The 113,751-nt window shown below is 70.0% G+C and carries 117 protein-coding genes and 4 tRNA genes (2 of these 121 only partly in view); 101 read left to right on the top strand and 20 right to left on the bottom strand.

Going from position 1 to position 113,751, the window contains the following annotated elements; genetic code table 11:
* From CLV40_RS06340 to CLV40_RS06350, 3 genes are all read left to right on the top strand, one after another.
* Positions 1-305, top strand: partial view of a glycosyltransferase family 4 protein gene (locus CLV40_RS06340; protein ID WP_181043352.1) — the 3' end only. It extends 811 nt beyond the left edge of the window; the window shows 305 of its 1,116 coding nt (coding positions 812-1,116); the start codon falls outside the window, past its left edge; the stop codon is at positions 303-305.
* A gap of 3 nt (positions 306-308) precedes the next feature.
* Positions 309-1,418, top strand: a complete 1,110-nt coding sequence (locus CLV40_RS06345) for a glycosyltransferase (protein ID WP_104477910.1) — start codon at positions 309-311, stop codon at positions 1,416-1,418.
* Between the two features lie 515 nt (positions 1,419-1,933).
* The gene (locus CLV40_RS06350) at positions 1,934-2,626 is read left to right on the top strand and encodes a demethylmenaquinone methyltransferase (protein WP_104478293.1); all 693 of its coding nucleotides are present in this window, start codon (positions 1,934-1,936) and stop codon (positions 2,624-2,626) included.
* Here CLV40_RS06350 and CLV40_RS06355 read toward each other — a convergent pair.
* Positions 2,623-3,489, bottom strand: a complete 867-nt coding sequence (locus CLV40_RS06355) for a DUF4328 domain-containing protein (protein WP_104477911.1) — start codon at positions 3,487-3,489, stop codon at positions 2,623-2,625. The two genes, CLV40_RS06350 and CLV40_RS06355, sit on opposite strands and share 4 nt — an antisense overlap.
* Before the next feature lie 106 nt (positions 3,490-3,595).
* Here CLV40_RS06355 and CLV40_RS06360 point away from each other — a divergent pair, with 106 nt between their 5' ends.
* The 19 genes from CLV40_RS06360 (at position 3,596) to CLV40_RS06450 (ending at position 26,560) form a co-directional block, all read left to right on the top strand.
* Positions 3,596-4,888 (top strand): geranylgeranyl reductase family protein, encoded by a 1,293-nt coding sequence (locus CLV40_RS06360; protein WP_104477912.1) that lies wholly within the window; start codon positions 3,596-3,598, stop codon positions 4,886-4,888.
* Positions 4,889-5,007: 119 nt separating this feature from the next.
* On the top strand, positions 5,008-5,529 hold the full coding sequence (locus CLV40_RS06365) for a hypothetical protein (RefSeq protein WP_146107949.1): 522 nt from the start codon (positions 5,008-5,010) through the stop codon (positions 5,527-5,529).
* A gap of 891 nt (positions 5,530-6,420) precedes the next feature.
* Positions 6,421-6,855: an NADH-quinone oxidoreductase subunit A gene (locus tag CLV40_RS06370; protein ID WP_245931140.1), complete on the top strand. Its 435-nt coding sequence runs from the start codon at positions 6,421-6,423 to the stop codon at positions 6,853-6,855.
* Between the two features lie 13 nt (positions 6,856-6,868).
* Positions 6,869-7,420 carry a NuoB/complex I 20 kDa subunit family protein gene (locus CLV40_RS06375; RefSeq protein ID WP_104477915.1) on the top strand — a complete coding sequence of 184 codons (552 nt, stop codon included), beginning with the start codon at positions 6,869-6,871 and terminating at the stop codon, positions 7,418-7,420.
* Positions 7,421-7,424: 4 nt separating this feature from the next.
* Complete coding sequence (locus CLV40_RS06380) at positions 7,425-8,225, top strand: NADH-quinone oxidoreductase subunit C (RefSeq protein ID WP_104477916.1); 801 nt, start codon at positions 7,425-7,427, stop codon at positions 8,223-8,225.
* The gene (locus CLV40_RS06385; protein ID WP_104477917.1) at positions 8,222-9,571 is read left to right on the top strand and encodes an NADH-quinone oxidoreductase subunit D; all 1,350 of its coding nucleotides are present in this window, start codon (positions 8,222-8,224) and stop codon (positions 9,569-9,571) included. The genes CLV40_RS06380 and CLV40_RS06385 overlap by 4 nt, the downstream gene beginning before the upstream one ends.
* A gap of 134 nt (positions 9,572-9,705) precedes the next feature.
* Positions 9,706-10,428 (top strand): NADH-quinone oxidoreductase subunit NuoE, encoded by a 723-nt coding sequence (nuoE, locus tag CLV40_RS06390; RefSeq protein ID WP_374066607.1) that lies wholly within the window; start codon positions 9,706-9,708, stop codon positions 10,426-10,428.
* Positions 10,425-11,726, top strand: a complete 1,302-nt coding sequence (gene nuoF, locus CLV40_RS06395; protein ID WP_104477918.1) for an NADH-quinone oxidoreductase subunit NuoF — start codon at positions 10,425-10,427, stop codon at positions 11,724-11,726. Before nuoE ends, nuoF begins: the two co-directional genes overlap by 4 nt.
* Complete coding sequence (locus CLV40_RS06400) at positions 11,723-14,161, top strand: NADH-quinone oxidoreductase subunit G (protein WP_104477919.1); 2,439 nt, start codon at positions 11,723-11,725, stop codon at positions 14,159-14,161. Before nuoF ends, CLV40_RS06400 begins: the two co-directional genes overlap by 4 nt.
* Positions 14,158-15,450, top strand: coding sequence for an NADH-quinone oxidoreductase subunit NuoH (gene nuoH / locus CLV40_RS06405; RefSeq protein WP_104477920.1), 1,293 nt, complete (start codon positions 14,158-14,160; stop codon positions 15,448-15,450). The genes CLV40_RS06400 and nuoH overlap by 4 nt, the downstream gene beginning before the upstream one ends.
* Entirely contained in the window at positions 15,447-15,974 is a 528-nt protein-coding gene (gene nuoI, locus CLV40_RS06410) for an NADH-quinone oxidoreductase subunit NuoI (protein ID WP_104477921.1), read from the top strand. The genes nuoH and nuoI overlap by 4 nt, the downstream gene beginning before the upstream one ends.
* Before the next feature lie 5 nt (positions 15,975-15,979).
* Positions 15,980-16,813, top strand: a complete 834-nt coding sequence (locus tag CLV40_RS06415) for an NADH-quinone oxidoreductase subunit J (protein ID WP_104478295.1) — start codon at positions 15,980-15,982, stop codon at positions 16,811-16,813.
* Positions 16,810-17,109: an NADH-quinone oxidoreductase subunit NuoK gene (gene nuoK, locus CLV40_RS06420; protein ID WP_104477922.1), complete on the top strand. Its 300-nt coding sequence runs from the start codon at positions 16,810-16,812 to the stop codon at positions 17,107-17,109. Before CLV40_RS06415 ends, nuoK begins: the two co-directional genes overlap by 4 nt.
* 24 nt (positions 17,110-17,133) lie before the next feature.
* Positions 17,134-19,077: an NADH-quinone oxidoreductase subunit L gene (nuoL, locus tag CLV40_RS06425; protein ID WP_104477923.1), complete on the top strand. Its 1,944-nt coding sequence runs from the start codon at positions 17,134-17,136 to the stop codon at positions 19,075-19,077.
* Positions 19,074-20,675 (top strand): NADH-quinone oxidoreductase subunit M, encoded by a 1,602-nt coding sequence (locus CLV40_RS06430; RefSeq protein ID WP_104477924.1) that lies wholly within the window; start codon positions 19,074-19,076, stop codon positions 20,673-20,675. Before nuoL ends, CLV40_RS06430 begins: the two co-directional genes overlap by 4 nt.
* A 44-nt stretch (positions 20,676-20,719) precedes the next feature.
* Complete coding sequence (gene nuoN, locus CLV40_RS06435) at positions 20,720-22,267, top strand: NADH-quinone oxidoreductase subunit NuoN (RefSeq protein WP_245931170.1); 1,548 nt, start codon at positions 20,720-20,722, stop codon at positions 22,265-22,267.
* 170 nt (positions 22,268-22,437) lie between these two features.
* A complete protein-coding gene (locus CLV40_RS06440; protein WP_245931141.1) occupies positions 22,438-23,445 on the top strand; it encodes a polyprenyl synthetase family protein in 1,008 nt (335 codons plus the stop codon).
* Positions 23,446-23,590: 145 nt separating this feature from the next.
* Positions 23,591-25,747 carry a sunset domain-containing protein gene (locus tag CLV40_RS37800; RefSeq protein ID WP_181043353.1) on the top strand — a complete coding sequence of 719 codons (2,157 nt, stop codon included), beginning with the start codon at positions 23,591-23,593 and terminating at the stop codon, positions 25,745-25,747.
* Between the two features lie 342 nt (positions 25,748-26,089).
* Positions 26,090-26,560 (top strand): sunset domain-containing protein, encoded by a 471-nt coding sequence (locus CLV40_RS06450; RefSeq protein WP_146107950.1) that lies wholly within the window; start codon positions 26,090-26,092, stop codon positions 26,558-26,560.
* A gap of 59 nt (positions 26,561-26,619) precedes the next feature.
* Here the strand turns inward: CLV40_RS06450 and CLV40_RS06455 are convergent, their stop codons facing one another.
* The 4 genes from CLV40_RS06455 to CLV40_RS06470 all read right to left on the bottom strand — a co-directional run bounded on the left by CLV40_RS06455 (position 26,620) and on the right by CLV40_RS06470 (position 31,065).
* A complete protein-coding gene (locus CLV40_RS06455) occupies positions 26,620-27,678 on the bottom strand; it encodes a 2-oxoacid:ferredoxin oxidoreductase subunit beta (protein ID WP_104477926.1) in 1,059 nt (352 codons plus the stop codon).
* A complete protein-coding gene (locus CLV40_RS06460) occupies positions 27,675-29,552 on the bottom strand; it encodes a 2-oxoacid:acceptor oxidoreductase subunit alpha (protein WP_104477927.1) in 1,878 nt (625 codons plus the stop codon). Before CLV40_RS06460 ends, CLV40_RS06455 begins: the two co-directional genes overlap by 4 nt.
* Before the next feature lie 273 nt (positions 29,553-29,825).
* Entirely contained in the window at positions 29,826-30,593 is a 768-nt protein-coding gene (locus CLV40_RS06465; RefSeq protein WP_104477928.1) for an enoyl-CoA hydratase, read from the bottom strand.
* Positions 30,594-30,612: 19 nt separating this feature from the next.
* On the bottom strand, positions 30,613-31,065 hold the full coding sequence (locus tag CLV40_RS06470; RefSeq protein ID WP_104478298.1) for an Lrp/AsnC family transcriptional regulator: 453 nt from the start codon (positions 31,063-31,065) through the stop codon (positions 30,613-30,615).
* 74 nt (positions 31,066-31,139) lie between these two features.
* On the opposite strand from CLV40_RS06470, the gene ddaH reads away from it, so the two are divergent.
* The 4 genes from ddaH (at position 31,140) to htpX (ending at position 34,672) form a co-directional block, all read left to right on the top strand.
* Complete coding sequence (gene ddaH / locus CLV40_RS06475) at positions 31,140-31,997, top strand: dimethylargininase (protein WP_245931142.1); 858 nt, start codon at positions 31,140-31,142, stop codon at positions 31,995-31,997.
* A 739-nt stretch (positions 31,998-32,736) separates the two neighbouring features.
* A complete protein-coding gene (locus tag CLV40_RS37805) occupies positions 32,737-32,886 on the top strand; it encodes a hypothetical protein (protein ID WP_181043354.1) in 150 nt (49 codons plus the stop codon).
* 52 nt (positions 32,887-32,938) lie between these two features.
* The gene (locus tag CLV40_RS06480; protein ID WP_181043355.1) at positions 32,939-33,721 is read left to right on the top strand and encodes a siderophore-interacting protein; all 783 of its coding nucleotides are present in this window, start codon (positions 32,939-32,941) and stop codon (positions 33,719-33,721) included.
* A gap of 90 nt (positions 33,722-33,811) precedes the next feature.
* Positions 33,812-34,672, top strand: coding sequence for a zinc metalloprotease HtpX (gene htpX / locus CLV40_RS06485; RefSeq protein WP_104477930.1), 861 nt, complete (start codon positions 33,812-33,814; stop codon positions 34,670-34,672).
* Positions 34,673-35,408: 736 nt separating this feature from the next.
* Here the strand turns inward: htpX and CLV40_RS06490 are convergent.
* Positions 35,409-35,489, bottom strand: a tRNA-Tyr gene (locus tag CLV40_RS06490).
* A gap of 163 nt (positions 35,490-35,652) precedes the next feature.
* Here CLV40_RS06490 and CLV40_RS06495 point away from each other — a divergent pair.
* Both CLV40_RS06495 and rfbA read left to right on the top strand, forming a co-directional pair.
* Positions 35,653-36,144, top strand: a complete 492-nt coding sequence (locus CLV40_RS06495; protein WP_181043356.1) for a YajQ family cyclic di-GMP-binding protein — start codon at positions 35,653-35,655, stop codon at positions 36,142-36,144.
* A 184-nt stretch (positions 36,145-36,328) separates the two neighbouring features.
* The gene (rfbA, locus tag CLV40_RS06500) at positions 36,329-37,213 is read left to right on the top strand and encodes a glucose-1-phosphate thymidylyltransferase RfbA (RefSeq protein WP_104477932.1); all 885 of its coding nucleotides are present in this window, start codon (positions 36,329-36,331) and stop codon (positions 37,211-37,213) included.
* A 303-nt stretch (positions 37,214-37,516) separates the two neighbouring features.
* Here the strand turns inward: rfbA and CLV40_RS06505 are convergent, their stop codons facing one another.
* Both CLV40_RS06505 and CLV40_RS06510 read right to left on the bottom strand, forming a co-directional pair.
* Positions 37,517-38,551 (bottom strand): hypothetical protein, encoded by a 1,035-nt coding sequence (locus tag CLV40_RS06505; protein ID WP_104477933.1) that lies wholly within the window; start codon positions 38,549-38,551, stop codon positions 37,517-37,519.
* Between the two features lie 45 nt (positions 38,552-38,596).
* Positions 38,597-39,037 (bottom strand): HIT family protein, encoded by a 441-nt coding sequence (locus CLV40_RS06510; RefSeq protein ID WP_245931143.1) that lies wholly within the window; start codon positions 39,035-39,037, stop codon positions 38,597-38,599.
* A gap of 601 nt (positions 39,038-39,638) precedes the next feature.
* On the opposite strand from CLV40_RS06510, the gene CLV40_RS06515 reads away from it, so the two are divergent.
* Positions 39,639-40,205, top strand: a complete 567-nt coding sequence (locus CLV40_RS06515; protein WP_146107951.1) for a hypothetical protein — start codon at positions 39,639-39,641, stop codon at positions 40,203-40,205.
* 65 nt (positions 40,206-40,270) lie between these two features.
* Here CLV40_RS06515 and CLV40_RS06520 read toward each other — a convergent pair whose 3' ends face one another.
* Positions 40,271-41,515 carry a hypothetical protein gene (locus CLV40_RS06520; RefSeq protein WP_146107952.1) on the bottom strand — a complete coding sequence of 415 codons (1,245 nt, stop codon included), beginning with the start codon at positions 41,513-41,515 and terminating at the stop codon, positions 40,271-40,273.
* Positions 41,512-42,021: a sigma-70 family RNA polymerase sigma factor gene (locus CLV40_RS06525; RefSeq protein WP_181043357.1), complete on the bottom strand. Its 510-nt coding sequence runs from the start codon at positions 42,019-42,021 to the stop codon at positions 41,512-41,514. The genes CLV40_RS06520 and CLV40_RS06525 overlap by 4 nt, the downstream gene beginning before the upstream one ends.
* Positions 42,022-42,136: 115 nt before the next feature.
* Here CLV40_RS06525 and CLV40_RS06530 point away from each other — a divergent pair, with 115 nt between their 5' ends.
* Together CLV40_RS06530 and CLV40_RS06535 are read left to right on the top strand one after the other, a co-directional pair.
* Positions 42,137-42,556: a VOC family protein gene (locus CLV40_RS06530; protein ID WP_104478301.1), complete on the top strand. Its 420-nt coding sequence runs from the start codon at positions 42,137-42,139 to the stop codon at positions 42,554-42,556.
* Positions 42,553-43,518 (top strand): winged helix DNA-binding domain-containing protein, encoded by a 966-nt coding sequence (locus tag CLV40_RS06535; protein WP_104477937.1) that lies wholly within the window; start codon positions 42,553-42,555, stop codon positions 43,516-43,518. The genes CLV40_RS06530 and CLV40_RS06535 overlap by 4 nt, the downstream gene beginning before the upstream one ends.
* 4 nt (positions 43,519-43,522) lie before the next feature.
* Here CLV40_RS06535 and CLV40_RS06540 read toward each other — a convergent pair whose 3' ends face one another.
* Positions 43,523-44,023: a GNAT family N-acetyltransferase gene (locus tag CLV40_RS06540; protein ID WP_104477938.1), complete on the bottom strand. Its 501-nt coding sequence runs from the start codon at positions 44,021-44,023 to the stop codon at positions 43,523-43,525.
* 458 nt (positions 44,024-44,481) lie between these two features.
* On the opposite strand from CLV40_RS06540, the gene CLV40_RS06545 reads away from it, so the two are divergent.
* The 12 genes from CLV40_RS06545 (at position 44,482) to rplA (ending at position 52,920) form a co-directional block, all read left to right on the top strand.
* On the top strand, positions 44,482-47,169 hold the full coding sequence (locus tag CLV40_RS06545; protein WP_104477939.1) for a putative bifunctional diguanylate cyclase/phosphodiesterase: 2,688 nt from the start codon (positions 44,482-44,484) through the stop codon (positions 47,167-47,169).
* A gap of 65 nt (positions 47,170-47,234) precedes the next feature.
* A tRNA-Thr gene (locus CLV40_RS06550) sits at positions 47,235-47,307 on the top strand.
* Positions 47,308-47,369: 62 nt separating this feature from the next.
* Positions 47,370-47,443 (top strand) — tRNA-Met (locus tag CLV40_RS06555).
* 181 nt (positions 47,444-47,624) lie between these two features.
* Positions 47,625-47,789, top strand: coding sequence for a 50S ribosomal protein L33 (gene rpmG, locus CLV40_RS06560; RefSeq protein ID WP_104477940.1), 165 nt, complete (start codon positions 47,625-47,627; stop codon positions 47,787-47,789).
* Positions 47,790-47,888: 99 nt separating this feature from the next.
* Positions 47,889-48,356, top strand: a complete 468-nt coding sequence (locus CLV40_RS06565; RefSeq protein ID WP_104477941.1) for a MaoC family dehydratase N-terminal domain-containing protein — start codon at positions 47,889-47,891, stop codon at positions 48,354-48,356.
* Positions 48,353-48,754, top strand: a complete 402-nt coding sequence (locus tag CLV40_RS06570) for a MaoC/PaaZ C-terminal domain-containing protein (RefSeq protein ID WP_104477942.1) — start codon at positions 48,353-48,355, stop codon at positions 48,752-48,754. The genes CLV40_RS06565 and CLV40_RS06570 overlap by 4 nt, the downstream gene beginning before the upstream one ends.
* Before the next feature lie 50 nt (positions 48,755-48,804).
* On the top strand, positions 48,805-49,902 hold the full coding sequence (locus tag CLV40_RS06575) for an aminotransferase-like domain-containing protein (RefSeq protein ID WP_104477943.1): 1,098 nt from the start codon (positions 48,805-48,807) through the stop codon (positions 49,900-49,902).
* A 234-nt stretch (positions 49,903-50,136) separates the two neighbouring features.
* Positions 50,137-50,209 (top strand) — tRNA-Trp (locus CLV40_RS06580).
* Positions 50,210-50,272: 63 nt separating this feature from the next.
* Positions 50,273-50,686: a preprotein translocase subunit SecE gene (gene secE, locus CLV40_RS06585; protein ID WP_104477944.1), complete on the top strand. Its 414-nt coding sequence runs from the start codon at positions 50,273-50,275 to the stop codon at positions 50,684-50,686.
* Positions 50,687-50,733: 47 nt separating this feature from the next.
* Entirely contained in the window at positions 50,734-51,543 is an 810-nt protein-coding gene (nusG, locus tag CLV40_RS06590; protein WP_104477945.1) for a transcription termination/antitermination protein NusG, read from the top strand.
* Between the two features lie 112 nt (positions 51,544-51,655).
* Positions 51,656-52,087, top strand: coding sequence for a 50S ribosomal protein L11 (gene rplK, locus CLV40_RS06595; RefSeq protein WP_104477946.1), 432 nt, complete (start codon positions 51,656-51,658; stop codon positions 52,085-52,087).
* Positions 52,088-52,197: 110 nt separating this feature from the next.
* Positions 52,198-52,920 (top strand): 50S ribosomal protein L1, encoded by a 723-nt coding sequence (rplA, locus tag CLV40_RS06600; RefSeq protein WP_104477947.1) that lies wholly within the window; start codon positions 52,198-52,200, stop codon positions 52,918-52,920.
* Positions 52,921-52,970: 50 nt separating this feature from the next.
* On the opposite strand, the gene CLV40_RS06605 is transcribed toward rplA, so the two are convergent.
* Positions 52,971-53,201: a hypothetical protein gene (locus CLV40_RS06605; RefSeq protein WP_104477948.1), complete on the bottom strand. Its 231-nt coding sequence runs from the start codon at positions 53,199-53,201 to the stop codon at positions 52,971-52,973.
* Positions 53,202-53,309: 108 nt separating this feature from the next.
* On the bottom strand, positions 53,310-54,056 hold the full coding sequence (locus tag CLV40_RS06610; protein ID WP_104477949.1) for a hypothetical protein: 747 nt from the start codon (positions 54,054-54,056) through the stop codon (positions 53,310-53,312).
* A 388-nt stretch (positions 54,057-54,444) separates the two neighbouring features.
* Here CLV40_RS06610 and rplJ point away from each other — a divergent pair, with 388 nt between their 5' ends.
* The 54 genes from rplJ (at position 54,445) to truA (ending at position 102,407) form a co-directional block, all read left to right on the top strand.
* The gene (rplJ, locus tag CLV40_RS06615) at positions 54,445-54,999 is read left to right on the top strand and encodes a 50S ribosomal protein L10 (RefSeq protein ID WP_104477950.1); all 555 of its coding nucleotides are present in this window, start codon (positions 54,445-54,447) and stop codon (positions 54,997-54,999) included.
* 63 nt (positions 55,000-55,062) lie between these two features.
* Positions 55,063-55,449 carry a 50S ribosomal protein L7/L12 gene (gene rplL / locus CLV40_RS06620; protein ID WP_104477951.1) on the top strand — a complete coding sequence of 129 codons (387 nt, stop codon included), beginning with the start codon at positions 55,063-55,065 and terminating at the stop codon, positions 55,447-55,449.
* A gap of 225 nt (positions 55,450-55,674) precedes the next feature.
* Positions 55,675-56,766, top strand: coding sequence for an ABC transporter ATP-binding protein (locus CLV40_RS06625; protein WP_104477952.1), 1,092 nt, complete (start codon positions 55,675-55,677; stop codon positions 56,764-56,766).
* Positions 56,767-57,619: 853 nt separating this feature from the next.
* Positions 57,620-58,399: an MlaE family ABC transporter permease gene (locus tag CLV40_RS06630; protein WP_104477953.1), complete on the top strand. Its 780-nt coding sequence runs from the start codon at positions 57,620-57,622 to the stop codon at positions 58,397-58,399.
* Between the two features lies 1 nt (position 58,400).
* Positions 58,401-59,213 (top strand): MlaE family ABC transporter permease, encoded by an 813-nt coding sequence (locus CLV40_RS06635; protein WP_104477954.1) that lies wholly within the window; start codon positions 58,401-58,403, stop codon positions 59,211-59,213.
* A complete protein-coding gene (locus CLV40_RS06640; protein WP_104477955.1) occupies positions 59,210-60,550 on the top strand; it encodes an MCE family protein in 1,341 nt (446 codons plus the stop codon). The genes CLV40_RS06635 and CLV40_RS06640 overlap by 4 nt, the downstream gene beginning before the upstream one ends.
* Positions 60,547-61,581: an MCE family protein gene (locus CLV40_RS06645; RefSeq protein WP_104477956.1), complete on the top strand. Its 1,035-nt coding sequence runs from the start codon at positions 60,547-60,549 to the stop codon at positions 61,579-61,581. Before CLV40_RS06640 ends, CLV40_RS06645 begins: the two co-directional genes overlap by 4 nt.
* Positions 61,578-62,570, top strand: coding sequence for an MCE family protein (locus CLV40_RS06650; RefSeq protein ID WP_104477957.1), 993 nt, complete (start codon positions 61,578-61,580; stop codon positions 62,568-62,570). Before CLV40_RS06645 ends, CLV40_RS06650 begins: the two co-directional genes overlap by 4 nt.
* Positions 62,567-63,760 (top strand): MCE family protein, encoded by a 1,194-nt coding sequence (locus CLV40_RS06655; RefSeq protein WP_104477958.1) that lies wholly within the window; start codon positions 62,567-62,569, stop codon positions 63,758-63,760. Before CLV40_RS06650 ends, CLV40_RS06655 begins: the two co-directional genes overlap by 4 nt.
* A complete protein-coding gene (locus CLV40_RS06660) occupies positions 63,760-64,971 on the top strand; it encodes an MCE family protein (RefSeq protein ID WP_104477959.1) in 1,212 nt (403 codons plus the stop codon). Before CLV40_RS06655 ends, CLV40_RS06660 begins: the two co-directional genes overlap by 1 nt.
* Positions 64,971-66,236, top strand: a complete 1,266-nt coding sequence (locus tag CLV40_RS06665; protein WP_104477960.1) for an MCE family protein — start codon at positions 64,971-64,973, stop codon at positions 66,234-66,236. The genes CLV40_RS06660 and CLV40_RS06665 overlap by 1 nt, the downstream gene beginning before the upstream one ends.
* 51 nt (positions 66,237-66,287) lie before the next feature.
* Positions 66,288-66,878, top strand: a complete 591-nt coding sequence (locus CLV40_RS06670) for a nuclear transport factor 2 family protein (RefSeq protein ID WP_104477961.1) — start codon at positions 66,288-66,290, stop codon at positions 66,876-66,878.
* A 49-nt stretch (positions 66,879-66,927) separates the two neighbouring features.
* Positions 66,928-67,929, top strand: coding sequence for a hypothetical protein (locus CLV40_RS06675; protein ID WP_104477962.1), 1,002 nt, complete (start codon positions 66,928-66,930; stop codon positions 67,927-67,929).
* A gap of 336 nt (positions 67,930-68,265) precedes the next feature.
* Positions 68,266-71,769: a DNA-directed RNA polymerase subunit beta gene (rpoB, locus tag CLV40_RS06680; RefSeq protein ID WP_104477963.1), complete on the top strand. Its 3,504-nt coding sequence runs from the start codon at positions 68,266-68,268 to the stop codon at positions 71,767-71,769.
* Between the two features lie 92 nt (positions 71,770-71,861).
* Positions 71,862-75,758 carry a DNA-directed RNA polymerase subunit beta' gene (locus CLV40_RS06685; protein ID WP_104477964.1) on the top strand — a complete coding sequence of 1,299 codons (3,897 nt, stop codon included), beginning with the start codon at positions 71,862-71,864 and terminating at the stop codon, positions 75,756-75,758.
* A 175-nt stretch (positions 75,759-75,933) separates the two neighbouring features.
* A complete protein-coding gene (locus tag CLV40_RS06690; RefSeq protein WP_181043358.1) occupies positions 75,934-78,030 on the top strand; it encodes a glycosyltransferase 87 family protein in 2,097 nt (698 codons plus the stop codon).
* Positions 78,031-78,056: 26 nt separating this feature from the next.
* Entirely contained in the window at positions 78,057-78,977 is a 921-nt protein-coding gene (locus CLV40_RS06695; RefSeq protein WP_181043359.1) for a DUF4082 domain-containing protein, read from the top strand.
* Positions 78,978-79,519: 542 nt separating this feature from the next.
* Positions 79,520-79,894: a 30S ribosomal protein S12 gene (gene rpsL, locus CLV40_RS06700; RefSeq protein WP_104477967.1), complete on the top strand. Its 375-nt coding sequence runs from the start codon at positions 79,520-79,522 to the stop codon at positions 79,892-79,894.
* 1 nt (position 79,895) lies between these two features.
* Positions 79,896-80,366, top strand: coding sequence for a 30S ribosomal protein S7 (rpsG, locus tag CLV40_RS06705; protein WP_018682836.1), 471 nt, complete (start codon positions 79,896-79,898; stop codon positions 80,364-80,366).
* A 67-nt stretch (positions 80,367-80,433) separates the two neighbouring features.
* Positions 80,434-82,533 (top strand): elongation factor G, encoded by a 2,100-nt coding sequence (gene fusA, locus CLV40_RS06710; RefSeq protein WP_104477968.1) that lies wholly within the window; start codon positions 80,434-80,436, stop codon positions 82,531-82,533.
* Between the two features lie 133 nt (positions 82,534-82,666).
* Positions 82,667-83,860 carry an elongation factor Tu gene (gene tuf / locus CLV40_RS06715; RefSeq protein ID WP_104477969.1) on the top strand — a complete coding sequence of 398 codons (1,194 nt, stop codon included), beginning with the start codon at positions 82,667-82,669 and terminating at the stop codon, positions 83,858-83,860.
* 346 nt (positions 83,861-84,206) lie between these two features.
* Positions 84,207-84,512 carry a 30S ribosomal protein S10 gene (gene rpsJ / locus CLV40_RS06720; protein ID WP_003938093.1) on the top strand — a complete coding sequence of 102 codons (306 nt, stop codon included), beginning with the start codon at positions 84,207-84,209 and terminating at the stop codon, positions 84,510-84,512.
* Positions 84,513-84,545: 33 nt separating this feature from the next.
* Positions 84,546-85,196 carry a 50S ribosomal protein L3 gene (rplC, locus tag CLV40_RS06725; protein ID WP_104477970.1) on the top strand — a complete coding sequence of 217 codons (651 nt, stop codon included), beginning with the start codon at positions 84,546-84,548 and terminating at the stop codon, positions 85,194-85,196.
* A gap of 1 nt (position 85,197) precedes the next feature.
* A complete protein-coding gene (gene rplD, locus CLV40_RS06730; RefSeq protein ID WP_104477971.1) occupies positions 85,198-85,875 on the top strand; it encodes a 50S ribosomal protein L4 in 678 nt (225 codons plus the stop codon).
* Entirely contained in the window at positions 85,872-86,171 is a 300-nt protein-coding gene (gene rplW / locus CLV40_RS06735; RefSeq protein ID WP_104477972.1) for a 50S ribosomal protein L23, read from the top strand. Before rplD ends, rplW begins: the two co-directional genes overlap by 4 nt.
* 14 nt (positions 86,172-86,185) lie before the next feature.
* A complete protein-coding gene (gene rplB / locus CLV40_RS06740; protein ID WP_104477973.1) occupies positions 86,186-87,019 on the top strand; it encodes a 50S ribosomal protein L2 in 834 nt (277 codons plus the stop codon).
* 18 nt (positions 87,020-87,037) lie between these two features.
* The gene (gene rpsS / locus CLV40_RS06745; protein ID WP_104477974.1) at positions 87,038-87,319 is read left to right on the top strand and encodes a 30S ribosomal protein S19; all 282 of its coding nucleotides are present in this window, start codon (positions 87,038-87,040) and stop codon (positions 87,317-87,319) included.
* Between the two features lie 49 nt (positions 87,320-87,368).
* Positions 87,369-87,797, top strand: coding sequence for a 50S ribosomal protein L22 (gene rplV, locus CLV40_RS06750; RefSeq protein WP_104477975.1), 429 nt, complete (start codon positions 87,369-87,371; stop codon positions 87,795-87,797).
* A complete protein-coding gene (rpsC, locus tag CLV40_RS06755; protein ID WP_104477976.1) occupies positions 87,797-88,618 on the top strand; it encodes a 30S ribosomal protein S3 in 822 nt (273 codons plus the stop codon). Before rplV ends, rpsC begins: the two co-directional genes overlap by 1 nt.
* Positions 88,619-88,623: 5 nt before the next feature.
* A complete protein-coding gene (gene rplP, locus CLV40_RS06760) occupies positions 88,624-89,043 on the top strand; it encodes a 50S ribosomal protein L16 (protein ID WP_104477977.1) in 420 nt (139 codons plus the stop codon).
* Positions 89,043-89,288 carry a 50S ribosomal protein L29 gene (rpmC, locus tag CLV40_RS06765; protein ID WP_104477978.1) on the top strand — a complete coding sequence of 82 codons (246 nt, stop codon included), beginning with the start codon at positions 89,043-89,045 and terminating at the stop codon, positions 89,286-89,288. Before rplP ends, rpmC begins: the two co-directional genes overlap by 1 nt.
* A complete protein-coding gene (rpsQ, locus tag CLV40_RS06770) occupies positions 89,285-89,575 on the top strand; it encodes a 30S ribosomal protein S17 (protein WP_104477979.1) in 291 nt (96 codons plus the stop codon). Before rpmC ends, rpsQ begins: the two co-directional genes overlap by 4 nt.
* Before the next feature lie 78 nt (positions 89,576-89,653).
* Complete coding sequence (rplN, locus tag CLV40_RS06775) at positions 89,654-90,022, top strand: 50S ribosomal protein L14 (RefSeq protein ID WP_075977301.1); 369 nt, start codon at positions 89,654-89,656, stop codon at positions 90,020-90,022.
* A gap of 1 nt (position 90,023) precedes the next feature.
* Positions 90,024-90,341, top strand: a complete 318-nt coding sequence (rplX, locus tag CLV40_RS06780; protein WP_104477980.1) for a 50S ribosomal protein L24 — start codon at positions 90,024-90,026, stop codon at positions 90,339-90,341.
* Between the two features lie 2 nt (positions 90,342-90,343).
* Positions 90,344-90,907 (top strand): 50S ribosomal protein L5, encoded by a 564-nt coding sequence (gene rplE, locus CLV40_RS06785; protein WP_104477981.1) that lies wholly within the window; start codon positions 90,344-90,346, stop codon positions 90,905-90,907.
* Between the two features lie 8 nt (positions 90,908-90,915).
* Positions 90,916-91,101 carry a type Z 30S ribosomal protein S14 gene (locus CLV40_RS06790; RefSeq protein WP_026424130.1) on the top strand — a complete coding sequence of 62 codons (186 nt, stop codon included), beginning with the start codon at positions 90,916-90,918 and terminating at the stop codon, positions 91,099-91,101.
* Between the two features lie 187 nt (positions 91,102-91,288).
* Positions 91,289-91,687: a 30S ribosomal protein S8 gene (gene rpsH, locus CLV40_RS06795; RefSeq protein WP_104477982.1), complete on the top strand. Its 399-nt coding sequence runs from the start codon at positions 91,289-91,291 to the stop codon at positions 91,685-91,687.
* Positions 91,688-91,699: 12 nt separating this feature from the next.
* Positions 91,700-92,239, top strand: a complete 540-nt coding sequence (rplF, locus tag CLV40_RS06800) for a 50S ribosomal protein L6 (protein ID WP_104477983.1) — start codon at positions 91,700-91,702, stop codon at positions 92,237-92,239.
* Positions 92,240-92,241: 2 nt separating this feature from the next.
* Positions 92,242-92,643 (top strand): 50S ribosomal protein L18, encoded by a 402-nt coding sequence (gene rplR / locus CLV40_RS06805; RefSeq protein WP_104478302.1) that lies wholly within the window; start codon positions 92,242-92,244, stop codon positions 92,641-92,643.
* A 31-nt stretch (positions 92,644-92,674) separates the two neighbouring features.
* On the top strand, positions 92,675-93,340 hold the full coding sequence (gene rpsE, locus CLV40_RS06810) for a 30S ribosomal protein S5 (protein WP_104477984.1): 666 nt from the start codon (positions 92,675-92,677) through the stop codon (positions 93,338-93,340).
* Positions 93,341-93,343: 3 nt separating this feature from the next.
* On the top strand, positions 93,344-93,526 hold the full coding sequence (gene rpmD / locus CLV40_RS06815; protein WP_104477985.1) for a 50S ribosomal protein L30: 183 nt from the start codon (positions 93,344-93,346) through the stop codon (positions 93,524-93,526).
* Positions 93,523-93,969, top strand: coding sequence for a 50S ribosomal protein L15 (rplO, locus tag CLV40_RS06820; protein WP_104478303.1), 447 nt, complete (start codon positions 93,523-93,525; stop codon positions 93,967-93,969). Before rpmD ends, rplO begins: the two co-directional genes overlap by 4 nt.
* A gap of 752 nt (positions 93,970-94,721) precedes the next feature.
* Positions 94,722-96,020, top strand: a complete 1,299-nt coding sequence (secY, locus tag CLV40_RS06825) for a preprotein translocase subunit SecY (protein WP_104477986.1) — start codon at positions 94,722-94,724, stop codon at positions 96,018-96,020.
* A complete protein-coding gene (locus CLV40_RS06830; RefSeq protein WP_104477987.1) occupies positions 96,017-96,571 on the top strand; it encodes an adenylate kinase in 555 nt (184 codons plus the stop codon). The genes secY and CLV40_RS06830 overlap by 4 nt, the downstream gene beginning before the upstream one ends.
* 53 nt (positions 96,572-96,624) lie before the next feature.
* Complete coding sequence (gene map, locus CLV40_RS06835; RefSeq protein ID WP_104478304.1) at positions 96,625-97,395, top strand: type I methionyl aminopeptidase; 771 nt, start codon at positions 96,625-96,627, stop codon at positions 97,393-97,395.
* Positions 97,396-97,592: 197 nt separating this feature from the next.
* Positions 97,593-97,814, top strand: a complete 222-nt coding sequence (gene infA, locus CLV40_RS06840) for a translation initiation factor IF-1 (RefSeq protein ID WP_005166804.1) — start codon at positions 97,593-97,595, stop codon at positions 97,812-97,814.
* 88 nt (positions 97,815-97,902) lie between these two features.
* Positions 97,903-98,016 carry a 50S ribosomal protein L36 gene (gene rpmJ / locus CLV40_RS06845; RefSeq protein ID WP_018682809.1) on the top strand — a complete coding sequence of 38 codons (114 nt, stop codon included), beginning with the start codon at positions 97,903-97,905 and terminating at the stop codon, positions 98,014-98,016.
* Positions 98,017-98,187: 171 nt separating this feature from the next.
* Complete coding sequence (gene rpsM, locus CLV40_RS06850) at positions 98,188-98,568, top strand: 30S ribosomal protein S13 (RefSeq protein WP_104477988.1); 381 nt, start codon at positions 98,188-98,190, stop codon at positions 98,566-98,568.
* Positions 98,565-98,747, top strand: a complete 183-nt coding sequence (locus CLV40_RS37080) for a hypothetical protein (RefSeq protein WP_092777701.1) — start codon at positions 98,565-98,567, stop codon at positions 98,745-98,747. The genes rpsM and CLV40_RS37080 overlap by 4 nt, the downstream gene beginning before the upstream one ends.
* Before the next feature lie 15 nt (positions 98,748-98,762).
* Complete coding sequence (gene rpsK / locus CLV40_RS06855; protein WP_091454169.1) at positions 98,763-99,170, top strand: 30S ribosomal protein S11; 408 nt, start codon at positions 98,763-98,765, stop codon at positions 99,168-99,170.
* A 23-nt stretch (positions 99,171-99,193) separates the two neighbouring features.
* Positions 99,194-99,799, top strand: coding sequence for a 30S ribosomal protein S4 (gene rpsD, locus CLV40_RS06860; protein WP_104477989.1), 606 nt, complete (start codon positions 99,194-99,196; stop codon positions 99,797-99,799).
* Positions 99,800-99,914: 115 nt separating this feature from the next.
* Positions 99,915-100,964, top strand: a complete 1,050-nt coding sequence (locus CLV40_RS06865; protein WP_104477990.1) for a DNA-directed RNA polymerase subunit alpha — start codon at positions 99,915-99,917, stop codon at positions 100,962-100,964.
* A 46-nt stretch (positions 100,965-101,010) separates the two neighbouring features.
* Positions 101,011-101,562 carry a 50S ribosomal protein L17 gene (gene rplQ, locus CLV40_RS06870; RefSeq protein ID WP_104477991.1) on the top strand — a complete coding sequence of 184 codons (552 nt, stop codon included), beginning with the start codon at positions 101,011-101,013 and terminating at the stop codon, positions 101,560-101,562.
* Between the two features lie 65 nt (positions 101,563-101,627).
* A complete protein-coding gene (gene truA, locus CLV40_RS06875; RefSeq protein ID WP_219823928.1) occupies positions 101,628-102,407 on the top strand; it encodes a tRNA pseudouridine(38-40) synthase TruA in 780 nt (259 codons plus the stop codon).
* A 1,246-nt stretch (positions 102,408-103,653) separates the two neighbouring features.
* Here truA and CLV40_RS06880 read toward each other — a convergent pair.
* From CLV40_RS06880 to eccE, 3 genes are all read right to left on the bottom strand, one after another.
* Complete coding sequence (locus CLV40_RS06880; protein WP_374065123.1) at positions 103,654-105,324, bottom strand: S8 family serine peptidase; 1,671 nt, start codon at positions 105,322-105,324, stop codon at positions 103,654-103,656.
* A 468-nt stretch (positions 105,325-105,792) separates the two neighbouring features.
* Positions 105,793-106,524, bottom strand: coding sequence for a hypothetical protein (locus tag CLV40_RS06885; RefSeq protein WP_104477993.1), 732 nt, complete (start codon positions 106,522-106,524; stop codon positions 105,793-105,795).
* Positions 106,525-106,546: 22 nt separating this feature from the next.
* Positions 106,547-107,731 (bottom strand): type VII secretion protein EccE, encoded by a 1,185-nt coding sequence (eccE, locus tag CLV40_RS06890; RefSeq protein WP_181043383.1) that lies wholly within the window; start codon positions 107,729-107,731, stop codon positions 106,547-106,549.
* Between the two features lie 435 nt (positions 107,732-108,166).
* Here eccE and eccB point away from each other — a divergent pair, with 435 nt between their 5' ends.
* From eccB to CLV40_RS06910, 3 genes are all read left to right on the top strand, one after another.
* Entirely contained in the window at positions 108,167-109,798 is a 1,632-nt protein-coding gene (gene eccB, locus CLV40_RS06900) for a type VII secretion protein EccB (protein WP_104477996.1), read from the top strand.
* A 78-nt stretch (positions 109,799-109,876) separates the two neighbouring features.
* A complete protein-coding gene (locus CLV40_RS06905; RefSeq protein WP_104477997.1) occupies positions 109,877-110,188 on the top strand; it encodes a hypothetical protein in 312 nt (103 codons plus the stop codon).
* 11 nt (positions 110,189-110,199) lie between these two features.
* Positions 110,200-111,468, top strand: coding sequence for a WXG100 family type VII secretion target (locus tag CLV40_RS06910; RefSeq protein WP_245931145.1), 1,269 nt, complete (start codon positions 110,200-110,202; stop codon positions 111,466-111,468).
* Positions 111,469-111,472: 4 nt separating this feature from the next.
* On the opposite strand, the gene CLV40_RS06915 is transcribed toward CLV40_RS06910, so the two are convergent.
* The 4 genes from CLV40_RS06915 to CLV40_RS06930 are packed head-to-tail and all read right to left on the bottom strand — an operon-like array spanning position 111,473 to position 113,510.
* Positions 111,473-112,051 carry a suppressor of fused domain protein gene (locus tag CLV40_RS06915; protein ID WP_104477998.1) on the bottom strand — a complete coding sequence of 193 codons (579 nt, stop codon included), beginning with the start codon at positions 112,049-112,051 and terminating at the stop codon, positions 111,473-111,475.
* A 16-nt stretch (positions 112,052-112,067) separates the two neighbouring features.
* A complete protein-coding gene (locus CLV40_RS40215; RefSeq protein ID WP_281261646.1) occupies positions 112,068-112,589 on the bottom strand; it encodes an HNH/ENDO VII family nuclease in 522 nt (173 codons plus the stop codon).
* Positions 112,590-112,593: 4 nt separating this feature from the next.
* Complete coding sequence (locus CLV40_RS06925; RefSeq protein WP_104478000.1) at positions 112,594-113,193, bottom strand: WXG100 family type VII secretion target; 600 nt, start codon at positions 113,191-113,193, stop codon at positions 112,594-112,596.
* On the bottom strand, positions 113,190-113,510 hold the full coding sequence (locus CLV40_RS06930) for a hypothetical protein (protein WP_104478001.1): 321 nt from the start codon (positions 113,508-113,510) through the stop codon (positions 113,190-113,192). The genes CLV40_RS06925 and CLV40_RS06930 overlap by 4 nt, the downstream gene beginning before the upstream one ends.
* A gap of 111 nt (positions 113,511-113,621) precedes the next feature.
* Between CLV40_RS06930 and CLV40_RS06935 the strand changes: the two genes are divergently transcribed.
* Positions 113,622-113,751: the 5' end (the start) of a YbaB/EbfC family nucleoid-associated protein gene (locus tag CLV40_RS06935; protein ID WP_146107954.1), read on the top strand. It continues 359 nt past the right edge of the window; the window shows 130 of its 489 coding nt (coding positions 1-130); it begins with the start codon at positions 113,622-113,624; the stop codon falls past the right edge of the window.

Genomic DNA, 113,751 nt, shown 5'->3' on the forward strand with positions numbered 1-113,751 from the left:
CGCACGAGACGTTCTGCCAGGCCGTCCAGGAGGCCATGGCGTCGGGCCTGCCGGTGATCGCCCCCGACGCGGGCGGCCCGCGCGACCTGGTCGACCACGGCCGCACCGGTTTCCTGCTCGACCCCGACCAGTTCCCGAACCTGCTGCGCCCCGCCGTCGACCGCCTCGCCGACGCCCTCCTGCGCCGCCGCATGGGCGCCGCGGGCCGGGCCGCCGTGCAGACCCGCACGTGGAGCGCGGTGTGTGAGGAGCTGCTGGGGCACTACCACGAGGTCACGCTCGGCAGAGGGGCCAAGGCGGCCTGAGCCATGCGCATCGTGCAGCTCGCCAACTTCTACGGCCCACGTTCGGGTGGCCTGCGCACCGCACTGCACCACCTCGGCGCAGGCTACGCGGCCTGCGGGCACGACGTGACCTTGGTGGTGCCAGGAAGCAGGGTCGGCGACGAGCGATTGCCTACGGGCGTCCGCCGGATCACACTGCCCGCTCCACGCATCCCCGGTACAGGGGGCTACCGGGCGGTGAACCCGCTGCGGGTATCGGCGTTGCTGTCGCGTTTGCGGCCGGACCGGCTGGAAGTCTCCGACCGGTTGACGCTGCGCGGCATGGGCCGGTGGGCGGCGGAACGCGACGTGCCGAGCGTCGTGATCTCCCACGAGCGCCTGGATCGGCTGCTGGAGCAGTTCCTCATGCCCGGCCCCATGGCGCGCGGTGTTGCGGATGCCGCTAACCGTCGCATGGCGACCAACTACGACCGGGTTGTGTGCACGACCGAGTTCGCTCGCGCGGAGTTCGACCGTATTGGCGTCGAAAACGTCACCCGAGTCCCACTCGGCGTAGACCTGACCACGTTCACCCCCACCCGCCACGACGGCGCACTACGCGCGGACCTGTCCCATGGCGCGGACGCCCTGCTGGTGCACTGTGGACGCTTGTCGCCGGAGAAGCACGTCGAGCGAAGCATCGACACCCTCGCCGAACTCCACACGGCAGGCAACAACGTCCGGCTGGTCGTGGCGGGGGATGGGCCCCGGATGTCGGCTTTGCGTCGTCGGGCGCAGGGGTTGCCGGTGACCTTCCTCGGCTTCGTCGCGGACCGCGCGGACGTCGCCCGCCTACTGGCCAGCGCCGACGTGTCCCTGGCTCCAGGTCCGCACGAGACGTTCGGCCTGGCCGCGTTGGAGGCGCTGGCTTCGGGGACACCGGTTGTGGTGTCGCGGTCGTCGGCTCTGCCGGAGATCGTCCGACCGGACTGCGGCCAAGCAGTCGCGGACGCCGCCCCGGCCTTCGCCGGAGCGGTGGAAGGTCTCCTGTCGATCCCGGAACCCGACCGCCGAGCCGCCGCCCGATCCCGCGCCGAAGACTTCGACTGGCCCTCCTCGGTCCAAGGCATGCTCACCGCCCACAGCGCGGGTTGACCTGCCCACCACAACCGCCCCGCGACTTCCTCCACCCCACCAAGCAGAACCCGCCATCCGCCGACGTGTGCCAGCCCAACCCCCACCGAACTCTTCGCGCCCCCGCTGTCTGCTCGATGGGGTGGAACGTCTTTGTGTGGGGGGGGGGGGCGGACCTGCTTGGCAGGTCCGCCCCCCCACACAAAGCAAGTCCACCCCATCAAGGCGTATGGCAGGGGCGCGTTGCGTTCTGCGGGGCCTGGGATCCTGCGGCGGTTATGGGGTGGGTCCGGTACAGCCGCATTGCGTTCTGTGGGGGCTGGGATCCTGCGGCGGTTGTGTGTGGGAGGAGGAGGAGAAGAAGAGCGTTGGGGTGGTGAGTCCGACGCGGCAGGTTGGGTGGCTGTCTGCCTGGGGGTGTGAGGGCGCTGGCATCGGGTTGGCGAGTGGCTCTGCCCAGGGCGGAACGCTCGTTGGGTTGGTCTGGGCGGACCTGCACCGCCCCGTCCGAGCGGGCCTCGTATTCTTCGCACATGATGGCCCGAGCCGGTTTGGACAAGGATCCGCGCGACATCGCCGAGATGTTCGACGGGGTTGCCAAGGGCTATGACCGCACGAACTCCGTCATGACCCTCGGCTTCGACCGGCGGTGGCGTGAGACCACCCGTCAGGTGCTCGACGCCTCGCCGGGGGAGCGGGTGCTCGATCTGGCCGCTGGGACCGCCGTGTCCACCGCCGAGTACGCGCGTTCCGGGGCCTGGTGCGTTGCCGCCGACTTCTCCCTCGAGATGCTGCGCGGCGGCGCCGACCGCGGTGTGCCTCGGGTGGCCGCCGACGCGTTCCACCTGCCGTTCGCCACGAACGCCTTCGACGCGGTCACCGTGTCCTTCGGGCTGCGCAACATGAACGACACCGTCGCCGCCCTCGCCGAGATGCGCCGGGTCGTGCGGCCCGGGGGTCGGTTGGTGATCTGCGAGGTGTCCCAGCCGCCGCTGCGGCCGTTGCGGTGGCTGTACCGCAACACCGTGCTGCGGGCGTTGCCGCTGGTCACGCGGCCGTTCTCGTCCAACAGCGAGGCCTACTCCTACCTCGCCGAGTCCATGCGCGACTGGCACGACCAGCGGGCCGTCGCGCGGCTGGTCGTCGAGGCGGGGTGGCAGGACGTGGAGTGGCTGAACCTGACCTTCGGAGTCGTCGCCCTGCACCGGGCGACCAACCCGGCCGACTAGCGGATCAGCTCCCGGTCGGCCTGCCAGCGGTCGACCCGGCGCATGACGACCAGGATGGCCAGGGCGGACAGCACGGCGAGGCCGCCGCTGGCCGCGTTGGCGAAGAACACCCGCTCGAAGGTCTGGACGCTGCTGTCGTCCTTGATCAGGTTCACCGCGGCCAGGTCCACCGCGTGGGTGAGCAGGAACAGCGCCCACCAGACGCCGATCAGCTTGCCCGCCCGCACCTTCCGCAGGTTCCCGCCGCGTGCCGGGGTGTCCGGGCGGCTGGCGCGCCAGACGTCGCCGAGGACCATCTGGGGGAGCCACAGGTTGCCGATGGGTATGAACCAGGACAGCACCGACCAGCGGATCCGCAGCCGGTGCGGCGCGTCGCAGACGCGGGCGGCGTTGATCCGGGCCCGCCACAGCCAGACGATGAACGCGACGCCGGACAACGCGACGCCCGCCATCCAGCCGTAGGAGAGCCAGGTGCTGCGGTCGGTCGCGGTCTGCAGCTGCTCGTTGGTGACGGTCGGGATGGCCGAGTAGAAGTCGCGGACCAACCAGTACGAGCGCCAGGCCTGCCAGGCGGAGAGGGCGCCGACGGCGGCGGTGAGCAGGATGAACGCCGACGCGACGAACCGGGCGGCGCGGGCCGGGCGGGCCAGCTCCGGCTCGTGCGGCAGCGCGATGGCCTCGACGACCGGGTCGTCGTCGGTGAGGGGCGTGTCCTGGATGACCGAGGTCTCGTCGTCGGCGTCCCGGGTCAGGTGCACGGGGACGCTGACCGCCGGGATGCCGAACGGGGGCGTGTCCTCCGGTTCGACCTCTATCCTGGGGATGCCGAACGCCGGAGTCGCGGTGGTGTCCGGATCGGTCATCGTGCGCCCTCCAAGAGCAGTCCCGGGTGGATCGCTGATCACAGTCCGGTCGTTTCAGTTCCCTCTAGACTCGACCGAGTACGTGAAGGCTTTCACAAGGAGCGCGATGAGCACGACGGTCGGCCGCCGCAAGGCTGGCGAGGACGCTGAGGTCATCGTCGTGGGCGCGGGGCCCGCAGGGTCCACCGCCGCGACGTACCTGGCCAGGGCCGGGCTCGACGTGCTCCTGCTGGAGAAGAGCACCTTCCCCCGCGAGAAGGTCTGCGGCGACGGGCTCACCCCGCGCGGGGTCAAGCAGCTCATCGACCTGGGCGTCGACACCCGCGAGGAAGCGGGCTGGCTGCACAACCGCGGCCTGCGCGTGGTCGGCGGCGGCATCACGATGGAGCTGGACTGGCCCGACCTGGCCACCTTCCCCCCGTACGGCGTCGTGCGCCCCCGCCAGGACTTCGACGAGATGCTGGCCCGCACGGCCCAGCGCGCCGGGGCGAGGCTCCTGGAGCAGACCACGGTCACCGAGGCCGTCGTGGCCAACGGGCGCGTAGTGGGCGTGGCGGCCAAGGCGGGACCGGACAAGACCCCGGTGACCTACCGCGCGCCCCTGGTCCTGGCCTGCGACGGCGTGTCGGCGCGGCTGGCGCTGTCGGTGGGGCTGGACAAGATCGATAGCAGGCCGATGGGGGTCGCGGTCCGCCGGTACTACGCGAGCCCGCGCAGCAAGGACGACTACCTCGAGTCGCACCTGGAGCTGTGGGACCGCTCCGACCCGGAGAACCCGGTCCTGCTCCCCGGCTACGGCTGGCTCTTCGGCATGGGCGACGGCACGGTCAACGCGGGCCTCGGCATCCTGTCGACGTCGAGCGCCTTCGGCAGCACCGACTACCGGAAGCTGATGCGCTCCTGGCTGGACGGGACCCCGGAGGACTGGGGTTTCCGCGAGGAGAACGCCATCGGCAAGGTCGGCGGCGCGGCGCTGCCCATGGGCTTCAACCGCACACCGCACTACCGCGCGGGCCTGCTGCTGGTCGGGGACGCGGGCGGCATGGTCAACCCCTTCAACGGCGAGGGCATCGGCTACGCCATGGAGTCGGCCCGGCTCGCCGCTGAGTGCGTCGTCCAGGCCCTGGCCCGCCCTGAAGGCCCCGCCCGCGAACGCGCCCTGGACGGCTACCCGGTGGCCCTGAAGCAGGCCCTGGGCAGCTACTACCGCCTGGGCAACGTCTTCTCCCGCCTCATCGGCAACCCCACCGTCATGGGCGTGGCCACCAAGTACGGCCTCCCCCGGAAGACGCTGATGAAGCTCGTCCTCAAACTCCTCGCGGGCCTCTACGACCCCAAGGACGGCGACGCCTACGACCGCATCATCACCGCCGCCACCCGGGTGACCCCCAGCCTGTAGCCACCCCAATGCCTCGATCGGGTTAACGGCTTTCCGAGCCCTACCCTTGATCGGTGCTTTCTCCCTCCCCGCAGGCTTTCGCGGACGAGTCCTTCCTCGAGACAGACGATGGGGGAGGCGTGTACGTGCTGGCAGCGGCTGTGTACGAGGCGCCGGAGCAAGAACGCGCACGTGCGGCGATGCTCGAGCTGCGAGGTGCCCGGCGAATCAGGAAATCGCATTGGCACGAGATGGACGAGCAGGAGCGAGCACGCGCTGTTCGCTCGGTGGTGGGGTTGGGCGGCTCGCACGTGGTCGTTGTCGGCTCGCCGGTGCCTTGTCGGCGACAGGAGCGCGCCAGGGCCAAGTGCCTCGAGCGTTTGGTTTTCGAACTGCACGGGCTCGGTGTGACCGCTCTCGTCATGGAAGGGCGCTCGATCCAGCTCAACGGGCGGGACGTCCACACCATCACCGGTGCAAGACACAACTTGCCCAAGGCGACCGAGTTCCATGTGTCGCACGTTCTCGGCAAAGACGAGCCGTTGTTCTGGGTGGCGGACATCGTGGCCGGTGCCGTGCGAGCGGCAACGTTCGGACAAGGGCACTACCACGCGGAACTGGCGCCCCAGATCTTCCAGTTCATGGTGTCCACAGGGTGCTAATACCCTGGACATGCGTAAGGCCAGGGTCCCGGTCTGCCCCAGGTGCACCTGGCCTTGCGACTCGCCCACCACCCACGGTGATGAACTCTCGCCACCAGCTTAGCTGATCGGCCAGTGGCGTGCCGCCACACCTTCGGGTGGATGCGCAGGGCCAGGGTCCCGTTTTGCCGCGGGTAGCACCTGGCTCTACGACTCGCCCACCGCCCACGACGGCGAACTCCTGCTTCGTGCGCAGGACCGGGGTTCCGGTCTGCCCCGGTCACACCCGGTCCTACGACTCGCCCACCACCCACGGTGATGAACTCCTGCCCTGTGCGCGGGGTCAGGGTCCCGGTCTGCCCCGGAAAGCACCTGACCGCCACGACTCACCCGCCGCCCACGGCGTCGGGCTCTCGGGGTCGAGGCTAGTGAAGTGGGGGGTCCGGCGCCGCTACACCTTCGGGTGGTTCGGGTGGGGGATTCGCCGGGAGCGTCGGAAGCTCGAACGTCGAGGGAAGTTCGGTGTACGGCGTAGCAATTCGCTATCGGGATGGTGTCGAGTGGTGATTCTGGCGTGTACGGCTGTTTCCCGCGTAAATCCCCCGCGTTGTTCCGCACCGCGTCGGAATTGGTCTGGTAGCTCGCGCAAGCGGGGTGTTAGCGCAGGTCAGGCGAGTGCTGTCGATCACCGAGGGTTCACGCAGAGTTGTCGAGGGGGCCGGGTTTCGCGCTGTGAGGAAGGTCCTACACTGGCCCCGATGCTTGTGAAGCCGTTCACAACTGCGGGTCTAGATTGTGAATGTTTTCACAAGCGTTGGCAACGGTCGGTTAGGGCTGCCTAACAAGCAGTGCTGTGACCCACGGCCCATAGGGTTCCGACCGTAGGACGCGGGAAAGGACGAGAAGGTGCCCATGCTCGCTGGAACGCCAGCCCTAGCGTCGCTGACCCGGACGCTGGCCCAGCCGCCGGATGTGTCGTCCGACCTGGGGGTTTACCTGCCCCTCGTGGTCCTGTTCGTGATCGCCGCGGCGTTCGCGGTCCTCTCCGCGCTGCTCGGCCCGCTGCTCGGCCCCAGCCGCTACAACCGGGCCAAGGTGGCGGCCTACGAGTGCGGCATCGAGCCGTCCCCCCAGCCGGTGATCGGCGGTGGCCGCGTCCCGGTGGCCTACTACCTCACGGCCATGCTCTTCATCCTCTTCGACATCGAGATGGTGTTCCTCTACCCGTTCGCGGTGTCGGCTGACGTCCTGGGCCTGTTCGGCCTGGTCGAGATCTTCTTGTTCATCGCGACGGTCGGCTTCGCCTACGCCTACGTGTGGCGGCGCGGCGGGCTCGACTGGAACTGAAAGGGGGCGCGATATGGGAATCGAGGAGAAGCTGCCCAACGGCATCATGTTGGCCAGCCTGGAGAAGCTGGTGAACTGGGGCCGCAAGAACTCGCTGTGGCCCGCGACGTTCGGGCTGGCCTGCTGCGCCATCGAGATGATGACCACCGGCGGTCCGCGCTACGACATCGCCCGCTTCGGCATGGAGGCCTTCCGCGCCTCCCCGCGCCAGGCCGACCTGATGATCGTGGCGGGCCGGGTCACCAACAAGATGGCCCCGGTGCTGCGCCAGATCTACGACCAGATGGCCGAGCCCCGCTGGGTGCTGGCCATGGGCGTGTGCGCGTCATCCGGCGGCATGTTCAACAACTACGCCGTGGTGCAGGGCGTCGACCACGTGGTCCCGGTCGACATGTACCTGCCCGGCTGCCCCCCGCGCCCGGAGATGCTGCTCGACGCGATCCTGAAGCTGCACGCCAAGATCGGCGACGAGCCGATCAACGCCACCCGGGCCGCCATCCGCGCGGCCAGCGGGGCGCGCACGGAGCTGATCGCATCCACTGTGAAGTTCGCGAAGAAGAAGTGAACTGATGGCTGACGAGAATCCCACCACCCCCGAAGCGGACGCGGGCAAGGCCACGGGCGCCGCGCACTCCAGCGCCCAGCAGCCCGCCGACGGCGTCCAGGAGCCCGGCGCGGTCGCCGAGCACCGCGCCCCGGTCCCGGCCGAGCCGGTCCAGGCCGGTCGCACCCGCAAGGGCATGTTCAACGTCGCGGGCACCGGCGACACCTCCGGCTTCGGCGGCCTCTCGCTGCCCGCCTACAGCCCGGCCCCGGCCGAGCGGCCCTACGGCGGCTGGTTCGACGAGTTCACCGACGACTTCACCGCCGCGATGGCCACCCGCGGGGTCCCCGCGGACGCCATCCAGCAGACCACCGTCGACCGCGGCGAGATCACCTTCTACGTCCGCCGCGAGCACCTGCTCGAGCTGTGCCGGTTGCTGCGCGACGAGACCTCGCTGCGCTTCGAGCTGTGCAGCTCGGTGTCCGGTGTGGACTACGGCGTGGACGTGCCGCAGCGGCTGCACTCGGTCTACCACCTCACCTCGATGACCTACCGCCGCCGCATCCGGCTGGAGGTCGCGGTGGACGTGGACGACCCGCACGTGCCGTCCGTCGTCGAGGTCTACCCGACGGCCGACTGGCACGAGCGCGAGACGTGGGACATGTTCGGCATCGTCTACGACGGCCACCCCGCGCTGACCCGGATCCTCATGCCGGACGACTGGGACGGCCACCCGCAGCGCAAGGACTACCCGCTCGGCGGCATCCCGGTGGAGTACAAGGGCGCGGAGATCCCTCCGCCGGACCAGCGGAGGTCGTACTCGTGACCACCAGCAGCGAGAACATCCCAACGGCCACGGACAGCCGCATCCCGGACGCGGAGACCAGGGACACCACCGAGGGCCGCGTCTACACGGTCACCGGCGGCGACTGGGACAGCGTCCTGGAGGACGCGATCCACGACGAGCGGATCGTGATCAACCTCGGCCCGCAGCACCCGTCCACGCACGGCGTGCTGCGCCTGGTGCTGGAGCTCGAGGGCGAGACGGTCACCCAGGCCCGCTCGGTCATCGGCTACCTGCACACCGGCATCGAGAAGAACTGCGAGTACCGCACCTGGACCCAGGGCGTCACCTTCGTGACGCGCATGGACTACCTCGCGCCGCTGTCCAACGAGGCCGCGTACTGCATGGCCGTCGAGAAGCTGCTCGGCATCGAGGTCCCGCGCCGGGCCCAGGTCATCCGGGTGCTGCTGCTGGAGATCAACCGCATCTCCTCGCACCTGGTCGCGCTGGCCACCGGCGGCATGGAACTCGGCTCGCTGACCGCGATGACCGCGGGTTTCCGCGAGCGCGAAGAGGCCCTGCACCTGCTGGAGTTCATCACCGGCCTGCGGATGAACCACGCGTTCATCCGCCCCGGCGGTGTCGCCCAGGACCTGCCGGACGGCTACGAGACCAAGGTCAAAGAGTTCCTGCAGGTCATGGCCAAGCGCCTGCCGGACTACGACAAGCTGCTCACCGGTCAGCCGATCTGGCGCAACCGCCTCAAGGGCGTCGGCTACCTGCCCGTGGACGCCTGCCTCGCGCTGGGCATCACCGGCCCGATCCTGCGCTCCGCCGGTCTGGGCTGGGACCTGCGCAAGACCGAGCCGTACCTGGGCTACGAGGAGTACGACTTCGAGGTCCCCACCTCGACCGACGCCGACGCCTGGGCCCGCTACCTGCTGCGCGTCGAGGAGATCCACCAGTCGCTGCGGATCATCAACCAGGCGCTCAAGAAGCTCGAGCCGGGCCCGGTGATGGTCGAGGACCAGAAGGTGGCCTGGCCCGCGAAGCTCACCATCGGCCCCGACGGCATGGGCAACTCGCTGGAGCACGTGCGCAAGATCATGGGTCAGTCGATGGAGTCGCTGATCCACCACTTCAAGCTGGTCACCGAGGGCTTCCACGTCCCGGCGGGCCAGGTCTACGTGCCGGTGGAGTCCCCGCGCGGCGAGCTGGGCTACCACCTGGTCTCCGACGGCGGCACCCGCCCGGTCCGCGTGCACGTGCGCGAACCCAGCTTCGTGAACCTGCAGGCGATGCCCGCGATGTCCGAGGGCGGCATGGTCGCCGACGTCATCGCGGCCGTGGCCTCGATCGACCCCGTGATGGGAGGGTGTGACCGTTGAGCAGCACCGGTTCCACGTACGGTGGCTCCAGCCTGGGCGCCGGTGACACCCACCAGGCGACGGTGCCCGACACCGACGTCGTGGGCATCGCCCCGGTCGAGGCCGAGCACCTGGTCACCGACACCGCCGAGGACCTGAGCGTCTTCGACGCCAAGACCGTCGAGCGGGCCCAGGCGATCATCGCCAGGTACCCGCAGTCGCGGTCGGCGCTGCTGCCGATGCTGCACCTGGTGCAGTCGGTCGAGGGCCGGGTCAGCCAGGCGGGCATCCAGTTCTGCGCGCTGCAGCTGGACCTGACCGCCGCCGAGGTCAGCGCGGTCGCCACCTTCTACACGATGTACAAGCGCAAGAGCTGCGGCGAGCACCTGGTCAGCGTCTGCACCAACACCCTGTGCGCGGTGCTGGGCGGCGACGAGATCTACAAGAAGCTCGGCGAGCACCTCGGTGCGGACGGCAAGCGCCTGGGCCACAACGAGACCGTGGGCGAGCCGGGGCAGCCGGGCTCGATCACGCTGGAGCACGCCGAGTGCCTGGCGGCCTGCGACCTCGGTCCGGTCATCCAGGTCAACTACGAGTTCTTCGACAACCAGACCCCGGACAAGGCCGTCGCGCTCGTCGACGCCCTGCGCAAGGGCGAGAAGCCCGCGCCGACCCGGGGCGCCCCGCTGCGCGACTTCCGCACCGCGGAGCTGGAGCTGGCCGGGTTCTGGCCCGAGGACGAGATCGACTACCGGGCCACCGTGGACGGCCCCAGCGCCGCGGTGGAGACGCTGCGCGGCGCGAAGCTGGCCGAGGAGCGCGGCTGGACCGCGCCCGCGATGCCGAACCCGCCCCTGCCGGAGGTGGAGAAGAAGTGAGCGCCCCGAACAAGCCCGCGCCGGTCACGCCCGTCCTGACCAAGCGCTGGCTCTCCCCGACCTCGTGGTCGATCAAGACCTACGAGCAGCTGGAGGGCTACACCGCGCTGCGCAAGGCGCTCGCGGGCACCCCCGAGCAGCTGGTCGAGGTCGTCAAGGCGTCGGGCCTGCGCGGTCGCGGCGGTGCCGGGTTCCCGTCGGGCATCAAGTGGTCGTTCATGCCGCCCAACGAGGACAAGCCGCACTACCTGGTGATCAACGCCGACGAGGGCGAGCCGGGCACGTGCAAGGACATCCCGCTGATGATGGCCGACCCGCACTCGCTGATCGAGGGCTGCGTCATCGCCTCGTACGCGATGCGGTCGCACCACTGCTTCATCTACGTGCGCGGTGAGGCCCTGCACTGCATCCGGCGGCTGAACGCGGCGGTGCGCGAGGCGCACGCCGCGGGCTACCTCGGCAAGGACATCCTGGGCTCCGGCTACGACCTGGAGATCACCGTCCACGCGGGCGCGGGCGCCTACATCTGCGGCGAGGAAACCGCGCTGCTCGACTCGCTGGAGGGCCGCCGCGGCCAGCCGCGGCTCAAGCCGCCGTTCCCCGCCGCCGCCGGTCTCTACGCCGCGCCGACCACGGTGAACAACGTCGAGACCATCGCCAGCGTGCCGTTCATCGTCAACGGCGGCGCGGACTGGTTCCGCACCATGGGCACCGAGAAGTCGCCCGGCCCGAAGATCTACTCGATCTCCGGCCACGTGACCAACCCGGGCCAGTTCGAGGCCCCGCTCGGCACCACGCTGCGCGAGCTGCTGGAACTGGCGGGTGGCATGAAGGACGGCATCCCGCTGAAGTTCTGGACCCCCGGCGGCTCGTCCACCCCGATGTTCACCGCCGAGCACCTCGACGTCCCGCTGGACTTCGAGGGCGCCGCGGCGGCGGGCTCGATGCTGGGCACCACCGCGGTCATGGTCTTCAACGAGACCGTGTCCGTGCCGTGGGCGGTCATGAAGTGGACCCAGTTCTACGAGCACGAGTCGTGCGGCAAGTGCACGCCGTGCCGCGAGGGCACCTACTGGCTCACCGGCATCCTGGAGCGGATGGTCGAGGGCAAGGGCACCGAGTCCGACATCGAGACCCTGCTCGACATCTGCGACAACATCCTCGGCCGCTCGTTCTGCGCGCTCGGCGACGGCGCCGTCAGCCCGATCCAGAGCGGTATCAAGTACTTCCGCGACGAGTTCCTCGCGCTGTGCGCGGCGAACCGGAACGCCCCGGCTTACGCAGGAGCGCAGTCATGACCATCGCGCCGGAGAACCCCGTAGAGACCACGCCGGTGCCCGAGGGCCACGTCCGGCTGACCGTCGACGGCCAGGTCGTCGACGCGCCCAAGGGCGAGCTGGTCATCCGCACCGCGGAGCGGCTGGGCATCCAGATCCCCCGGTTCTGCGACCACCCCCTGCTCGACCCGGCCGGTGCCTGCCGCCAGTGCCTGGTCGAGGTGGAGATGGGCGGGCGGCCGATGCCCAAGCCGCAGGCCTCCTGCACCATCACCGTCGCCGACGGCATGGTGGTCAAGACCCAGCTGACCTCGCCGGTCGCCGACAAGGCTCAGCAGGGTGTGATGGAGCTGCTGCTCATCAACCACCCGCTGGACTGCCCGATCTGCGACAAGGGCGGCGAGTGCCCGCTGCAGAACCAGGCCATGGCGCACGGCCGCACCGAGTCCCGCTTCGTCGAGACCAAGCGGACCTTCGCCAAGCCGATCCCGGTGTCCACCCAGGTGCTGCTCGACCGCGAGCGCTGCGTGCTCTGCCAGCGCTGCACCCGGTTCTCGGCGCAGATCGCGGGCGACCCGTTCATCGAGCTGCTCGAGCGCGGCGCCCAGCAGCAGATCGGGATCGCCGAGGAGAAGCCCTTCCAGAGCTACTTCTCCGGCAACACCATCCAGATCTGCCCGGTGGGCGCGCTCACCAGCGCCGCGTACCGGTTCCGGTCGCGGCCGTTCGACCTGGTGTCCACGCCGAGCGTGTGCGAGCACTGCTCGTCCGGCTGCGCCGAGCGCACGGACTGGCGGCGCGGCAAGGTGATGCGCAAGCTCGCGGGCGATGACCCCGAGGTCAACGAGGAGTGGATCTGCGACCGCGGCCGCTTCGGCTTCCGCTACGCCACCGCGGGCGACCGGATCACCCGGCCGCTGGTGCGCGACGCGAAGACCGGTGAGCTGGTCGAGTCCAGCTGGACCGAGGCGCTGCAGGTGGCCGCCGAGGGGCTGCTCAAGGCCCGCGCGGGCAAGGGTGTCGGGGTGCTCACCGGCGGTCGGCTGACCGTCGAGGACGCCTACGCGTACGGCAAGTTCGCCCGCATCGCCCTGGGCACCAACGACATCGACTTCCGCGCCCGCCCGCACTCCGCGGAGGAGCTGGAGTTCCTCGCCTCCACCGTGGTCGGCACCACCCCGGAGACCGGGGTGACCTTCCGCGGCATCGAGAACGCGCCGGCCGCGCTGCTGGTCGCGTTCGAGCCGGAGGAGGAAGCGCCGATCGTGTTCCTGCGGCTGCGCAAGGCGGCCCGCAAGAACAAGACCAAGGTCTTCCACCTCGGCCAGTGGACGAGCCCGAGCGTCACCAAGACCAACGGCACGCTGCTCGCCTGCGTCCCCGGCGGCGAACCGGCCGCGCTCGACGGCCTGGCCGCGCACGCGCCGGACGTCACCGCGGCGCTGGGCGCCGCGGGCGCGGTCATCCTGGTCGGCGAGCGCGCCGCCCAGGTGCCGGGCCTCTACAGCGCGGTGCTGCGGCTGGCCGCGGGCACCGGCGCCAAGGTCGCGTGGATCCCGCGCCGGGCCGGTGAGCGCGGCGCGCTCGACGCCGGTGCCGCGCCGAACCTGCTGCCCGGCGGCCGGTTGGTCGGCGACGACAAGGCCCGCGCCGTGGTCGAGCAGGTCTGGGGTCTGGCCGAGGGGGCGCTGCCCACCGCGGTCGGCCGCGACACCGACGCCATCCTCGCCGCCGCCGACAACCACAAGCTCGACGGCCTGGTGCTCGGCGGGGTCGACCCGTACGACCTGGCCGACCCGGAGCTGGCGCTGCGCGCGATCGGCGAGGCCGGGTTCGTGGTCAGCCTCGAACTGCGGCACAGCGCGGCCACCGCGCTCGCCGACGTGGTCTTCCCGATCGCCCCGGCGGTCGAGAAGTCCGGCAGCTACCTGAACTGGGAGGGTCGGGTCCGCGAGTTCGGGCACACCCTCGAGGGCACGGGCGCGCTGCCCGACGGCCGGGTGCTCGACTCGCTGGCCGTGGAGATGGACGTCGACCTGTTCACCCAGACCCCCGCCGCCAGCGCGGCCGACCTGGCCCGGCTGCCCGCTGTGGCGCGCACCGCCGCCACCCCCGACACCGCGCCCGCCCCGGCGAGCCCGGGTGCGGGGCAGGCGGTGCTGGCGTCCTGGCGGCAGCTGCTGGACAACGGGTCGCTGCAGGACGGCGAGCCGCACCTGGCGGGCACCGCCCGCCCGGTCTACGCGCGCCTGTCCCTCAAGACCGCCACCGACCTCGGCGTCGCGGGCACCGCGCGGGTGTCCACCGAGCGGGGCGCGGTCTCGGTTCCCGTGCAGATCGCCGACCTGCCCGACGGCGTGGTCTGGCTGCCGGGCAACTCCCCGGGCTCGACCGTGCGCCGCACCCTGGGTGTCGGCCACGGTGCCGTGGTGACGGTTAGTGGAGGCAACGCATGACCAGGGCCCAACTCCTGGCCGACGACCCGCTCTGGCTGATCCTGATCAAGGCCGTGGTGCTGCTGCTGCTCGGCGCGGTGGCGACCATGGCGATGATCATCCTGGAGCGCAAGATCGTGGCCAGGATGCAGCACCGCCCCGGCCCCAACCGGGTCGGCCCGAACGGCTGGTTCCAGTCCATCGCGGACGCGATCAAGCTCCCGTTCAAGGAGCAGATCATCCCGGAGACGGCCGACCGGAAGGTCTACTTCCTGGCGCCGATCATGTCCACGATCCCGGCGTTCCTGGCCTTCTCGGTGATCCCGTTCGGACCGGAGGTCTCGATCTTCGGCGAGCGCACCGTGCTGCAGCTGGTCGACCTGCCGGTCGGCGTGCTGGTGGTGCTGGCCTGCTCGTCGATGGGCGTCTACGGCATCGTGCTCGCGGGCTGGTCCTCCGGCTCGCCGTACCCGCTGCTCGGCGGTCTGCGCTCGGCCGCGCAGGTGATCTCCTACGAGATCGCCATGGGTCTGTCGATCGTCGCGGTCATCCTCTACTCCGGATCGCTGTCCACCGGCGACATCGTCGACGCGCAATCCCGGGGCTGGTACGGCGTCCTGCTGATCCCGAGCTTCGCCATCTACTTCATCTCGATGATCGGCGAGACCAACCGCGCCCCCTTCGACCTCCCCGAGGCCGAGTCGGAGCTGGTCGGCGGCTTCCACACCGAGTACAGCTCGATGAAGTTCGCGCTGTTCTTCCTCGCCGAGTACGTCAACATGGTCATCGTCTCGGCCTTCTGCACGACGCTGTTCCTCGGCGGCTACATGGCGCCGTGGCCGATCTCGCTGATCGGCGACAACTACTTCAACACCGGCTGGTGGCCGCTGTTGTGGTTCTTCGGCAAGACCTGGCTGTTCCTGTTCGTCTTCATCTGGCTGCGCGGCACGCTGCCCCGGCTGCGCTACGACCAGTTCATGCGCCTCGGCTGGAAGGTCCTGGTCCCGGCCAACCTGGTGTGGATCATGGCCGTGGTCACGCTGCGGGTGCTGCGCCAGGAGAACGACATCCCGGCCGGGGTCTTCATCACCATCGGCGCCGTCGTGCTCGCCCTGCTCGTCGGGCTCAGCCTGCTGCTGCCGGACCGCGAGGTGCAGCCGGACAACCAGGTCCCGGTCACCGGCAGCGGCTACCCGGTCCCGCCGCTGGACCTCGTGGTCCCCAACAAGGAGGACCTCAAGCCGAGGGTGCGGCGCAGGCGCGAGAAGGCCGCCGTCGGCGCCGGTGCGGACAAGGAGTCTGACCAGTGAGCATCTTTGATCCCCTCAAGGGGTTCGGGGTCACCTTCTCGACCATGTTCAAGAAGGTCGTCACCGAGGAGTACCCGGAGAACTTCCCCGGCACCGCGCCCCGCTACCACGGCCGCCACCAGCTCAACCGGCACCCGGACGGGCTGGAGAAGTGCGTCGGCTGCGAGCTGTGCGCGTGGGCCTGCCCGGCGGACGCCATCTTCGTCGAGGGCGGCGACAACACCGAGGACGCGCGGTTCTCCCCCGGTGAGCGCTACGGCGCCGACTACCAGATCAACTACCTGCGCTGCATCGGCTGCGGCCTGTGCATCGAGGCGTGCCCGACCCGGTCGCTGACCATGCTCAACGACTTCGAGCTCGCCGACGACGACCGCCAGCGGCTGATCTACACCAAGGAACAGCTCATGGCGCCGCTGCTGCCGGGCATGGAGCAGCCGCCGCACCCGATGCGGCTCGGTGACAACGAGCAGGACTACTACGTCAACGGTCCGCAGCTCGCCAAGAACGCGGAGGCGGCCAAGTGAGCGCGATGTTGTTGGCCCAGGCGGCGGTGAACACCGCCACCCAGGTCACCACCGGCGAGGCGGTGGCGTTCTGGGTGCTCGGCCCGCTCGCGCTCGCGGGCGGGCTCGGCATGATCTTCGCCCGCAACGCCGTGCACTCGGCGCTGTTCCTGGTGCTGACCATGCTCAGCCTCGGCGTGATCTACCTGGTGCAGCAGGCCCCGTTCCTGGGCTTCGTGCAGATCATCGTCTACACCGGCGCGATCATGATGCTGTTCCTGTTCGTGCTCATGCTGGTCGGCCGGGACTCCTCGGACTCCGTGGTCGAGGTGCTGCGCGGGCAGCGGCTCTGGGCCGGTGTGCTCGGCGTCGGGCTGGCCGTGCTCATCGTGACCGCGGTCGCCCGCGCGCTGACCGACGTGCGCTCGGTCGGCCTGGCCGAGCCCAACGCCAACGCGGGCAACGTCAAGAGCATCGGCAAGTCGCTGTTCGACGAGTACGTCTTCCCGTTCGAGCTGACCTCCGCGCTGCTGATCACCGCCGCGGTCGGCGCCATGGTCCTCGGCTACGTGGACCGCCACCAGCGCGGCCGCAAGACGCAGAAGGAACTGGTCGAGGCCCGCTTCCGCGGCGAGCACGACCGCCCGTCGCCGCTGCCGGGCCCCGGCGTGTTCGCCACGTCGAACTCGGTGGCCACCCCCGCACTGCTGCCGGACGGCTCGGTCGCCGAGGAGTCGCTGTCGCGGCTCATCGACGCCACCGCCTCGGAGAAGCTGGACCAGGAGCGCAAGGCCGTCGCCGGGACCCTGCCGGGCCCCGACGCGCGGGCGCTCGCCCCCGGCAAGGAGGACAGGTCATGACCCCGACCTACTACCTGCTGCTGTCCGCGCTGCTGTTCACCATCGGCGCCGTCGGCGTCCTGGTGCGCCGCAACGCCATCGTGGTGTTCATGTGCGTCGAGCTGATGCTCAACGCGGTGAACCTCTCGCTGGTGACCTTCGCGCGGATCAACGGCTCGCTGTCCGGGCAGATCATGGCGTTCTTCGTGATGGTCGTGGCCGCCGCCGAGGTCGTGATCGGCCTGGCGATCATCATGTCGATCTTCCGCACCCGCCGGACGGCGTCGGTCGACGACTCCAACCTGCTGAAGTACTAAGGGGAACCTCAGGTGACGGGAACCATGAACCTCGCGGCCGAGGCCCACCAGGCTTCCGGGGTCGCGGGCGCGGCGTGGCTGCTGCTGGTGCTGCCCGCGGTGGGCGCCGCGGTGCTGCTGCTGGGCGGGCGCCGGACCGACAAGTGGGGCCACCTGCTCGGTAGCGGCACCGTCATCGCCGCGTTCGTCTACGGCGTGATCCTGTTCTTCGACACCAAGTCGCTGCCCGCCGAGGGGCGGGTCGCGAACCTGCACGTGTTCGACTGGATATCGGTCAACTCGCTCGACGTCGAGTTCGGGCTGCGCATCGACCCGCTGTCGCTGACCTTCGTGCTGCTGATCACCGGTGTGGGTTCGCTGATCCACATCTACTCGATCGGCTACATGTCCGACGACCGGGACCGGCGCCGGTTCTTCGCCTACCTGAACCTGTTCGTCTCGGCGATGCTGCTGCTGGTGCTGGGCAACAGCTTCGTGACGCTCTACTTCGGCTGGGAGGGCGTCGGTCTCGCCTCCTACCTGCTGATCGGCTGGTACCAGGGGAAGAACTTCGCGGCCACGGCGGCGAAGAAGGCGTTCCTGATGAACCGCGTCGGCGACGTCGGGCTGGCGCTGGCGATCTTCCTGATGTTCAAGAACATCGGCAGCACCCAGTACGACGTGGTCTTCGCCGAGATCGGCAAGCAGTCCACGGGCGTCGTGGTCGCGATCGGCATCCTCCTGCTGCTGGGTGCTTGCGGTAAGTCCGGCCAGTTCCCGTTGCAGGCCTGGCTCCCCGACGCGATGGCCGGTCCGACACCGGTGTCCGCGCTGATCCACGCCGCGACGATGGTGACCGCGGGCGTGTACCTGATCGCCCGGTCCAGCCCGCTGTACTCGCTGCCGCAGGCGGAGGACGCGCGCTTCGTGGTGATGATCATCGGTGCGGTCACCCTGGTGATCGGCTGCATCATCGGCTGCGCCTACGACGACTTCAAGAAGGTCCTCGCGTACTCCACGGTCAGCCAGATCGGCTACATGATCCTGGCGGTCGGCCTCGGCCCGGCCGGGTACGCGCTGGGCATCCTGCACCTGCTGACGCACGGCTTCTTCAAGGCCGGGCTGTTCCTCGGCGCCGGTTCGGTCATGCACGGCATGAACGACGAGGGCGACATCCGCAGGCTCGGCGGCCTGGCCAGGAAGATGCCGATCACCTTCGTCACCTGGACCCTGGGCTACCTGGCGCTGATCGGGTTCCCGTTCCTGTCCGGCTACTTCTCCAAGGACGCCATCATCGCCGCCGCGTTCGGCGCGCACGGCACCCGCGGCTGGGTCTTCGGCGGTATCGCGCTACTGGGCGCGGGCCTCACCGCGTTCTACATGACCCGCCTGCTGATCCTGGTGTTCCTGGGCAAGCCGCGCTGGGAGAACCTCAAGAGCGAGGACGGCCGGGCCTACCACCCGCACGAGTCGGGCCCCACGATGACCATCCCGATGATCATCCTGGCGGTCGGCTCCGTGGCCGGTGGCGCGATCCTGTCGGGGCTGCTCCCCGCGTGGCTGGAGCCCTCGGTCGGTGAACTGGTCGAGACGCACGGCCCGCTCAACCACACCGTGGTCTCGATCCTCACCGTGGGCATCTCGCTGATCGGCGCGGCCATCGCCTTCGCCATCTTCGGTCGCCGCGAGCAGCCGGTCACCCGGCCGCAGCGGGTGTCGTTCCCGGTCCGCGCCGCGCGCGCCGACCTCTACGGCAACCACCTCAACGAGGCCCTGTTCTCCCGCCCCGGCGTCTGGCTCACCAGGTTCCTGGTGTTCGTCGACAACCGCGGCGTCGACGGGCTGGTCAACGGCATCGCGGCGGGCCTGGGCGGTAGCTCCGGTCGGCTGCGCAGGCTGCAGACCGGGTTCGTCCGCTCGTACGCGCTTTCCATGCTCGGAGGGTCGATCCTGGTGATCGCCGCACTGCTGATGGTGAGGTTCGCATGACGTCCGGGACCGGTTCCTGGCTGCTGGCCGCGCTCCTGCTGGTGCCGCTGGTCGGCGCCGCGGTGGTGACCGCGCTGCGCGGCAACGACCACACCGCCAAGCTCGCCGCGCTGGCCTTCTCGGTCGTGGAGTTCGCGCTGGCCATCGCGTCGTGGGTGAACTTCAAGCCCGACGGCGCCCGGCTGCAGCAGGCGTTCTCCTTCGACTGGATCCCGGCCTTCGGGGTGCACATCTCGTTCGCGGTCGACGGCATCGCGCTGGTCATGATCGCGGTCATCGGTCTGCTGGTGCCGCTGGTGATCGGCGCGGGCTGGGCGGACAAGCTGCCGGAAGGCCGCACCAAGGGCGGCTTCTTCGGGCTGATCCTGCTGGAGCAGGCGCTCACCGTCGGCGTGTTCGCCGCGACCGACGTGTTCCTGTTCTACGTGCTGTTCGAGATCATGCTGATCCCGATGTACTTCCTGATCGGCTCCTACGGCGGGGCGCGCAGGCAGTACGCGGCGGTGAAGTTCTTCCTGTACTCGTTCCTCGGCGGCCTGATCATGCTGGCCTCGGTCATCGGCTGCTACGTGATGGCCGGTGACGAGCTGGGCAAGGGCACCTTCGACTGGGCCACCCTGGTCCGGGTGGTGCACGACGCGCCGCTGGGCACGCAGATCTGGCTGTTCCTCGGCTTCTTCATCGCCTTCGCGGTCAAGGCGCCGCTGGTGCCGCTGCACACCTGGCTGCCGGACGCCACCGCCGAGGCGCCGATCGGCGTCGCGGTGCTGCTGGTCGGCATCCTGGACAAGGTCGGCACCTTCGGCTTCCTGCGCTACCTGCTGCCGATGTTCCCCGCCGCCAGCAAGGAACTGGCGCCGCTGGTTCTGGTGCTGGCCGTGATCGGCGTGATCTACGGTTCGCTGCTGGCCACCGGGCAGCGCGACATGAAGCGCTTCCTGGCCTACGTCTCGATCGCCCACTTCGGCTTCATCGCCCTGGGCATCTTCGCCTTCAGCTCGCAGTCGCTGACCGGCTCGGTCACCTACATGATCAACCACAGCATCGCCACCGGCATGCTGATCCTGGTGGTCGGCATGGTGATCTCCCGCGGCGGCTCCACCCGGGTCGCCGACTACGGCGGCATGGCCAAGCTGACCCCGGTACTGGCGGCCATGCTGCTGATCGCGGGCCTGAGCTCGATGTCGCTGCCCGGCACCAACTCCTTCATCAGCGAGTTCCTGGTGCTCATCGGCTCGTTCCCGAACGCGCCCGTGTACACGATCATCGCCACCGTCGGCATGGTCCTCGCCGCGCTCTACGTGCTCTGGCTCTACCAGCGGATCATGCAGGGCCCGGTGCGCGGTGACGCGCTGATCGGCGCGGGCGGCGGACCGGGCACCGCGATCGCGCCGGAACTCGGCGCCAAGAAGGCGATCGCCGACCTGAACACCCGGGAGAAGGCGGTGCTCGCGCCGCTGCTCCTGCTGATCGTCGCCCTGGGCCTGTTCCCGAAGCCCGTGCTCGACGTCGTGACGCCGACGGTGAACGCCACGATGTGCGAGGCCCAGCTGGTCGACCCGGTCCAGTCCGCAGAGGAGCGCCCGCAGTGTCAGTGATCTCTTCCGTGCTCCTGCTCGCCCAGGAGCAGGCGCCGCTGCCGGTGCCGTCGGACACCAAGGTCCAGGCGCCGTCGCTCGGTGCCGTGTGGCCGGTGCTGATCGTGCTCGGCGCGGCGTGCCTCGGCGTGCTGCTGGAGGCGCTGCTGCCGCGGCACCTGCGCTGGTCCACCCAGGTCGTGCTCTCCCTGCTGGCCGTGGTCGGCGCCGGGATCGCCCTGGTGGCCTACGTCTCCGACGCGCCCGCCGCCGGTGAGCTGGCCATGAAGGGCACGCTCGCCATCGACCGGCCCGGCCTGTTCCTGTGGGGCACGCTGCTGGCCCTGGCGCTGGGCGCGGTGCTGCTGATCGCGGACCGCTCGGTCGAGCCGGGCGGCGCCTTCGTGGCCAGCGCGGCGATCCGGCCGGGCACGCTGCAGGACCGCGCGCAGGTCACCTCCACCGGCATGCAGACCGAGGTCTTCCCGCTGACGCTGTTCGCGCTCGGCGGCATGATGACCTTCTGCGTGGCCAACGACCTGCTGACCATGTTCGTGGCGCTGGAAGTGCTGTCGCTGCCGCTGTACCTGATGTGCGGCCTGGCCCGCCGTCGCCGCCTGCTGTCGCAGGAGTCGGCGGTCAAGTACTTCCTGCTCGGCGCGTTCGCCTCGGCGTTCTTCCTCTACGGCGTCGCGCTGCTCTACGGCTACGCCGGTTCCGTGCGGCTCTCGGACATCTCCTCCGCCGCCGCGGGCACCGACCGCTCCGACACGCTGCTGTTCGCGGGCATGGGCCTGCTGGTGATCGGCCTGCTGTTCAAGGCTTCCGTTGGCCCGTTCCACACCTGGACCCCGGACGTCTACCAGGGCGCGCCGACCCCGGTGACCGCGTTCATGGCCGCCTGCACCAAGGTCGCCGCGTTCGGCGGGATCCTGCGCGTGCTCCAGGTCGCGTTCGAGTCGACCCAGTGGGAGTGGCGCGGGGTGCTGTGGGGCGTGGCCATCGTGTCGATGGTCATCGGCGCGGTGCTCGGCCTCACCCAGACCGACGTCAAGCGGATGATCGCCTACTCGTCGGTGGCGCACGCGGGCTTCCTGCTCATCGGCTCCATCGCGCTGACCGAGAAGGGCCTGTCCGGCACGCTGTTCTACCTGCTCACCTACGGCTTCACCACGCTGGCCGCGTTCGGCGTGATCAGCCTGGTGCGCGACTCCTCCGGCGAGGCGACGCACCTGTCGCAGTGGGCGGGCCTGGCCAAGCGGTCGCCGCTGCTGGCCGGTGTGTTCACCTTCCTACTGCTCGCGCTGGCCGGCATCCCGCTGACCAGCGGGTTCGTCGGCAAGTTCGTGGTGTTCGAGGCCGCGATCGCCGACGGCATGGCGCCGCTGGTCGTCGTGGCGCTGATCGCCTCGGCGGTGGCCGCGTTCTTCTACCTGCGGGTGATCGTGCTGATGTACTTCAGCGAGCCCGCGGCCGACGGCCCGACGGTGACCGTGCCCGGCGCGTTCACCACCGCCGCGATCACCCTCGGCGTGCTCGTCACGCTGCTGCTGGGCCTGGCCCCCGCGTTCGCCCTGGACTGGGCGGGCAGCGGCGCGTTCGCCATCCACTAGTACGCGCTTTTCCCGACAACCGAACAGGTTCGCCTCGAAGGCCACCCCGGCTGCCCGCCGGGGTGGCCTTCGAGACATCCGGGGCGGTCGGGCCGGTGCGGGCCAGTACGCTCGTATTACAAGGGCCTGCCCGACCACCCGGGCCACCGCTGATCAGGAGTGCCGACGACGTGACTGCCACCGAGAACCCCGGTGCCCCCGCGTTCCCGGGGCTGCGCGACGCCGACCCGGAGCTGGTGCGGGTCGTCACCGACGGGCTCGGCCGCGTGGAGGCGCTGCTGCGCGACATCGTGCACAGCGACTTCGAGTTCGTCGACGAGGCGGCGCTGCACCTGGTGAAGGCCGGGGGCAAGCGCTTCCGCCCGCTGTTCACGCTGCTGGCCGCGCAGTTCAACCAGGGGAGCACCGACCAGGTGATCGCCGCGGCGGCCGCGGTGGAACTGGTGCACCTGGCCACGCTCTACCACGACGACGTCATGGACGAGGCCACCATGCGGCGCGGCGACGCCAGCGCCAACGCCAGGTGGAACAACTCCGTCGCCATCCTCACCGGCGACTTCCTCTTCGCGCACGCCTCGATGCTGGTGGCGGACCTCGGTCCGGCGGCCACCCGGGTGATCGCGGAGACCATGCGGGAACTGGTCACCGGGCAGATGCGCGAGACCGTCGGCCCCGGCGCGGAGAACCCCACCGAGCACTACCTGTCGGTGATCGCGCAGAAGACCGGTTCGCTGATCGCCACCTCCGGCCGCTACGGCGGCATGTTCTCCGGCGCGTCGCCCGCGCAGATCAAGGCGCTGCACCGCTACGGCGAGATCATCGGCGCGGCCTTCCAGCTCTCCGACGACGTCATCGACATCGCCTCGCCCGCCGCCGAGTCCGGCAAGACCCCCGGCACCGACCTGCGCGAGGGGGTCCGCACCCTGCCGATGCTCTACGCGCTGGAGGGCAACCCCGACCCGCGGCTGGCCAAGCTGCTCGACGGGCCGATCACCGACGACGGCGAGGTCGAGGAGGCGCTGGAGCTCCTGCGGGAGTCCGCGGGCCTCGACCGCGCCCGGGACACCCTCGGTGAGTACGTGGCCCAGGCGCACGCCGAACTCGCCGCTCTTCCGGGTTGCGCGGCCCGGGACGCCCTGGAGGAGCTGACACGGTACGTAGTCGAGCGAACCCGATAAGGCATATTTGCCCACCGGCACTGTGACGTACCGGCTATTTGCGCGGCATGCCGCCGGTGCTCCGACGCGTCGCAGTAACCTCCCCTAGGCTTGGGCAACCGTGTGACGCGTCGCCAGGGACGCGGCCGGGAGGGAGACGTCGGCGATGCCGTTCTTCGGGCAGGTGTGGGTGTGGAGCCTCGCCGGTTTCCTGGTCGGCGCGGCCCTGTGCTGGCTGCTGATCGCCAACCCCGCCCGCAAGCGGGCCACCCAGCTGGAGAGCGAGCTGGCGGGCGCGCGTGAGCGCGACATCCACCGGGACTTCGGTCCGGGCAGCGGCGCGCCGGAGCGCGAGTACCCGTCGACGGCGCTGGTCCCCGGCTTCGGCGACACCCGGGACAACATCGAACCCGTCCGGCGGGTGGGCGGTGGCGGCGAGGACTCCATCCGCCGCGGCCTGATGACCCTGTCCGACGAGGACGAGGGCGGCCTGCGCTCGATGCCCGCCCCCGCCGTGGGGACTGACGACCACGACCGCGACCACCACGACGACCCCGGTGGCCCGGTGGGCGGCCACGTCGACGACGACGACCGCGACGGGCACGGTGACGACCGCGACGGTCGGCCCGACTTCCGCGACGAGCGCGACGACTACCGCGACGACCAGGGCTACCGCGCCAAGCAGGACATCGACGACGACCGGGACGACCGGGACTTCGTGCCGGAGTCGGCCGCGGAGACCACGCAGTACACCGAGGCTCCCGAGTTCCGCGCGGACGACCAGCGCACCCAGTACGCCGAGGCGCCCGCGGAGACCACGCAGTACATCGCGCCCGCCGCGGCCGAGGAGCCCGAGCGCGACTGGTTCGGCGACCCGGTCGACCGGCCCGAGGGCGGCAGGCTCGTCGACGACCTCGACGAGTCCGAGCACGAGGACGACTACTACGCCCGCGCCGAGACCCGCGACGGCGAGCTGGACGACGTCGACGAGGACACCGAGGCCGCGGGCAACCGCGCCGGTCACCTCGCGGGCGACTCCCTCGACGAGGCCGACGGCGTCGACTACGCCGACGCGGACGAGGAGTACGCCGAGACCGGCGGCACGATCTTCACCCAGCACACGACGCCGATCCCGGCCGAGCTGATCCGCGAGATCGACGCGCAGGGCAAGCAGGAGCGCGCGGGCGACCACGCCCTCGTCGACGACCTGGACGACGACGTCGACGGCCACGACGAGGAACCCGCGCCCGCCGAGCGCTCCCGGCACTCGTACGCGGACGCCGAGGAACCCGCCGACGACGACCTCGAGGAGGCCCCCCGGCACCGGCACGACGTCGACACCGAGACCGACTACGAGCCGGTGTCCACCGACGTCGACCCCGCCCCGGCGGGTACCGCGACCGGCGTGTACGACCGGCCCGACCTGAGCCGGTCCGCCTACGGCCCCGACCGCGGCTACGGCGAGGCCGCCGCCTACGAGCGCGGCGACGACTACGCCGCCGGGGTCCGCCAGGACGCCGATTCGCAGAGCGAGGCCCCGGCCATCGCCGCGGCCGACGCCACCCAGTTCGTCCCCGTGGTCCGCGAACCCGAGCCGGTCCACGAGCCGGAGCGCGCGGCCACCAACGGCTCGGTCGAGCCCCGGCCGCAGGAGTCGCGCGAGCCCGCGCACGCCGCGGCCGAGCAGACCGAGATACGCCTGCCCGAGATCACCCGGCCCGAGCCCCAGGAGCCGCCCCGCCAGCGGACGTCGATCACCGAGCAGCCCGGGTTCCAGCAGCCCATCGAACCGACCCTGGCCTACGGGCAGGCGCAACCGGAGAGGACGTCGAACGTGCTGCCGAAGCGGATCCCGTCCAAGCCGCAGAACCGGTTCCCGTTCGGTGTCCAGACCGCCACCCAGCCCGTGGTGAGCACCCAGTCGGCCCCGGCCGCGACGGCCACCGCCGCGATGCCCGCCCAGGCGCAGGCGCAGAAGGCGGGCGACCGCGAGCGGTCGCTGTTCGAGCCGATCCGGCCCGCCGACGAGGTGGCCGAGTCCAAGCCAACCCCGCCGCCCCCGCACCGGCTGCGCGGCGCCCGCACCCTCCAGCAGTCGCCGACCGGCGTCGACCCGTTCGTGCCGCCCGGCCCGTTCGGCCCCGGCTCGGCCATGCCCCTCCCCGGCGGCCTGTCCCCGTCGAGCGAGTACACGATCAAGGCCAGCGTCACCGCGCTGCGCTACTGCGCACCGGACTCCCCGAAGTTCGACCGCACGGTCGCCGAGGTGTGGTTCCGCTCGGTGGCCGACGCCGAGCGCGTCGGCTTCCGTCCCCTGCAGTGACATGGCCCCGGCTCCGCCGGGGCGGCGAGATCGCCTTTGAGCCGATCTCTTCCCTCCCGGTTCACTCGGCCCGCGGGGCCGAGTGAACCGCACAGTCGGCGAGACCGGCGCGATCTCGCATAGGTACTCCTCCTCGGTGACTGCCCGGTGTCGTGGCCACCTCGCCTTGCCCGCCAGCTTGCGGTTTTCATGCTTTCGAGGGAACTGAACTCCGCCGAATCCCCGGTCGCACGACGCGCTGAAGTGGCAGTCACCCACTCAGGGTGATACAAGGAAATGCGGCGGCTGTCCCTTTGCGGGCGTCCTGTCGCGGTTCCGGGCGGCGGCACGAGGGAGGTTGCGGTGAGGCGACCGGTCCTGTGGTGCGTGCTGTCGTTCCTTCTTGGTGCCGTAGTGGCCGCGTGGCTGCTGCGCAGCCGTGGGCAGACCGTGCTGCCCTTGGCGCCGCCCCGCCCGCCGCTGACCCAGGTGCCGTTGGCCCCGGCGGAGGTCGCCGCGGTCCCGGCCGACTCGAGTTCGCCTCCTGAACCTGCCGAGGCGGACGAGGACGTGGTGCCGGTGCACATCCCGGCCCAGACCCGCGAGGAAGACGAGATCACCCGTATCTCCGGCACCCTCGACGACGCCCTCACCGCCGCCGTCGCCCCGGCGGGCCCCGGCGGCTTGGCCCCCTCGGACGAGTACACCGTCAAGGGCGCCCAAGGCGTTTTCCACACCACCGAGTCGCCCGACTACCCCCTGGTCACCGCCACCGTCTGGTTCCGCACGGTCGCGGACGCCGAACGCGCGGGATTCGCCCCCTGGCGCGACTGAGCCCGGAAAACACCGAGGCCCCACGGCAAGCCGCAGGCCTCGGTGTGGAACGGGGTGCGTCAGCCGACGACGGTCCAGGTGTCCTTGCCGCGCAGCAGACTCGCCAGGTCCGCCGGGCGGCTCGCCTTGGCGTCCTCGACCTGGGCGCGGGTCTGGTCGTCGTAGGTCGCGCGGCGGACCGAGCGGAACACGCCGGTGACGGTGTGGCTCAGGTCCTGCGCCGACAGCCGGGACAGGGCGAAGGCGTAGGACGGGTCCTCGGCGTGCGCGTCGTGCACGACCAGGGCGTCCTCGCCGACCTCGCTGACCTTGGCCACCTCGAGCGAGCCGAAGCCCGCGCGGACCACGCCGTACTCGCCGTTGGCGCCGAAGCGGATCGGCTTGCCGTGCTCCAGCGGGATCAGCCTGCGCTCGGCCTCACCCGGCTCTTTGAGCACGTCGAAGGCGCCGTCGTTGAAGATCGGGCAGTTCTGGTAGATCTCCACCAGCGCCGACCCGCGGTGCTCGGCGGCCTGGCGCAGCACCTCGGTCAGGCCCTTGCGGTCGCTGTCGAGCGCGCGGCCGACGAAGGTGCCCTCCGCGCCCAGGGCCAGCGACACCGGGTTGAACGGGTGGTCCAGCGAGCCCATCGGGGTCGACTTGGTGACCTTGCCCGCCTCCGACGTCGGCGAGTACTGGCCCTTGGTGAGCCCGTAGATCCGGTTGTTGAACAGCAGGATCTTCAGGTTCACGTTGCGCCGCAGCGTGTGGATCAGGTGGTTGCCGCCGATGGACAGCGCGTCGCCGTCACCGGTCACCACCCACACCGACAGGTCGGGGCGCGCGGTGGCCAGACCGGTGGCGATGGCCGGGGCGCGGCCGTGGATGGAGTGCATCCCGTAGGTGTTCATGTAGTACGGGAAGCGCGACGAGCAGCCGATGCCGGAGATGAAGACGATGTTCTCGCGCTTGAGGCCCAGCGACGGCAGGAACGACTGCACGGCGTTGAGCACGACGTAGTCGCCGCAGCCCGGGCACCAGCGCACTTCCTGGTCGGACTTGTAGTCCTTCGCCTTCTGCGGTTCGTCGCTGGTGGGGACCCCGGCCAGGCCGGGCAGCCCCAGGTCGGTGGTGGTCATGCGGCGTCAACCCCCTTGACGATGTCGGTGAGCACGTTCTGCAGCTCCTCCGCCTTGAACGGCAGACCGGCCACCTTGGTGTAGCTGATCACGTCCACGAGGTAGCGGCCCCGCAGCAGCAGGGCGAGCTGCCCGAGGTTCATCTCCGGGACCACGACCTTGTCGTAGGCGCGCAGGACGTCGCCGAGGTTGGCCGGGAACGGGTTCAGGTTGCGCAGGTGCGCCTGGGCGATCGACTGGCCCGCCTTGCGCACCCGGCGGCAGGCGGCGCCGATCGGGCCGTAGGAGGAGCCCCAGCCCAGCACCAGCACCCGGGCCTTGCCGGACGGGTCGTCCACGGTCAGGTCCGGCACCGGGATGCCGTCGACCTTGGCCTGGCGCAGCCGGACCATCTTGTCGTGGTTGTCGGGCTCGTAGGAGATGTTGCCGGTGCCGTCGGCCTTCTCCAGACCGCCGATGCGGTGTTGCAGACCGGCGGTGCCGGGCACGGCCCAGGCGCGGGCCAGCGTCTCCGGGTCGCGCAGGTACGGCAGGAAGGTACCGTCGGGGCCGTTGGGCTCGGTGGCGAACTCGACGGTGAGGTCGGGCAGGTCGTCGACCTCGGGCAGCCGCCACGGCTCGGAGCCGTTGGCGACCGCGCCGTCGGAGAGCAGCAGCACCGGCGTGCGGTACTTCAGCGCGATGTTCGTGGCCTCGAGCGCGGCGTTGAAGCAGTCGGCCGGGGACTGCGGGGCCACGATCGGCACCGGCGACTCGCCGTTGCGGCCGAACATCGCCTGCAGCAGGTCGGACTGCTCGGTCTTGGTGGGCAGACCGGTCGACGGGCCGCCGCGCTGCACGTCGATGACGACCAGCGGCAGCTCAGTCATCACACCGAGGCCGATGGTCTCGGACTTGAGCGCGATGCCGGGGCCGGAGGTCGAGGTGACGCCGAGCGCGCCGCCGTAGCTGGCGCCCAGGGCCGCGCAGATGCCCGCGATCTCGTCCTCGGCCTGCAGGGTGGTGATGCCGAACTGCTTGTGCTTGCTCAGCTCGTGCAGGATGTCCGAGGCCGGGGTGATCGGGTAGGTGCCCAGCACGACCGGCAGCTTCGACTGCTGCGCGGCGGCGACCAGGCCGTAGGCCAGCGCGGTGTTGCCGGTGATCTGCCGGTAGGTGCCGGGGGCCAGCTTCGCCGGGGCGACCTCGTAGGTGACGGCGAACGCCTCGGTGGTCTCGCCGTAGTTCCAGCCCGCGCGGAAGGCCAGCACGTTGGCCTCGGCGATGTCGGGCTTCTTGGCGAACTTCTCCCGCAGGAACCGCTCGGTGCCCTCGGTCGGTCGGTGGTACATCCACGACAGCAGGCCCAGCGCGAACATGTTCTTGCAGCGCTCGGCGTCCTTCTTGCCGAGGCCGGTGTCGGCGAGCGCGCCCTGGGTCAGGGTCGCCATGGCGACCTGGTGCACCTGGTAGGCGGCGAGCGAGTCGTCGTCGAGCGGGCTGCCGTCGTAGCCGACCTTGGTCAGGTTCCGCTTGACGAACTCGTCGGTGTTGACGATCAGCGTGCCGCCCGCGGGCAGGTCGGCGATGTTGGCCTTGAGGGCGGCCGGGTTCATCGCGACCAGCACGTCCGGCCGGTCGCCCGGGGTGAGGATGTCGTAGTCGGCGAAGTGCACCTGGAAGCTGGAGACACCCGGGATGGTGCCCTGCGGGGCGCGGATCTCCGCCGGGAAGTTCGGCATGGTCGACAGGTCGTTGCCGAAGGCCGCAGCCTCCGAGGTGAAGCGGTCACCGGTGAGCTGCATGCCGTCGCCGGAGTCGCCCGCGAAGCGGATCACCACCCGGTCGAGTTTGGTGACCGCGGTCGGCCGCGGTGCGTTCACACCTGTGCTCATGGGCTCGCCGATCCCTCTCTCCTGCCACTTGATCTGCTGGCTGTGCCTTGTTCAACGGTAGGCATCGCCCGACCCCGGACCGGCGCAACGCGCTACAGATCACAGCGCGGAGTCGGCGGGGACCACGACCCATGCCCAAAGTATCGGGTATCGGCCGGGCGAAATCCCAGATACATGTGACTTAAGGTCACACTTATCTCGGATGGTGGGCGCGGCCGTCCCGTGGTCTGGATTCCACCACGTCCGCACCTGCACGATCGGGTGACCCGGGGGTCAGCGGCCACCGCCCGAGGAGATCTTGGCCTTCATCGCGGCGAGCAGCTCCGCGAAGGCCGGGGTGTCCATCGAGCGCACCTGCGCGACCAGTTCGGTCTCCACCGCGTCGGGGTGGCTATCGAGCATTGCTGTCGCGCGCATGGACTCCTTGATGGAGATCACCAGCTCGCGCGGCGCGGCCGCGGCGTGCGCGCCGAGCGCCACCGCGGCGGTCACGAGCGCGTCGTGGTCGCCCGGCACGGTGGTCAGCGCGAGCCCGATCCGGGTGGCCTCGGCGGCGTCCGGGACGTGCCGGAACAGGGTCATCGCGGTGGCCGCCTGCGGGCCGACGAGCCGCTGGAGCATCCACGTCATGCCGCCGCCGGGGTGGATGCCCAGCTGCAGGAACCGGGCGTCGAAGCGGGCCGACGGCCCGGCGACGCGCACGTCCGCGGCCAGCGCCAGGTTCAGGCCCGCGCCGACCGCGGCCCCGCCGACCGCGGCGATGGTCGGCAGCGTCGAGCCCGCCACGGCGAGGAAACCCGCGTAGATCGCCCGCAGGCCCTCTTCGCGGGACTCGCCGAGCACCGTGAGGTCCGCGCCCGCGCAGAACGCCGGTGGGGTGCCGGTCACGACGATCGCCGCCGTGTCCGGGTCCTGCTCGCACTCGGCGACCAGCTCGGCGAGCCGGGCCGACATCTCCAGGGTGATGGCGTTGCGCCTGCCCGGGTCGTTGAGGGTGATGACGGCGACGCCGTCACGGCGTTCCAGCAGCACGGTGCTCATGGGCACATGGTGCTCCAGCTCACCGCGGGTGCTCCGGGGCGGGCGGGCGTTCCAGCAGGGTCGACAGCACGACGGTCGAGACGGTCCGCGAGACCATGTCCACGGCGCGCAGCCGCTCCAGCGCGTCCTCCAGGTGGTGGATGTCGGCGGCGCGCAGGTGCACGATCGCGTCCGCGGCGCCGGAGACCGTGTAGGCGGCCACCACCTCGGGCAGCGGCTCCAGCCGCTGGCGGATCCGGTCGGGGGAGACGTTGCCCTGGCAGTGCACCTCGACGAACGCCTCGGTGCCCCAGCCCAGGGCCTCCGGGTTGACCACGGCGGTGAAACCGCGCAGCACACCGGTCTCCAGCAACCGGTCCACCCGCCGCTTCACCGCGGGCGCGGACAGCGAGACGACCTTCCCGATCTCGGCGTAACTCGATCGGGCGTCGGCAACGAGCTGCGAAATGATTCGCTGATCAATGACGTCCACACGCAACATTCTGCATGCTCAAGGGCAGCGAAGCGACATTGATGCCCGCAAGTGTGGGCCTTACATTTCGTTTCATGACTTCGGCACCAGTACGCGTCCCCGTCGCGGCCCGCCTCGCCACGGCGCGCCGCTACCTGATGTGCCCGCCCCGGTTCTTCACGGTCGAGTACTCGATCAACCCGTGGATGGACCCGTCGCGCCCGGTCAGCACCGAGGGCGCGCTGGCCGAGTGGTCCGCGCTCAAGGAGACCTACGAGCTGCTGGGGCACAAGGTCGAGACCATCGAGCCCCAGCCCGGCCTGCCCGACATGGTCTTCGCCGCCAACTCGGGTACCGTCGTCGACGGGCTCGTGCTCGGCGCCCGCTTCCGCGCCCCCCAGCGCGCCGCGGAGGCCGACTTCTACCGCACCTGGTTCCTCGACCACGGCTACCGCGACGTCGTCATGCCCGAGAAGACCAACGAGGCCGAGGGCGACTTCACCTGGACCGGCGACGTCCTGCTGGCCGGGACCGGCTTCCGCACCGACCCGGGTGCCCACGCCGAAGCCCAGGAGGTCCTCGGCGTCCCCGTCGTCTCCCTGCGCCTGGTCGACCCGCGCTACTACCACCTCGACGTAGCCCTGTTCGTGCTCACGGAGGCGGGCCCAGGCACCCGCGCCCACATCGCCTACTACCCGGAAGCCTTCTCCCCAGGCACCCAACGACTCCTGCGCAGGCTGTACCCGGACGCCATCCTGGCCACCGCGGAAGACGCCGCCTGCCTGGGCCTCAACGCCGTGTCGGATGGCCAGAACGTGGTCATCCCCCGGGAAGCCACCAACCTGATCGCGGCGGTCAAGGCCCACGGCTACACCCCGCACCTGGTCGACATCACCGAACTCCGCAAATCCGGCGGCGGCCCCAAGTGCTGCACGATGGAACTGCGCGGCTAGACCGGCACTGAAACCCGCCTTCGAACGGGTCCGCACCAGCCCGGACCCGTTCGACGCGCTCCACAACGCCGCGACCATCAATCCGGATGCTGCGCCGTGTGCCGTGCCCTTGAGGTCGAGGCCATCACGACGGTTGAGTCGACATCAGGTGCTCATGAGCTGATATCGGCCTGGTCGGGCTCCAGCCGACCGGTGTCGGTAGTCGACAACAACTCCCGAAGCATCGAGTCCGAACGCGCTCTTCACGGTTGACCCGACACGTCATGTGCGTGTCGGTGCGAGTCGACGCTGGCACCGCCCTCAAGTCGGGCGTGCACCTCGTCCAGAGGGCGCTGAAATCAGCTCTCGGTGTTCATCGGCGACACCGCCACGGACCTCCACGCCGCCTGCGAGCGGAGTCGAGTTCGTCGGCTGCGCCTATTGGGCGCCGAAGCGCACACGTGAGGCGTCCTTCTTCACGTAGCCGAACCTCCCACGCGCATATGTCGGCCATCACATCTGTGCGGCTAGAGCCTCTGCCACCAGGCACAACGCGGTGGGGGAGGTGGTCTTCGGGTGGGGTGCCACCAGGCGAAGTCCGTGCGGGGGCTGTGGGTGGGGGCGAACTCGACCCGCCGCTTGGTGAGAAATCCGGTGGGAATGTCGTAGTTCGGTGGTCCAATGGCGTTACACGGCCCGCAGGAGCGGGCACACTGGGGCCAAGCCCCACCTGGTTCACCTAGCGGGTTAGGAAAAGCCGTTGAGCGCGTTCGCAGATGCACTACCGCGTCCGGAGAAGCCGAAGACGCCGGAGTTCCGCAGCACGGTGTCGATCGAGTCCGATGAGCAGAAGGCGTTCGTGCCCCCGCAGCGGGTGCCCGGACCGGTGTTCAGCGCCGCCCAAGGCTGACCAGCGGGGTAGGTGCGCGCCCGGTCCGGCGCTCGGGCGAGGATGGTGGGTGATGAGCACCCAACCCGAGGCCCGCAGGCGCTCCCGCAGGCAAGAGACCCGGCTCTGGCGCGTGCCCGTGGTGCGCGTCGAGCGCGTCACCCCGCACCTGGCCCGCGTGACGGTCCGGCACGACTCGCTGGCGAGCCTGGCGGGGGCGGGCACCGACCAGAACGTGATGCTCTACTTCTACCCCGAGGGCACCGAGCTGCCGGAGCCGCTCACCCTGGAGTCCGCGCGCGGGCTGTGGTCGCAGGTGCGGCCGCTGACCCGCACGTACACGATCCGCGGGCACGACCCGGCCACCAACGAGGTCCAGTTCGACTTCGTCCTGCACGGCGACGCGGGCCCCGCCTCGGCGTGGGCGTCCCGGGTGGCCCCCGGCGACGAGATGATCTTCGTCGGCCCGTCCCCGGCATACCAGCCCGATCCCGGTGCCGACTGGTACCTGCTCGCGGGTGACGAGACCGCCCTGCCCGCGATCACGGCGATCCTGGCCGCCCTCCCGCCGGACAAGCAGGCGCTCGCGTACGTCGAGGTGACCGACGCGGCGGAGGAACAGCCCGTGGCCGGTGTCACCTGGCTGCACCGCGACGGCGTCCCGGCGGGGGAGAGCACGGTGCTGGTGGACGCCATCCGTGCCGCGGATCTCCCCTCGGGCCTCCCGGAGGTCTGGATGGCCGGGGAACGCGCGGCGATGCTCGCCGTAAGAGCCCACCTCTTGGACGAACGCGGCTACCCGCGCCAACGCGTCCGCCCCACCACTTACTGGCGGCTGGGCGAGAGCGGCAACTGATCGGGTGAGTGTCCGGTTGGAACTTCTCACCCCGTGCGGTCGTTGACTACTCCGCTGGCAGAACGGGAAAACGCGGCGGAGGAGGCGGTTGTGCACGGACATGCGAACGGTCTGCGGACCGCCCTGCTGCTCGGTGGTCTCAGCGCGCTGATCCTGCTGGTGAGTTCCCTGTTCGGGCGGACCGCGCTGTACGTCGGCATCGGCCTGGCGGTCGTGGTCAACGGTTACGCGTACTTCAACTCGGACAAGCTGGCCCTGCGCGCCATGCGGGCCAGGCCGGTGTCGCAGGCGGAGCAGCCCGCGCTGTACCGGATCGTGCGCGAGCTGGCCACCACCGCCCGCCAGCCGATGCCGCGCCTGTACGTCAGCCCCACCCAGGCCCCGAACGCCTTCGCGACCGGCCGCAGCCCGCGGAACGCGGCGGTCTGCTGCACCACGGGCCTGCTGGACCTGCTGGACGAACGCGAGCTGCGCGGCGTGCTCGGCCACGAACTGGCCCACGTGTACAACCGCGACATCCTGATCTCCTGCGTGGCGGGCGCACTGGCCAGCGTGGTCAGCACCCTCGCCAGCCTCGCCCTGTTCGCGGGCGTCTTCGGCGACGACGACGAGGACCGCGCCAACCCCATCGCCCTGCTCCTGCTGTCCCTGCTCGGCCCCATCGCCGCGTCGATCGTCCAGATGGCAGTCAGCCGGTCCCGCGAATACCAGGCCGACGCCTCCGGCGCCCGCCTCACCGGGGACCCACTCGCCCTCGCCTCAGCCCTCCGCAAACTGGACGCGGGCACCCGCGAGGCCCCGCTCGCCCCGGAACCGGCGGTGGCCGCCCAGTCCCACCTGATGATCGCCAACCCCTTCCGCCCCGGCGACGGCGTCTCCCGCTACTTCAGCACCCACCCCGCCATCGCCGACCGCATCGCCCGCCTGGAACACATGGCCCGCGACCACTAGCCACGCCCCTACCGATCGTCGACCAGCTCCGCCGTTCCGCAGCTCCACCGTGCCCCCGCTGGTACCGGAATCTCGCTACCCCGCTCCAGCCGCCACGCAAGCTCCGCGCCTTGCGCGTTTCCGCTGGTTCCGGGCGCTCCCCGCCATCCCGCTCCAGCCGCTACGCAAGTCCCGCGTCCTACGCGCCCCCGCTGGTTCCGGGCGCTCCCCGCCATCCCGCTCCAGCCGCTACGCAAGTCCCGCGTCCTACGCGCCCCCGCTGGTTCCGGGCGCTCCCCGCCATCCCGCTCCAGCCGCTACGCAAGTCCCGCGTCCTACGCGCCCCCGCTGGTTCCGGCGCCCGCCATCCCGCTCCAGCCGCTACGCAAGTCCCGCGTCCTACGCGCCCCCGCTGGTTCCGGCGCCCGCCATCCCGCTCCAGCCGCTACGCAAGTCCCGCGTCCTACGCGCCCCCGCTGGTTCCGGCGCCCGCCATCCCGCTCCAGCCGCTACGCAAGTCCCGCGTCCTACGCGCCCCCGCTGGTTCCGGCGCCCGCCATCCCGCTCCAGCCGCTACGCAAGTCCCGCGTCCTACGCGCCCCCGCTGGTTCCGGCGCCCGCCATCCCGCTCCAGCCGCTACGCAAGCTCCGCGCCTTACGCGCCCACCGCACCGTGGGGGTCTGGGGGGTCGCCCCCCAGAAACAACAACGGCCGACCCGGTCAACGCTCTCCGTTGACACAAGTCGGCCGAGGCCGTGGCGGGTAGAGGATTCGAACCTCTGAAGCTTTCGCGACGGATTTACAGTCCGCTCCCATTGGCCGCTCGGGCAACCCGCCGGGGTGTCCGGTGCTGCTGGACGTCGGGAACTGTACCCAATGGGTCCGGGGGGCTTCCAACGGGTATCCCCTTAGCGCGGCGGAGGGGGGTGTGGGGGGTGGCGGCGGTAGCATCCGTGCGTTCTGGGGTTCTCGATCAGTTAGGCGCGGAGGTGCGTGGCACGTGGCGGACCCGTCATTCGACGTGGTGAGCAAGGTCGACCGGCAAGAGGTGGACAACGCGCTCAACCAGGCGGCGAAGGAGCTGGGCACGCGGTTCGACTTCCGCGGCACGGGGGCCAAGGTGAGCTGGACCGGTGAGGAGGCCATCACCTTCGAGGCGGAGACCGAGGAGCGGTGCGCGGCGGCCATCGAGGTCTTCAAGGAGAAGCTGGTCAAGCGCAACATCTCGCAGAAGGCGTTCGACATCGGTGACCCGGCGCTGTCGGGGAAGGTGCACCGGGTGACGGGTTCGCTGGTGCAGGGCATCTCGTCGGAGAAGGCCAAGGAGATCGCCAAGAAGATCCGCGACGAGGGGCCCAAGGGCGTCCAGGCACAGATCCAGGGTGACCAGCTGCGGGTGTCGGGCAAGAAGAAGGACCACCTGCAGGACGTCATCTCCCTGCTCAAGGGCGCCGACTTCGGCATCGCCCTGCAGTTCACCAACTACCGCTGACCGCATCACCCCCGGCCGTGGGCGGAGTCGCCCCGGTCGGGGGTGGAAGTGGCCGACGACTCGTAACCCTCCGTGTGCTGGGGGCGATGAAACCCCGGGGGGCGGGCGCCATTCGGCTGTCACCCATGTGCGCGGCCTCGGGTGGTGGAGATCCGCCCGGCGAGCATCGACAGGGGGAGCCGTGATGAAGGGCATCGTTCTGGCCGGGGGCAGTGGGACCCGGTTGCACCCGATCACCCAGGCGGTGTCCAAGCAGCTGCTGCCCGTCTACGACAAGCCGATGATCTACTACCCGATCTCGGTGCTCATGCTGGCCGGGATCCGCGAGATCCTGATCATCTCCACGCCGTCGGACCTGCCCAACTTCCGCAGGCTGCTCGGCGACGGGAGCCAGTTCGGCATCAGCTTCTCCTACGCCGAGCAGGCTCACCCGAACGGCCTGGCCGAGGCGTTCATCATCGGCGAGGAGTTCGTCGGCGACGACCACGTGGCCCTGGTGCTCGGCGACAACATCTTCTTCGGCCTGGGCTTCTCGCAGATGATGCAGGCCAACACCGCGCAGCTCGACGGCGCGGTGCTCTTCGGCTACCCGGTCAAGGACCCCGAGCGCTACGGCGTCGGCGAGGTCGACGCGGACGGGCGGCTGCTGTCGATCGAGGAGAAGCCCGCCAAGGCCAAGTCGAACCGGGCCATCACCGGCCTGTACTTCTACGACAACGACGTGATCAAGATCGCCAAGGGGTTGACCCCGTCGGCCCGCGGCGAGCTCGAGATCACCGACGTCAACCTGGAGTACCTCCGCCAGGGCCGGGCCCGGCTGCTCGACCTCGGCCGCGGCTTCGCCTGGCTGGACACCGGCACCCACGACTCCCTGCTGGAGGCGGGCCAGTTCGTGCAGGTCTTGGAGCACCGGACCGGCGTGCGCCTGGCCTGCCTGGAGGAGATCGCCCTGGACCACGGCTACATCACCCCGGACGAGTGCTACGCCCTGGGCGCCAAGCTGGCCAAGTCCGGGTACGGCGAGTACGTCATGGGCCTCGCCGTCGCCGCGGGTGCCACAGCGCGCTGACTCCCGTTGAACACGGCCGACCAGGGTCCCTCTGGTCGGCCGTTTTTCTGAGGCTTCATGGTTGGCGAGGGCGGGAGCACGGACGCCATCTCGGGCAGGAATGGGAAGCGCCAAGGCGGGTTCGTCGTCGTGTTCCTTGAGCGTCAACGCGCTGACGAGGACGTCGGCGCCGTAGAAGTGCCAGGGCGCGCATTCCACCGGGTAGCCAATCGCCGTATTGGTCGATTGGGGCACCTCGGGAAAGGGCAGCGCGAAGGGACCAGGAGTTGGCGCGCCGGGCTCAGTGTTCGGGAGGAGCGCGAGCTAGTGGGTCCGTGCTTTGTGGAGTCGGTGGCGGGGGCGGGCGAACAACGGGTAGCGCAAGAGGTTGGGGCGTAGGGCTTTCCAGGGGTCGAGTGCTGCGGCCAGGTCGTGTGGGAGTCGGGGGTTGGCCCCGGTGAGGACGTGGATCTGGTCCCGGAGCCTGCGGGAGAGGCGGATCTCGTCGGGGGTCAGGGATGGGCCGTGGGCGAGGCGCTCGGCTTCCGGGAGGGCGGCGGGTGGGTTGTCCAACCAGGCCCGGACGGCGGTGGGGAGAGCGGGGTCCTCGGGTGGGAGGGCCAGGATGAGGTTCACCGCGTCCACGCCCGGCGGGTTTACCTTGCGGTTGAGGGCTTCCGCGAGGAGAAGGGGGCGTAGCGGGTGGTCGCGGGGGAATGGTGCGATGAGCTGTCGCCACCAGGTCGTGCGGTCGGTGCTGGGGTCGTGGCGGTGCAGCCAGGTGCGGATTTGCCCAGGTGACTGGGACTTCAGGAACCGAGCCCGGTCGGCGAACCCCTGCTGCCTGCCCGGCGGGTGGTGGTAGGTCAGGTCTGTCCGGTGCGTTGTCCCGGTGATGGACCAGATCCGGCCGTATTCTCCGGGGACCTCCGGGTCTGCCGAGATTGTCACCGACGTGCCGATGGTGGGTTCGTAGGCGTAGCGGAAGTTGTCCGGTGTGATCGAGTTGTCCGGCACCAACGTGAAACCCCGGGCAGCCACGGCGACCCGGAGTTCGGTGAAGGTCGGCGGCTTCCGGCGGAACCGGCCGTAGTGGGCGGTCAGCGCTTCGCCGACGCGGCCGCGGGCGGTGAAGAGGTTTCCCGCCCGCGCGCTCAGGCCGAGCGGCTCCGGGTCGGGCCAGTCCCAGGCGAACTCGACCAGTCCGGTGTGGAGGGTCCGGCGCAGCTGCGTGCGGCTGAGGCGCCAGGTCTGGCTCGGGCCCAGGACGGCCTCCACCTCGGCCACGGTGCTGGTGTGGTCGAGCCCCAGCGCGGTGCCGGTGGTCACCAGGTCGGCGAAGAAGCGCAGGTCGGTCACCCGGTCAGTCTGGCCGGGTGCCCGCTCGACCCGCGAGCCGTTTGCTCAAGCCCGGGTGCGCCAGCTCTGCTGGTCGCTCTCCGGGAAGATCCGCCGGATGCCGCCAGCGGGCTCGGCGACGTCGCCGAGGTAGCGCGGGATCAGGTGGATGTGCAGGTGGTCGATGGTGCGCCCGGCGGCGCGACCGTCGTTGACGCCGATGGTGTAGCCGAGGGGGTTGTGCTCCCGCGAGATCCGCTCCTTGACCCGGCGCATCAGGGCGTAGGCGTCCTCGATCTCGCCGGGGCGCAGGTCGAAGAAGGACTCGACGTGGCGCTTCGGGACGATCTCGACGTGGCCCGCGGTCGCCGGGAAGTTGTCGTACCTGGCGTAGAAGTGGTCGCTCTCGTCGAGCAGGCGGTTGGCGCCCTCGTCGCGGAAGCGGCAGAACAGGCAGGTCAGCTCCGTGTCGGCGGGTGCGCCGCCCATGGTCGGCAGTTGCGTCATCCAAACTCCTCGGGGTGGTCGTCGGGACACTGAACCACCACCGGGGCACGCGCTCCAGACTTGTCGCTCCATCGGGTGCCGCCGGTCGGCGGTTGTCGGAGTATCCCGCTCCGGCGCGCACACCGGTATGGACAAAAGAAGGACGCGAAAAAGAGGACCGGCCACACCCCTGCACAGTGTGGCCGGTCCCGGTGTCCCGTCGCGCGCGAGGGCGGCGCGATCCGGACACCTATTCCCGCCGGGGAGCCAACCTGGCGGGAAATCCGTTGGGTGCGCATTCGGCGCGACCGCCGACCGGGGTACGCCGATCGCCGGGGTCCGCGAGGCCGTTCGGGGGCGGTTGGCCGTGCTTGGGCCAACCGGATGCCGCGACCGGTAATTCACAGAATAGCGGCGCTCTGCCGAATGGCGGAGCTGATTGCTCCCCCCGGCTATTCACGGCTGCGGCATTCGCGGCATTCTTGCTGGTCAACGGTACAATTTGAGCCGGTGTCACCCGAATGCGGGACGTGGATCCCGTTGCGCACTGGCTAACTTTCCTTTCCTGTTCCGGGTCCTAGTAGCGGGGGTGGAATCCATGTCACGAATCAGGCTGTCCCGAATGCGACGTTGGACCGCGGTGGCCGTGGCGGCTGCCGCGGTCGCCACGTCTGTAGCGGTGTCGATCACCGGTGCGTCGGCCGCCACGGGCGCGGCGGCCGACCAGGGCCGCCGGGTCGAGGTCGCGGTCGCCACGCCGGTCCCGTTCGGCCCCGTCGCGGGCATCCCGAAGCTCGAAATGGTGCCCGACGCACCCGCCGACCGCAGGCTGGGCTACGGCCCCGACCTGGCGGTCGCCAAGATCCCTTTCGACTACGACTTCCGGTTCCGCTCGCTGCTGCCCTCGCGGCTGTTCTGGCCCACCAGCGAGAGCAAGGCCTGCGTCGTCCTGCGCGGCACCGGCGGCTCGGACCCCACCTACTACGGCAAGGAGATCCTCGTCGAGATGTGGGACGGCTACGGCAACGACACCAAGGTCGGTCCGTCCGTGCGCTACACCCTCAACGGCCAGTCCTACGGCTACTGCTGGACCGGCACCTACCCGTACCACGAGCACTTCTTCAAGCTCGTCAAGAACTGGGGCCCCACCATCGAGGTGATCGGTCAGGGCCGGGTCGTGGCGAACTAGCCGCGCGCGGACCCGGGGACGTGGTGGCGCCGCCCACCACGTCCCCGTCCCACGGTTGGCCACGGTCATGGCTTCGCGGCTCCCGGCTTGCCCAGGCGCAGCACGTTCTCCGCGGCGTCCGGTCCGGCCGTGCGCGCCACCAGCCAGTGCGGCTCGTAGCCCGCCAGCTTGGCGAAGGTGAGCGCGAGCCGCGGCTCGTCCCAGGCCTGCAGCACCAGCCGCTGCTCCTCGCCGAAGTCCCCGGGGCCGGTCGCGGTGAACTCCGCGTGGTCGCCGACCTCGCGCACCCGCCCCGGGACCCGCGAGATCGCGACCCCGACGGTGCCGTGCGCGGCCAGTTCGCTCAACCGGGTGTCGACGGTGCCGTCCGGTGCCGCCACCACGCCGACCACGCCGTTCGGGGTGATGATCAGGTCGCCCTGGCGCACCCCCGGTCCCTCGGCCCGCAGCGCCGCGCCTGCCCTGCGCAGCGCCACGGGACCGAGGTCGACGTCATCGGAAACCCCGGTGACGAGCGTGTAGTCCTCCGTGCTCGCGGCGCCGCGGAACTGCACGCGCAGCTCGCTGTTCCACGCGCCCGCGCCCATCTCGTACTGCGGCCACAGCGCGCCGACGACGGTGGTCGGCCAGCTCGGCTCCGACTGGGAGTCGATGGTGGAGGTGTAGACCTTGCCGTTCTCCGCAGCGGGCGAGGTCAACGCCATCCCCACCGCGTTCTGGTCGATCGGCGGCTCGTCCTCGGGCAGCGGCCGCGACGCCATGAACCCGACCCCGCGCTGCTCCGGCGTCACCGGCGCGACCGCGCGCACCAGCAGCCGGTCGCGCGGGTCGGACGGCCGGTTGACCCGGATCGGGGTGGTCACGAAGGCGACCTGCCCGGACTCCGGGGCGATCAGCGCCACCACGACCATGTTCGCCGACATGTTGGGCGAGACCCCGGCGAACAGCGGCTTGAGCGGCCCGCGCGGCGGTTGCCGGTAGGAGTGCCACGCCTGTTCCGCGCGGGCGACCAGGTCCTTGTCCGCGGCGAGCTCGCCGCGCGCGGGCCACTGCGCCATGGGCGTCGTCGCGTCCACCTGGCGTGCGGGTTCCGCGTGCTCGCCCGCGGTCGTGACCGCGAACGCCCCGGCGACCGCGAGGGCGACCACCGCCATCGCGGTGAAAACCTGGATCCGCTGGTTGCGCCGGTCCCGCCTGCGCCGGTGCACCTGCCGCAGCACGGTGTCGACCTGGCCCGCCGACGCGCGGACCGCGACGTCCGCCAGCTCCTCCCGCAGCCGGGTCGCGTACTCCTGCTCCTCGGCGATCACGTCCCCCTCCTCCCCGGTGCCGCCGCCTGCTCCGCCGCCCACAACTGCCGTATCCGCGCCATGCCCCGGCTGGTCAGCGACTTCACGGTGCCCACCGAGCAGTCCAGCTCGACGGCCGTCTGCGCCTCGGACAGGTCCAGCACCACCCGGGCCAGCACGGCCGCGCGCTGCCTCGGCGGCAGCTGCTGGAGCACCACCAGCACGTGGTCGCGGGCGACCACCGCGGGCGCGAAGTCCTCCAGGTCCAGCTGCTCGGCCAGCTCGTCGAGCGGGACCTGCGGCTTGCGCCGCGCGACCCGCAGGAACTCGTGGTAGATCGCCTTGCGGACGTAGGCCACGGCGTTGTCGGCGGGGACGCGGCGCCAGCGGCGCAGGCAGCGCAGCAGCGCCTCCTGCACGATCTCCTCGGCGTCCCACCGGCGACCGGTCAGCATGATGGCGTAGCGCAGCAGCTGGTCGTACCGCTCGCGGACGAACTCGTCGAACCCCGCGTCCCCGCCGCGCACCCCGCCACCTCCCCCCGTCCCGTCACGCAGTCCACCCCCTAGACCGGGCGCGGGGTCGGAAAGGTTGCCGATCCGCCGAAAGATCTTGAAAAATCGGGCCGGTACGGTCGTCGGCATGAGCAGGCCCGCCTTCCACCTCGCCATCCCGGTCGACGACCTCGACGCGGCCCGCCGCTTCTACGGGGAGGTGCTGGGCTGCCCGCGCGGCCGCCAGGACCGGACCTGGGTCGACTGGAACCTCGCCGGGCACCAGGTCGTGACGCACCTGGCGCCGGGGCGGCGCGGGGACGCGGCGACCAACCCGGTGGACGGGCAAGGGGTCCCGGTGCCGCACTTCGGGCTGGTGCTCGACGTCCCCGACTTCCACGCGCTCGCCGACCGGCTGCGCGCCGCGGGCGCCGACTTCGTCATCGAGCCCTATGTCCGGTTCGAGGGGGAACCGGGCGAGCAGTGGACGATGTTCCTGCGCGACCCGGCGGGCAACGCGCTGGAGTTCAAGGCCATGGCCGACCCCGACCTGCTCTTCGCCGGATGACCGCCGACCTCGTCGCCCGCACCGTCGCCCAGGGGCTCGCCGGGCCGCGGGCCACCGACGTCGTGTCCGCCGTGCGCCGGGTCGTCGGCATCCAGGCCCAGGACATCCGCGCCGCCCGGCTGGCCGTGCGGGTGCGCACCGAGGGGCTGGTCCGGTCCGATGTGGACGACGCGTGCGCGGCAGGCTCGGTGGTCCGCACCTGGGCCATGCGCGGGACGCTGCACATGCTGGCGGCGGCGGACGCGGGCTGGGTCGTGTCGCTGCTCGGCCCCCGGTTCGCGCACGGCTACCGGGGGCGCCGACTGCAACTGGGCATCGACGACGCGCTGGCCGCGCACGGCGCGGAGATCGTGGCCGCCGCCTGCTCGGCGCCGCGCAGCCGCCCCGAACTGGTCGACGCGCTGGCCGCGGCGGGAGTCGTACTCGACCCCAAGTCGCAGGCGCCGCACCACATGGTCACCTACGCGGCGATGACGGGCCGGATCCGGCGGGGACCCGACCGGTCGGACACCGAGCCGACGTACGTGGCCTTCGACCCCGGCGCGCCCCTGGACGAAGCGGACGCGTTGGCGCGATTGGCGCAGCGGTACCTGGAGGGCTTCGCGCCCGCCACGGCGGAGGACTTCGCCACCTGGGCCGGACTTCCGCTGGGCAAGGCGCGGTCGGCGTTCCGGGGGTTGGCGCAGCCACCGCAGTCGCCTGACCCCGGGCCGACCACCCGCCTGCTCGGGCATTTCGACACGTACCTGCTGGGGTACCGCACGCGTGACGGGATCGTGCCGCCGGAACTGAGCAAACGCGTGCAGGCGGGCGGGGGCATGATCATGCCCACGGTCCTGGTCGACGGACGCGTCGTCGCGACCTGGCAGCGCACGTCCGCAGGCGTGGAGACCAGTCCGCGGGTGAACGTCGACGCGGAACTCGATGACCTCCGCCGCTGGAACGGCGACGCCGAGAGCTGACCCGTCAGACCCCGAAGGCGGGCGGGTACTCGACCAGGCCGGTCGGCGTCGGGCGCGGGGGATCCAGCGACAGCGCCATGAATGCCTCGTCGGGCACCTCGAACGGCGCCCGGATGCCGAACCCGGACGCGGGCGTGAACCCGAACCGCGGGTAGTACTCGGCGTGCCCCAGCACCACTACGAGGTTCTCGCCGAGCCCGCGCGCCGCGTCGAGCCCGGCCCGGATGGCCGCCGACCCGGCACCCCGGCCCTGGTGGGCGGGCAGCACCGAGCACGGCGCCAGTGCGAGCGCCCGCTCGCCGCCGACGCGGCAGCGGGTGAGCAGCGCGTGCCCCACGACCTCGTCGCCGAGCACGGTCACGACGGAGAGCCCGTCGATCCAGGCCGCCGGGTCGGCGCGCAGGGCGTCGACCAGGTCGGCCTCGGCGGCGGTCGGGAAGGCCGCCGCGGTCACGGCGTGGATGGCGGCGGTGTCGGCCGCGGTCTCCGGGCGGGTGGTCCACATGGCGCGGCCGTCCTGTTCGTGTGTGGTGTCCGGGTCAGGTGTAGTCGACGCGCTCGGCGCCTGCGGCCGAATGGCCGCCGATGTCTCGCTCTGTTGGCAGACCGTTGGGCTATCAGGGTGATCACCGTTGGGGTGACCGTCCTACGCCCGATTTGCGTGTGGAACGTCCTATCACCGGCTCTGCGCGTCGGCCGCTGCTCCCGACCCGCGCGGACCAGGCCGGAGTCCTCGCTGGTGAGCGTCCAAAGGGCGAACTCGTTGGTGGGCCGGAAAGGCGCACCGCCACCACCTCGACCGGCCATCTCACCTGATGAGCAGGGGTCTTCGATGGTGTCCGCGAGTAACTAGCACACGTGCCTAGGTCGCCTGATCGGGGTACAGTCAGCGGGCCGTCGGGGGACTCGCCATGCGCGGGGGAGGCCAGCAGGGGCCGATCACCGCCCGTTCGAGGAGGTTGCATGCCGGAGCACCCTGGCGTGGCCGATCAGGGCATCGCGGTCCCCGTGGCGACGGCGGACCTGCGCGATCCCGTCGAGCGCGCGGGCGACTGGCAGCCGGAGGAGGCCGCGCCCAACCGGCGGTTCCTGTTCTTCTCCGTGCTCGTGCTGACCTCGGCCGTCGCCGCGGCCGCCGCCGTGTCCTGGTGGTTGCCGCCCCGGCACACCCCGCAGGTCGTGCTGGTCGGGCTGCTGCTCGCCGTCGGCTTCCTGCTCGCCGAGCAGCTGGCGATCAACATCGACGTGCGCGGCGGCGTCTCCTGGTCGATCACCTTCTGCGAGATCCCGATGGTGATCGGGCTGTTCGTCGCCCCCTTCGAGGTCGTGCTCGCCGCGCACCTGCTGGCGGGCGTCGGCACCCTGCTGGTCCGCAAGGTCCAGGACCGCATCCTCTACAACGCGGGCGCCATGGTCTTCGAGATCACCAGCGCCTTCGCCGTGGTCACCTGGGTCAACGACGCGCTGGCGGGCGTCGGCCCGGCCTGGGCGGGCGTGCTCGCGGGCGCGGTCGCCGCCCCGCTGTCGAGCACGCTGCTCGCCCTGGTCTGCGTGCGCGTCCTCGGCCGCCACATGCGGCTCGGCGCGGCCGTCCGACTGGTCGCGCGCACCCTCGTCCTCGGTCTGGTCAACGCCTCGATGGGGGTCGTCGGCTACCAGGTCGTCTCGCACGCCGAGGCGGGCTGGCCGCTGCTCGTACTGGTCATGGCCGGGCTGTCCGCGCTCTACATCGCCTACTCCGGCCTGCTGCGCGAGCAGCGCGACCTGGAGGCGCTGTCCGAGGTCAGCCTCATCGTCGCGCGCTCCGGGCACCAGGCCGCCGCGCGCCCCGCGCCCGCCATCGGCGACGAGGGCGCGGTCGCCGAGGCCCCCGACACCGACGAGTGGCAGGTCATCGCCGACCGGATCAAGGACCAGCTCGGCGCGGCCCGGGTCGTGCTGCGGCTGCGGTTCGACCCGCAACTGCCGCTGCGCACCATCGTCTCCGGCGACGAACTGCCCACCGACGCGCTGGAACTGGAGGCGGGGGGCTCCCGCGCCGACGCCCTGCTGCGCCTGCCCGGCTCGCCCGTCCGGCACTTCCGCCGCGCCGACGCCACCCCCGAGATCCGGCACGCGCTGGCCCGCCGCGGCGCCGACGAGGCGCTGGTCGTCCCGCTGCGCAGCGGCAACCACCTGCTCGGCCTGGTCGAGGCGCACGACAAGCTCTCCCGCTGGCGCGGCTTCGGCCAGGCCGACGTCCGGCTGATCGGCACCACGGCCAGCCACCTGGCCACCGCCATGGACAACCGCCGCCTGCTCGCCACCCTGCGCCACGACGCCTACCACGACCCGCTCACCGGCCTGCTCAACCGACCCGGCTTCCGGCGCACCGCGGGCGAACCGCTGCGCGGGCACCAGGAATCCGTCGTGCTGCGCATCGACCTCGACGTGCCGTCCACGGTCAGCGACGCCCTCGGCTACGCCTGGAGCGACCGCATGGTCGTCGCCGCGGGCCGCAGGCTGCGCGACGCGCTCGGCCCGGACGTCGCCCTGGCCCGGCTCGAAGGCGCCCAGTTCGCCGTGCTGCTGCTCGACACCGCCCCCGACGAGGCGCACGCGGTCGCCGAGCGGCTGCGGGCCAAACTGGCCGCGCCCTACCCGGTCGACCGGCTCACCGTCGAGGCCACCTCGGTCGTCGGCTACTCCAGCCCGCGGGCCATCGAGGGCGACGGCACCGCGCTGGAACTCGACGTCGACGCGCTGCTGCAGAACGCCGACGTGGCGCTGCGCGCGGCCCGCTCGGCGAGCGAGACGGTGCGCGCCTACCTGCCCACCATGGGCCAGATCTTCCTGCGCCGCTTCCACCTGGTCACCCAGTTCCGGCAGGCGCTGGAGACCGGTCAGGTCAAGGTGCACTACCAGCCCAAGGTCGCGCTGCCGAGCAGGCAGGTGCTCGGCGTGGAGGCGCTGGTCCGCTGGCGCCACCCCGAGTTCGGCAGGCTCGACCCGGACGAGTTCGTCCCCGCCGTCGAGGCCGCGGGCCTGGTCGACGCGCTCACCGGGTTCGTGATGGACCAGTCGCTGATCCGGGTCCGCAAGTGGATGGACCGCGGCCTGCGCATCGCCGCCGCGGTCAACCTGTCCGTGCGCAGCCTCGACGACCCCAGCTTCCCCGACCGCGTCGACGAGGCGCTGCGCAAGCACGGGGTGCCCCCGGAGCTGCTCACGCTGGAGCTGACCGAGTCCGGTGTGATGGCCGACCCGCAGCGGGCCCTGCCGGTGTTGCGCCGCCTGCACGCGCTCGGCGTGGTCCTCGCGGTCGACGACTTCGGCACCGGGTACTCGTCGCTGGCCTACCTGCGCCAGCTGCCGGTGGACGAGGTCAAGATCGACAAGAGCTTCGTGCTCGGCATGGGCACCGACCTCGGCGACCTCGCCGTGGTCCGCTCGATCGTCGAACTCGGTCACTCGCTCGGGTTGACCGTGGTCGCCGAGGGCGTCGAGGACGACGCCGCCCGGGACCAGCTCGCGGGCATGGGCTGCGACGTCGCCCAGGGCTACCTGATCTCCCGGCCGCTGTCCGAGAGCAGGCTGGAAGCGTGGTTGCAAGCGCGAACGACGCAGGCCAGGGGGCTGCGCGAGGAGACCGTGCTCACCTTGATCAGCTAGACCCACCCCCCGTTTTGGAGCTTGCCCGCGGGGTGTGTACAGTTACGCCCGTCCCCAGGGACAAGGCCCCTTTAGCTCAGTCGGCAGAGCGTCTCCATGGTAAGGAGAAGGTCTACGGTTCGATTCCGTAAAGGGGCTCGACGGTTCGGCCGCGGTACACCGGGAATATCGTCGGTGTGACGCGGCTTGAGCTGTGTCAAAGCGGTGTAGCTCAGCCTGGTAGAGCAAGCGGCTCATAATCGCTGTGTCGCCGGTTCAAGTCCGGCCACCGCTACGCGATGGGTGACGTGTGTAGATGGAGAGCATCTACCTGTCGCTTCGCAATTGTTCTGGGGGGCCAAGCCCCCCAGACCCCCAGCCGGGGGCAAGCCCCCGGACCCCCAACGGGGGCGGGTGCTCCTGGCTCCTGGCCCCTGAGGTTGGGGGCTGTTGATCTTTGTGAAGGGCTGGTTGTTGTGGCTTCTACTGACGTGCGGCCGAAGATCACGCTCGCGTGTGAGAGCTGCAAGCACCGGAACTACATCACCAAGAAGAACCGGCGGAATGACCCGGATCGCTTGGAGATGAAGAAGTTCTGCCCGAACTGCGGCACCCACAAGGTGCACAAGGAGACCCGCTGAGGGTTGGTCGGGCTGGCGCTCGACATCGCTTTTCCACGGACCGATCTGCCACTGGTAGGTCGGTCTTTGTGGTGTTTGGGGTTGGGTAGGGTTCGGGGTATGGCGCTTGACCAGTCGTTTGAGGGGCGGGAGTACCCGCCGGACACGGTGTACGAGGTGGGGCGGGAGAAGATCCGGGAGTTCGCGGAGGCGATCGGGGATCTTCGGCCTGAGTACGTCGATCCGGAGGCCGCGCGGGCGGCTGGGTACGCGGATGTGGTGGCGCCGCCCACGTTCACGATGATCGTGAACCTGGCTGTGATCAACCGGATCGTGAACGACCCGGAGTTGGGGTTGGACTACAGCCGGATGGTGCACGGGGACCAGGGGTTCGAGTACCACCGCCCGATCGTGGCCGGGGACCGGTTGGTGGTGCGCACGACGATCGAGAAGATCATGAGTCGGGCGGGGAACGACTTCATCAACTTCCGGGCCGACGTGGTCACCGAGGCGGGGGAACCGCGGGCTACTACGCGGGCGCAGTTGGTTGTGCGTGATGCGGACGCCGGTGCGGAGGTGGGGGCGTGAGCGGGGTTCAGGTTGGGGACGTGTTGCCCGGGATTGAGGTTCGGGTCACGCGGCGGGATCTTGTTCGGTATGCCGGGGCGGCGTTGGACTTCAACCCGATCCACTGGAACGAGGCGTTCGCGCGCGAGGTCGGGCTGCCGGATGTGATCGCGCACGGGATGTTGACCATGGCGTTGGCGGGGCGCGTGGTGACGGACTGGGGTGTGGGGGAGCTGGTGTCGTACTCGGCGCGGTTCACGCGGCCGGTGGTGGTGCCCAATGACGAGGTCGGGGCGTTGCTGGAGTTGAGCGGCAAGGTGGGGGCCGTGCACGAGGACGGGACTGTTCGGGTGAACCTCGACGCGAAGTTCGAGGGGAAGTCGGTGTTGGGGAAGGCGATCGCGATCCTGCGCGTCTAGGGGTGGCCCCTGCTCGGTCTGCCCGGGCGGGGTTCATCTAGATTTCACGCGTGACGGCATCTGACCTCATTTCCTTCGCCCGTGGCGCTCCCTCGCTCGACATCATCGACGTCGAGGGGCTCAAGGCCGCCGCGGACGCCGCACTCACCCAGGACCCCGGCGGCGCGCTGGGGTACGGCACCGCGATCGGCTACCCCCCGCTGCGCAAGCTGCTCGCCGAGCAGCACGGTGTGGCCGAGGAGCAGGTGCTGGTCACCAACGGCTCGATGCAGGCGGACGCGTTCCTGTTCGACCAGCTCGTCACCGCTGGGCAGCCGGTCGTCGTCGAGCGGCCCACCTACGACCGCACCCTGCTCGGTCTGCGCGAGCGGCAGGCCGACGTGCGACCGGTGTCGCTGCAGACCGACGGCATCGACGTCGAGGAGCTCGCGGGGCTGCTCGAGGACGGGCTCCGGCCGACCTTCGCGCACATCATCCCCAACTTCCAGAACCCGGCGGGCTACACGCTGAGCCTGGCCAAGCGCAAGCGCTTGCTGGAGCTGGCGGAGCAGTACGACTTCGTCATCTTCGAGGACGACCCGTACGTCAAGATCCGCTTCGCCGGGCAGCCGCTGCCCACCATGCTGGAGCTCGACGAGGGCCGCGGCCGCGTGGTCTACGCCAGCTCGTTCTCCAAGACCGTGGCCCCCGGTGTGCGCGTCGGCTACATCGTCGGCCCGGCCGAGCTGGTCGCCAAGGTGCGGGTGCGGGCCACCAACACCTACATCTCGCCGAACATGCTCGCCCAGGCGATCGTGTACCGGTTCTGCGTCGACGGCGGTGTCGACCGCTCGGTCGCCACGGTCAACGCCGCGCTCGCCGAGCGGGTCGAGACGCTGTGCTCCGCGCTGACCAAGCACCTGCCCGAGGCGCGCTTCACCGCCCCTGAGGGCGGCTACTTCATGTGGGTCGAGCTGCCCGACGGCGTCGACGTCGACGTCCTGCTGCCCGCCGCCGAGGCGCGCGGGGTGACCTTCGTGAAGGGCACCGACTTCCTGCTCGACGGCGGCCGCTCCACCCTGCGGCTGGCCTACTCGGGCGTGCGCGTCGACCAGATCGAGGAGGGCGTCGCGCGGCTCGCCGACGCCGTCCGCTCGCTCGAGGGCTGACCCGGCCGGGTCCGCCGCGGTGCCGCGGGTCCGGTGTGATCATGAACACTGCGGCGAACCGGCTGGTCAGCGGGCTGCGCGCGGGTGGACCGGGAGTCGGTTTCCGGCCCGGGCCACCGGTGTCGTATGCTCACGTCCTTGGCACGACCCGGCCGTCCCCGCCGCTGCCGCAGGGTGGGGATGGTCGAGTGCGTCCGAACGCGGTTCGCCGGTAGAGTGTTCGGTGAAGTGCGAAGGGGTGTAGCTCAATTGGCAGAGCAGCGGTCTCCAAAACCGCAGGTTGCAGGTTCGATTCCTGTCGCCCCTGCGTTTGACGTCCGGTCCGGCTGATCCCGCTCCGGACCGGGGAACACACCGAGTGGAGGATGGCGTGGCCGAGGACCAGGAGCGGGAAGAGGGGCAGCCGGAGCGCCCGTCTCGTCCGTCCACCGCCGCTGCCCGACGTGAGCGGCGCGGAACGGCTCGTCCGGCCGCGCGCAAGGACGGGGCCGCCAAGCCCCGCGCCGAGCGCGCCCCGGCCGCCAAGGCCGAATCCACCGCCGCCGACCGCAAGGGTCGCCCCACGCCCAGTCGCGACCGCGCGGAGAGCCGCGGCTCGATCTTCGCCAGGATCGCCCGGTACCTCCGCGAGGTCGTCTCCGAGCTGCGCAAGGTCATCTGGCCCACGCGCAAGCAGATGATCACCTACACCGCCGTGGTGCTGGTCTTCGTCGCGTTCATGGTTGCCCTGGTCGCGGGCTTGGACGTGGCCCTGGGCAAGGGCGTGTTCTGGCTCTTCGGCTGAGTTCGCCTGCCAGGGCACGCGCTGTACGAAAGGAAGCGAGACCTACTGTGACCTCCGAGAACGGCGTTGCCGGCGGGAGCGACCTGACCAGCCTCTCCGACCAGGACGCCGACGAGGTCCTCGGCGCGGCGGAGGAGACCGACGAGGTCGACGACTCCGCCGAGGCCGACGAGGCCACCGAGGCTGACTCCGTCGAGGACGACTCCGCTGAGGACGACGTCGAGGCGCCGAGCATCGATGAGGGCCCGGTCGACCCGGTCGCCGAGATGCGCGACGCGCTGCGCTCCGCCCCCGGCGACTGGTACGTGGTGCACTCGTACGCCGGTTACGAGAACAAGGTCAAGACCAACCTCGAGACGCGCATCCAGACCCTGGACATGGAGGACTTCATCTTCCAGGTCGAGGTGCCGACCGAAGAGGTCACCGAGATCAAGAACGGCCAGCGCAAGCAGGTGCAGCGCAAGGTGCTGCCCGGCTACATCCTGGTCCGCATGGAGCTCAACGACGGCTCCTGGTCGGCGGTCCGCAACACCCCCGGGGTCACCGGGTTCGTCGGCGCCACCTCCAAGCCGTCGCCGCTGACCATCGACGAGGTGCTCAAGTTCCTCCTCCCGCAGGTCGAGGAGGCCAAGCCGACGGCGGCCAAGGGCGCCGCGGCCGCCGCGACGCGCGGCCCCACGGTCGAGGTGGACTTCGAGGTGGGCGAGTCGGTCACCGTCATGGACGGTCCGTTCGCCACGCTGCCCGCCACGATCAGCGAGGTCAACGCCGACGGGCAGAAGCTGAAGGTCCTGGTGTCGATCTTCGGCCGGGAGACGCCGGTCGAGCTGTCGTTCAACCAGGTCTCCAAGATCTGACCGGTCCGAGCGATCGGGCCGGGCAGGCGCACCGGGACGCGGCCATTCGTCCCCGGTGCGTCCACGGCGGTGCCGCGCGCACCGCACACCGGAAGCACTAAGGAAGCACGAGATGCCCCCCAAGAAGAAGAAGCTCGCGGCGATCATCAAGCTGCAGATCACCGCGGGCCAGGCCAACCCGGCGCCGCCGGTGGGCCCCGCGCTGGGTCAGCACGGCGTCAACATCATGGAGTTCTGCAAGGCGTACAACGCCGCGACCGAGTCGCAGCGCGGGACGGTCATCCCCGTCGAGATCTCCGTGTTCGAAGACCGCTCGTTCGACTTCAAGCTCAAGACCCCGCCCGCGGCGAAGCTGCTGCTCAAGGCCGCCGGGGTGGACAAGGGCTCGGCCGAGCCGCACAAGACCAAGGTCGCCAAGGTCACCTGGGACCAGGTCCGCGAGATCGCCGAGACCAAGAAGACCGACCTCAACGCCACCGACATCGAGCAGGCCGCGAAGATCATCGCGGGCACCGCCCGGTCGATGGGCATCACGGTCGAATAAGGCTTTCGCACGACCCGTGGGAGAGCCACGCGCTGGCTCGCACCACAACTGATCCGCGCGTGGCGGGCCGCTTTCGCCCACCGCGCACACACTTTTCGTAAGGAACAGCAATGGCAAAGCGCAGCAAGGCCTACCGTCAGGCCGCCGAGCTGGTCGACCGCGCGCGGCTGTACACGCCGCTGGAGGCCGCCAAGCTCGCCAAGGACACGTCCAAGGTGAAGCTCGACGCCACCGTCGAGGTCGCCATCCGCCTCGGGGTCGACCCCCGCAAGGCCGACCAGATGGTCCGCGGCACCGTCAACCTGCCGCACGGCACGGGCAAGACCGCCCGCGTCATCGTCTTCGCCACCGGCGACAAGGCCGCCGAGGCCGAGGCCGCCGGTGCCGACGCGGTCGGCTCCGAGGACCTCATCGAGCGCATCCAGGGCGGCTGGCTCGACTTCGACGCCGCCATCGCCACCCCGGACCAGATGGCCAAGGTGGGCCGCATCGCCCGCATCCTCGGCCCGCGCGGCCTCATGCCGAACCCCAAGACCGGCACGGTCACCCCGGACGTCACCAAGGCCGTCAACGAGATCAAGGGCGGCAAGATCAACTTCCGGGTGGACAAGCAGTCCAACCTGCACCTCGTCATCGGCAAGGTCTCCTTCGACGACGCCAAGCTGGTCGAGAACTACGCCGCCGCCCTCGACGAGATCCTCCGCGCCAAGCCGTCCGCGGCCAAGGGCCGGTACCTGAAGAAGGTCACCTTCTCCACCACCATGGGCCCCGGCATCCCGGTCGACCCGGCGAAGCTGCGCAACCTCCTCGAAGAGGAAGTCGCGACCGCCTAGGTCTCCCGCTTTCCCTGAAGGGGCCTGTCACCACCCGGTGACAGGCCCCTTCAGCTTTCCCGCGTGCTTTGTTTCTTGGCCCGGTCCAGGAGTTCCAACAGCACCAGAGAAATCACGATGACCGCGCCGGACACGATCCACCACAACGGATCCGGCAGGTGCAGCGGAAAGGCCAGGAACGGGCGCCACCCGAAGATCTTGGCTACGAACGGGATCAACCCTTCCCACACCCCGACCAAGAGCACCACGGTCTGCAGCCCGTCGTAGGCCTTCTGATCCATACCCCGACACTAGGGCGCGCCCCACTCGCCGAGAGTCCATCGATGGGTTGACTCGATGTCCAACCGCAGGCTCATAGACGGAAGCTGGCTCTTCGGCCTTCCAGCCTGTCAGCTGGTCGGTTGTACCGAGGAACTTGTCGACGGCGCTCCGGACTGGCTTGGTTGGCCGGACTGGCTCGGCTGGCCTGGCATGGGCGGACAAGGGTCCGGCTCATTTTCGTGACCGGATATCGCCCACTGCTCGTCCTTCGCCCCGGCCACGCGAGTCAAGGTGAGCTTTCCCAACAGCGGTCCACCTCGCACGGTCAGTTCGCAAGAACTGATCACCGCGGTGCCCGACGTAGTGGGGGCATTCGTCACCTGCGATGGAAATCGGGGGGCGGTGTAGGCGGATACTTGGGTGACCTCGGACTTCAACTTGTGGACCGCCGCTGGGCAGTCGCGTGCACCCACGTTCTCCGCGAACTGTTGGGCTACCTGGGGAGACGCGAACATCGTGCACACCAAGTCGACATCGTTCGCGACGTCTTTGTACAACCTGCGTACTGCGGCGACCGGGCTGTTGGGCAACAGAACGGTTTGCGCAACCCCGCCGCCGCCGGTCTCGCTGGCGGGCTTGTCGTCGTCGGGGTTGCCGAAGTAGTGGTCGTAGGCCCAGTTGATGAGCAGGGCGATGATCAACAGGTAGACCAGCTTGCGGAACCACTTGGCTCGCAGGACGCGTTGCCACAGGGGTCTGGTTGCCGGCCTCGTCGGCGTCGTGGGGGGAATCGGGGCGCCGGGGGGCAGGCCCTGCTGGAACCGCTGGAACTCCTGGAACCGTTGGAACTCCTGGAACTGGCGCCACTGCTCCATGTCGGTACCGGCGGCGGGTTGGATCTCGTTCGCCGGGCGGAGCGCGGGTGGGCCGGACGTCGGCTGCTCAGGGGGGTGCCACTCGACGGGTGGTGGTCCCGCGGGCGGATGGTCGCCGGGGTGGGGGTCACTTTCGGCCACCGGTACATAATGCCGTGTGTGGGGGGTCGGTTTGGAGTGCGTGGGGGGTTGGGCGTACTCTTGGCCCGGTTCACCGAAGACCGCTGGTTTCCTCCGCTGGAGGACGAAGGCCCTAGGGCAGCCCGCGCAGGGGGACGTGGATTTGGTGTGGTCGCTCTCGAGCGCCCTCTCATGCCCCGTGCCGTTGCGCCGGGGCTTTTTTGTGTCCTTGGGGTGCCTGCGGACGCATAACGAGAGGAGGCGACCCATGGCGAAGCCTGAAAAGGTGACTGCTGTCGCCGAGATCGCGGACAAGTTCCGTACCAGCTCGGCCACCGTCGTCACCGAGTACAGCGGGCTCTCCGTGGCCCAGCTGACCACGCTGCGTCGCGCTCTCGGCTCTGGCACGACCTACCGGGTCGCGAAGAACACCCTGGTGAAGCGGGCCGCGGAAGACGCGGGCGTTGAGGGGCTGGAGGCTCTGTTCGTCGGTCCGACCGCTATCGCCTTCGTCGAGGGCGAGCCGGTGGACGCGGCGAAGGCGCTGCGCGACTTCGCGAAGGACAACAAGGGTCTGGTCATCAAGGGCGGCTACATGGATGGCCGCTCGCTCACGGTGGAAGAGGTCGCGCAGATCGCCGACCTCGACAGCCGTGAGGTGCTGCTCGCCAAGCTGGCGGGCGCGATGAAGGGCAAGCTCACCCAGGCCGCCGGGCTGTTCAACGCCCCGGCCTCGCAGGTTGCCCGCCTGGCCGCCGCTCTGCAGGAGAAGAAGGCCGCGCAGGCCCCCGCTCCCGCCGACGACGCCGCTGCCGAGAGCTGAAATACCACCCGGAAGTAGATCGCGCCCGCGTAGACCGGGTGTGTTAGTGAAAGGAACGCCACCATGGCGAAGCTGAGCACCGAAGAGCTGCTGGACGCCTTCAAGGAGATGACTCTCCTCGAGCTGTCGGCGTTCGTGAAGGAATTCGAGACCACCTTCGACGTCACCGCCGCCGCGCCGGTCGCCATCGCGGCCGCCGCCCCGGGTGCCGCTCCGGCCGAGGCCGCCGAGGAGCAGGACGAGTTCGACGTCGTCCTGGAGTCCGCGGGCGACAAGAAGATCCAGGTCATCAAGGTCGTCCGCGAGGTCGTCTCCGGCCTGGGCCTCAAGGAGGCCAAGGAACTGGTCGAGGCCGCCCCCAAGGCCGTCCTGGAGAAGGTCGCCAAGGAGGCCGCCGAGGCCGCCAAGGAGAAGCTCGAGGCCGCGGGCGCCAAGATCACCGTCAAGTGATCTAGCCGCCAGGCTCGCGAGGGGCCCGACACCGCACGGTGTCGGGCCCCTTTGCTGTGCGTGACCAAATGCAGGTCGCTGTGTGCTGCGTCACCCCTGGTTGAGTAGACCCCCAGGAAGCCGAGTACGTTTCCAACTCGGCAGTAACTTCGCTAGTAACCCGTTCGGGTCGGCCTCGTTGCACGTAGGTGAACGGCGGACCCGCCGCGGAGGTCGGGAGGTTCGATGGGCGCCGAGGTGGTCATCGAGGGGCTGACGAAGTCCTTCGGCAACCAGGCCATCTGGCGGGACGTCACGCTGACCCTCCCGCCGGGCGAGGTCTCGGTCATGCTCGGCCCGTCCGGCACCGGCAAGTCCGTGTTCCTCAAGTCGATGATCGGCCTGCTCAAACCCGACCGCGGCCGCTGCGTCGTCAACGGCGTCGACATCGTCACCTGCTCGGAGTCCAAGCTCTACGAGACCCGCAAGCTCTTCGGCGTCCTCTTCCAGGACGGCGCCCTCTTCGGCTCGATGAACCTCTTCGACAATGTCGCGTTCCCGCTGCGCGAGCACACCCGCAAGTCCGAGGCCGAGATCAAGCGGATCGTGCTGGAGAAGCTGGAGCTGACCGGCCTGCAGGGCGCGGAGCGGAAACTGCCCGGTGAGATCTCCGGCGGCATGCGCAAGCGCGCGGGCCTGGCCAGGGCGCTGGTGCTCGACCCCGAGATCATCCTGTGCGACGAGCCGGACTCCGGCCTCGACCCGGTGCGCACCGCCTACCTGAGCCAGCTGCTGATCGACCTGAACGCGCAGATCGACGCCACCATCCTGATCGTCACGCACAACATCAACCTCGCCCGCACCGTGCCCGACAACCTGGGCATGCTCTTCCGCCGCGAACTGGTGATGTTCGGCCCGCGCGAGGTGCTGCTGACCAGCGACGAACCGGTGGTCGCGCAGTTCGTCAACGGCAGGCGGCGCGGCCCGATCGGGATGTCGGAGGAGAAGGACGCCGCGCAGATGGCCCAGGAGGAGGCCCACGCGGCGTCGGGTCACTCGGACGGGTCGTCGGAGGACGACCTGCGCGGGATCGTGCCGCAGCTGGAGCCGACGCCGGGACTGCCGGAGCGCGCGGCGGTCAGGCGGCGCAAGGACCGGGTGATGAGCATCCTGCGGTCGCTGCCCCCGGCGGCGCAGGAAGGGATCATCGACTCGCTGACCGCGGAGGACCGCGCGCGCTACGGGGTGGGTGTGCTCGCCGGGGTTCGCCCGAGCCCGCACCCGCGAGGTGTGGACGAGGTCGCCACCCTGCCGAAGTCGACCTGGGACCGACCATGAGCCCGGGGTACGCGATTTGTCCGATTGGGACGGTGCGGGTCGGCTGGCGCGCGTTCGCGCGGAGGCGGTGCGTTCGGCGAGCGGTGGAGTTGCTAGAACGGCGGAGTTGGGCCGCGCTCGTCGGTTTCGTGCGCGGTCGAGGCGTTGTGGTGACGCTCGGACCTCTTGCGGGTGAGCCGGACTCGGCGCTGGTCGAGCTCGCGAGGGTGTGTCGGGTCGAGGCGGTCGTGAAGCACATCGCCAGGTGCGGACACGCGGCGGATGTCTCGGGCCAGCGGCCGGAGCACCGCGAACGGTTCGGGGCGAGGGTGCTGGATCGGCGTGGCGAGTGGGCCGGTTCGGGGCGGAACGCGGCTGTTGGCGCTCGCGGTTTTGGGCCGCGGGCGGCCGTCGGCCCCCCGGTATCCATTTTAGTCGCGAGCACCGACAAAACCGGGGTGCTCGGTGGCGGGGCTGTGGACAACTGTCAGTGTGCGCTGACGGATCGGGCTGGCGGGTGGGGCCGGCGCCAGACTCGGGTTGGCGGGCGGACTCGGGCTGCCGGCTGGGATGGGGTCTATTCGACGGGCGCGATGGTGTCCGGCGGGGTTGGGGTGCAGTCTCGCCGTGGGGCCGGTCGTCGAAGCGGGGGCGATTCGTCGGGCAGGGCTGGAGCCCGTGATGGCGGTGGTTCGTCGGGTGTGACTGGTTCGTGCGGTGGGGGTGGAGCCAGGGTTGGGGTCGGTGGGCGCGGCTCGCGAGCTACTACTGGCTCGTGGGGCTGGCGCGGTCCGCGTGGTGCGACTGGCTTCGGGGCCGTGGTGCGGGATGACCGGCGTGCTTGGGGCGGGGTTGTCCGGTCGGGTGGTCGGGCGTGACCGCCGGAGTGCCCGGGATCGGGGCGTTGCGGGAGACCGGGCGGCTGTTCGCGCTCGCGCTCGACGTCGTTGTGGGGATCTTCCGCAGGCCCTTCCAGGGGCGGGAGTTCGTCCAGCAGTGCTGGTTCATCGCGAGCGTGACGATCCTGCCGACCGCACTGGTGGCCATCCCGTTCGGTGCGATCGTGGCCCTGCAGCTCGGCACGTTGATCGTCCAGCTCGGTGCCCAGTCGTTCACCGGGGCGGCGAGTGTGTTGGCCATCATCCAGCAGGCGGCGCCCTTGGTCACGGCGTTGTTGGTGGCTGGGGCGGGGGGTTCGGCGATCTGCGCGGACATCGGGTCGCGCACGATTCGCGAGGAGATCGACGCCATGGAGGTGCTGGGGGTTTCCCCGGTGCAGCGGTTGGTGGTGCCTCGGGTGTTGGCGGCGATGTTGGTCGCGGTGCTGCTCAACGGGTTGGTCAGCGTGGTCGGTGTCATGGGGGGTTACTTCTTCAACGTTGTGCTCCAAGGGGGCACGCCCGGGGCGTACCTGGCCAGTTTCTCGGCGTTGGCTCAACTTCCCGACCTGTGGATCAGCGAGTTGAAGGCGTTGATCTTCGGGTTCATCGCGGGGGTGGTCGCGGCCTATAGGGGGCTCAATCCGAAGGGTGGCCCCAAGGGGGTTGGTGACGCGGTCAACCAGTCCGTGGTGATCACGTTCCTGCTGCTGTTCTTCGTGAACTTCGTGCTCACTGCGGTCTACCTCCAGATCGTCCCGGCGAAGGGGAGCTGACGTGCGGACCTGGCAGGCGTTGCGGACGCTCGACAACCTCGGTGACCAGCTCTCCTTCTACGTGCGGGCGCTGCTGTGGATCCCGCGCGCGCTGCGCCGGTACACGCGGGAGACGTTGCGGTTGTTGGCGGAGGTCAGCTTCGGCAGTGGTGCGTTGGCGGTCATCGGGGGGACCGTCGGGGTGATGGTCGGGTTGACGGTCTTCACCGGTGTCGTCGTCGGGCTCCAGGGTTACGCGGCGCTCGACCAGATCGGGACCGCGGCGTTCTCCGGGTTCGCCTCCGCGTACATCAACACCCGGGAGATCGCGCCGTTGGTGGCGGGGTTGGCGTTGTCGGCCACCGTCGGCTCCGGGTTCACCGCCCAGCTCGGCGCGATGCGGATCTCCGAGGAGATCGACGCCCTCGAGGTCATGGCCGTCCCCAGTCTGCCGTTCCTGGTGACCACGCGGATCATCGCCGGGTTCGTCGCCGTCATCCCGCTCTACATCATCGGGTTGCTGACGTCCTACCTCGCGTCCCGCACGATCACCGTCTACTTCTACGGCCAGTCCGCAGGCACGTACGACCACTACTTCGACCTCTTCTTACCCCCCGAAGACGTCTTCTGGTCCTTCGGCAAGGTCCTGATCTTCGCCGTGATCATCATCCTGACCCACTGCTACTACGGCTACAACGCCAGCGGTGGCCCCGCCGGGGTCGGGATCGCGGTGGGGCGGGCCGTGCGGACCACGATCGTCACAGTCGCGCTGGTCAACTTCTTCATCGGCTTCGCCGTCTGGGGCACGACGACGACGGTGCGGATCGCCGGATGAGGACGATCCGCCGCAGGCTTTACGGCCTCCTCTTCATCGCCCTGGTGATCGGGCTGGTGGGGCTCAGCATCGCCTTCTACAACAAGGCGTTCACCCCGGTCGCCTCCGTCACCCTGACCACGGACAAGGTCGGCAACCAGCTCGCCGTCCACTCCGACGTCAAGGTGCGCGGTCTCATCGTCGGCGAGGTCCGCGGCATCACCCCCACCCAGCGGGGCGCCGAGCTGGACTTGGCGCTGGACCCGGAGAAGATCGACGTCATCCCGGGCAACGTCTCCGCCCGCTTCCTGCCCAAGACCCTCTTCGGCGAGCGCTACGTCGCCCTCCAGATCCCCGCGGACGCCGCGCCGACCCCGTTGCGCGCCGGGGACCGCATCCGCCAGGACACCTCCGTCGCGGCCGTCGAACTCGAGGACGCCCTCGAGAGCCTGCTGCTCGTGCTGCAAGCCGTGCAGCCGCAGAAGTTGTCGAGCACGCTTTCCGCGATCTCCACCGCCCTCGACGGTCGGGGCGAGCAACTGGGCAAGACCCTCGCCGACCTCGGAGAACTCGTCGGTGAGCTCAACCCGCACCTGCCGAAATTGCGGGAAGACCTGCGCGCATTGGCCAAGGTCAGCGACACCTACAACGACGCGGCCCCCGACCTCGTGCAGGCCCTCACCGACCTGACCGCCACCTCGCGGACCATCGCCGACCAGCGCGCGAACCTCGACCTCCTCTACGCGAGCACCACCACCGCGTCGCGCGACCTGGAGGCGTTCCTGCGGGTCAACCGGAACAACCTGATCCGGCTCGCCGACACCTCCCGCCCCACGCTGGAGACCCTGGCCCGGTACTCGCCGGAGTACCCGTGCCTGCTGCAGTTGATGTCCGAGGACGTGACCGCGCTGGACCAGGCCTTCGGCAAGGGCACCGACAAGCCCGGCCTGCACGCCACCATCGAGATCACCGTCAACCGCGGCCCCTACCGGCCGGGGGTGGACGAGCCGCGCTACGACGAGGACCGCGGCCCGCGCTGCTACGACTTCAAGCAGTTCCCCTCGCCGTTCCCGCAGTCCCCGCCCGACGGCCCGCTGCGCGACGGCGCGTCCAACCCGCCGCCCGCGCGGTCGGTGCAGGACGGCCTGCTGCCGCCGACCAACGCGGCGAACCTCGGTCAGACCACGCCCAACGCCGCCCAGGGCGCGGACACCGGCATCGCCAACTCCCCGGCGGAGGCCGCGTTCGTGGCCCAGTTGATCGCGCCGGACATGGGTGTCGCGCCGGAGCAGGTGCCGAGTTGGAGCACGCTGCTGCTCGGCCCCGTCTTCCGCGGCTCGGAGGTGGGGTTCCGATGAGGGGACTCGCCGCGCCGCTGGTCAAGCTGGCCCTGTTCATGGTGATCACGGTCGCCGCCACCGGGATCCTGGCGCTGAGCATCACCAACGCCGACCTCAGCGAGACCGCGACCTACGGTGCCCGCTTCACCGACGCCACGCTCCTGCTGCCGGGCGACGACGTGCGGATCGCCGGTGTGCGGGTCGGGCAGGTCGAGGACGTCGAGGTGGCCGACCGCAACCAGGCGCACGTCAGCTTCTCCGTCGACGCGGGCCGCAAGCTGCCCGCGTCGGTCACCGCGCAGATCAAGTTCCGCAACCTCGTCGGCCAGCGCTACCTCGCCCTCGGCCAGGGCACCGGCGCCGACCCCAACGCCGTGCTCGAACCCGGCGGCACCATCCCGATCGGCCGCACCCGCCCCGCCCTCGACCTGACCGCCCTGTTCAACGGCTTCAAGCCGCTGTTCCAGGCCCTCTCGCCGGACGACGTCAACAAGCTCTCCTACGAGATCATCCAGGTGCTCCAGGGGGAGGGCGGCACCGTCGAGACGCTGCTGGCCCACACGGCGTCGCTGACCAGCACGCTCGCCGACAAGGACCGGGTCATCGGCGAGGTCATCACCAACCTCAACAGCGTGTTGACCACGGTCAACTCGCGCGGCGCCGAGCTGTCCGAGCTGATCACCCAGGTCCAGCAGTTGGTCAGCGGGCTGGCCGAGGACCGCGAACCCATCGGCGAGGCCATCGACGCGCTCGGCGGGCTGGCCACCACCACCTCCGGTCTGCTCCAGGACACCCGCGAACCGCTCAAGCAGGACATCGCGGCGCTTGGCGGGTTGGTGCACAACCTGAACGACAATGAGCAGGTCGTGGAGCACTTCATCCAGTTCCTGCCGACGAAGACCGCCGCGCTCACCCGGACCGTCAGCTACGGGTCCTGGTTCAACTTCTACCTCTGCGAGGCCTCCGGCGAGGTCGGCGTGCCCGGTCTGGTCAGCACGCCGCTGGAGATCCCGGTCCTGCCCGCGACCCAGGCGAGGTGTTCCGGATGAGGTCCTTCCGCTCCCGCAACCCCGTCCCCATCGGCCTGGTCAGCCTGCTCACCATCGCGCTGGTGCTGCTCGCCGCCGTGTACTCCGACGACCTGCCGATCATCGGCGGCGGCACCACCTACAGCGCCGAGTTCAGCGAGGCCGCCGGGCTCCGCCCGGACGACGAGGTCCGGATCGCGGGCGTCAAGGTCGGCAAGGTGTCCGACGTGGCGCTCGACCGCGACCGGGTGGTGGTCAGCTTCAAGGTCCGCGACGCCTGGGTCGGCGACCGCACCCGGGCCGAGATCAAGATCAAGACGTTGCTGGGGCAGAAGTTTCTCGCCCTCGACCCGGCGGGCGAGCGGCCGCTGGACCCCGGCACCCGCATCCCGCGCGACCGCACCACCGCCCCCTACGACGTGCTGGAGGCCTTCCGCGGCCTGGCCGACACGGTCAACGAGGTCGACACCGAGCAGCTCGCCCGCAGCTTCGAGGTGATCTCCGAGACCTTCGCCGACACCCCCGACGACGTGCGCGGCGCGCTCACCGGCCTCCAGTCGCTCTCGCGCACGATCTCGTCCCGCGACCAGGAGTTGGCCCGGCTGCTCGACAACACCCGGCAGATCAGCAAGACCCTGGCCGACCGCGACGCCGAGGTCGTCAAGCTGCTCTCCGACGGCAGCCTGCTGCTCGACGAGCTGAACAACCGCAAGCAGGCCATCACCAAGCTGCTCGCGGGCACCCGCGAGCTGGCGAGCGAGTTGCAGGGCCTGGTGGCGGACAACAACGCCCAGCTCGGGCCCGTGCTCCAGAGCCTCGACAAGCTCACCACGATGCTGCAGCGCAACCAGGACTCGCTGGCCCAGGGCATCCAGAAGTTCGCCCCCTTCGTGCGCCAGTTCAACAACGCCATCGGCACCGGGCGCTGGTTCGACAACTACATCTGCGGGTTGCTGCCGCCGTCGATCGGCCCGGTCAACCAGCCGGGTTGCCTGGGGGAGGGGAAATGAGCACCTTCGCCACCAAGCGCGCCCGGGACGCGGCCCGCGTCGTCGCGCTGGCCGCCGTGCTGGGGCTGGTCGTCGCGGGCAGCCTGTGGTGGCTGCTGCGCGACCCCGGTCAGAAGCGCTACACCGCGCTGTTCTCCGGGGTCGTCGGCCTGTACGAGGACAACGACGTGCGGGTGCTGGGCGTGCGGATCGGCACCGTCGACAAGGTCACCCCGCGCGGCGACCACGTCGAGGTGGAGTTGCTCGTCGACCGGACCGTCGAGATCCCGGCCGACGCGAGCGCGGTGATCGTGGCGCCGTCGCTGGTGTCCGACCGCTACGTCCAGCTCGGCCCCGCCTACACCGGCGGACCGGTCATGGCGACCGGCGCCGTCATCCCGCGCGAGCGCACCGCCACCCCGCTGGAGGTCGACGACCTCTACGCCAGCCTGACCCGGGTCAGCGAGACCCTCGGGCCCAACGGCGCCAACGCCGACGGCGCGCTGTCGGACCTGATCACCACCCTGGCCCGCAACCTCGACGGCAACGGCCAAGCCGTGCACGACACCATCACCCAGCTCGGGCAGCTCAGCGGCACGCTCTCGGGCAACTCCGACGACCTGTTCGGCACCATCACCGAGCTGCAGCGGTTCACCAGCACCCTGGCCGCGAGCGACGAGCAGGTGCGCCGGTTCAACACCGAGCTGGCCGAGGCCGCGCGGTTCCTCTCCGGGGAGAAGGAGAACCTGGCCGCCGCCGTCGACCAGCTCGGCGTCGCGCTGGGCACGGTGAAGGCGTTCATCAACGACAACCGCGGCGCCATCAAGTCCAATGTGGACAAACTGGCCGGGATCACCCAGGTGCTCGTCGACCAGCGGGCCGCGCTCGCCGAGACCCTCGACGTCGCCCCGCTGGCGCTGAGCAACGTGGTGAACAGCTACAACGCGTCCTCCGGCACCCTCGACGCCCGGGCCAACCTCAACGAGCTGGCCCAGCCGCCGATCGTGACCGTCTGCAAGCTGGTCCGCCAGGGCACCGCGAAACCGCTGCCCACCACCCTCGCCGACCTCTGCGACAAGCTGGCCCCGGTGGTCCAGGGCGCGGTGCCGCTGCAATCACCGGCGCAGATCATCCAGGGCATGCGCGACGGGAAGCTGCCGTCCCTGCCGCTCCCGGTCGTCGGCGACGTCTACGCGGTAGGGGGTCGGTGATGGCGCGCACGAGGCTCGCCGCGCTCCTGGCGGCCACCGCGCTCGCGGTGTCCGGCTGCGGGTTCACCGGCATCTACGACCTCCCGCTGCCCGGCGGCGCCGACACCGGTGACCACCCCTACCGGGTCAAGGTCCGGTTCCACGACGTCCTCGACCTCGTCCCGCAGTCCGGGGTGAAGGTCAACGAGGTCGCCGTCGGCCGGGTCGAGGACATCGCGCTCACCCCCGACGGCTGGAACGCGGAGGTGACGCTGCTGGTCAACGGCGACGTCGACCTGCCCGCCAACGCCTTCGCCAAGCTGCGCCAGTCCAGCCTGCTCGGCGAGAAGTTCGTCGAGCTGTCACGGCCCCCGGCCGGGCAGGACACCGGCGGCAGGCTCGTCGACGGCGCCGTGATCCCGCTGGAGCGCACCAACCGCAACACCGAGGTCGAAGAGGTCCTCGGCGCGCTGTCGATGCTGCTCAACGGCGGCGGCGTCGAACAGCTGCGGGACATCACCCGCGAACTCAACGCCGCGACCGCGGGAAACGAGACGAACATCCGCGCCCTGCTCGACAACGTCAACCGCATGGTCACCACGCTCGACGCGGGCAAGGCCGACATCACCCGCGCCCTCGACGGCGTCAACCGGCTCGCGGTGACCCTCAACGGCCAGAAGGACCGGATCGTCGGTGTCGTCGACGGCATCGGCCCGGGGCTCCAAGTGCTCACCGAGCAGCGCGGGCAGTTGGTCACCATGCTGCAGAGCCTCGACGCGCTCTCCGGCGTCGCCGTGGACACCGTCAACCGCAGTCAGGCCGACCTCGTCGCCGACCTCAAGGCGCTGACCCCGACCCTGCGGAAGCTGGGCGAGGCCGGGGACACCCTGCCCCGGTCGCTGGAGCTGATGTTCACCTTCCCCTTCACCGACCAGGCCGCGAAGGGCGTCAAGGGCGACTACTTCAACCTCTACGCCAAGGTCGACCTCAACCTCCAAAGCGTCCTCGACAACCTCAGCCGCACCCGGCAGAACCCGCTGCAGGACGTCCCGATCGTCGGCGGCGCCACCAACGGGACGCCGGGTGTGCCGACCAACGCCCCGCCGCCGCTGCCGATCCCGGTCATCGGGGGTGGCCAACCCGTAGCGGGAAATCCCGTCCAACCCGGGCAAACCGGTCAAGCGTCCGGACTCGGCGGTCTCTTCGACGTCCTCCTCGGCGGCGGTGCCTGATGCTCACCAAGACCGTCCGACTACAGCTGGTCGCCTTCTTCGTCGTCGCCGTGCTGGCCGTGGTCTACGCCGCCTTCCGGTTCACCGACCTCGGCCGCGTCTTCGGCGCCAACGGCTACCGCGTCACCATGGAACTGGCCGACTCCGGCGGCATCTTCACCAACGCCGAGGTCACCTACCGCGGCGTGAACGTCGGCCGGGTCGGCCAACTGCGGCTCACCCACGACGGCATCGAGGTCGACCTCGACATCGAACCCGGCGCCCCGCCCATCCCCGCCGACCTCGACGCGGTGGTGGCCAACCGGTCGGCGGTCGGCGAGCAGTTCGTGGACCTGCGCCCCCGCGCCGACGGCGGCACCGCGCTCGCCGAGGGCGCGGTCATCCCCGTGGCCCGCACCAAGACCCCGGTCGGCACCGACACCGTCATCCGCGACCTCAACAGCCTCGCCAACTCGGTGCCCACCGAGGACCTGCGCACCGTTGTCGACGAACTCGACAAGGCGTTCGCGGGCACCGGCGGCGACCTGCGGCTGCTGCTCGACACCACCGGGGAGTTCACCCAGGCCGCCCGCGACAACCTGCCGCAGACCATCAAACTCATCGACGACGGCGCCATCGTGCTCGGCACCCAGGCGGCGCAGGCGGGCAACATCCGCTCCTTCGCCACCGACCTGCGCGACCTCTCCGGTCGACTGCGCGCCGCCGACCCGGGGATCCGCAGGCTGATCGCCGAGACCCCCGGCACCGCCGACGCGGTCGTCGGCTTCCTCCGCGAGTCCGGGCAGGGCCTGGGCTACCTCACCGCCAACCTGCTGACCACGTCCGACATCCTCGTCACCCGCGTCGACGGGCTGGAGATGGCGCTGGTCGCCTACCCGGTCGTGGCCGTCGGACCCAAGACCGTCGTCCCCGGCGACGGCACCGCCCACCTCGGGCTCGCGCTCAACCTGTTCGACCCGCCGAGCTGCACCCGCGGCTACGAGGGCACCAAGCACCGCGACGGCGACGACCTCGCCCCGGCCGCGGAGAACTCGCGCGCCTACTGCGCCGAACCGGTCGGCAGCCCGATCAACGTGCGCGGCTCGCAGAACGCGCCCTTCGGCGGCAAACCCGTCCAGCCGACCCCCGACGAGTTGGCCGCCAACCGCGACCGACCCGCCGAGGAACTCGCCGAACTCGCCCGCGGCAGCGTCCCCGGTGCCATCGCCGAACCCGGCGTGCACCCGGTCGGCAGCCTCGGGCAGCTGCTCGGCCTCGGCGGCTGACCAGTCACCTACCTTCGGGTAACCTGCTGCCTCCCACCAGGTTGGAGCGTCATGACCACCACCGACACCCAGGAACCGGCCGACCCCGAGACCACCGCCGCCGACCCCGGTGCGCGGCCGTCCGGCAGGCGCGGGCCGAACCCGTTCGTGCTGGCGGCGCTCGTGCTCGTGGTGGTCGCGGGCGGGCTCGCGACCTGGTTCGGCGTCGGCTGGCTGCGCGCGGCCAACGACGACGACCTCGCGGTGGCGGGCGTGCGCGACGAGGTGTCCCGGGTCGGCGCCGCCGCGCTGGTCACCTTCACCAGCATCGACCACAACCGGCTCGACGAGGGCCTCGACCGCTGGGAGGGCGTGACCACCGGCCCCCTGCGCGACGAGGTCGTGCGCCGCCGCGCCGACACCCGCGCCGCCTTCGACCAGGCCAAGACGGTGGCCACCGGGACCATCCTCAAGTTCGCGGTCACCGAGCTGCGCGAACGCGAGGGCAAGGCCGTGGCGATCGCCGCGGTGATGGTGAACGTGGGGGTCGACGGCAAGCCGGGGGAGGGCAAGCAGATGCGCCTGCAGGTCGGGCTCGACCGCACCCCCGAGGGCTGGAAGCTCAGTTCCTTCGCCCCCGTCCAGAACGTCCCGGCCGGCTGAGGCGCGCGCCACCCAGCGCCGAGCCCAGCCCCGAGTCGAGGAGCCCACCGTGCCGACCCCGCCCCGCCGCCGCCCCGCCGGTCCACCCGCGCGCCGCCCCCGCGTCGCGGGCATCCGCAGGCCCGCCGGCCCCGGTAACCCGAACACCCCCGAGGCCGCCGATCCGACCGGTGCTCCCGAAGCCCCGGACACCGTCGCGACCCCCGAGCCCGCTCCCCAGCCGTTCCCCCGCGCGGACGAACCGGTCGAACCGGACCTCGAACCGGCGGCTGTCGAACCGCGCGCGGAGCAAGAAGAGATGGTGTCGACCGACGGCGTGATCGGCGCGGAACCCGTCGACGGCCTTGGTGACCAGGTCGAACCGGTCGACGAGGAGCCCGCGCGGCGGCCGTCGCCGCGGCCGAGCGGGAAGCACCGGGCCAGGTCGGAGCCGTACCCGGACACCTCCGGCCCCGAGCGCGCCGGACGCGCGCCGCGGTACGGGGCCACCGCCGAGCGGTCCCGATCGCGCGGGATCAACACCGCCATCGCGCTGGGGGTGCTCGCCCTGGGCCTGGCCGGGCTGGCGCTGTGGTTCAAGGGTGAGGCCGACTCGCTCACCGCGGGCGTCGACAGCGGGAACCGGGCCATCACGGACACGGCCGCGACCAGCGAGGTCATCGGCAAGCTCACCGTGGCCGTCGAGCGCACCCTGTCCTACGACTACGCGAACCTCGACGCCAGCGCCAACGCCGTGCGCGACACGCTGGTCGGCAGGGCCGTCTGCGAGTACGACAGCATCCTCGGCGAGCTGCGCAAGCTCGCCCCTGAGAAGAAGATCGTGCTGACCACCAAGGTCCGTAACCTCGGCGTCCAGCGGCTCGACGGCGACCGGGTCGACGCGCTGGTCTTCATCGACCAGACGACCACGCACGCCGCCGACGGCGCCACCACCGGCAGCGCGGCCATGTTCGGCCTCCGCGCGGAGCGCGTCGGGGGTGCCTGGAAGATCACCGACGTGGACTTCCTCGGCCAGCCCCTGGCCGACGGCAAAGCCCCCGCCACCTGCTGACCGCCGCCCGGCTAGCAGCGGTGTTTCCCCTGGTCAAGCCTTGATCGGTGAGGTCGCGAACACTGCTGCAAAAGTGGTCTGCTTCGCGTGGCATCTTGACTCCGGGACCCGGCGGGGTCAGGCTGTTACCCAGCACGTACTGAGCGGGAGGACCGAGTTGAGCGGCGGGCCTCGACAGTCGCCTCTATAGTGGCTAGACTGCCCCTTTGCGCTGCCCACTTTCCGCACGCCCTTTGCCAAGAGCTAGGATGTTGGGCACCACGGCACCCTTGACAGACGCGTTATAAGTCTTGCCGACGCGGCTGTCAACCGCTCATAGTCCTGGAAGGACGCATCTTGGCAGTCTCCCGCGCGACCAAGGCCACTGCTGCGACCAACTCCACCCCCTCGAACTCGGGCATCCCGGGCGCCCCGCGCCGGGTCTCCTTCGCGAAGATCCGCGAGCCCCTGGGCACCCCCAACCTGCTGGACCTGCAGATCCAGTCGTTCGAGTGGTTCACCGGCGCCGAGGCGTGGTTCCAGCGCCGCGTCGACGCAGGCGACGAGAACCCCGTCGGTGGCCTTGAGGAAGTCCTCAACGAGATCTCGCCGATCGAGGACTTCTCCGGTTCCATGTCGCTCTCCTTCTCCGACCCGCGCTTCGACGAGGTCAAGGCCTCGGTCGAGGAGTGCAAGGACAAGGACATGACCTACGCGGCGCCGCTGTTCGTCACCGCGGAGTTCACCAACAACACCACCGGCGAGATCAAGAGCCAGACCGTCTTCATGGGCGACTTCCCGGTGATGACGAACAAGGGCACGTTCGTCATCAACGGCACCGAGCGGGTCGTGGTCTCGCAGCTGGTGCGCTCCCCGGGCGTCTACTTCGACACCGCGATCGACAAGACCACCGACAAGGACGTCTTCAGCGTCAAGGTCATCCCGAGCCGCGGCGCGTGGCTGGAGTTCGACGTCGACAAGCGCGACACCGTCGGCGTGCGCATCGACCGCAAGCGCCGCCAGCCGGTCACCGTGCTGCTCAAGGCGCTCGGCTGGACCACCGAGGCCATCCGCGAGCGCTTCTCCTTCTCCGAGACGCTGATCGCGACCCTCGAGAAGGACCACACCGCGGGCACCGACGAGGCGCTGCTCGACATCTACCGCAAGCTGCGCCCGGGCGAGCCGCCGACCAAGGAGTCCGCGCAGACCCTGCTGGAGAACCTGTTCTTCAAGGACAAGCGCTACGACCTGGCCAAGGTCGGCCGCTACAAGGTCAACAAGAAGCTCGGCCTGCGGCTGCCCACCGACGTCGGCGTGCTCACCGAGGACGACATCGTCACCACCATCGAGTACCTGGTGCGCCTGCACGCCGGTGACACCACGATGACCGTGGGCAAGGGCGAGGACGCCGTCGAGGTGCCGGTCGAGGTCGACGACATCGACCACTTCGGCAACCGCCGCCTGCGCACCGTCGGCGAGCTGATCCAGAACCAGATCCGGGTCGGCCTCTCCCGCATGGAGCGCGTCGTCCGCGAGCGGATGACCACCCAGGACGTCGAGGCGATCACCCCGCAGACCCTGATCAACATCCGGCCCGTGGTGGCCGCGATCAAGGAGTTCTTCGGCACCTCGCAGCTCTCGCAGTTCATGGACCAGACCAACCCGGTCGCCGGTCTGACCCACAAGCGCCGCCTCTCGGCGCTGGGTCCCGGCGGTCTGTCCCGCGAGCGCGCGGGCATGGAGGTCCGCGACGTCCACCACAGCCACTACGGCCGCATGTGCCCGATCGAGACCCCGGAAGGCCCGAACATCGGCCTGATCGGCTCGCTGTCGAGCTACGCGCGGGTCAACCCGTTCGGCTTCATCGAGACGCCGTACCGCAAGGTCGTCGAGGGCCAGGTCACCGACCAGATCGACTACCTGACCGCGGACGAGGAGGACCGGCACGTCATCGCGCAGGCCAACGCGCCGCTCGACGACCAGAACCACTTCGCCGAGGAGCGCGTGCTCGTCCGCAAGAAGGGCGGGGACGTCGAGTTCATCGAGCCCTTCGACGTGGACTACATGGACGTCTCGCCGCGGCAGATGGTCTCGGTCGCCACCGCGATGATCCCGTTCCTCGAGCACGACGCGGCCAACCGCGCGCTCATGGGCGCGAACATGCAGCGCCAGGCCGTGCCGCTGCTGCGCAGCGAGTCCCCGCTGGTGGGCACCGGCATGGAGCTGCGCGCCGCGGTCGACGGCGGCGACCTGGTCGTCGCGGCCAAGGCCGGTGTGATCGAGGAGCTGTCCGCGGACTTCATCACCGTGATGGCCGACGACGGCACCCGCCAGACCTACGGCATGCACAAGTTCCGCCGCTCCAACCAGGGCACCTGCATCAACCAGAAGCCCATCGTCGGTGAGGGCGACCGGGTCGAGGCGGGTCAGGTCATCGCCGACGGGCCGTGCACCGAAGACGGCGAGATGGCCCTGGGCAAGAACCTGCTCGTGGCGATCATGCCGTGGGAGGGCCACAACTACGAGGACGCGATCATCCTGTCGCAGCGCCTCGTGCAGGACGACGTGCTCACCTCGATCCACATCGACGAGCACGAGATCGACGCGCGGGACACCAAGCTCGGCGCCGAGGAGATCACCCGGGACATCCCGAACGTCTCCGAGGAGGTCCTGGCGGACCTGGACGAGCGCGGCATCATCCGGATCGGCGCCGAGGTCGGCGCGGGCGACATCCTGGTCGGCAAGGTCACCCCGAAGGGCGAGACCGAGCTGACCCCGGAGGAGCGGCTGCTGCGCGCGATCTTCGGCGAGAAGGCCCGCGAGGTCCGCGACACCTCGCTGAAGGTGCCGCACGGCGAGACCGGCAAGGTCATCGGCATCCGGGTGTTCTCCCGCGAGGACGAGGACGAGCTGCCCCCCGGCGTCAACGAGCTGGTCCGGGTCTACGTGGCGCAGAAGCGCAAGATCCAGGACGGCGACAAGCTCGCGGGCCGCCACGGCAACAAGGGCGTCATCGGCAAGATCCTCCCCGTGGAGGACATGCCGTTCCTCGCCGACGGCACCCCCGTCGACGTCGTGCTGAACACCCACGGTGTGCCCCGACGGATGAACATCGGCCAGATCCTGGAGTCCCACCTCGGGTGGATCGCCAAGCAGGGCTGGCAGATCGAGGGCAACCCGGAGTGGGCGAGCATGCTCCCCGAGGACCTGCACGACGTGGAGCCCGACACGAACACCGCCACCCCGGTGTTCGACGGCGTCCGGGAGAACGAGCTGTCCGGCCTGCTGGCCTCGACCCGCCCCAACCGGGACGGCGAGCGCATGGTCAAGGAGGACGGCAAGGCGACGCTGTTCGACGGCCGCAGCGGCGAGCCGTACCCGTACCCGGTCTCGGTCGGCTACATGTACATCCTCAAGCTGCTGCACCTGGTCGACGACAAGATCCACGCCCGCTCGACCGGCCCGTACTCGATGATCACCCAGCAGCCGCTCGGCGGTAAGGCCCAGTTCGGTGGCCAGCGCTTCGGTGAGATGGAGTGCTGGGCGATGCAGGCCTACGGCGCGGCCTACACGCTGCAGGAACTGCTGACGATCAAGTCCGACGACGTGGTCGGCCGCGTGAAGGTCTACGAGGCCATCGTCAAGGGCGAGAACATCCCCGAGCCGGGCATCCCCGAGTCGTTCAAGGTGCTCCTCAAGGAGCTCCAGTCGCTGTGCCTGAACGTGGAGGTGCTGTCCAGCGACGGCGCCGCCATCGAGATGCGCGACGGGGACGACGAGGACCTGGAGCGCGCCGCCGCCAACCTGGGCATCAACCTGTCCCGCAACGAATCCCCGTCTGTGGACGACGTCGTCAATTGATCTCGCCACCCGCGCGGTGACCGGTTTCCGGTCACCGCGCGGGCACCATCCCCCATCACCAAGCTGTAAGCAAAGGGGAGAAGGAACTCCGCGTGCTGGACGTTAACTTCTTTGATGAGCTCCGCATCGGCCTCGCCACCGCCGATGACATCCGCCAGTGGTCGTTCGGCGAGGTCAAGAAGCCCGAAACCATCAACTACCGGACCCTGAAGCCGGAAAAGGATGGTCTGTTCTGCGAGAAGATCTTCGGTCCCACCCGGGACTGGGAGTGCTACTGCGGCAAGTACAAGCGCGTGCGCTTCAAGGGCATCATCTGTGAGCGCTGCGGCGTCGAGGTCACCCGCGCCAAGGTGCGCCGCGAGCGCATGGGCCACATCGAGCTGGCCGCGCCGGTCACCCACATCTGGTACTTCAAGGGCGTGCCGAGCCGCCTGGGCTACCTGCTGGACCTGGCGCCCAAGGACCTCGAGAAGATCATCTACTTCGCCGCGTACGTGATCACCACGGTGAACACCGAGCTGCGCCACAACGACCTCCCGACGCTCGAGTCGGAGATGAGCGTCGAGCGCCGCCAGGTGGAGAACAAGCGCGACGCCGACATCGAGGGCCGCGCCCAGAAGCTCGAGGCCGACCTGGCCCAGCTCGAGGCCGAAGGCGCCAAGAGCGACGTGCGCCGCAAGGTCAAGGAGGGCGGCGAGCGGGAGATGCGCCAGCTCCGCGACCGCGCCCAGCGCGAGCTGGACCGCCTCGACGAGATCTGGTCCACCTTCACCAAGCTCGACGTCAAGCAGCTCATCGCCGACGAACTGCTCTACCGCGAGCTGATCGACCGCTACGGCGACTACTTCACCGGCTCGATGGGCGCCGAGGCCATCCAGACCCTGGCCCGCGACTTCGACGTCGACGCCGAGGCGGACAACCTGCGGGAGACCATCCGCTCCGGCAAGGGCCAGAAGAAGCTGCGCGCGCTCAAGCGGCTCAAGGTCGTCGCGGCGTTCCAGGCCACCCGGAACTCGCCGATGGGCATGGTCCTCGACTGCGTCCCGGTGATCCCGCCGGACCTGCGGCCGATGGTCCAGCTCGACGGTGGCCGCTTCGCCACCTCGGACCTCAACGACCTGTACCGCCGCGTGATCAACCGCAACAACCGGTTGAAGCGGCTGATCGACCTCGGCGCGCCCGAGATCATCGTCAACAACGAGAAGCGGATGCTGCAGGAGGCCGTCGACGCGCTGTTCGACAACGGCCGCCGCGGCCGTCCGGTCACCGGCCCGGGCAACCGGCCGCTGAAGTCGCTGTCCGACCTCCTCAAGGGCAAGCAGGGCCGGTTCCGGCAGAACCTGCTCGGCAAGCGCGTCGACTACTCCGGCCGTTCGGTCATCGTGGTCGGCCCGCAGCTCAAGCTGCACCAGTGCGGCCTGCCCAAGGCGATGGCGCTCGAGCTGTTCAAGCCGTTCGTGATGAAGCGGCTGGTCGACCTCAACCACGCGCAGAACATCAAGTCCGCCAAGCGCATGGTCGAGCGCGCCCGCCCCGCCGTGTGGGACGTGCTGGAAGAGGTCATCACCGAGCACCCGGTGATGCTCAACCGCGCGCCCACCCTGCACCGACTCGGCATCCAGGCCTTCGAGCCGCAGCTGGTCGAGGGCAAGGCGATCCAGCTGCACCCGCTGGTCTGCGAGGCGTTCAACGCCGACTTCGACGGTGACCAGATGGCGGTGCACCTGCCGCTGTCGGCCGAGGCCCAGGCCGAGGCCCGGATCCTGATGCTGTCGTCGAACAACATCCTGTCCCCGGCGTCGGGTCGCCCGCTGGCGATGCCGCGTCTGGACATGGTCACCGGCCTCTACCACCTGACCCGCCCGAAGGCGGGCGGCCTGGGTGAGGGCCTGGCGTTCTCCTCGCCCGCCGAGGCGATCATGGCCTTCGACCGCAAGGTCATCGGCCTGCAGTCCGCGGTGAAGATCCGGATCTCGGACCGGTACCCGAGCCCGGAGATGCAGCCGGAGGAGTGGACCCCGGGCCAGCCGTGGCTGGCCGAGACCACCCTCGGCCGGGTGCTGTTCAACGAGCTGCTGCCGCCGGACTACCCGTTCATCAACGAGCCGATGCCGAAGAAGCGGCAGGCCGCGATCGTCAACGACCTCGCCGAGCGGTACCCGATGGTCACCGTGGCGCGGACGCTGGACAAGCTCAAGGACGCGGGCTTCTACTGGGCCACCCGCTCGGGCGTCACCATCGCCATCTCCGACGTCGTCGTGCCGCCCGCCAAGCAGGGCATCCTCGACGAGTACGAGAAGAAGGCCGACACCGTCGAGAAGCGCTACCAGCGCGGTCAGCTCTCCGCGTCGGAGCGCAACAACGAGCTGGTCAAGGTGTGGTCGAACGCGACCGAGGACGTCGCGCGCGCCATGGAGGAGAACTTCCCCGACGACAACCCGATCCCGACGATCGTGAAGTCCGGCGCGGCGGGCAACATGACCCAGATCCGCCAGCTCGCGGGCATGAACGGCCTGGTCACCAACCCGCGGGGCGAGTTCATCCCGCGGCCGATCAAGGCCAACTTCCGCGAGGGCCTGTCGGTGCTGGAGTACTTCATCGCCACGCACGGTGCCCGCAAGGGTCTGGCCGACACCGCGCTGCGCACCGCCGACTCGGGCTACCTGACCCGTCGTCTGGTGGACGTCTCGCAGGACGTCATCGTCCGCGAGGTCGACTGCGGCACCACGCGCGGCATCGTGATGAAGCTCGGCGAGCAGTTCGGCGAGAAGGTCGAGCGCGCCCAGTACGTCGAGACCGGCGTCTACGCGCGCTGCGTCGCCGACGAGGTCAAGGCGCCCAACGGCGAGGTCCTGCTCAACCGGGCCGACGACCTGGGCGACCCGGCGATCGAGAAGCTGCTCGACGCGGGCGTCACCAACGTCAAGGTGCGCTCCGTGCTCACCTGCGAGGCCCAGGTCGGCGTCTGCGCCACCTGCTACGGCCGCTCGATGGCGACCGGCCAGCTGGTCGACATCGGCGAGGCCGTCGGCATCGTGGCCGCGCAGTCCATCGGTGAGCCCGGCACGCAGCTGACCATGCGCACCTTCCAGCAGGGTGGCGTGGTCAACGACGACATCACCACGGGTCTGCCGCGTGTCCAGGAGCTCTTCGAGGCCCGCGTGCCCAAGGGCAAGGCGCCCATCGCCGACGTCGACGGCCGCGTCCGGATCGAGGACGGCGACCGGTTCTGGAAGATCACGCTGATCCCGGACGACGGCAGCGAGGAGATCATCTTCGAGAAGCTGTCCAAGCGCCAGCGGCTCGCGGCCACCCCGGACGGCCCGCTGTCCGACGGTGACCACGTGCTGGTCGGCCAGCAGCTCCTGGAGGGCACCCGGGACCCGCACGAGGTCCTGCGCGTGATGGGTCCCCGCGAGGCGCAGCTGCACCTGGTGGACGAGGTCCAGAAGGTGTACCGGGCCCAGGGTGTGTCGATCCACGACAAGCACATCGAGGTCATCGTCCGGCAGATGCTGCGCCGGGTCACGATCCTCGACAGCGGTGCGGCCGAGTTCCTGCCCGGCGCGCTCATCGAGCGGGCCGAGTTCGAGTCGGAGAACCGCCGCGTCGTGGCCGCCGGTGGCGAGCCCGCCTCCGGTCGCCCGGTGCTGATGGGTATCACCAAGGCGTCGCTGGCCACCGACTCGTGGCTCTCGGCCGCCTCCTTCCAGGAGACGACCCGGGTGCTCACCGACGCGGCCATCAACGGCCGCAGCGACAAGCTGGTGGGCCTCAAGGAGAACGTCATCATCGGTAAGTTGATCCCGGCCGGTACGGGCATCAACAAGTACCGCAACATCCAGGTCCAGCCGACCGAGGAGGCCCGGGTCGCCGCGTACGCGATCCCGTCCTACGACGACGGCTACTACACCCCGGATGTCTTCGGTACCGGCACCGGTGCCGCGGTTCCGCTGGACGACTACGACTTCGGCCGCGACTACCGCTGACCCACCGCGGTCGTTCCACCGGGATGGCCCCGGGAGCCCCACGGCTCCCGGGGCCATCCCCGTTCGCCGGGCCGAAATATGTGCTGGGGGCGGTAGGCGCGGGAGCGGGGCTGGGCCGTACGACTGGCTGTGGACACTCGGGCGGCTCGTCGCCGCCGTTTTCGTCTGTGTTGTCGTGGTTCTGGCCGGTTTCGCGGATGCCGTGGACCTGGCGGTCTACCGGGCCGGTGGCGAGGTGGTGCTGCGCGGGGGTGACCTCTACGGCAACCCCGTCTGGCAGGACCTCCGCTTCACCTACCCGCCCTTCTCCGCGATCGTCTTCACACCGCTGGCCCTGGTCCCGCTCACCGCGGCGAAGGTCCTGGTGGTCGCGGTCAACGGCGCGCTGCTCCTCTTCGCCGTCCACCGCGCGTGCCGTGCGGTGCGGCTCCGGGCCGTGCTGCCGATCGCGGCCGTCGTGCTGCTGACCGAGGCCGTGCACGCCAGCGTCTACGTCGGGCAGATCAACCTGCTCCTGCTCGCCCTGGTCCTGGTCGACGTCACCGGCCGGGGGCGCGGTATCGGCATCGGGTTGGCCGCGGGCCTGAAGCTGACCCCGCTGATCTTCGTCGGCTACCTGGTGGCCGTGCGCCGGTTCCGGGACGCGGCGGTGGCCGCGCTGGTCGCCACGAGCACGGTCGTGGCGGGCTTCCTCGTCCGCCCGGCCGATTCCGCGAACTACTGGCTCAAAGGGGCGTTCGCGGACACCGGCCGCATCTACGCCGACCTGACCTCGCCGCACAACCAGTCCCTGCGCGGGATGCTGCTGCGCGCGGGGTTCGAGCCCTGGGTGTGGGCCGTGACCGCCTGCGTCCTCGGCGCCGCGGCGCTGCTGGTCGCGGCGCTGGTCACCCGCCGCGGTGAGCGCCTGCTCGGTGCCACGGTCGTCGGGCTCGCGGGTGCCGCGGTGTCGCCTTGGTCGTGGGGGCACCACTGGGTTTGGGTCGTCCCGCTGACCGCGGTGGTGGTCGACCGGGTTTTCCGCCGTCGTGAACGGATCTGGGTGGTGCCGGGCGCGCTGCTGGTCGGCACGTTCCCCTGGGTCCTGGCGTTGGCCGACCCGCCGGACGGGAGCGGTCCGGCGGCGCTGACCGGCGGCCCGCTGCGGTTCGTGGTCGGGAACCTGTACCTGCTGCTGTTCCTGGCCGTGCTCGGCGCGGCGGCGGGGGGACGCGCCGCCGATCGGCTGCGCCACCCGGTGCAGACCACTCATCCCGTGGACCCACGACGGCCGTTCGCTCCCGCTCAGCCCACCCCGCTGCGCCGGACCCGGCGTGTCACCCGTCTGGCCGCGTTCGGACTCGATTGGCCTCCGATACGTTGCAGGCCAACGGTTTCGGCGGTCGCGTCGGGAGGCTCCGTGCTCGGTAGAATCGCAGCGGTCGCCCTACTCCTGTGTTTAGCCCTGCCCGGACTGGCGAGCGCGGAACCCGCGTCGCCCGCCGCGCGCGTCCTGTCCCCGGCGGACAACACACTCGTGCAGACCGGGGTACCGGTCACCCTGCGCGGTGAGTCGACCGGCGTCGGCGCCGACGGGGTCAAGTACACCGAGATCTCGTTGCACGACAACGACCACTTCGTGGTGATCGCGGGCGCGGGCGAGACCTCGTGGCAGTACACGATCACCCCAGCCGACTGGCAGATCGGCTCGCTGCGGGTGTGGACGCGCGTGGTCACCGACAACTGGGTCAGCACCACCAGCATCGCCCTCAACCTGCGGATCACCGACGGCACGCGGCCCGCCGTGACCTGCCCCTGCACGTTCAACCCGCCCGCGGCCCCCGACCGCTCCCGTCTCTACACCGAGCGGGAGCCCCTCGAACTCGGGTTCCGGTTCTTCACCGACCGCCCCGGCACCGTCACGGGCGTCAAGCTGGCCGACGCGGCACCGCTCGAACCCGGCACCACCGCGCGCCTGTGGGGGCCGCGCGGGCTGCTGGCCGAGACGTCCGACACCGGCGCCTTCCCCCGGCTCGACTTCGCCCGGCCGGTACCCGTCGACTCGCACACCGACTACGTCGTCTCGTACACGGCCCCGACCGGCACCTACTTCGCCACACCCGCGTACTTCACCGGCCCGGTCGGCAACCCGCCGATCATCGCCGGGTACGACAACTTCCAACCGTTCCCGTACGGCGCCCCCGGCCTCTACGGCCCCGCGCGGGCACGGCCCGACCAGACCTACAACGGCGCCAACTACTGGGTCTCGCCGGTCTTCGAGCCAACCGGCTGACCCGGTCCAACCAAGCGGAGGCCCCCTTGCCGCGCAAGCTGGCCGCGGTGCTCCTCGGGCTGCTCCTGTTCCCCGTGGTGGCCGCGAGCGCCCGGTCCACGCCCGACACGGGGAAACCGGACCCGAGCGTGACGACGGGGGTCGTGCGGTCCACCATCGCGCTGCCGCTGGCCGACGACGTCCTGCCGGTCGGCGTCCCGGTCCTGTTCGCGGGCGAGGCCAGCTACGACGGCCCGGTCGCCAAGCGCGTCACCGCCGTCGACATCTCCTTCGACGCCGGGCGGACCTGGCTGCGCGCGCAGGGCACGGGCCCGTGGAGCATCGAGCACGCCTTCACCGCCCCCGGCGCCCGCTCGGTCATCTCCCGCGCGACGGCCGAGGACGAGGTCGAGGTCTGGCAGACCGCGCTGCCGCTGCACGCGGGCACCGGGCCGCTGCCGAAGTTGGCCTGCGAGCGCTGCGAGTTCTGGCAGCCGAACCGCGGCGACACCCGCTACCTGCGCATCGACGACGACCCGCGGCCGGTGGAACTGGGCATCCGGTTCGCCGTGGACCGGCCCGGCCACATCACCGGCGTGCTGGGCTACAACTTCTACGACCAGGGCCGGGGCGAGCGCGTCGGTAGGCTCTGGTCGGCCGACGGCAAGCTGCTCGCGGAAGCCGGGCCCGCCACCTGGTTCAGCAACGAGTTCACCTTCGACACACCGGTTCCCGTCCGACCCGGACAGACCTATGTGGCCTCGTACTACACGCCCTACGGCCGCTACCCGGTCACCGCGCGCCACTTCACCGCGACCACCGTCCGCGCCCCCTTCATCACGAGGCCCAACGCGGGCGTGTACCGCTACGCCGACGAAGGACCCGTCCCGGAGAGCGGTGGCTTCCCGGACAAGTCGTTCGAGGCCAGCTACTACTGGACGATCCCGATCTTCGCGCCGACCCGGTAGTCCGACGTCCGTTCACCGGCGGGACCGCGCCCCGTCCGCTGTGCCTCGCTCGGCGGATCCGCACCCGCTCCGGCGCGCCTGCGCGCGGGGCTCGTCGGCCGCCTGCGCGGTGCGCGGGAGCGGCGCGCGGGGAATCTTCCGCGTCCCACCTGCGTTGATGGTCTGTGTCACCCCAAGAGGTGGTGACCTTCGCTCGTTCGGGTCGAGCTCGCCCGGCCGTTGTCGGGTACCCCCGTTTTGACCACTGGGACGCAGCCACGGTATCTTTGCTACTCGTGCCCGACCCATGTCGGGTCGGTCCGTGTGCCTGTGCCGCGCGGTTCGCTTCGGCGGGGTCGTTCAACCGACCTTCGCGGAGTGGACTCCTGCCAGTCACGCCGGAGTTCCTCCCGAACCCCGTTGGGATGATTCTCTTCCCCGCGCGGGTGCCGCGAGATCGGGCGACACGCCCGACCTCGGGGGGCGGGCGGAAGAGCAGGAACGCAAGTACACAGAGCCTTCGGCGCCCCGCGGGTGTCGAGAGTGAAAGAGAAAGCCGGTCTATGCCCACGATCCAGCAGCTGGTCCGCAAGGGCCGCCAGGACAAGGTCGCCAAGCAGAAGACTGCGGCTCTCAAGGGGAGCCCGCAGCGGCGTGGCGTGTGCACCCGCGTGTACACCACCACCCCGAAGAAGCCGAACTCCGCGCTCCGCAAGGTCGCTCGCGTCAAGCTGACCAGCGGTATCGAGGTCACGGCCTACATCCCTGGCGAGGGCCACAACCTGCAGGAGCACTCGATGGTGCTCGTGCGCGGTGGTCGAGTGAAGGACCTCCCGGGTGTCCGCTACAAGGTCATCCGCGGCTCGCTGGACACGCAGGGCGTGAAGAACCGCAAGCAGGCCCGCAGCCACTACGGCGCGAAGAAGGAGAAGAGCTGACATGCCCCGTAAGGGACCGGCCCCGAAGCGGCCGCTGATCTCCGACCCGGTGTACAGCTCGCCGCTGGTCACCCAGCTGATCAACAAGGTGCTCAAGGACGGCAAGCGCTCCGTCGCCGAGCGGATCGTCTACGGCGCCCTCGAGGGTGCCCGCGACAAGACCGGCACCGACCCGGTCGTGACGCTCAAGCGCGCGCTCGACAACGTGAAGCCCACCATCGAGGTGAAGAGCCGCCGCGTCGGTGGCGCCACCTACCAGGTGCCGATCGAGGTCAAGCCGGGTCGCTCCACCACCCTGGCGCTGCGCTGGCTCGTCTCCTTCTCCCAGGCCCGCCGCGAGAAGACCATGATCGAGCGGCTGATGAACGAACTCCTCGACGCCTCGAACGGCCTTGGCGCCTCCGTCAAGCGCCGCGAGGACACCCACAAGATGGCCGAGTCCAACAAGGCCTTCGCCCACTACCGCTGGTGAGCACGGGTCCCGGCCGACCCGGCCGGGACCCCAGCGGCGCCGTAGCTCAAGGACAGGGGAAGAACCCGTGGCACTCGACGTGCTGACCGACCTGGCCAAGGTCCGCAACATCGGGATCATGGCTCACATCGACGCGGGCAAGACCACGACGACCGAGCGGATCCTCTTCTACACCGGGATCAGCTACAAGATCGGCGAGGTGCACGACGGCGCCGCGGTCATGGACTGGATGGAGCAGGAGCAGGAGCGGGGGATCACCATCACCTCCGCCGCCACCACCTGCTTCTGGAAAGACCACCAGATCAACATCATCGACACCCCCGGGCACGTCGACTTCACCGTCGAGGTGGAGCGGTCGCTGCGGGTGCTCGACGGTGCTGTCGCCGTCTTCGACGGCAAGGAGGGCGTCGAGCCCCAGTCCGAGCAGGTGTGGCGCCAGGCCACCAAGTACGACGTGCCGCGCATCTGCTTCGTCAACAAGATGGACAAGCTCGGCGCCGACTTCTACTTCACCGTGCGCACCATCTCGGAGCGCCTCGGCGCCAAACCGCTGCCGCTGCAGCTGCCGATCGGCAGCGAGTCCGACTTCATCGGTGTCGTCGACCTGGTGGAGATGCGGGCGCTGACCTGGCGCGGTGAGGTCAAGAAGGGCGAGGACTACGCCGTCGAGGAGATTCCCGCGGATCTGGCCGAGAAGGCCGCCGAGTACCGCGAGGCGCTCATCGAGGCCGTCGCCGAGACCGACGACGCGCTCATGGAGCTCTACCTCGGTGGCGAGGAGCTGTCGGTCGAGCAGATCAAGGCGGGCATCCGCAAGATCGTGAACGACCGCTCGGCGTACCCGGTGCTCTGCGGCTCGGCGTTCAAGAACAAGGGCGTGCAGCCCATGCTCGACGCCGTGATCGACTACCTGCCCGCCCCGCTGGACGTGCCGCCGGTCGAGGGCACCCTGCAGGACGGCGAGACCAAGGTGACCCGCGCGCCGAGCAAGGACGAGCCGTTCTCCGGCCTGGCCTTCAAGATCGCGGTCCACCCGTTCTTCGGCAAGCTGACCTATGTCCGGGTCTACTCGGGCCGGGTCGCCTCCGGGTCCCAGGTCATCAACTCGACCAAGGACCGCAAGGAGCGCATCGGGAAGCTCTTCCAGATGCACGCCAACAAGGAGAACCCGGTCGACGAGGCCATCGCCGGTCACATCTACGCGGTCATCGGGCTCAAGGACACCACCACCGGTGAGACCCTGTGCGACCCGGCGAACCCGATCGTGCTGGAGTCGATGACCTTCCCGGACCCGGTCATCCAGGTCGCCATCGAGCCCAAGACCAAGGCCGACCAGGAGAAGCTGGGCACCGCGATCCAGAAGCTGGCCGAGGAGGACCCCACCTTCAAGGTCAACCTGGACCAGGAGACCGGCCAGACCATCATCGCGGGCATGGGCGAGCTCCACCTGGACATCCTGGTGGACCGCATGCGCCGCGAGTTCAAGGTCGAGGCCAACATCGGCAAGCCGCAGGTGGCCTACCGCGAGACCATCCGCAAGACGGTCGAGAAGCTGGACTACACCCACAAGAAGCAGACGGGTGGCTCCGGCCAGTTCGCGAAGGTCGTCATCAAGCTGGAGCCGCTGGCCAGCACGGACGGCGCGCTCTACGAGTTCGACAACGCGGTCACGGGTGGTCGCGTCCCGAGGGAGTACATCCCCTCGGTCGACGCCGGTGCGCAGGACGCCATGCAGTACGGTGTGCTCGCCGGATACCCGCTGGTCGGGTTGAAGCTGACGCTGCTCGACGGTGCCTACCACGAGGTCGACTCCTCCGAGATGGCGTTCAAGGTCGCCGGTTCCATGGCGCTCAAGGAGGCCGCCCGCAAGGCGAGCCCCGTGATCCTGGAACCGCTGATGGCGGTCGAGGTGACCACGCCCGAGGACTACATGGGCGACGTCATCGGCGACCTGAACTCCCGCCGCGGCCAGATCCAGGCCATGGAGGAGCGCAGCGGTGCCCGCGTCGTCAAGGCGCTGGTCCCGCTGTCGGAGATGTTCGGGTACGTGGGCGACCTGCGGTCGAAGACCCAGGGTCGGGCCAACTACTCGATGGTGTTCGACTCCTACGCAGAGGTTCCCGCGAACGTCTCGAAGGAGATCATCGCCAAGGCAACGGGGGAGTAGTCCCCTACCCGCGTGAGGCGGGGCCACCCGGCCCCGCTGCCCGCACAGACCCAGATAGCCGCTCCCGGGCAGGCCGGATAATGTCCGACTCGGGTAGCGGAGAAAAGCAAATCCAGTCCAGGAGGACAGTCCAGTGGCGAAGGCCAAGTTCGAGCGGACCAAGCCGCACGTCAACATCGGCACCATTGGTCACATCGACCATGGCAAGACCACGCTGACCGCGGCCATCTCCAAGGTCCTGCACGACAAGTACCCCGACCTGAACCCCTTCACGCCGTTCGACGAGATCGACAAGGCGCCGGAGGAGAAGCAGCGCGGCATCACCATCTCCATCGCGCACATCGAGTACCAGACGGAGAAGCGCCACTACGCGCACGTCGACTGCCCGGGTCACGCGGACTACGTCAAGAACATGATCACCGGTGCGGCGCAGATGGACGGCGCCATCCTGGTGGTCGCCGCGACCGACGGCCCGATGCCGCAGACGCGTGAGCACGTGCTGCTCGCCCGCCAGGTCGGCGTGCCGTACATCGTCGTCGCCCTGAACAAGGCCGACATGGTGGACGACGAGGAGATCCTGGAGCTCGTCGAGCTCGAGGTCCGCGAGCTGCTCTCCGCCCAGGAGTTCCCGGGCGACGACCTGCCGGTCGTGCGCGTCTCCGCGCTCAAGGCCCTCGAGGGCGACGCCGAGTGGGGCGCCCGCCTGATCGAGCTCATGGACGCGGTCGACGAGGCCATCCCGGAGCCGGAGCGCGAGACCGACAAGCCCTTCCTCATGCCCGTTGAGGATGTCTTCACGATCACCGGCCGCGGCACCGTCGCGACCGGCCGGATCGAGCGCGGCATCATCAACGTCAACGAGGAGGTCGAGATCGTCGGCATCCGCGAGAAGGCGCAGAAGACCACCGTCACCGGTGTCGAGATGTTCCGCAAGCTGCTCGACCAGGGCCAGGCGGGCGACAACGTCGGCCTCCTGCTCCGCGGCATCAAGCGCGAGGACATCGAGCGCGGCCAGGTCATCGTGAAGCCGGGCACCACGACCCCGCACACCGACTTCGAGGCCCAGGTCGTCATCCTGAGCAAGGACGAGGGCGGCCGTCACACCCCGTTCTTCAACAACTACCGCCCGCAGTTCTACTTCCGCACCACCGACGTGACCGGCGTCGTGACCCTCCCCGAGGGCACCGAGATGGTCATGCCGGGCGACAGCACGGGCATGACCGTCGCGCTGATCCAGCCCATCGCGATGGACGAGGGTCTGCGCTTCGCGATCCGCGAGGGTGGCCGCACCGTCGGCGCGGGCCGGGTCGTCAAGATCATCAAGTAGTTCCCATCGGGGGGTCGGACCACGGGTCCGACCCCCCGATTTGGATCGCCACGAGAGCGTGTGGCATCCTTTATGGGTTGCTCGTCGCGGGGCGGCCGGTGAAGCTCTTTTCCCGGCCGCCTCCGCGTGAGAGCTGGGACTCCTTAGCGGGGGTTCCTCCAAGACAGACGATGCGCGGCTAGCCCAAGGATTTCGTCCAAGGGACCGCCATGAGGGTACGGCGCGACACGCCCGACCTCGTGGACCGGGAGCCGGTGGATCGCAGCATGTGAACAGGGAAGCGGCGCGGTCCGGCCTGACATAGGTCTGCCGACATCGCAACGAACTAGAGGAACGGCAAGCCACCATGGCGGGACAGAAGATCCGCATCCGGCTCAAGGCCTACGACCACGAGGCGATCGACGCGTCCGCGCGCAAGATCGTGGAGACCGTGACGCGCACTGGCGCGCGGGTCGTGGGGCCGGTGCCGCTGCCCACGGAGAAGAACGTCTACTGCGTCATCCGCTCGCCGCACAAGTACAAGGACTCGCGCGAGCACTTCGAGATGCGTACGCACAAGCGTCTGATCGACATCCTCGACCCCACGCCGAAGACGGTGGACGCGCTCATGCGCATCGACCTGCCGGCGAGTGTCGACGTCAACATCCAGTAAGTGCGGCGCTGAGCGGCGGAGAGAAACACAGTCATGTCTGACAGGCAGATGAAGGGAATCCTGGGCACGAAGCTCGGGATGACCCAGGTCTTCGACGAGAACAACCGGATCGTTCCGGTCACCGTCGTCAAGGCGGGGCCCAACGTGGTCACGCAGGTGCGCAAGGCCGACAACGACGGCTACGTCGCCGTGCAGCTCGCCTACGGCGCCATCGACCCGCGCAAGGTGAACAAGCCCGAGTCCGGGCACTTCGCCAAGGCCGGTGTCACCCCGCGCCGCTTCCTCGCCGAGCTGCGCACCTCCGACGCCGAGACCTACGAGGTCGGCCAGGAGATCACCGCCGAGGTGTTCGAGGCGGGCCAGGTCGTGGACGCGACCGGCACCACCAAGGGCAAGGGCACCGCGGGTGTCATGAAGCGGCACGGCTTCAAGGGTCTGGGCGCCTCGCACGGCACCCAGCGCAAGCACCGCTCCCCGGGCTCCATCGGCGGTTGCGCCACCCCCGGTCGCGTGTTCAAGGGCCTGCGCATGGCGGGTCGCATGGGCAACGTCCGGGTCACCACCCAGAACCTGAAGGTGCACCGGGTCGACGCCGACTCCGGCCTGATCCTGATCAAGGGTGCCGTCCCCGGCCCCAAGGGCGGTCTGGTGTTCCTCAAGACCGCTGCGAAGGGCGGTGCCTGAGATGACCAGCGTTGACATCAAGGCCCCCGGTGGCAAGACCGACGGTTCGGTCGACCTGCCCGCCGAGATCTTCGACGTGCAGGCCAACGTCCCGCTGATGCACCAGGTCGTCGTGGCCCAGCTCGCGGCCGCGCGCCAGGGCACGCACTCGACCAAGACCCGCGGTGAGGTCTCCGGTGGCGGCAAGAAGCCGTACCGGCAGAAGGGCACCGGCCGCGCCCGCCAGGGCTCGACCCGCGCGCCGCAGTTCGTCGGCGGTGGCGTCGTGCACGGCCCGCAGCCGCGCGACTACTCGCAGCGGACGCCCAAGAAGATGAAGGCCGCCGCGCTGCGCGGTGCGCTCTCCGACCGGGCCCGCGCGGGCCAGGTGCACGTGGTGACCGCCCTGATCGACGGCGACACCCCGTCCACCAAGACCGCGCGCCAGCTGCTGGAGTCGGTCACCGCGGCCAAGCGCCTGCTGCTGGTGCTCACCCGCGACGAGGACGTCGCCTGGGTGTCGGTGCGCAACCTGCCGCACGTGCACGTGATCGCGCCCGACCAGCTCAACACCTACGACGTGCTGGTCAACGACGACGTGGTGTTCACCAAGGCCGCCCTGGACGACTTCCTGTCCCGGCCGGTGAAGGTCGCCAAGGCCAAGGCGAGCTCGGCCGAGGTTTCGGAGGAGGACAAGTGATCCCCGACCCCCGCGACATCCTTCTCGCGCCGGTGATCTCCGAGAAGTCCTACGGGCTCCTCGAGGAGAACAAGTACACCTTCGTGGTGCACCCGAGCGCCAACAAGACCGCGATCAAGATCGCCGTGGAGAAGGTTTTCGGCGTCAAGGTCGTCAGCGTCAACACGCTGAACCGCAACGGCAAGCGCAAGCGCACCCGCACCGGGTACGGCAAGCGCAAGGACACCAAGCGGGCAATCGTGACGCTGTCCGCCGAGAGCAAGCCGATCGAGATCTTCGGCGGCCCGGCCGCGTAAGGGACTGAGCAGACATGGGTATCCGCAAGTACAAGCCGACGACCCCCGGTCGTCGCGGCGCCAGTGTCTCGGACTTCGCCGAGATCACCCGGTCGACGCCGGAGAAGTCGCTGATCCGCCCGCTGCACGGGCGCGGCGGCCGCAACGCGCACGGCAAGATCACCACCCGGCACAAGGGTGGCGGTCACAAGCGCGCGTACCGGCTGATCGACTTCCGGCGCAACGACAAGGACGGCGTTCCGGCCAAGGTCGCGCACATCGAGTACGACCCCAACCGCACCGCGCGCATCGCGCTGCTGCACTACGCCGACGGCGAGAAGCGCTACATCATCGCGCCGAACAAGCTGCAGCAGGGCGACCCGATTGAGAACGGCCCCCGCGCCGACATCAAGCCGGGCAACAACCTGCCGCTGCGCAACATCCCCGTCGGTACCGTGATCCACGCGATCGAGCTCCGCCCCGGTGGCGGCGCCAAGATCGCCCGGTCCGCGGGCGCCAGCGTGCAGCTCGTCGCGAAGGACGGCCCCTACGCCCAGCTGCGGATGCCCTCGGGCGAGATCCGCAACGTGGACGTGCGCTGCCGCGCCACCGTCGGTGAGGTCGGCAACGCCGAGCACTCCAACATCAACTGGGGCAAGGCGGGCCGCATGCGGTGGAAGGGCAAGCGCCCGACCGTCCGCGGTGTCGCGATGAACCCGGTCGACCACCCGCACGGTGGTGGTGAGGGCAAGACCTCCGGTGGTCGCCACCCGGTGAACCCGGCCGGTAAGCCCGAAGGCCGCACCCGCCGCCGCAAGGCGAGTGACAAGTTGATCGTCCGCCGCCGCCGTACCGGCAAGAAGCGCTGAGCAGGGAGGTAGAAGACAATGCCACGCAGCCTGAAGAAGGGCCCGTTCGTGGACGACCACCTGCTCAAGAAGGTGGACGCGCTCAACGACTCGGGTAAGAAGACCGTCATCAAGACCTGGTCCCGCCGGTCCACGATCACCCCGGACATGCTGGGTCACACCATCGCGGTGCACGACGGCCGCAAGCACGTCCCGGTGTTCGTCTCCGAGGCCATGGTGGGTCACAAGCTGGGCGAGTTCGCCCCGACCCGCACGTTCAAGGGCCACGTCAAGGACGACCGCAAGGCCCGTCGCCGCTAGTCGGCGGCTCGATCACCAGAGCAAGTAGGAAGAGCAAGGGGAAGCAGCGATGAACGCCCGCAACGACGCCGAGGCCGCGGAGTTCCCGCGCGCCGTGGCTCGGGCTCGCTACGTTCGCGCCACGCCGATGAAGGTGCGCCGCGTCGTCGAGCTCATCAGGGGACGTAGCGCAAGCGAGGCCCTGGCCGTGCTCCGGTTCGCGCCGCAGGCTGCCAGTGAGCCGGTCGCGAAGGTGCTGGCCAGTGCCGTCGCCAACGCCGAGAACAACCTCAACCTCGACCCCGACACCCTGTGGGTGTCCGTGGCGTACGTGGACGAGGGCCCGACGCTGAAGCGGTTCCGGCCGCGCGCGCAGGGCCGGGCGTACCGGATCCGCAAGCGGACGAGCCACATCACGGTCGAGGTCGAGTCCCGGCCGGTGCAGAAGCCGCAGGCCGCCAAGGCTCGCAAGACGAGCACGAAGGGTGGTGCCCGCTAATGGGGCAGAAGATCAACCCGCACGGCTTCCGGCTCGGGATCACCACCGACTGGCGGTCCCGCTGGTACGCCGACAAGCAGTACGCGGAGTACGTGGCCGAGGACGTGAAGATCCGCAAGCTGCTGTCCAAGGGCATGGAGCGCGCGGGCATCTCCCGCGTGGAGATCGAGCGCACCCGTGACCGCGTGCGCGTCGACATCCACACCGCTCGCCCGGGCATCGTCATCGGCCGCCGCGGCGCCGAGGCGGACCGCATCCGCGGTGAGCTGGAGAAGCTCACCAAGAAGCAGGTGCAGCTCAACATCCTCGAGGTCAAGAACCCCGAGTCGGACGCCCAGCTGGTCGCCCAGGTGACCGCGGAGCAGCTGTCCAACCGCGTGTCCTTCCGCCGCGCGATGCGCAAGGCCATCCAGTCGGCCATGCGCTCGCCGCAGGTCAAGGGCATCCGGGTGCAGTGCGGTGGCCGTCTCGGCGGTGCCGAGATGTCCCGCTCCGAGCACTACCGCGAGGGCCGGGTCCCGCTGCACACGCTGCGCGCGGACATCGACTACGGCTTCTTCGAGGCCCGCACCACCTTCGGCCGCATCGGCGTCAAGGTGTGGATCTACAAGGGCGAGGTCGTCGGCGGTCGCCGCGAGCAGGAGGCCCGCTCGGCCGCTCCGGACACCCGTCGCGAGCCGCGCCGCGAGCGCCCGAACCGCGCTCGCCGTTCCGGTGCCTCCGGCACCACCGCCACCAGCACCGAGGCGGGCCGCGCGGCCGCCGAGGCACAGACGAAGGCCGACGCCCCCGCGGCGGAGGCTTCCAACGGGGAGGGCTGATCCCAGTGCTCATCCCGCGCAGGGTCAAGCACCGCAAGCAGCACCACCCGAAGCGCTCGGGTGCGGCCAAGGGCGGCACGAAGGTCACCTTCGGCGAGTTCGGCATCCAGGCGCTCGAGCCCGCTTACGTGACCAACCGGCAGATCGAGTCGGCTCGTATCGCCATCAACCGGCACATCCGCCGTGGTGGCAAGGTCTGGATCAACATCTTCCCGGACCGCCCGCTGACCAAGAAGCCCGCCGAGACCCGCATGGGTTCCGGTAAGGGTTCGCCCGAGTACTGGGTGGCCAACGTCAAGCCGGGGCGCGTGATGTTCGAGATGTCGTTCCCGAACGAGCAGATCGCTCGCGAGGCGCTGCGCCGCGCGATCCACAAGCTCCCGATGAAGTGCCGGATCGTCACGCGTGAGGGTGGTGACTTCTGATGGCCGCTGGCACCACCGCCACCGACCTTCGCGAGCTGACCGACGAGGAACTGGTCCTGCGGCTGCGCGAGGCCAAGGAAGAGCTGTTCAACCTCCGCTTCCAGATGGCGACCGGGCAGCTCGACAACAACCGCAGGCTGCGCACGGTTCGGCACGACATCGCCCGGGTCTACACCGTGATGCGCGAGCGCGAGCTCGGCCTCTCGCAGTCCCCGGACGCGACGAACGATGAAGGTGCCGCATGAGCGAGAACCAGACCGCGACCACTGACGAGGTCCAGGCGCGCAACACCCGCAAGGTCCGCGAGGGCCTCGTGGTCTCGGACAAGATGGACAAGACCATCGTTGTCGCGCTCGAGGACCGCAAGAAGCACCCGCGCTACGCCAAGGTCCTGCGCTCCACCACCAAGGTGAAGGCGCACGACGAGGAGAACAGCGCGGGCGTCGGTGACCGCGTCCTGCTGATGGAGACCCGACCGCTGTCGGCCACCAAGCGGTGGCGGCTGGTCGAGATCCTCGAGAAGGCCAAGTAACCAGCGTTTTCCAGCTAGCAAGGCCGAGCCTGTCAGGTCGGCAATCTGGCAGGCCAAGAATGGTCAGGGAGTAAGCAAGTGATCCAGCAGGAGTCGCGGCTCCGGGTCGCCGACAACACCGGTGCGAAGGAAATCCTCTGCATCCGTGTTCTCGGTGGCTCCGGCCGCCGCTACGCGGGCATCGGCGACATCATCGTCGCCACCGTCAAGGACGCGATCCCGGGTGCCGGTGTGAAGAAGGGTGACGTGGTCAAGGCCGTCGTCGTCCGCACCGTCAAGGAGCGCCGCCGTCCGGACGGGTCCTACATCCGCTTCGACGAGAACGCCGCCGTGCTCATCAAGAACGAGGGTGAGCCCCGCGGTACCCGCATCTTCGGCCCGGTCGGCCGCGAGCTGCGCGACAAGAAGTTCATGAAGATCATCTCGCTGGCGCCGGAGGTGCTCTGACATGAAGATCAAGAAGGGCGACACGGTCGTCGTCATCTCGGGCAAGGACAAGGGCGCGAAGGGCAAGGTCATCCACGCCTACCCGACGACGAACAAGGTCCTGGTCGAGGGTGTCAACCGGATCAAGAAGCACACCCGGGTCTCGCAGACCCAGCGCGGTGCGCAGTCCGGCGGCATCGTGACCCAGGAGGCCCCGATCCACGTCAGCAACGTCATGCTGGTGTCGGACGGCAAGGCCGTGCGGGTCGGCTACCAGTTCAACGACGACGGCCGCAAGGTCCGCGTGGCCCGCGGCAAGGGCAACGGGAAGGAGATCTGATCATGACTACCACTGAGAAGGTCATCCCCCGGCTCAAGACGCGCTACCGCGAAGAGATCAAGGGCGCGCTCAAGGGCGAGTTCGACTACGCGAACGTCATGCAGATCCCGGGCGTGGTCAAGGTCGTCGTCAACATGGGCGTCGGCGAGGCGGCCCGCGACGGCAAGATGATCGAGGGCGCGATCCGCGACCTGGCGACCATCACCGGCCAGAAGCCCGAGGTCCGCAAGGCCCGCAAGTCCATCGCGCAGTTCAAGCTCCGCGAGGGCATGCCGATCGGCGCCCGGGTCACCCTGCGCGGCGACCGGATGTGGGAGTTCCTCGACCGGTTGCTGACCATCGCGCTGCCCCGTATCCGCGACTTCCGCGGCCTGTCGGGCAAGCAGTTCGACGGGAACGGCAACTACACCTTCGGTCTCAACGAGCAGTCGATGTTCCACGAGATCGATCCCGACAGCATCGACCGGCAGCGCGGCATGGACATCACCATCGTGACCACCGCGACCAACGACGACGAGGGCCGGGCGCTGCTCAAGCACCTGGGCTTCCCGTTCAAGGAGCAGTGAGGGATTCCGTGGCGAAGAAGGCTCTGGTCTCCAAGGCCGCCCGCAAGCCCAAGTTCGCGGTCCGCGCCTACACCCGGTGCAACCGGTGCGGTCGACCGCACTCGGTGTTCCGCAAGTTCGGCCTGTGCCGGATCTGCCTCCGGCAGATGGCGCACCGCGGCGAGCTGCCCGGCGTGAGCAAGTCCAGCTGGTAAAGCTAGCCCGCCTCCCCGGCATTTTGACGGGTGGTCGCCGTGGCGGCGACAGGCTCGGAGTGCGTACTCCGGGGTTGGCCGCCGCCACGGTGCCCCTGAGGTCCAGTAGCGGGACAGCTAGTTTCTCCACCCCCAGTTCGCCGTAGGCCCGAGAGGGAACCCCGGCGAGAAAGGTTGACAGGTCACCATGACGATGACCGACCCGATCGCAGACTTCTTGACTCGTCTGCGCAACGCCAACTCGGCGTACCACGACGCTGTCGTGCTGCCGCACAGCAAGCTCAAGGCGAACATCGCCGAGATCCTGAAGCGTGAGGGCTACATCGCGGGCTACCGCGACGAAGACGGCGAGAAGGGCAAGAACCTCGTCGTCGAGCTGAAGTACGGCCCGAACCGCGAGCGCAGCATCGCCGGTCTGCGCCGGGTGTCCAAGCCCGGTCTTCGGGTGTACGCGAAGTCGACCAACCTGCCCAAGGTCCTCGGCGGCCTCGGCGTGGCGATCATCTCCACGTCCGGTGGCCTGCTGACCGACCGCCAGGCCGGCAAGCAGGGCGTGGGCGGCGAAGTCCTCGCGTACGTCTGGTAAGGGGGAGCAAGCATGTCGCGCATCGGAAGGCTTCCGATCCCCGTGCCGTCCGGAGTGGACGTCACCATTGAAGGTCAGAGCGTCAGCGTGAAGGGGCCCAAGGGCACCCTCTCGCTCACTGTCGCCGAGCCGATCACCGTCGAGCGCGCCGAGGACGGCACGCTCCAGGTCACCCGGCCCAACGACGAGCGCCGCAACCGCGCGCTCCACGGTCTCACCAGGTCGCTGGTCAACAACATCGTCGTCGGTGTGACCGCGGGCTATGAGAAGAAGATGGAGATCCACGGCGTCGGTTACCGCGTGACGGCCAAGGGCTCGGACCTCGAGTTCGCCCTCGGCTACAGCCACCCGGTGAAGGTCGCCGCGCTGGAGGGCATCACCTTCGCGGTGGAGAGCCCCACCAAGTTCTCCGTCTCCGGCATCGACAAGCAGCGCGTCGGCGAGGTCGCGGCCAACATCCGCAAGCTGCGCAAGCCCGACCCGTACAAGGGCAAGGGCGTGCGGTACGCGGGCGAGAAGATCCGCCGCAAGGTCGGAAAGACGGGTAAGTGATCATGAGCGAAGCGACAGTCACCAAGCGCAAGCCGGTGGGCAAGGACATCTCCACGGTCCGCCGCGTCGCCAAGGCCCGCAGGCACTTCCGGCTCCGCAAGAAGGTCAGCGGCACCGCCGAGCGCCCGCGCCTGGTCGTGCACCGGTCCTCGCGGCACATCACCGCGCAGATCGTCGACGACCTGGCGGGCCACACCCTGGTCAGCGCGTCCAGCCTCGAGGCGGACGTGCGCGGGGTCGAGGGCGACAAGAAGGCGCGTGCGGCCAAGGTCGGCGCCCTGTTGGCCTCCCGGGCCAAGGACGCGGGCATCGCCAAGGTCGTGTTCGACCGCGGCGGCAACAAGTACACCGGCCGGATCGCCTCGCTGGCCGACTCGGCCCGCGAAGCCGGGCTGGAGTTCTGATGACGAGCTACACCAAGGGAAGGAACGCCTGATGCCGGGACGTACGCGGCAGTTCGGCGGCGGCCAGGGCGGCCCGGGCGGCGGTCAGGGCGGTAACGACCGCGGCGACCGGCGCGACCGCCGGGACCGGCGCGACGGCGGCGGTCGGGGCGGCGCGGCCGCCGAGAAGACCCCGCACATCGAGAAGGTCGTGGCGATCAACCGCGTCGCCAAGGTCGTCAAGGGCGGTCGGCGCTTCAGCTTCACCGCCCTGGTGGTCGTCGGCGACGGCGACGGCATGGTCGGTGTCGGCTACGGCAAGGCCAAGGAGGTGCCCGCCGCCATCGCGAAGGGCGTCGAGGAGGCGAAGAAGAACTTCTTCCGCGTCCCGCGCATCGGCGGCACCATCCCGCACCCGATCCAGGGCGAGAAGGCGGCTGGCGTCGTCCTGCTCCGCCCGGCGAGCGCCGGTACCGGCGTCATCGCCGGTGGCCCGGTCCGCGCGGTGCTGGAGTGCGCGGGTGTGCACGACGTGCTCTCGAAGTCGCTCGGCAGCGACAACGCGATCAACATCGTGCACGCCACCATGGCCGCCCTGCGCGGCCTGCAGCGCCCGGAGGAGGTCGCGGCCCGCCGCGGCCTGCCGCTCGAGGACGTGGCTCCCGCGGGCATGCTCCGCGCCCGTGCCGCCGCGGCCACCGCTGGGACGGGGGTGTAGACCATGGCCAAGCTCAAGGTCACCCAGGTCCGCAGCGTGATCGGCACCAAGCGCAACCACCGCGAGTCGCTGCGCACCCTCGGTCTGCGGAAGATCCGCCAGACCACCGTGCGCGACGACTCGCCCGAGGTGCGTGGCCTGATCCACACCGTCCGCCACCTCGTCACCGTCGAGGAGGTCGACTGATGGCCATCAAGATCCACCACCTGCGCCCGGCTCCCGGTGCGAAGAGCGACAAGATCCGCGTCGGTCGCGGTGAGGGCTCCAAGGGCAAGACCGCGGGTCGCGGTACCAAGGGTACGAAGGCCCGCAAGAACGTCCCCGCCCGCTTCGAGGGCGGCCAGATGCCCATCCAGATGCGGCTCCCGAAGCTCAAGGGCTTCAAGAACCGCTTCCGGGTGGAGTACCAGGTCGTCAACGTGGGCGACGTGGCCACCGCGTTCCCCGACGGCGGCGCGGTCGGCATCGCCGACCTGATCGCGGCCGGTCTGGTCCGCAAGGGCTCGCTGGTCAAGGTCCTCGGCGACGGTGACCTCAACGGCGTCAAGCTCGACGTCACCGCCGACAAGTTCTCGGCGTCGGCGACCGAGAAGCTGACCGCCGCGGGTGGCACCGCCACCACGGTCTAGGTCTATCGGTACCCCCACCGGGGCCGGGCACGCACCGCGTGCCCGGCCCCGGTGTTTTTCCGGTTTCGGCCCGCGGTGAAACCCCTGGCAACCTTCCGCGCGGCGGCGGTGTGGGACGGGTTGTGCGCAACCGCCTGACTGCCGTCCCGCCGCCCGCCGCGGCCGCCCCCGCCGCCGAGTCCGATCGGGAGTGGATCCTGGCCTGAACGGACGCCGCCAGCTTCACCGCGATCCCACCCCTCGGCGGCTATCCCCACCCCTCGGAGAGGGTTGTTCCGACGTCCGACTTCGTTGTCGTCCAAGGTGTTCGCGGCCACGAGCGGGCACCCGCGCGAATACGTCGGTTGTTGTGCCCAAACCGTTGTCAAAGTCCGACCGGGAGCGCGCTGAAACCGGTCGTGAGCTGGGCGAACAGCGCACGGCGGAGTTCGCGGGGCGCAACCCGGCGATCCGGGTGGGCCGGCGTAAAGCGGACCCCATACCGGCCCGGCATTCTGGTGATTTCCCGGATTAGTCCATTTGTTAGCGACATCACGCCCGACACGGGGGTGGGTCGGCGAGTTTGTGCGCCCCTCGGGGTGCTGGAGCCGCCCGGCGTGCTGTTAGAGTCGAACGCACGCTTCGGGGTCGTACCCCGGAGCGCCCCTGGCCTGCCAGCACCTGGTGGACCGGACCCTGTACCCGCCGGCGACCAGCCGGGCAAAGCCGTTCACCGGTAACGAGCTACCGGTGACGCCGAGGAGGTTCTTGCGTTGCTCAGCGCCTTCCGCTCGGCTCTCGCGACGCCGGACTTGCGCCGCAAGATCCTGTTCACCCTCGGGATCGTGGTCATCTACCGCATCGGCGCCCTGCTGCCGTCGCCCGGTGTCTCGTACCCGAACGTGCAGAAGTGCCTCGACAAGGTCGACAGCGGCGGTGTCTACGGCCTGCTGAACCTGTTCAGCGGCGGTGCCCTGCTCCAGCTGTCGGTTTTCGCGCTGGGCATCATGCCGTACATCACCGCCAGCATCATCATCCAGCTGCTGACGGTCGTCATCCCGCGCTTCGAGCAGCTCAAGAAGGAGGGTCAGGCCGGTCAGGGCAAGCTCACGCAGTACACCCGCTACCTGACCATCGGCCTTGCCGTGCTGCAGGCGACCGGCATCATCGCGATGGCCGACCGCGGCCAGCTGTTCGGGCAGTGCGAGGAAGACATCATCCCGAACAGCAACGTGTTCACCCTGACGGTCATCGTGATCACGATGACCGCCGGTACCGCGGTGATCATGTGGTTCGGTGAGCTGATCACCGAGCGCGGCATCGGCAACGGCATGTCGCTGCTCATGTTCGTCAACATCGCCGCCCGGATCCCGTCCGAGGGCGCGATCATCTTCGACAAGGGTGCACTGGTCTTCACGATCGTGTGCGTCTTCGGCCTGCTCATCATCGCGAGCGTCGTGTTCGTGGAGCAGGGCCAGCGCCGCATCCCGGTGCAGTACGCCAAGCGCATGATCGGTCGCCGCATGTACGGCGGCACCTCGACCTACCTGCCGCTGAAGGTCAACCAGGCGGGTGTCATCCCGGTCATCTTCGCGTCGTCGCTGCTGTACCTGCCCGACCTGATCACCCGGCTCATCGGCCAGGACAGCTCGGCGTGGCAGCGCTTCATCGCCGACCACATCGTCAAGCAGTCGAGCCCGGTGCACATCGGCGTCTACTTCGCTCTGATCATCTTCTTCACGTACTTCTACATCACCATCACGTTCAACGTGAACGAACGTGCTGACGAGATGAAGAAGTTCGGTGGCTTCATCCCGGGCATCCGCCCGGGTCGCCCGACCTCGGAGTACCTGAGCTTCGTGCTCGGCCGCATCACCCTGCCCGGCTCCATCTACCTGGGCATCATCGCGGTCCTGCCGAACTTCTTCCTCGAGGTCACCGGCGAGGGGCAGAACCAGAACTTCCCGTTCGGCGGCACCGCCGTACTGATCATGGTCGGCGTTGGTCTCGACACCGTGAAGCAGATCGAGAGCCAGTTGATGCAGCGCAACTACGAAGGGTTCCTCAAGTGACGCGTGTTGTTCTCGTCGGCCCGCCCGGAGCGGGCAAGGGTACCCAGGCCGCGGCCCTGAGCGAGCAGCTCGGCGTACCGCACATCTCGACCGGGGACCTCTTCCGGGCGCACATCGCGAACAACACCGAGCTGGGGCAGGACGTCAAGCGGTACCTCGACTCCGGGCAGCTGGTCCCGGACGAGGTCACCAACGAGATGGTGCGGGTGCGCCTGGACGAGCCGGACGCCCGCGGCGGCTTCCTGCTCGACGGCTTCCCGCGCAACGTGGGCCAGGCCGAGGTGCTGGGCAAGCTGCTCAGCGCCGCGGACACCCCGCTGGACGCGGTCGTCGAGTTCAAGATCGACGAGGACCTGGTGGTGGAGCGGTTGCTCGCGCGCGGCCGCAGCGACGACAGCGAGGGCGTCATCCGCCACCGCCAGGAGGTCTACCGCACGGAGACCGCCCCGCTGCTGGCCTACTACAGCGACCTGCTGATCACCGTGGACGCGGTGGGCGAGGTCGGCGAGATCACCGCGCGGGTGCTCTCCGCGCTGCGCGCCCGGTCGTGACCGGTGGCTTGCTGGGTGGTCTGCGCACAGCCCTGTCGTCCTGGCGCGGCCGGATGATCGAGATCAAGACGCCCGCGCAGCTCGACGCGATGCGCGCGGCCGGGCTGGTGGTGGCCTCGGCGCTCGCCGGGGTCGCCGCGGCGGCCCGGCCCGGGGTGAGCACCGCGGAGCTGGACGAGCTGGCCGAGCAGACCATCCGCGACGCGGGCGCGGTGCCCTCGTTCAAGGGCTACCACGGCTTCCCGGCCAGCATCTGCGCCTCGGTCAACGAGCAGATCGTGCACGGCATCCCGTCGCGGTCGCAGGTGCTCGCCGAGGGCGACCTGATCTCGGTGGACTGCGGTGCCATCCTCGACGACTGGCACGGCGACTCCGCGGTCACCCTGTACGTCGGCGCGGTCACCGACGCCGAGCGGGCGCTGTCGGACGCCACCAAGGCGGCCATGGAGGCGGGCATCGCGGCCGTGGCCCCGGGGGCCCGGCTCACCGACGTCTCGCACGCCATCGAGAACTCCATCCACGCCTCCGCGAAGGCGCACGGCCGCGAGTACGGCATCGTCCGCGAGTACGGCGGCCACGGCATCGGCAGCGCCATGCACATGGAGCCGTTCCTGCCCAACTACGGCAAGCCCGGCAAGGGCCCGCGGCTGCGCACCGGCATGGCCATCGCCATCGAGCCGATGCTCACCCTCGGCGTCGAGGAGACCGTGGAGCTGGAGGACGGCTGGACGGTCGTCACCGCCGACGGCTCCCGTGCCGCCCACTGGGAGCACACGGTCGCGGTAACCGATGACGGTCCGTGGGTGTTGACCGCCCCCGAATAGGTCATTTCCTCCCGGGTCGACCCCCGATTTGGGGCCTTGTCCCCACGCGCGTACACTTGACAGCTGGCGCTGGAATCAGCGCCAGTTCCGTCGTGCGTGCCTTCCGGTGCGGCCCTGGCTGCCGCTGTTCGGCGCGTCGACGGGGTGCGGGCCCGGCCCGCGAACCATCACGAAACCTGTCACGAAACGCGGAGGACATGGGCAAGAAGGACGGGGCCATCGAGGTCGAAGGCCGCGTGGTCGAGCCACTCCCCAACGCGATGTTCCGCGTCGAGTTGGAGAACGGCCACAAGGTTCTCGCACACATCAGCGGCAAGATGCGGCAGCACTACATCCGCATCCTGCCCGAGGACCGGGTCGTCGTAGAGCTGTCGCCCTACGACCTGTCCCGCGGCCGCATCGTCTACCGCTACAAGTGACGAACCCGGCGGTCACCGCCGGGATGCCACTACTGGTGCCCCTGGCACGCCACGGGGTACGCGGCCGAAGCAAGAGAGAGAAGCAGACGTGAAGGTCAACCCGAGCGTCAAGAAGATCTGCGACAAGTGCAAGGTGATCCGCCGCCACGGGCGGGTCATGGTGATCTGCGAGAACCTGCGCCACAAGCAGCGCCAGGGCTGATCACCGCCTAGCCGTCGCCGGATCTACGCGACAGCGACGAAGAGGACCTCCCGCCACCTGTCGGGTCACTCGGACCTGATGCACCCCCGGACTCCAGGCCGGGGCCCGGGCACTCGCCCGGGGCGGTGCGGGAGCAGACCTGGGGAGAACTCAAGAGGAGAAACCGCCGCAATGGCACGCGTCGCAGGCGTCGACCTCCCCCGCGAGAAGCGGATGGAGATCGCGCTGACCTACATCTTCGGCATCGGCCGGACGCGCTCCAAGGAGCTGCTGGCCGCCACCGGGATCAGTCCGGACCTGCGGGCCAAGGACCTGTCCGACGAGGACGTCGTCCGGCTCCGGGACTACATCGAGAACAACTTCAAGGTCGAGGGTGACCTCCGCCGCGAGGTGCAGGCCGACATCCGTCGCAAGATCGAGATCGGCTGCTACGAGGGTCTGCGGTGGCGCCGCGGTCTCCCCGTCCGCGGTCAGCGGACGAAGACCAACGCCCGTACCCGCAAGGGACCGAAGAAGACCGTCGCCGGCAAGAAGAAGGCCGGCAAGAAGTGACCAAGAGCTGCGAGACCGTGGTCGCCGTCGTTCCCCAACGACGTCGGAACCGGGCCTTCATGGCCCTCACCGTCGCGCCCAAGTGCGCCCGCCCGGCTGCACTGCGCGAGCTCTACACGGACGCCGGATCAATCATCCGCAACGCAGCTCCTGAGATCACCACCTCGCGCACCAGCTAGGAGAAACCCCAAGACATGCCCCCCAAGTCGCGTACCGGCGCCGGAGTCAAGAAGGTCCGGCGCAAGGAAAAGAAGAACGTCTCGCACGGGCACGCCCACATCAAGAGCACGTTCAACAACACCATCGTCTCGATCACCGACCCGACCGGCGCCGTCATCGCGTGGGCGTCGTCCGGGCACGTCGGCTTCAAGGGCTCGCGCAAGTCGACGCCCTTCGCCGCTCAGATGGCCGCGGAGAACGCCGCGCGCAAGGCCGCTGAGCACGGCATGAAGAAGGTCGACGTGTTTGTCAAGGGCCCCGGTTCCGGCCGGGAGACCGCGATCCGCTCGCTGCAGGCGGCGGGCCTCGAGGTCGGCACGATCCAGGACGTGACCCCGCAGCCGCACAACGGTTGCCGCCCGCCCAAGCGGCGCCGGGTCTGAGGAACGGGGAGGACTGAGAGAACATGGCACGCTACACCGGCCCAGCCACCCGTATCTCGCGTCGGCTCAAGGTCGACCTCGTCGGCGGGGACCAGGCGTTCGAGCGCCGTCCGTACCCGCCCGGCCAGCACGGTCGCGGTCGCAGCAAGGACAGCGAGTACCTGCAGCAGCTGCAGGAGAAGCAGAAGGCGCGCTACACCTACGGCGTCCTCGAGCGGCAGTTCCGCCGCTACTACGAGACCGCCGTGCGCCGCCAGGGCAAGACCGGTGAGGTCCTGCTCCAGCTGCTCGAGTCGCGTCTGGACAACGTGGTCTACCGCGCCGGGCTCGCCCGCACGCGCCGCCAGGCGCGCCAGCTGGTCAGCCACGGCCACTTCATCGTGAACGGCAAGAAGGTCAACATCCCCAGCTTCCAGGTGTCTAAGTTCGACATCATCGACGTGAAGCCGAAGTCGTTGCCGACGCTGCCGTTCGTCGCCGCCAAGGAGTCCTTCGGCGACCGCCCGATCCCGGGCTGGCTGCAGGTCGTCCCGTCGAACCTCCGCGTCCTCGTGCACCAGCTGCCCGAGCGCGCGCAGATCGACGTGCCGGTCACCGAGCAGCTGATCGTCGAGTTCTACTCGAAGTAGGCGCTGCCGGGGAGGCGGCGCCGAGTGCCGCCTCCCCGCCGCCGGTCACCACCGGCGGCATCCCATCACCACCGGCGTCAAATAGCGGGCGCCACCGGGAAGGAAGAACCAAGAAGTGCTCATCTCACAGCGTCCCGGCCTCGCCGAGGAGCCGGTCAACGAGACCCGCTCCCGCTTCGTCATCGAACCGCTCGAGCCCGGCTTCGGCTACACCCTGGGCAACTCGCTGCGGCGCACGCTGCTGTCCTCGATCCCCGGTGCCTCGGTCACCAGCATCCGCATCGACGGTGTGCTGCACGAGTTCACCACCGTGCCGGGGGTCAAGGAGGACGTCACCGACATCATCCTCAACCTCAAGGAGCTCGTGGTCTCCTCGGAGGAGGACGAGCCGGTGACGATGTACCTGCGCAAGCAGGGCCCCGGTGAGGTCACCGCGGGCGACATCGTGCCGCCCGCGGGCGTCACGGTGCACAACCCGGACCTGCACATCGCCACGCTCAACAGCAAGGGCAAGCTGGAGATCGAGCTCGTGGTCGAGCGCGGTCGCGGCTACGTCCCGGCCGTGCAGAACAAGCAGGCGGGCGCGGAGATCGGCCGGATCCCGGTCGACTCCATCTACTCGCCCGTGCTGAAGGTGACGTACAAGGTCGAGGCGACCCGCGTCGAGCAGCGGACCGACTTCGACAAGCTCATCCTCGACGTGGAGACCAAGCCGTCGATCACCCCGCGCGACGCCGTGGCGTCCGCGGGCAAGACGCTGGTCGAGCTGTTCGGGCTGGCCCGTGAGCTCAACGTCGACGCGGAGGGCATCGAGATCGGCCCGTCGCCGCAGGAGGCGGACACCATCGCCGCCTACGCGATGCCGATCGAGGACCTCGACCTCACCGTGCGCTCCTACAACTGCCTCAAGCGCGAGGGCATCCACACCGTGGGTGAGCTCGTGTCGCGCAGCGAGGCGGACCTGCTGGACATCCGCAACTTCGGCGCCAAGTCGATCGACGAGGTCAAGATGAAGCTCGTCGGCCTCGGCCTCGCGCTCAAGGACAGCCCGCCCGGGTTCGACCCGACGGCGGCGGCGACGGACTACGCCACCGACAGCTGGTCCGACAGCGCGGACACCGGCACCGACGACGGCCAGGACTACGCAGAGACCGAGCAGCTCTAGGTCCACAGCGGACTCCTGAGCAGCGGATTTCCCCAAGGAGCAAGCAATGCCCACCCCAACCAAGGGCGCCCGCCTCGGCGGCGGTCCGGCCCACGAGCGGCTGCTGCTGGCCAACCTGGCCACCGCGCTGTTCGAGCACGGCCGGATCACCACCACCGAGGCCAAGGCCCGCCGCCTGCGCCCGTACGCCGAGCGGCTGATCACCAAGGCCAAGGTCGGTGACCTGCACAACCGCCGCGAGATCATGAAGGTGATCCGCGACAAGGACGTCGTGCAGCGCCTGTGCACCGAGATCGGTCCGTTCTTCAGCGACCGCAAGGGCGGCTACACCCGGATCACCAAGACGATGCCGCGCAAGGGCGACAACGCCCCCATGGCGGTCATCGAGCTGATCCAGGAGAAGACGGTCACCGCGGAGGCCGAGGCCGCCCGCAAGACCAAGTTCGCCAAGGACGCCAAGAAGGACGAGACCCCGGCCACCCCGGTCGAGGTCGAGGAGACCAAGGTCGACGAGACCCCGGAGGCGGTCGACGCCCCCGAGGCCACCGAGACCAAGGCCGAGGCGACCGAAGAGGCGAAGACCGAGGACAAGTCCTGACGGTCGAAGAACCCGCGAACGAGCCCGCCACCCCTGCTGGGGGCGGCGGGCTCGTTCGTGTCCGCCTGGACATCGCCTACGACGGCACGGACTTCTCGGGGTGGGCCGCCCAGCCGGACCGTCGGACGGTCTGCGGTGTGCTCGAGGAGACCCTGCTGCAGGTGCTGCGCCGGAAGGTGCGGTTGACGGTCGCGGGCCGCACGGACGCGGGTGTGCACGCGACGGGGCAGGTGGCCCACATGGACCTGCCCTCGGACGTGGACATCGACGCGCTGGTCCCGCGACTGGCACGGGCCCTGCCGGGCGACGTCCGGGTCACCGCGCTGCGGCGGGTGCCGGGGGAGTTCGACGCCCGGTTTGCCGCCCTGCGCAGGCATTACGCGTATCGGGTGTGCGACGAGCAGTGGCGCGCGGCGCCGTTGACCCGCAACCACGTCGTTGTGTGGCCCCGGCGCCTCGACCTGGACGCCCTCAACGCCGCGTCACGGCTGCTGGTCGGCGAGCACGATTTCGTGGCGTTCTGCAAACGCCGCGCCGGAGCCACCACCATCCGCGAACTCCAGCGTCTCGAGTGGACCCGTGATGGGGACGGGGTACTGACGGCCCGGGTCTCGGCGGACGCCTTCTGCCACTCGATGGTCCGCAGCCTGGTAGGCGCCTTACTGGCCGTCGGCGAAGGCCGAAAACCCGCCGACTGGCCCGCTTCCATGCTGACGGCGACGGAACGCCCCAGCGCCATCACGGTGGCACCTGCCCACGGGTTGGCGTTGATCGGTGTGGACTACCCGGCTGATGAAGACCTGGCGGCCCGCTCACTGATCACCCGCAACGTGCGGACTCTCTGACGGGGCAAGGCTGAGCCCTGCACTGCGTACTCGCGCTCACCCACTCGCAGCAGTGATCTCGCAACTTCTCCCGCCCGGCCAGGCCGAGTCCGCTGCCCGCTGCCCGCTGCCCCAGCCTTCACCCCCCCGAGCCGCACCAGGCTGCCTCGCAACCTCTTCGCCGCCCCGCCAGGCCGAACCCGCTACCCATCGACCTGCGCCAGCCCTGGCCTCCACCCGCCCAAGCAGCACACGCCCTCCCCACCCAGGTCGCCTCGCAACCCGTCTCCGCCCCGCCAGGCCGAGCCCGCTTCCCGCCGACGTGTGCCAGCCCGACCCCCACCGAACTCGTCGCGCTCCTGCTCACTGCTCGATGGGGTGGAACGTCTTTGTGTGGGGGGACGGACCTGCCAAGCTTTCCCTGCGGGTGGGGTGGGCTTGCCCCTCCCACCGCTTTGCCCCACCGCAGGTTCGTAGGGGCCCCGCGCAAAGACGTTTCACCCCATCGAGCAACGCTCGATGTCGCGTTCAGACCACGGGAGAACAGGTCCCCGCTGGGTCGATCGATACCCACCTCACGCCGCGGACCAGACCAGCGCCGGGCCGGGTTGATCAGTCCAGCCCCACGCGAAAAACAGGGGCGGCCTCGATTGAGTGAACTTGCTTTGCGCGGGGCCCCTACGAACCTGCGGTGGGGCAAAAGCGGTGGGGATGGCAAGCCACCCCACCCGCCGGACAGCTTGGCAGGCTCGTCCCCCCACGCAAAGCAAGTCCACCCAATCAAGGCGTGTGGCAGGGGCGCGTTGCGTTCTGCGGTGGTGGGGATCCTGCGGCGGTGGTGAGGGTGGCTGGGGAGGAACGTGTTGGGTGGGAGTGGGGGCGGGGTGGGGATCCTGCGGCGGTGGTGAGGGTGGCTGGGGAGAAATGCGTTAGGCGGGGGCCGGGGGTCCTGCGGCGGTTGTCTGGATGGTTGGGGAGAGAAGAGAAGGCGGCGGGGTGGGCCTTCTGTTGCGGTTGCGGGCGGGTCTGGTACCGCCCGCGTTGGGGTGAGGGTTGGGCTTCGGGGTGGCGGTTGCCGGGGTGGCTGGGGCGATAGAGAAGTAGGTGGGGTGGGTTCTACCTGGCGTGGTCGGGGTGGAGTGCTTGGGGTGTAAAGACACGAACGCCCCCGGCCTGGGCCGGGGGCGTTCATGGTGTGTACAGCCAGTCAGCGTGAATCAGTTCATGGGTGCTCGATTCGGTTGTGTGGTGCTGTTGTTGGTTTTGCTCAGCCGTTGAGGGAGAGGGTCCAGCTGTTGAGGTAGCCGGTGTCCGCCTTGTAGTAGTCGCGGGCCTGGAGCTTCCAGACGCCGTTCCTGGCCTTGGCGGAGAGGTTGACCGTGTAGGTCTCCTTGATGTTGTCCGCCGAGTCCGTGGTGGACACGCTCTTCAGCTTGTAGATCGTGCCGTCCGGGGCGATCAGGTCGATGCCGACGTCACCGCGGAAGGTGTGGGTGAAGTCGACGGTCACCTTGCTGGTGGCCGACGCGTTGCCGGTGCAGCCGCTGATGGTGATCGCGCTGGTGATGGCGGAGCCGCCGTCCGGGAGGACGACCTTGCCGACGTTGCTCACCGGGGCGCAGGTCGCCGGGGTGGGCGTGGGCGTCGGGGTGGGGGTCGGGGTGGTCGGCTTCGGAGTCGGGGTGGGGGTCGGCGTCGGGGTCGGCGTGGGGGTGGGCGTTGGCGTGGCGGTCGGGGCCACCAGCTGCAGCAGCTTGTTCGGCGAGCTGGTGCCCGGGTTGGTCACCTTGTTCGCCACCGCCGCGTTCACCAGCGCGGTGCTCACCTGGGCCGGGGTCGCGTTCGGGTTGGCCGACAGGTACAGCGCGGCCGCGCCCGCCACGTGCGGGGACGCCATCGACGTGCCGCTGATGGTGTTCTTCGCGGTGGTGCCACCGATCCACGCCGAGGTGATCGCGTCACCGGGGGCGAAGATGTCGGTGCAGCGGCCGTAGTTCGAGTAGCTGGCGCGCGCGTCGGTCTTGGTGGTGGCACCGACGGTGATGGCCTCCGCGACGCGGGCCGGGGAGTAGTTGCAGGCGTCCGCGTTGGAGTTGCCCGCGGCCACGGCGTAGGTCACGCCCGCCACGATCGAGCGCTGCACGGCCTGGTCCAGCGCCACCGAGGACGCGCCGCCGAGGCTCATGTTGGCGACGGCGGGCTTGACGCGGTTCGCGGTCACCCACTCCACACCGGCGATGACGCCGGAGGTGGTGCCGGAGCCGTTGCAGTCCAGCACGCGCACGCCGATCAGCTTGACGCCCTTGGCCACACCGTAGGTGGTGCCGCCGATGGTGCCCGCCACGTGCGTGCCGTGGCCGTTGCAGTCGGTCGCGTCGTTGTCGTTGTCGACCTTGTCGGTGCCGCTGACCGCGCGCCCGCCGAAGTCGGAGTTGGTCAGGTTGATGCCGGTGTCGATGACGTAGACGTTCACGTTCGACGCGGTCGTCGGGTAGGTGTACTTGGCGTTGAGCGGCAGCGACGCCTGGTCGATGCGGTCCACGCCCCACGACGGCGGGTTGGTCTGGTCGCCCGTGGCCACCAGCTTCTGGTCGGCCTCGACGTAGGCCACGGCCGGGTCGGCCGCGGTCCACTTGGCCTGCTGCAACGTCATCGTCGCCGAGTAGCCCTTGACCGCGTTGGCGAAGCGCTGCTTCACCTTGCCGCCGTGCTTGCTGGTGAGGCTGTCGGAGGTCGAGGTGGTCGGTGCCACCCCGTCCTTGTAGACGACGATGTAGCTGCCGGGGACCGTGGTGGACAGGTTGGTGCCGAGCACCGGACCCTCCGCCGCGTTCGCCGAGTTGGACAGGGCCAGGCCCAGTCCGGCAGCGCCCAGCGCGGCGACCGCCACGGTGACACCGCTGATTCGCCGCATCCGTGCGGCGCGAGACATACCCATTCCTTGGTCTCCTTCGCAGGGGGACACTCGTGGGCCCTGCGAACCCGTGCACCGCGGCGGTCGGAGATGGAGTGACGCGAGTCGCGTCACCCACACATCCAACCGCCGCGTTACGCCGCGATCGGGGGACCCGTGGTGTGCCTGAGAACGAACAGTGCGGAGTGCTTTCCGAGATGCGCACCCCGCTCGGGTTCCGCTGTTCGGCCGATCGGGTGTACTCCTGAGGGATTAATCGTCACTCAGGTGAGAAATCACCGAAGTCAGTCCAGACCAGTACCGAGCGTCAACCACCCCGGGCGAACGGTGGTCGGCCGGGTACCCGGCGCGACCGGTGGGGCAGAGGCGACGGCGGCCGCACCCATCGGGTGCGACCGCCGTCTGTGGGGAGCGGGTTATGACCTCCACCATGAAGCCCGCCCACCGTTGCCGTCTCGGGTGCCTGCCGAGTGCGAAGGAGGTGTACCCGGCTCAGTCGCCGCGGCGCACCGGGCCGAGGATCTGCTGCTCCTTCGCCGTGGACACCAGGCGCATCGTGCGCCACAGGTTCCGGCCGAGCGCGACCACCTGGTCGTCGGCCAGCGTGGTCAGCTGCTTGATCATGTGCGGCGGCAGCCGCCAGATCCGGGCCGCCAGCTGCGCCTGCCCGACCGGCAGCCGCTGCAGCAGGATCAGGTCCGCCGCGTTGGCGGTCGCCCCGGCCTGCGGGTGCATGTACGGCAGCACGTAGACCGTGGTCTGCCACGGCGACCGCGGCGGGAACAGCTCCTGCGGCGTCGGGCCGCCGTCGTGCACGACCAGCAGCGGGCTGTCCTCCGACGGCCGCGGCAGCTCCACCGGGCTCAACCGGCGGACCTGCACCAGCGGCGCGGGGCGGCCGTCCGGCCCGTTGCCCGCCGCCTTCTGCAGGACCTGCCACGACGCCGGGCGCCCGGTCGCGACGACCACCAGCGCGCCGACCGCCATCGCCCGCAGCGCCACCTGCCGGGCCAGGTACAGCCCGCCGACCAGCACGATCCTGGTCGGCACCGGGCGCAGCGCCGAGATCGTCAGCGGCTCGCCCTGCTGGCCCGAGCCCAGCACCATGCCGCCGCGGTCACCCGACGGGCTCACCGCGTCCAGCATGTCCGGGGTGACCAGGAACTCCGGCGCGACCGCCGCGCCGCCGCCCCGGGTGTCCAGCAGCCTGCTCGACCCGCTCATGCCCCTACCCCCAGCAGTCCGCTCATGCCTGTCCTCCCAGCGGGAGCGTCGCGGCCAGCCCGGCCACCTGCAGACCGCGCAGCGGGGTGAGCGTCACGCCCAGGCGGTCGGAGATGGCGGTGAGCCGGTCGTCGGCGTGGTCCAGTTCCTCCGGGGTGCGCGCGCTGACCCGCACGAGGCTGCGCAGGCCGACCTGGCCGTCGTCGCTGCCCGGGGTCAGCGACATGGCGACCGTGGTGGACAGCGCGCGCACGCCGGTCAGCGCGTTGAGGCTGGTGGCGACCTTGCCCTGGGGCCAGCCGGTGATCGCGTAGCTGGCGTGGCCGATGCCCGCCGCGGTCACCCCGCTCCAGCGCTCCCGCAGGCCGACGCGGTTGTTCGAGCCCGCGACCCCGGACAGCTCGGCCGCGGCGATGCCCGCCTTCAGCAGCTCGTCCGGGTCCAGCGGCCGGGTCGGCACGCCGCGCGACTCCAGCGCGTTGCGCACCCGCGACAGCGCGCCGATCAGCGCCCGGTGCGCGCCGACGACACCGCCGCCGCGCTCGCGCACCGCGGCCGGGCAGCGGCGCGGGTCGAGCCGGACCGCCACCCAGGTGGTGCGCCGCGCCACCGCGGGCAGCGGGCCGAGCACCTCCAGGTAGGACGCCAGCGCGGGGGAGTTCGGCGGCAGCGCCGCGCTGCCGGGGTAGCAGTGCCAGATGACCTGGATCGCGTCGAGCACCACGCCCCGGTCCTCCAGGCACGGGGCCAGCGCGCCCAGCGGCAGGCTCGGCGTCGACCCGACCTCGGTGACCAGCGCGGGCGCCGGGTCGACCAGCAGCACCGCGGTCCAGGTGCCCTCGTGCCAGGCCAGGCCGAGCGGCTTCTCCTCGTGGTCCTTGGCGTGCGCGACGACCAGGTCCGGCACGGCCAGCCGCAGCAGGCTCACCCGGGGGTCGTCCGGCCCGGTCACCGCGGAGGCGTCGGCCGCGGCCAGCTGCTCCATGGTGATCGTCTCGGCGGGCTTGCTGACCCGGGAGTGGGAGCGCAGCGCGTAGCGCGCAGTCAGCCCGATCCACTGGGTGAACCAGCGGCCCCGCCAGCGCAGCGCGGCCAGGATCAGCGCCACCCCGCCGATGCCGATCGAGACGTACTTGAGCTCCAGGTCGATCGCCAGCAGCACGAGCCCGATGGCGACACCGACCTCCAGCACCACCAGGTTCGCCACGGGCAGCGCGCCCAGGCTCGCGCCCCGGTTGCGCCTGCGCGCCGACACCCGGGCGCGCGGCGCCGCGGGCGGCTGCGCACCGGCCGGGGGCCGGGTCGGCGGCTGGCCGGGCGGCGGACCGCCGGGACGACCGGGGCCACCAGGTCCACCGGGGCCACCAGGTCCACCAGGTCCACCGCCGCGGCCGCCGGGCGGGGGGCCCGCCGGGCCACCGGGACCACCCGGGCCACCGGGTCGGGGCGGCTGACCGGGAGGGGGTGTGCGGCCGTGTCGTGGAGGAGTGGTCACCGACATCCGCTCGTTCTCTTCCCCTCGATCAGTGCGCCTGGCTCATCCGCTGGGCCGTCCACGGGTTTGGTGGAGACCCACATGCGGCCGTCACGGTACGGCTATCCTGCGGAACCGTACCGCGACGGGGAGAGCAGCAGGCCGAGAATGCCATCAACACCGACTACGAAGTCACAGGTCCAGGCGTACCGCTTCGTGCTGCGGAGGATGCAGTCCGCGCTCGTCCGCAAGGACGCGGTGATGCTCCACGACCCGATGCGCACGCACAGCCGCGCCACGGTCGTCGGGGTGTGCATCGCGGCGGTCGGCGTGCTCGGCTTCCTGGTGTACGGGCTGCTCAGCCCGGCGCCGAAACTCCCCGACCAGGCGGGCATCATCATCGCCAAGCCGTCGGGCGCGGTGTACGTGCTGCTGACCAACACCGAGAAGGGGAAGGTCCTCATCCCGACCTTCAACCTCGCCTCGGCCCGGCTGCTGATGCTGGCCCGGACCAACCCGGGCGCCCAGCAGCCCGGCAGCCAGACCCAGGGGTCGGCCACCGCGGCCGGGCCGACGGTCCCCGAGGTCATCCCCGACAGCCAGCTCGTCGACATCCCCCGCGACCGGCTCACCGGCATCCAGGACGGCCCGCAGCTGCTGCCCGAGCCCGCCCAGCGGATCGGCAGCAACTGGGCCGTGTGCGACGAGTACAAGCTGGACCCGAGCCTGGTCAACCAGGCCAGCGAGGACAAGATCGAGACCACGGTCGCGGGCGGGGTCAAGGACCTCGGGCCGGAGCTGGCCGACAACGAGGCCCTGCTGGTGCGGTCCACGACCAAGAAGACGTACCTGGTCTACCGCACCCCGGCCACGGCGAACATCAAGAACGCCAACACCGTGCGCGCCGAGGTCGACATGTCCAAGGGCAACATGCGCTCCGCGCTGAACCTGCGCGAGGAGAACATCCGGCAGATCACCACCGGGCTGCTCAACGCCATCCCGGAGGCGCCGAAACTGGAGGCGCCGCTGATCCCCGGTCAGGGCTCGCCGAGCTCGGCCAACATCAACAACCTGCCCACGGGCTCGGTCGTGCAGGTCGAGCGCGCGGGTCGCACGGACTACTACGTGCTGCTGCGCGACGGTGTGCAGCAGATCAAGAAGACCACCGCGGACCTGATCCGCTTCACCGCCACCGCCGGTGGCGCCGAGATCACCCGGGTGCCGCCGGACAAGATCCCGGCCGTGGCGGGCCAGGGCACCATCGACGACCGCAGCTTCCCCGAGGTCGTGCCCGAGGCGCTGAGCCCGGTCAACTACCCGGTGGCCTGCCTCGGCTGGAGCGTGGTCGGCGACGGCCCGAACGCCGACCAGCACACCGAGGTGCACATCGGCACCAAACTGCCGCTGCCGACCAACGCCACCGGCAAGGCGGCGTCGATCGACATCAGCAGCCCCAGCGCCGACGGCCAGCGCCTCGAGCACTTCTACATGCCGCCCGGCCGCGCGGCGGTCGTGCGCGGCGCGACCTCGCGGCAGGACTTCCAGACCGGGCCGATCTACCTGATCTCCGACCGGGGCGTGAAGTTCGGCGTGCCGGACCAGCGGACCGCGGAGGCGCTGGGCCTGACCAACCAGCTGCCCGCCCCGGACGCCATCGTCCGGCTGCTGCCCAACGGCGCCTCGCTGAACACCCGCGACGTCCTGCAGACCTACGACGTCGTCCCGGTCGCGGCGGGCCAGTTCCCGTCCACCACGGCCCAGGCGCCGCAGCCCGCCACCCAGCCGACGGGTGGGAACTGACCGCCGATTGACGGACTTCGGGAACCGGACGCCTGCCACTACCGTCGAAGGGGCACCGCGAGCGGGGAGGGCCTAGCCATGGCGATCGAGGTCGATCCGGCCTGGGTGGACGGGTACGCGCGCAAGGTGGCCGCCGCCGCGGACCAGCTGGGCCGCTGTGCCGAGGTCCTGCGCACGGCCCCCCTCACCGCCGAGTCCTTCGGGTCGCTCGGCCGCACGGTCCACCTCACCGACTCGTACGCGCGGGCCTCCGACGTGCTGCGCACCCAGCTCACGCGCGGGGTCGAGGCCCTGCACGCGGCGGCGACCTCGCTGACCCAGGTCGCCGCGCACCACCAGGGCTCCGACGACGACGGCGCCCGGACCATCCGACGCAGCGGCCAGCTCTGAGGGGGCCTGTGATGCGCGCGCAGTGGCAGGACGACTCGGACTGGCAACCGGCCGAGATCGACGTCGGCCGCTACTTCGAGGCCGACACCGGTGAGGCGGTGCTCGCCGAGTCGGCGCCGGTCGAGGCGTCGGCAGGCGCCGCCCACAGCCCGCGGGCGGGTGCCCCGAGCCTGGCCTCCGCCCAGCCCCCGGCCGACCAGGTGCCGACCGTGCAGGGCGGCCTGGACGGGCCGGACATCGAGGCCAACATCAGCTCGTACCTGGACTTCCTCACCCGCCTGTGCCGCGAGCTCGGCATGCCGGACCCGGTCGAGGAGTACTTCGCGCCGGTCGTCGGCCGGTGGAGCGACATGCACGCCGAGGCGGAGCGGTGGCGCACCGTCGGCGCCGTGTCGGAGCTGGTCGTCAACGACCTCACCCAGCCGCTCGGCGGCCTCGACGCGGCCTGGAAGGGCGCCGACGCCGACTCGTTCATCGGCTACATGGCCAAGGTCGGCCTGGCGGGCAACGACATGTCCGACGCCATGATCGCCATGGGCGAGGTGCTCGACGCGACCGCGGACGGGCTGCGCGAGATCGTCACCGAGATGGCCGGGCTGCTCGCCGAGGTCGCCGAGACCGGCAAGCAGTCCACGTCCGGGCCCGGCCGCAACGACGACCGCACCCGCCAGTACCTCGACGCCGTGAACCGCCCGACCCGCGAGCTGTTCGAGGCGGTCCGGCAGGTCCTGGAGGCGCTGGTCCGGCTCTGCGACAGCCTCGACGGCTCGAAGGTGTTCGACACCGTCGCGATGGAGCACAAGTTCCCCGGGGAGAACTGGGCGTTCGCCGAGGTCCCCGAGGTGACGGTGCCGAAGACTCCCGTGACCCCGCCGACCTCGGAGTCCGTCCCCGCGGGCGCGGGCTTCGAACCCTCCGGCGGCGGCGGGTTCGGTGGCGGTGGCGGTGGACTGGGTGGTGGCGGGATCGGCGCGGGCGCCGGGACCGGTGCCACGCCCACGCCGCCCCAGCCGGGCGGGTACGTCTCCGCCGGTGAGGCGCCGCCGAGCAGGCCCGGCGGTATGCCCGCGCCCCTGGCCGCCGCGGCGGAGTCGGGTGGCGGTCGCGGCGGCGGCGGCGGCATGATGGGTGGCATGCCCATGGGCGGGATGATGGGCGGCATGGGCCACGGTGCGGGTGGCAGCAACGAGCACAAGCCGCGCACCCGCGTCGCGGGGAACCCGCAGGACATCTTCGGCAAGCCCGCCAAGTCGTCCCCGGCGGTCATCGGGGACAACTGAGGCGTCAGACGACCGGCGGTCGGGTGAGGTCGAAGAGGTCGATCTGCTTCTCCTCGAACAGCGCTTCCAGCGCGTCCGGGCCGTTGGCGTCGAGGTAGTCGCGTTCACTGTCCGAGATGGGCACGACCATCAGCCACGCCACCGTCTTGTCCGGCAACTCCAGCGTGCCCGGATCGTCGCCCCACAGGAACGGCGACACGAAGAACAGGTGCGGCAGCGGGCTCTCCGGCGCGTACATCCGCACCACTTCGGGGAAAACCGCACCCGGGGCGCAGAACCACTTGTCGTTGACGACGCAGAACGCCGCGGTGGACACCACGTTGGCGAAGAACTCGACCGAGCTGTCGCAGGCGCCGAGGATCTCCACGCGCGCCGGGTACTCCTCGCCGTCGAGCTCCAGCGGGTGGTCCGACAGGCCCAGCGTGGCGTACGAGGTCACGCCGCCCGCCGGGCTGTCCGGGACTTCCAGGACGTCGACGGCGTTGCGCTCGTCGTCGTCGTAGAACCGCGTGACCGTCGGCCTGCCGCCGAACGCCGCGGCGGCGGCGCGGGCGATAGCCCGGTTGGACTCCGAGGCGGCCACGGCTCAGCGACCCCCGTCACGGTCCGAAGTAGTCACTGGTGTGGTCCTCTCCGCGGTGGCTCTGGTTGGACTTGGGCAGCTCGGGCCGGTAGTGGCCGGGGTCGTTGTGCTCGTCGAGGAACTTGTCCCGGTCGATGCCCCGCTTGCCCGCGCTCTCCTGGTGCTTGCGGAACTCGTAGCCCGGCTTGTGGCCCATGTCCCAGCGCTGGTTCTTGCGCATCACCTTGCCGGTCAACGGGTCGCGCACCTTGCCGTCCTTGGACGCCTTGGCCGCGGCGTCCCAGACCTTGTCGCGCACTCCCTTCCGGTAGCCCGACGGCCGCTCGTACCGCTTGTCGACCTTAGCGGCTCCGGTGGTCGGGGGCTTGGCACCCTTGCCCGTCGCGGCACGGGCCCGCGTGGACGGCGACGGGGCCTTGTCGATGCGCTTGAGCGCCGTCTTCGCGCGCTTCGACGCGACCTGCACGTCGCCCGCGACCCGCTCCAGCTTGCGCATGGCGGCGGGCACCAGCTTCATCGCCCGGGAGATCCGGCCCACGCCGTCACACCCACTCGGCGATGAGCGCCAGCAGGTCCGCCACCACCGCGACGGTGCCGATGCCGAGGGTGACCCCGGTGGCCGCCAGCCAGATCGGGATCCGCTTGAGGATGATCTTGACCAGTTCGGCGATGAGCTCCTGCACGATCAGCCGGACCGCGGCGACCACGAGCCCGGCGGCCTCGACCGCGTTCGCCACGCTCTTCGCCGCTGCTCCCGAGGCCAGCAGCCCGTCGACCTGCTCGGCGGCCTGCGCCCGGTAGGCGTCGCCGGTTTCGCCGGTCCAGCCGGAGGTGTCGGTCTGCACGTAGTTCTTCAGGTCCACGGCGCTCTCGGTCGCCGCGCGCCCCTGTTCGCGCCAGTGCTCGGCGTAGGCCTGGATCGCGCCGGGGTCGCCCGCGAACTCGTTCAGCGCGTCCCGCAGCGGTTGCACGTGTTCGAGCACCCACTGCACACCGCTGCTGACCAGCGCGTCCACCGGGTTCGCCAGGTAGCCCAGCGCTTCGATGCCGGTGTTGAGGTCCAGGTCGGCCCAGTTGCCCGAGGAGATCGTCGACGACAGCTGCTCGATCGTCGCGCTGAGCCCGGTCTCGGTGTCGGTCATCCCAGCACCTCCGAGATGGCGGCGAGGTTGCCCGTGTTGGCGCTCTCGGTCGCGGTGTAGTCGGTGACGGTGCCGCCCATCATCGCCGAGGTGTGGTCCACCGACTCGGCCCCGGCCCGCAACAGCTCGGCCGCCTCGGTCACCATCGGTTGCAGCAGCGACGGGATGAACGCCCCCACGATCCCGAACGCGTTGGGCACCGAACCACCGGAACCCGCCGCCGCACTGGTCCGGTTGAGCGAATCCGCGACCGCGTTCAGGTGTTCGCGGTGTGCGGCCAACTCATCGGTGACGTACTTGTACCCAGGCTGAGCCACGGCGTCCCTCCTACCGGTAACGGATCGCGCGCGGACAGTGTAGGAAGCGGCTGCGGCATACTGGGGCCGTTCTCGTCGATCCACCCCGATTGGCCCAGGAAGGACAGCGCCGTGCCATCGACCGGACCCGCGGACATGGAGCGCCAGATCGACGAGTGGGCCACCCAGGTCCGCGCGAAAGCCGAGACCTACCAACGCCTCAACACCGAGATGGACTCCATCACGGGCACCGGGGAGGCGG

Source organism: Actinokineospora auranticolor (genome assembly GCF_002934265.1).
Classification (GTDB): Bacteria; Actinomycetota; Actinomycetes; order Mycobacteriales; family Pseudonocardiaceae; genus Actinokineospora; species Actinokineospora auranticolor.

Bases quoted from the DNA above. Each gene is read 5' to 3' on its own strand.
- CLV40_RS06610 (WP_104477949.1), bottom strand. From the start codon at position 54,056: ATGGAGCAGTGGCGCCAGTTCCAGGAGTTCCAACGGTTCCAGGAGTTC.
- rpmD (WP_104477985.1), top strand. From the start codon at position 93,344: ATGGCCAAGCTCAAGGTCACCCAGGTCCGCAGCGTGATCGGCACCAAG.
- CLV40_RS06400 (WP_104477919.1), top strand. From the start codon at position 11,723: ATGACCATCGCGCCGGAGAACCCCGTAGAGACCACGCCGGTGCCCGAG.
- CLV40_RS06925 (WP_104478000.1), bottom strand. From the start codon at position 113,193: ATGACCGACACCGAGACCGGGCTCAGCGCGACGATCGAGCAGCTGTCG.
- rpsS (WP_104477974.1), top strand. From the start codon at position 87,038: ATGCCACGCAGCCTGAAGAAGGGCCCGTTCGTGGACGACCACCTGCTC.
- CLV40_RS37800 (WP_181043353.1), top strand. From the start codon at position 23,591: ATGCCGTTCTTCGGGCAGGTGTGGGTGTGGAGCCTCGCCGGTTTCCTG.
- rpsJ (WP_003938093.1), top strand. From the start codon at position 84,207: ATGGCGGGACAGAAGATCCGCATCCGGCTCAAGGCCTACGACCACGAG.
- CLV40_RS06645 (WP_104477956.1), top strand. From the start codon at position 60,547: ATGAGGGGACTCGCCGCGCCGCTGGTCAAGCTGGCCCTGTTCATGGTG.
- ddaH (WP_245931142.1), top strand. From the start codon at position 31,140: ATGACTTCGGCACCAGTACGCGTCCCCGTCGCGGCCCGCCTCGCCACG.
- rplJ (WP_104477950.1), top strand. From the start codon at position 54,445: ATGGCGAAGCCTGAAAAGGTGACTGCTGTCGCCGAGATCGCGGACAAG.
- eccB (WP_104477996.1), top strand. From the start codon at position 108,167: ATGCCATCAACACCGACTACGAAGTCACAGGTCCAGGCGTACCGCTTC.
- CLV40_RS06430 (WP_104477924.1), top strand. From the start codon at position 19,074: ATGACGTCCGGGACCGGTTCCTGGCTGCTGGCCGCGCTCCTGCTGGTG.
- CLV40_RS06530 (WP_104478301.1), top strand. From the start codon at position 42,137: ATGAGCAGGCCCGCCTTCCACCTCGCCATCCCGGTCGACGACCTCGAC.
- rpsE (WP_104477984.1), top strand. From the start codon at position 92,675: ATGCCGGGACGTACGCGGCAGTTCGGCGGCGGCCAGGGCGGCCCGGGC.
- rplR (WP_104478302.1), top strand. From the start codon at position 92,242: ATGAGCGAAGCGACAGTCACCAAGCGCAAGCCGGTGGGCAAGGACATC.
- CLV40_RS06540 (WP_104477938.1), bottom strand. From the start codon at position 44,023: ATGTGGACCACCCGCCCGGAGACCGCGGCCGACACCGCCGCCATCCAC.
- rpsC (WP_104477976.1), top strand. From the start codon at position 87,797: ATGGGGCAGAAGATCAACCCGCACGGCTTCCGGCTCGGGATCACCACC.
- nuoL (WP_104477923.1), top strand. From the start codon at position 17,134: ATGAACCTCGCGGCCGAGGCCCACCAGGCTTCCGGGGTCGCGGGCGCG.
- CLV40_RS06460 (WP_104477927.1), bottom strand. From the start codon at position 29,552: ATGAGCACAGGTGTGAACGCACCGCGGCCGACCGCGGTCACCAAACTC.
- rfbA (WP_104477932.1), top strand. From the start codon at position 36,329: ATGAAGGGCATCGTTCTGGCCGGGGGCAGTGGGACCCGGTTGCACCCG.
- CLV40_RS06640 (WP_104477955.1), top strand. From the start codon at position 59,210: ATGAGGACGATCCGCCGCAGGCTTTACGGCCTCCTCTTCATCGCCCTG.
- CLV40_RS06480 (WP_181043355.1), top strand. From the start codon at position 32,939: ATGAGCACCCAACCCGAGGCCCGCAGGCGCTCCCGCAGGCAAGAGACC.
- CLV40_RS06510 (WP_245931143.1), bottom strand. From the start codon at position 39,037: ATGACGCAACTGCCGACCATGGGCGGCGCACCCGCCGACACGGAGCTG.
- rplB (WP_104477973.1), top strand. From the start codon at position 86,186: ATGGGTATCCGCAAGTACAAGCCGACGACCCCCGGTCGTCGCGGCGCC.
- nuoK (WP_104477922.1), top strand. From the start codon at position 16,810: ATGACCCCGACCTACTACCTGCTGCTGTCCGCGCTGCTGTTCACCATC.
- CLV40_RS06655 (WP_104477958.1), top strand. From the start codon at position 62,567: ATGAGCACCTTCGCCACCAAGCGCGCCCGGGACGCGGCCCGCGTCGTC.
- rpsL (WP_104477967.1), top strand. From the start codon at position 79,520: ATGCCCACGATCCAGCAGCTGGTCCGCAAGGGCCGCCAGGACAAGGTC.
- CLV40_RS06455 (WP_104477926.1), bottom strand. From the start codon at position 27,678: ATGACCACCACCGACCTGGGGCTGCCCGGCCTGGCCGGGGTCCCCACC.
- CLV40_RS06665 (WP_104477960.1), top strand. From the start codon at position 64,971: ATGCTCACCAAGACCGTCCGACTACAGCTGGTCGCCTTCTTCGTCGTC.
- CLV40_RS06350 (WP_104478293.1), top strand. From the start codon at position 1,934: ATGGCCCGAGCCGGTTTGGACAAGGATCCGCGCGACATCGCCGAGATG.
- rplF (WP_104477983.1), top strand. From the start codon at position 91,700: ATGTCGCGCATCGGAAGGCTTCCGATCCCCGTGCCGTCCGGAGTGGAC.
- infA (WP_005166804.1), top strand. From the start codon at position 97,593: ATGGGCAAGAAGGACGGGGCCATCGAGGTCGAAGGCCGCGTGGTCGAG.
- CLV40_RS06670 (WP_104477961.1), top strand. From the start codon at position 66,288: ATGACCACCACCGACACCCAGGAACCGGCCGACCCCGAGACCACCGCC.
- rpsD (WP_104477989.1), top strand. From the start codon at position 99,194: ATGGCACGCTACACCGGCCCAGCCACCCGTATCTCGCGTCGGCTCAAG.
- rplD (WP_104477971.1), top strand. From the start codon at position 85,198: ATGACCAGCGTTGACATCAAGGCCCCCGGTGGCAAGACCGACGGTTCG.
- CLV40_RS06565 (WP_104477941.1), top strand. From the start codon at position 47,889: ATGGCGCTTGACCAGTCGTTTGAGGGGCGGGAGTACCCGCCGGACACG.
- rplQ (WP_104477991.1), top strand. From the start codon at position 101,011: ATGCCCACCCCAACCAAGGGCGCCCGCCTCGGCGGCGGTCCGGCCCAC.
- CLV40_RS06515 (WP_146107951.1), top strand. From the start codon at position 39,639: ATGCGACGTTGGACCGCGGTGGCCGTGGCGGCTGCCGCGGTCGCCACG.
- rplV (WP_104477975.1), top strand. From the start codon at position 87,369: ATGAACGCCCGCAACGACGCCGAGGCCGCGGAGTTCCCGCGCGCCGTG.
- rpsG (WP_018682836.1), top strand. From the start codon at position 79,896: ATGCCCCGTAAGGGACCGGCCCCGAAGCGGCCGCTGATCTCCGACCCG.
- map (WP_104478304.1), top strand. From the start codon at position 96,625: ATGATCGAGATCAAGACGCCCGCGCAGCTCGACGCGATGCGCGCGGCC.
- CLV40_RS06660 (WP_104477959.1), top strand. From the start codon at position 63,760: ATGGCGCGCACGAGGCTCGCCGCGCTCCTGGCGGCCACCGCGCTCGCG.
- CLV40_RS06905 (WP_104477997.1), top strand. From the start codon at position 109,877: ATGGCGATCGAGGTCGATCCGGCCTGGGTGGACGGGTACGCGCGCAAG.
- CLV40_RS06650 (WP_104477957.1), top strand. From the start codon at position 61,578: ATGAGGTCCTTCCGCTCCCGCAACCCCGTCCCCATCGGCCTGGTCAGC.
- CLV40_RS06345 (WP_104477910.1), top strand. From the start codon at position 309: ATGCGCATCGTGCAGCTCGCCAACTTCTACGGCCCACGTTCGGGTGGC.
- CLV40_RS06360 (WP_104477912.1), top strand. From the start codon at position 3,596: ATGAGCACGACGGTCGGCCGCCGCAAGGCTGGCGAGGACGCTGAGGTC.
- CLV40_RS06375 (WP_104477915.1), top strand. From the start codon at position 6,869: ATGGGAATCGAGGAGAAGCTGCCCAACGGCATCATGTTGGCCAGCCTG.
- rplK (WP_104477946.1), top strand. From the start codon at position 51,656: ATGCCCCCCAAGAAGAAGAAGCTCGCGGCGATCATCAAGCTGCAGATC.
- CLV40_RS06535 (WP_104477937.1), top strand. From the start codon at position 42,553: ATGACCGCCGACCTCGTCGCCCGCACCGTCGCCCAGGGGCTCGCCGGG.
- CLV40_RS06370 (WP_245931140.1), top strand. From the start codon at position 6,421: ATGCTCGCTGGAACGCCAGCCCTAGCGTCGCTGACCCGGACGCTGGCC.
- CLV40_RS06625 (WP_104477952.1), top strand. From the start codon at position 55,675: ATGGGCGCCGAGGTGGTCATCGAGGGGCTGACGAAGTCCTTCGGCAAC.
- rplC (WP_104477970.1), top strand. From the start codon at position 84,546: ATGTCTGACAGGCAGATGAAGGGAATCCTGGGCACGAAGCTCGGGATG.
- CLV40_RS06605 (WP_104477948.1), bottom strand. From the start codon at position 53,201: ATGGATCAGAAGGCCTACGACGGGCTGCAGACCGTGGTGCTCTTGGTC.
- rplA (WP_104477947.1), top strand. From the start codon at position 52,198: ATGGCAAAGCGCAGCAAGGCCTACCGTCAGGCCGCCGAGCTGGTCGAC.
- CLV40_RS06465 (WP_104477928.1), bottom strand. From the start codon at position 30,593: ATGAGCACCGTGCTGCTGGAACGCCGTGACGGCGTCGCCGTCATCACC.
- rpmC (WP_104477978.1), top strand. From the start codon at position 89,043: ATGGCCGCTGGCACCACCGCCACCGACCTTCGCGAGCTGACCGACGAG.
- CLV40_RS06380 (WP_104477916.1), top strand. From the start codon at position 7,425: ATGGCTGACGAGAATCCCACCACCCCCGAAGCGGACGCGGGCAAGGCC.
- CLV40_RS06910 (WP_245931145.1), top strand. From the start codon at position 110,200: ATGCGCGCGCAGTGGCAGGACGACTCGGACTGGCAACCGGCCGAGATC.
- rpsH (WP_104477982.1), top strand. From the start codon at position 91,289: ATGACGATGACCGACCCGATCGCAGACTTCTTGACTCGTCTGCGCAAC.
- rplL (WP_104477951.1), top strand. From the start codon at position 55,063: ATGGCGAAGCTGAGCACCGAAGAGCTGCTGGACGCCTTCAAGGAGATG.
- CLV40_RS06880 (WP_374065123.1), bottom strand. From the start codon at position 105,324: ATGGGTATGTCTCGCGCCGCACGGATGCGGCGAATCAGCGGTGTCACC.
- CLV40_RS06355 (WP_104477911.1), bottom strand. From the start codon at position 3,489: ATGACCGATCCGGACACCACCGCGACTCCGGCGTTCGGCATCCCCAGG.
- rpsM (WP_104477988.1), top strand. From the start codon at position 98,188: ATGGCACGCGTCGCAGGCGTCGACCTCCCCCGCGAGAAGCGGATGGAG.
- rplE (WP_104477981.1), top strand. From the start codon at position 90,344: ATGACTACCACTGAGAAGGTCATCCCCCGGCTCAAGACGCGCTACCGC.
- CLV40_RS06885 (WP_104477993.1), bottom strand. From the start codon at position 106,524: ATGAGCGGGTCGAGCAGGCTGCTGGACACCCGGGGCGGCGGCGCGGCG.
- rpsK (WP_091454169.1), top strand. From the start codon at position 98,763: ATGCCCCCCAAGTCGCGTACCGGCGCCGGAGTCAAGAAGGTCCGGCGC.
- nuoH (WP_104477920.1), top strand. From the start codon at position 14,158: ATGACCAGGGCCCAACTCCTGGCCGACGACCCGCTCTGGCTGATCCTG.
- CLV40_RS06415 (WP_104478295.1), top strand. From the start codon at position 15,980: ATGTTGTTGGCCCAGGCGGCGGTGAACACCGCCACCCAGGTCACCACC.
- CLV40_RS06545 (WP_104477939.1), top strand. From the start codon at position 44,482: ATGCCGGAGCACCCTGGCGTGGCCGATCAGGGCATCGCGGTCCCCGTG.
- rpsQ (WP_104477979.1), top strand. From the start codon at position 89,285: ATGAGCGAGAACCAGACCGCGACCACTGACGAGGTCCAGGCGCGCAAC.
- rplX (WP_104477980.1), top strand. From the start codon at position 90,024: ATGAAGATCAAGAAGGGCGACACGGTCGTCGTCATCTCGGGCAAGGAC.